We start from the raw sequence: 115,343 nt of genomic DNA, 5'->3' as shown, positions 1-115,343 counted from the left end.
ATAAATCTATTCGAAAAGTGACTCAAGAAGTCATCGCCCAAGACGTTCCTCGTCCTCAGTGGATCGATAGGCAGTTATGTATTCCACTGGTCATTGAACACAACATCGTTGGCGTGATTGGTTTTGCGGTGAATGCAGAAATCAGCGATCGTGATTTCGTCGAAAAACAACTCGTGCTTGCTGGGGATTTGCTCTGTAGTGCGATTAGTCGCTCGATGATCATGAATCGTCATATTGAATCTAGACAACGCGCAGAAGAATCGGAACGTTCTACGCGTGATTTTGTAGCAATGATCAATCATGAACTGAGAACGCCACTCAATGGTTTACTCGGTAGTGCTGAATTACTGAGAGACACTCAGCTCGATCAAATACAAACCGACTATATTGATAACCTTAGTCAATCTGGTGAGTTGCTTCGGGCGATTATCAATGACTTGCTTGATTTCAGTAAAATTGACGCAGGCATGATGGAGTTAATTCCTAAGAAGTTTCACTGGCAGCAATTGGAATCGACAATACAAGGTATTTTTAAACCCAAAGCAGCCGAGAAAAGAATTGTACTCAATATTGGCAGTGAAGGAAGAATGCCAACATGCTTCATCGGTGACTTAGAAAGGATCACGCAAGTTCTTGTGAATTTAGTCGGTAACGCTATTAAGTTTACTCATCAAGGTGAAGTCAAACTCCTCGCGGTATGGAGTGACGACCGCATTAATATTGAAGTAAAAGACTCAGGCATTGGTATTGCTCTTCAGCAACAAGAGAAGTTATTTGAACCCTTTACTCAAGCTGATCGATCAAGCAGCCGTCACTATGAAGGAACGGGCCTTGGGTTGGCTATTTGTAAACGGCTGGTTGATTTGATGGGAGGAGACATCTCCTTTACCAGTGAAATAAAGCAGGGCACTCGCTTTCAACTATCACTTCCTTTAACGGTCGCTCAGGAAGAGGTAATTGATACGCGAAACCCAGTTAAAGAATTGTGTGAGAAAGAGTTAAGTCAGCTAAACGTTTTGGTTGTGGACGATATTCGTATCAATCAGGTCATCATCAATCAAATGTTGAAGAAAATGGGCATTAAACCAACCGCCTGTATGAATGGAGTTGAAGCATTAAAAACGGTCGCTTGCCAGTCGTTCGATGTCATTTTTATGGATTGTCGAATGCCAGAAATGGACGGCTTTGAAGCAACAAAAAGGCTGCGTGAATTGGGTTACAATCTACCAATATTAGCCTTGACCGCAGGCACTACACTGGAAGAGCGTGAAGAGTGTATTCAGTGTGGGATGGATGACATCCTGACCAAGCCTTATACCGCTGACGATCTTAAAGCCATGTTAGAGAAGTGGGGCTAACTTAAATTACCCCATCTTCAAAATTGGCCTAGAGCTTTACTGGTCGGCATTGAGCTCAGTTAAAATCGGCAGAATTCGACATAGTTTGTCTAACGTTTCTTGATATTCGGAATCGCATTGACTGTCCGCGACCACGCCACCTCCCGCCCATGCGTAAATCATATTGTCTTCAGCGACCAGAGTTCGAATGGTAATACTGGTGTCCATCCTTCCATGGCGGCTAATATAGCCAATGCTGCCGCAATACACTGAACGTCTATGGGGTTCGAGTTCTTCAATGATCTGCATGGCTCGAATTTTCGGCGCGCCAGTAATCGAACCTCCAGGAAAACAAGCTCGTAACAGGTCGGCCGCCTGGTATTGATCATCCAAATCTGCGCGAATGGTGCTCACTAAATGGTGGACCGCCGGAAAGCTTTCAATATCAAATAACTTAGGTACGTGCACCGTGCCGGGTTTGGCTACGCGACCAATGTCATTACGCAACAAGTCCACAATCATAAGGTTTTCTGCTTGATCTTTCTCCGCATGGGCAAGATCATTCGCGTATTCACGATCAAGATTTTCATCCTTAGAGCGAGGGCGAGTTCCCTTAATTGGTTTCGTTTCTATTTTCGTTTGGTTTAATTCTAAAAATCGCTCTGGAGATACGCTGATAATCGCTGCTTCATCGGTGCGAATAAAGGCAGAAAACGGTGCTAAGTTAAACGCTTCTAAACTCTGATAAGCATTCCATTCAGAGCCTAGATAAGGGGCACAGAAACGTTGGGCTAAATTGATTTGGTAGCAATCACCCGCGAGCAAGTAATTTTGGACGTGATGGAATTTTTCACTGTAAGTCGCTTTGGTCATATTTGACTGCCACGGTGCAGTTAATTTGAACGGAGATCGGTCAGAGGAGTCAGGTGCCTGTTGGTTCAACCACTGCCAATGTTGCTCGACATTCAGTCCAATAACGTAAGCTTTGCTCTCTTTGTGATCGACGATAACCGCCCATTCATACAGACCTACAGCCATATCCGCACAATCAATATCTTGTACTGCTATGCTATCGACACTTTCGACTCGTCTGCCCAAGTCGTAACTAAAGTAACCCAGCACACCACCCACAAATGGCACATCAAGCTCACAGCTTTGTGAAGGCAACAAAAGGTTTTGATAGTGGCTAAGGAGTGAAAATGGGTCATCCGTCGATTGAATGGTTTCGTTTGAAGAATAGCCTTGGTCTAATCGCTGAACCTCAGTGATCTCACCTTTGGTTTTCAGTGTCGCAATCGGCTGGGCGACTAAGATGTCAAACCGACTATCGATATGCTCAGTTGAGGCAGAACGTAGCAGCATTGCCCAAGGTTGAGCCTCAATGAGAGAAAACAACTGCTTAGCAAGATCGGGCTGATAGGTAATCGTCTTTATTTGGATTTGGTGCGTTTCGTTATTCATTTGTTTAATTTGTGACAAAGAGTTCAATCACTGCATGGCTTGTGAAGGAAAGCAAGAGTATCATAAAATTATATTAAAGGTGCTACTTCGTTGATTCCTCATACATAAGTCAACTGTATCTATCTGTTCAGATGCATTGACAATAAATAGCTCAACATAATGAGAATTTAACAAGTGGTATTATTAGGAAGCAGAACTATTAAAAGAGGCATGCAATGACGGTTATTCGCAAGCAAGATGTGATCAGCAGTGTCGCTGACGCACTTCAATATATTTCTTATTACCACCCTCTAGACTTTGTCCAAGCACTAGAAAAAGCCTATGAGAAAGAAGAGAGCCAAGCAGCAAAGGATGCGATTGCTCAAATCTTGATTAATTCCCGTATGTCAGCAGAAGGGCACCGCCCAATTTGCCAAGATACAGGTATTGTGACTTGTTTCGTCAATATCGGCATGGACGTAACATGGGAAACCACCGATCTTACTGTCCAACAAATGGTTGATGAAGGCGTTCGTCAGGCATATCTTAACCCAGATAACCCATTGAGAGCCTCTGTCTTAATGGATCCTGCGGGTAAACGTATTAACACCAAAGACAATACTCCGGCGGTTGTTCATATCAATATGGTCCCGGGTGATACCGTCGAAATTCAAATCGCGGCAAAAGGCGGCGGTAGCGAAAACAAAACCAAAATGGTGATGCTAAACCCATCGGATGACATTGCTGAGTGGGTGGAAAAAACCTTACCTACAATGGGAGCGGGTTGGTGTCCACCGGGCATGTTAGGCATAGGTATTGGCGGTACGGCTGAAAAAGCAGCGGTATTGGCAAAAGAATCTCTGATGGAACATATCGATATTCATGAACTCATTGAACGTGGACCTCAAAATGCAGAAGAAGAGCTGCGTTTAGATATCTTCGATCGCGTGAATAAACTGGGAATTGGTGCTCAAGGCTTAGGCGGTTTAACCACCGTAGTCGATGTTAAGATCAAAACTGCCCCGACTCACGCTGCTTCAAAACCTGTGTGTTTGATTCCGAACTGTGCCGCCACTCGTCACGTTCATTTCACTCTTGATGGTTCCGGCCCTGCCGAGCTAACGCCACCAAAACTTGAAGAGTGGCCAGACATCACTTGGGAAGCAGGCGCAAATACTCGACGTGTAAATCTTGATGAAGTAACAAAAGAGGACGTACAAGAGTGGAAAACGGGTGAAACCGTGCTCTTGTCAGGCAAAATTTTAACGGGTCGAGATGCTGCTCATAAGCGCATTCAAGGCATGCTAGAGAGTGGAGAAGGTTTACCTGAAGGTGTCGACTTCAAAGGTAAGTTTATCTACTACGTAGGTCCTGTAGATGCAGTCGGTGATGAAGCTGTGGGTCCTGCTGGTCCTACAACGTCAACACGAATGGATAAATTTACCGATATGATGCTTAATGAAACGGGTATCATGGGTATGATAGGCAAAGCAGAACGCGGGCCTGCAACGGTAGAGTCGATTAAAGATCATAAAGCGGTCTATTTGATGGCAGTCGGCGGTGCGGCTTATCTGGTTGCTAAAGCGATTAAGAAAGCGCGTGTGGTTGCTTTTGAAGATTTGGGTATGGAAGCGATTTACGAATTTGAAGTTGAAGATATGCCTGTGACCGTAGCAGTCGATTCAACGGGTGCGAACGCACACCAAATTGGCCCAGATACATGGAAAGTTAAAATCGCTGAAGCCAACGCATAACGTTTTAATTAGGAGTCGGTTTGATGTCTGAGTCTGGCTCCTAATTCGTTTTCCTCAAGGGCTATTGCTTTTTCAGCCTTTATTCACAACAAAAGTCAGGAGCTTTTATGACTCGTTTTATTCAATTCGTTCAGCTAGCGGTACTGATCATTATCAGTGCGTTTGTTGGATATGATTTGATTCTTCATGGTATTTCAATATTCAACGATAAATACATTACTATTGCTCTGGTATTGGCTGGGCTGCTTGAGATTGCACTTTTTGTGATTTATAAATTGATCGAAGAAGACTAGCGGATTTTTGCTGTAAACTGGTAGAAACGACTATAAAGCCTCTGATTTTTTCGGAGGCTTTTTCGTTCATCTAGCATTAATGTTTGATATTGCATACTCTTAGCGAATAATTACTGGAGTATGTTGAATGAAAAGATTAACCCAAGAGATGAATGATTTGATCCATCGCGGAATGGACTCCCATTTACGCATAGCGGTAACTGGCTTGTCTAGAGCGGGTAAAACGGCATTTATCACTTCAATGGTTAATCAGCTATTGCACACTTCTACGCACCAAAATCTGCCACTACTGTCTGCTGCTCGCGATGGGCGTTTAATTGGTGCTAAGCGTGTACCACAAACCAATATGATGATCCCCCGTTTTGCTTATGATGACGCGATGGAATCACTACATGCAACGCCTCCTGCATGGCCATCACCAACCCGAGATGTCAGTGAAATCCGCTTAGCGTTGAAATATGCACCAGAGAAACGCAGTAAGAAATTACTGAGTAAATCCGCGACGTTACATTTAGATATTGTCGATTATCCGGGAGAATGGCTACTGGATTTACCTTTGCTCGATATGAACTTTGAAGAGTGGAGCCAAACGCAATATGAGGCTTTGAAAGGTCGTCGTAAAGATTTAGCCCAGAATTGGCTCACACAGCTTGAAGTATTTTCAGCACAAGATGAAGCCAACGAAAAACAGCTTGCTGAAATATCAGAGAGTTACACCTCTTATTTGCATGCTTGTAAAGATATCGGTTTGCATTGGGTACAACCTGGGCGGTTTGTTCTTCCAGGAGAATTAGAAGGTGCGCCAGTGCTGCAATTTTTTCCGTTGCAACTTAGCGAAGAAGAGCAGGGCAAGGTTAGCAAAACAAGTCAATATGCGATGCTTAAAGCGCGTTATGAAGAGTATCAACAGAAAGTCGTGAAAGCATTTTATAAACATCACTTTTCAACATTTGATCGTCAAATCGTTTTGGTGGATTGCTTACAACCACTAAATGCAGGGGCCGATTCATTTCATGATATGCGCCATGCGTTAGAGCAGTTAATGAAAAGCTTCCGATACGGGCGCAGTAACATACTCAAGCGTCTCTTTTCGCCAAGGATTGATAAAATATTGTTTGCCGCTACCAAGGCCGATCACGTAACACCAGAACAGCACCCTAACTTAGTGTCGTTGTTACAACAGATGGTACACCCAGCGTGGCAAAATGCAGCGTTTGAACATATTGATATGAGCTGTATGAGCATTGCATCGGTGCAAGCGACCTCGACAGGTTTTATCTCATCAGGCCAAACCAACGTTCCAGCTTTACAAGGAACCACGGTAGACGGCGTTCCAATGACTATGTTCCCGGGTGATGTTCCTAAAAAATTACCTAATAGCGCATTTTGGGACACGAATGGTTTTGAATTTACCAGCTTTAGACCAATGGAATCGAGTTCTGATGAACCCTGTAAGCATCTAAGACTGGATAAAGCTTTAGAGTATTTGATTGGAGATAAATTGAAATGATCGAGTTAAAAACGAAGCAAGTCTTTGATCAACCTTTGGGTTCAGTAGAAAAAGAGCAAGAGTCCGCGGACTCATCCTCATCCCCAGAACTGAACGCTCAGTTGCAATTTGAATCAGCGGAAACCTTCATCCCAACAACGGTTGAGGATAATGAAAACGAGTCGCCAATAGAAAGCGAAGATCAATTAGAGCGTGTTATAAGACCAAGTAAAACACGCAGTTGGATTGCAACAACATTAGCTTCGGCATTTTCAGGGCTTGTCGCTTGGCAGGCCATTGATACGGTCATCGTCGCGATTCAAACCGCCGATTGGTTGGCATTAGGCTGGGCATCATTCATTGCGGCTATTGCCTCTTTGGGTTTAGGAGCCATCGGCAAAGAGCTATGGAAGCTACGTAAACTTAAAGCTCATTTCAGTGTTCAAGAACAGAGCGAAATTTTACTGGCCAGTGATAGTGTCGGCAAAGGTAAAAGCTTTTGTCAGTCGTTAGCGAAAGAGGGAGGTATTGCAACGGAGAGCCCAGCTTACGATAAATGGATAAATAGCATAAATCCAGCGCACAGTGATGCTGAAGTACTCGACATGTACGATGCCATGGTAGTGGCTCAACAAGATAAGCAGGCGACCAAATTAGTGTCTCAGCTCTCAGGTGAGGCGGCGTTATTGGTGGCGATCAGCCCACTGGCGGTTGCTGATATGCTGCTTGTGGCGTGGCGAAACTTTAAGATGATCGACAAATTAGCGGATATCTATGGTGTTGAGCTAGGTTACTGGTCGCGAGTGAAACTGTTCAAATTGGTTCTGATCAATATGGCGGCAGCGGGCGCGAGTGAGTTGGCCGTTGATGCAAGTATGGATCTGCTGTCTATGGATTTAGCGGGAAAAGTTTCGGCACGCGCTGGTCAAGGTATCGGTGTCGGAATCTTGACTGCAAGGCTAGGGATCAAAGCAATGTCACTGCTTCGACCAATTCCATGGAAAAAAGATCGAGCTGTACGTTTATCAACCATCCGCAAGCAAATCGTGAATAAGGTGCAAACTGTTGGTATAAAATAAGAGAAAAAGCCGCCTCTGTTATGAAAACAGGGGCTTGATGGCTTGACGACACACAGAGCTTAATTCACACTACTGTCAACATTTCCTGACACCTCTACTTAGGATTACTCTGTGCGTTTAGAAGTTTCTTGTGAAGATCGACTTGGTTTAACCCGTGAGCTACTTGATATTTTAGCGACGAAAAGCATTGATTTACGAGGAATCGAAATTGATGTGACGGGAATCATCTACCTAAATTGCCCAGACATTGATTTTGATACTTTTAGTGAATTGATGACAGAAATACGCAGAATTACAGGCGTAAAAGATGTCAAAAAGATTCAATTCATGCCAAGTGAACGACATAACACTGAGCTGATCGCCTTATTGGCAAACTTACCTGATCCTGTTTTAGCGATTGATCTGAAAGGGTCCGTCGATATGGCAAACCATGCGGCATTGAAGCTGTTCGCAAAAACAGAAACGGAAATGCTTGGCGAATTTGTCTCAACTCTCATCCCAAGCTTCAACTTCTCTCGTTGGATTGAAGGTAATATTGCAAGACAGCGCCAAACAATCGTTCTAGGTGGCCTGGATTACAATCTCGAAATCATGCCTGTTTATCTCAGCAGCGATTCAAATGAGTCAATGCTAGCCAGTGCGGTAATGACGATTCGCTCTGGGTTGCAGAGTCAAACGATCAATGAAACCTTACCTGAACAGAATAACTTAGGCTTCGAGCATTTCGTTGGAATTTCAAATCGTCACAAAGCCTTGATGAGTCAATCGAAAAAACTGGCGATGCTTGATCAACCTCTGCTGATCGAAGGCGAAACCGGTACCGGAAAAGAGATGCTTGCCAAAGCGTGCCATAACCGCTCCAACCGTTCTTCATGCCCATTCTTGGTATTGAGCTGCGCTTCTATGCCTGATGATGTTGCTGAAACGGAACTGTTTGGGCATGCGCCGGGCTCATTTAACCATGAACAAGGCCATAAAGGCATCTTTGAACAGGCAAATGGCGGCACCGTGTTCCTCGATGAAATTGGGGAAATGAGCCCACATTTGCAAATCAAGTTACTGCGTTTCTTGCAAGATGGTACATTCCGCCGTGTCGGTGAAGAGCTTGAGGTGCATGTGGATGTCCGCATCATCGCTTCTACAAGGCATAAATTAGCCGATTTAGCCGAAGCGGGCACTTTCCGTGAAGATCTATTCTATCGCTTGAATGTGCTTACGTTATCGATACCAGCGCTGCGTGAACGTTCGAATGATATTGCGCCTTTGCTGGAACTTTTTGCAGCAAAATACGCCCAGCAGTTAGGAATGGTTAAACCCGATATTGCCCATGAGCTGATTGAGCAGCTTGCTAATTATCAATGGCCTGGAAACATGCGCCAACTCGATAACATGGCACTTCGAGCGCTCACAGAGATGTCTGGGGATACATTAAGCATTGAGCACTTTAACCTTCCTCAAATGGATCCTGTAAGTTCCAATGTAGCGTCACTGAATATTGATGGTTCGCTTGATGACATTATGAAAGATTACGAATCACAAATTTTAGAGCGCCTGTATCAATCTTTCCCATCAAGTCGTAAGTTAGCGAAGCGTTTGAATGTATCGCATACGTCAATTGCCAATAAACTACGTGATTATGGCATTAGGAAGAGCTAATGGATGATCTCAGCTCTACGTTTCAGTTGCATAAAAATGATGGTGAGATTCTTTTAAGAACCGCTCTGCCGACCGATGCGACTTTAATCAGCAATTATTTTATTAAAAATCGAGAGCATCTTCGTGGCTGGGAACCCAAGCGAGAAGCGGCATTTTTTACTGTTCAAGGCTGGGCTCAAAAACTCATTAAGTTGCATGAACTGCATAAAATGGGCTTAGGTTATTACTGCTTAATTACCGATGCCAAAACGGAAGAGATGTTAGGGACGATCTCCTTCAGTAACCTGTCTCGATTTCCGTTTCACGCATGCAATGTCGGTTACTCTCTCGATGCGAATGCTCAAGGTCGTGGGATCATGAGAAAGTCCCTAAAAATGGCTTGTGACTATATGTTCGATGTTCAAAACATGCATCGCATAATGGCAGGTTACATGCCACGCAATCAACGCAGTGAAGCGGTTTTACAACAACTGGGATTCACACGCGAAGGGTTTGCAAAAGATTATTTGTTAATTAATGACAAGTGGGAAGACCATAACCTGATGTCATTAATTAACCCTAATTGGCGCGCTGAATAATTGCTATCGCACGCCAGTATTGAACCAATTTAAAGGCCTATCTATTAGATATGGCACATAGCACATTACTTAAAGATGCTATGAATATGGCACTATAAAGCCGAATAAATGAGGAATTTTGATGTCTTACACAACTTTGGATGAATACCAAAGAAAATGGATTTTTACTCATCAATCAATGCCCGTTCCTGAAGAGGATTTAGCGTTGATCAAGCCTATGACTCAATCTAGAGCAGCGCAGTTCTGGAAAGAGAATATTAGCCCACAGAGTCCCGATGCGGAAAGGTTCAGCTCACAAGACTGGCCAAGTAAAGACTCAAACTGGTCTGATAAAGTAGATTGGATGGTTGCATGGGAATCCGATGAGGCAGATTTACCAGAAGGCGTTGAAGCTCATATTGATTGGCAAGATGATGTGACCGTGTACTTCTGCTATGAAAAATACAATATCTTGGAAACCAAGTGGTCAATATTCAAGAAGCATTGGAAAAACTTTTTATTCTATGATGATGGCCCAATTCTCCTCGGTCGCCGAAGAAATGAAGCCTTGTGGTTCGATTCTAAAGGTAAAGTAAGATTAGGTGAACGTACGTAACTTTATGACTCAAATGACTAACAGTTGAATGATATTAATATGCCGAGCCCATTGTGGTTCGGTTTTTTTGGATTCATTTTTAAGCGTTAACCCTCCCTTAACCCCCCAATTGGTAATCTTATCCCCATCAAATCTGGAGATAAGAAAAATGACCTCAAAACAGCCGCTCCGGCTAAGCATGATAGCGTTAATGGTGACCAGCATTATTGGTTGCAGCACGACCAGCGATCAAGATTTTAATGCGATGGCAACCTCTAGGATGGAGCAAACAACAAATTGGAATACTGTTCAACATCAGGCAAGTGATGCGGCTTTCCTGACGGATTTGGTCAGTGTTCCAAAACTCACTTTGTTGGTTGATGAAGCGCTAAAAAACAGTCCTAGCCTGCAGCAAACTGAAATAGCGTTGAAAATAGCGTATGCACAAAACGACGTAACGGGGGCGGATAGAATTCCAAGCGTGAATGCTAGCTTCAGTGGCAAAAAAGAAGAAGACCAAAGCGAAACCTATACCACGGATCTTACCGTTAGCTGGGAACTTGATTTATGGCAGAAAATTGCAGATAGCAGCGATGCAGCATTGAAAGATGTTGGTGTTGCCCAAGCGAATCTACAAGCTGCGCGTGATTTACTCGCAGCCAATATCATGCGTTCTTATCTCGATATTACATTGAAGCAGCAGCTGGTAGATATCGAAGTTAAACGATTGAAAGTATTAGAAAATAACCAAAACCTAATTCTTGAGCGATATAGAACAGGGCTAGGGAGCTTGGAAGAACTCGATAATGCCAAAACAAGCAGCGCGTCAACGAATGCGACATTGGCTGATTATAAAGAACAACTCGCAAAAAGTGAGCGCAATCTGTCTCTACTGTTAGGTCAAGTTTCTACAGATTCAGAACAGTCAAAGTGGGATATCGACCACGAGTTTCCGGATGTTCTATTGCCTTTAGCATCCATGCCGAAACAAGACTTGGCTCGCCGTCCAGATTTACAAAGCTCATTTTTGAGTATTGAAGCTGAAACTTTACGAACCAGCGCGGCATACAAAGCGTTATTACCCTCGATTAGTCTTTCTGCGAGTTTAACGGATATTGCCGAGTCGCCAAGTGAATCACTATTAACGAGTCCGCTTTGGAGTGTTCTAGGTCAGCTTTCTGCTCCAATATTCCAAGGTGGAAAATTAAAAGCGCAGACAGAAATAGCTGAATTAACCACCGCGAAAAGTTACTGGATGTATCAAGAAACATTATTGAATGCAGTAAACGAAGTGGAAAACGGGCTAGGACAAGAACACGCATTAGAGCTTCAGCAGCAGTATATAGATCAAGCACTAGACAGTGCGAAACGAAGTTTTGTTAGCTATGAAGAGAAATATCGCCAAGGGTTAGTCAATATTTTCGATCTACTCACTGTTCAGCAGACAACATACGACCTCGAAGCGCAACTTTCGCAGATTATTTACAACCGCCTGATCAATCGTATCGATTTAGGACTAGCACTAGGTTTAGGAGTACAAGCATGAAATTCAATCCCGTCACAATAGCGATTACCTTAGTCTCAGGCGTGAGTATCTTTGGGGCTATCGCCTATAACGGTGAAAAAATCGATCAGCAGTTAGCGAATGAATCGAAACCAAGTGCTTCATTACAAGTTGGTGAAATGAGTAATGCCCATTTAGATCTCGACACACTATCAGTCAACTCTTTACCTCTTGTTTCCGTTATCGAACCTAAAGCTCAAACTTACCAAACAGAAGTTGTGGGTTATGGAGAAGCGAAACCTCGCTTTGAATTGACGTTCACAGGCGAAGTTAATGGCCGAATTGACGCCATTTCAAGCCGTTTTGAATCTGGCCAAGTGGTTAAGAAAGGGGAGTTGCTTGCGAGTGTTGATCCAACCCAATACCAGCAAGCGATGACACTGGCGAAAGCGAATGTCGCTCAAGCGCAGTTAAATTATTTAGAAGAGCAAAGACAAGGTGAGCAAGCTAAATCTGAATGGAAGCGTTCAGGCTTGTCTGGAGAGCCTGACTCCCCGCTTGTACTCCGAGAGCCACAAATGGCACAAGTACAAGCCGCATTGGATAACGCGAAACTTGAGTTGATAAAGGCTCAAAAAGACCTAGAGAATACCCATATCAAAGCGCCTTTTGATGCCTTAGTTGTTTCTCGTAATCTTCACCCTGGTAGCTACTTACAGACGGGTGGTGAAATCGCGACGTTGTACAGCATTAGTGAAGTCGAGATCGAAATTCCACTTTCTGAAAGTCAGTGGAATGCGCTACCAAACATGGGGAATGAGCAATTAAACCAACACCATGGTGATTGGCTTGTCACGCTAACGAACTCCGATGGCGATGAAACATGGCAAGGTTATGTTGGACGAATTCAGCAGCATTTGTCGCAATCAACTCGTCAACGTTCTCTTGTGGTGATCGTAGATAAACCGCTAGAGCAAACGAGCGATCTGTATCCGGGAACATTTGTGAAGGCAACCATCAGCGGAAAGAGTATCGATAATGTTTGGCAACTTCCTGCATCGGCGGTTTCTCAGCAAGGCGAATTGTGGTTGGTGAATGATAATGGTCTATTGGTGAAAATCCCTGCGAATAAGCAGTTTGAAAAATCAGGATTGGTGTACATCAACGCTTCTGGTTTAACAGTAGACCCATTAGAAAGCGAAAGTACACATTCAGAGAGTGTCTTCAAAGTAGTCACTCGTCCATTAAGTAGCTATCAAGTCGGCATGAGAGTCGCGACAAAAGTGGAGGGTTAATGATGCATCGCGAAACGAATCAAACTGGGGTTATCGCATGGTTTGCACGTAATTCTGTTGCAGCAAATTTATTGTTAGTCGCCGTGATTGTTATGGGATTAATGTCCCTCAATAGCCTTCGAAAAGAAGCCTTTCCGAGCATGGAACCAAATGTTGTCACGGTTTCAGTTAGCTATGACAGCGGTGATGCAGAGCAGGCGGAAGAGGGAATTGCAGTAAAAATTGAAGAAGCGTTAGAAACGGTTCCAGGTATTAAGCGCATCACTTCTACTTCCAACGCTAATGGCAGTACTGTTTCCATCGAGAAGAACAGCAGTTATCAACTTGACACTTTGCTGAGTGATATCAAAACCAAAGTTGACGCGATCAATAACTTTCCATCGCAAGCTGAAAACCCAGTCATTGATAAAGCGCGTATGCAAGATCATGTACTGTGGATTCAGCTGTTCGGTGATGCTGACCGTACCACTCTTCAAACTCTTGCAGAACGCTTAAAATCTGATCTATTAGGAAAGTCATCAATTCGTGATTTAGAGATCAAAGCGAAATCTGAGCCTATGATTTCCATCGAAGTCGATGAGACCAAGCTTCAAGCGTATGGTTTAACCTTGACTGACGTATCCAATGCCGTCAATGCGGAGTCATCTACTGCTATCACTACAAGCTTGCGTAATGGTGACAAAGTAGTTCGTTTGAAAGCATCGGAACAGGCTTATCAGCAACAGCAGTTTAGTCAGATCCCGTTGATAACCAATGTCGATGGGACACAGATTTCGCTTGGTGATATCGCAACAATAACGGATTCCTTTGAGGATGATACGTTGAAACTTTCTCGCTATAACCAGAAAAATGGCATGGCAATTGAGATAGTGATGGACGAGTTCTCAGATGTCACTCAAATTGTAAAACAAGCGAAAGAAGTGGTATCCGATTGGGAGGGTCGAAATATTCTGCCTTCCAATGTTGAGCTAGAAACGTGGTATGACAAAAGTACCATGATCGAAGACCGTTTGGATTTGCTGGTTAAAAATGCTCTAACAGGGATTGCGTTAGTATTCATTCTTTTAGCTCTATTTTTGAATGTAAGAGTGGCATTTTGGGTCGCGGCTGGCTTGCCGTTTGTATTCTTTGGCACACTTTACTTCATGGGAGAGACTTTTGTTGGGCTTACCATCAATGAGATGACGACCTTCGGTTTTATCATGGCATTAGGGATTGTGGTGGATGATGCAGTTGTTGTGGGAGAAAGCATTTATTCAACAAGAAAAGAGAGTGGAGATAGCATTGAGAGCACTATTAGAGGCGCAAAAAAAGTGGCGATCCCCACCATTTTTGGTGTATTGACAACGGTAGTCGCATTCCTTGCATTGGCGAATGTTGAAGGTGATTTAGGGCAAATCTATGCTCAGTTTGGTACGGTAGTCACTATCTGCTTGTTACTCTCCATGGTTGAATCGAAATTGATTTTGCCATCTCACTTAGCGCACATTAATACACACCGAAAAGAGACAAAAGGGCTCTGGATCAGAATTCAACATGGTGCAGATGCTGGGCTTCAATGGGTAACTCGTCATGTCTATACACGAGTGATTGATACAGCGTTGAGGTTTCGCTATGCAGTGATCATGTTATTTATCTCTTTGCTCATTTTGGTTGCTGGCATGCCGATGACGGGCAGCGTACGAGTCGCATTCTTCCCTGATATCCCTGGCGACACGGTACAAGCTGAATTAGTCATGCAAAATGATGTGAGTTTTGGACAAACACAAAAGAACTTACTTCTATTAGAGCAAGCCGCAAATCAAACGGATCTAATATTACGTGAAAAATACCAAGCGAGCGATCAAGAATCAGAACTGACCAGTTTACAACTCATCGCAGATAGTGATTCTGAAGGCAGTGTACGCGTTGAACTCGATAAAGAGAGCGTGTACAGCTCAACGGAATTTGGTGAAGAGTGGAAACGAGTCGCGGGTCAACTTGAGGGTGTGAAGAAGTTAAAAGTGCTTTCAAGTATGGAAATGGTCGATAACTTTAAAGTCGAATTAAAATCATGGAACAATGAAACGGTCTATGCTGCAGGTAATCAAATCAAGCAAGCGCTAGAGCAGATTGACGGTGTGAGTGGTATCGATGACAACTTAAGTGCGGGTGACCCTCAGTACCGTTTTGAACTTACCGAACAAGGTCGCGCATTAGGTTTTGATACGGCAGCAATATCACAACAGATCCTACAGTCCTTTGGTGGAGATATTGTCCAACGTTTTCAACGTGATAAAGATGAAGTAAAAGTGCGAGTTCGCTACCCTGAAGATCAGCGCCAAACCATGGCTGATATCATGCAAGCGAGCGTGAGAACGGACGATGGAACCGTTGTTCCTTTGAGTAATGTCGTCACCGTGTTTTCGGAGTATCAGCAATCTGAAATCACACGAATTGATAATCAACGCGCGGTCTATTTAAGTGCGGTATTAGATAAAGATAAAATTGCATCGAACGAACTTGTTGCCCAGCTCGATGCGAATCTTATCCCTACCTTGCTGACTCAGTACTCAGATTTATCAGTAAACTTTGCTGGTGAAGCAGAAGAGCAAGAAGAAGCAATGGGTTCAATGGCAAGTATGTTCGTTGTGGCGCTAATTGCGATTTATGCTCTACTGGCGATTCCTCTGAAATCTTATGTCCAACCACTACTTATCATGATGGCGATCCCATTTGGTATTGTTGGTGCAATCTTAGGCCACTGGGGAAATGATCTTACTGTTAGCATCTTATCTCTCAATGGTATTTTGGCTCTAAGTGGCGTAGTTGTGAATGATAGCTTACTTTTGGTTTCGAGATTCAACGAGTTAATGGAAGAAAAAAGCAAGTCAGTGCATGATGCTATTATGGAAGCGTGTACCAATCGATTCAGAGCGGTTTTGCTGACTTCTGTCACTACTTTTGCTGGGCTAGCACCGCTACTGACTGAGACATCAATGCAAGCGCAATTTTTGATTCCGGCTGCTGCTGCGTTAGGTTATGGGATATTATTTGCAACCTTGATTACCCTCATTCTGACGCCAGCATTACTGCTGATTCATAGTGAGACCAAGACATTCGTCAGTAACTTGAAACGTCGTTTAACGAATATGAAGGAAATATCAATTTAATGTTAAATTTACTTTTGGTAGAGGACGATATTGATCTGGCGGCCGCAGTGATTGAGTACTTTGAGCTTGAAGGTATTCAGTGTGACCATGTTGCCAATGGTGTTGCGGGTTTACATTTGATTGAGCGGAATTTGTACGATGCAATTGTATTGGATTTGAATCTACCGAAAATGAATGGTCTGGAAGTGTGTGAGAAGATGCGAGAACAGGGGATAGATACTCCGGTATTAATGCTCACAGCCAGAGACACCCTCGATGATAAATTGACAGGTTTTTCCAAAGGGGCAGATGATTATCTGATCAAGCCATTCGCAATGGAGGAGTTGATTGTACGAATTCAAGTCCTTGCGAAGCGACGTAGTGGGCAAGTTGCCCGCTTGTCAGTGGCAGATTTGGAGCTAGATGTTCAGCAGAAGAAAGCTTATAGGTGTAAACAGCCTCTTAAGTTATCACCAACGGCGGTCAATATATTGGAGGTACTCATTCGTGAGAGTCCTCAAGTGGTTTCTAGAGAAAAACTGATGCAGTCTGTTTGGGGAGATAATCAGCCTGATAGTAATAGTTTAAAAGTACATATTTTTAATCTTCGAAAACAAATAGATCAACCTGATATGGTAAAACTTGTCCATACTATTACTGGGCAAGGCTTTGCGCTAAGGAATGAATAGTCGTGAAAATTAAGCCCAGTTTGCGTCTCTACTTTCTTGTATCTATTCTTATTATGGGAACGGTCACCATTCTTTCATTTTCAGCGTTAACGGGTAAATACTTTATTGAAGGAATGGATAACGCATTGAAGATAGATATGATCGATGCTGCAGAAATGCCAGGGGTCGAACCTGGACACCCAGTACAATATTTGACACTGAATATTGCCAGTGAGTGGGAGGATGTACCAGAACCTGTGAGTGCAAACTTCGAGTTGGATAAAATTCAGTTCGCGGAACTCAATGACTACATCGAGTTTGAAGGTGTATTGTCCCCTCCCAAAACAGGCCATTTTGTGATGAAAGTGAGGAATACGAGTGGTGAAATTCGTTATTTGTCCAAGTCATTTGATGAATCTGACGCCGAAAAATTTGAAGTGAATGGCCCGCCACATTTGATTCGAATTTTTGTTTACGCCGCCTCAGGTATTGGCTTGTTTTCATTAGTCTTTTTTATCATATTAAGAAAAGTAGCCAAGCCTGTTGTCGCCTTGAAAGATTGGGCTAAATCGCTGGATGAAAATAAGGTAAAGCTGCCTGCTCCTGATTTTCATTACAGTGAACTTAACGATCTAGCGGACATCGTGAAATCGAGTTTAAGTTCAGTTCAACAATCTTTAGATCGAGAGCAAGCGTTCTTAGGACATGCAAGCCATGAGTTAAGAACACCCATTTCGGTTGTTAGAACCAATTCGGAGCTTTTAGCCAAGCTAGTCGAGAAAAATGCATCGCCTGAGAGACAACAACAGGCATTAGAACGGATTCAACGCGCCAGCCTTACGATGACAGATCTTACGGAGACATTGCTGTGGTTGAATCGACAAGATAATAGTACGCTGCCTGCCACTCAAATAGAGCTTGGGGAGTTGATTTCCCAGCTGTTCGAAGATCTTCAGTATCTTATTGTTGGAAAGCGGGTGGAGTTGTCGATTCAGGTGGATCAACAGCGAATATTACTGCCGGAAACGCTATGCCGAATTGTATTAACTAACCTCATCAGAAATGCTTTTCAACATACTAATGATGGAAAAGTAGAGATTGTACAAACTGGCGGGGAGTTTCTGATCCGCAATATCAATGATGGAGAAGGGAACAGCGAACAAGCTTTAGGGTTTGGGCTTGGCTTACAACTGACCGAGCGTCTGATTAAGCAGTATCATTGGCGATACTCTAACCAAGAGATCGTCGGCGGTCGTGAGGTTTTCTTAAATTTCAATGTCAAAGACAAGAGTGATCAAAACTGCGATCAAAGTTGAAGATTTTCTCGTTTGACTGCAAATAGAATTATCATAGGTTGCCAATATGTTTCCCGTGAGTTGCTTTTGTGTAACTTGCTGTTTTTACTGAGAACATCGACGAGTTGCAACGTCACATACTGAATAAATAATGTTACCGAAACTTATATTATTTGATCTCACGCTAAACATCTTTCATATGGACTGCAACATAATAGAGATATTGGATGTCATGAGCCTCCCATAATTGTGAGCGAGCTTGGCATCTAAATCTATTAATCTCAGGAAGAGCAGCCGTATTATGCGCCAATACACCAAGTATATAATCCCACTTTTAATTCCTTTTATTATTCTAGTGTTACCGCTTTCCGCATTCCCTTTTGAGGGAATGACGATCATACAGCAACGAGTCATTGCAATATTTTTGCTTGCGGCTTTATGTTGGGTATTCGAACCAATCCCTATTTACGCCACGTCGGTGGTGATTATTGTGCTTGAGCTTTTGATGCTATCGAACAAAGGCATTTTCTTTTTCAGATTAGAAGAAGGGCAACCCCATTTCGGTGAATTGCTAAAGTACAACGAAATAATGGCAACCTTTGCCAGCCCCATCATCATGCTTTTCTTAGGTGGTTTCTTCTTGGCGATGGCGGCAACCAAATACCGTTTAGATGTGAATTTAGCAAGAGTACTATTGCGCCCGTTTGGCCACGACCCTAAATTTGTTATGCTTGGATTGATGCTGATCACAGGCATTTTCTCAATGTTTATGTCGAATACTGCTACGACGGCAATGATGCTCTCAATTTTAACACCAGTCATCGCGCTGTTCGGGCCAAAAGATCCAGGAAGAATTGCGTTTGCTCTCTGTATTCCTGTTGCTGCTAATATTGGTGGTATCGGAACGCCGATCGGAACGCCTCCAAATGCGATTGCCCTGAAATATCTAGTCGGCGATAACCTAATCACGTTCGGAGAGTGGATGGTGTTTGGGGTTCCATTCGTGGTGATTATGATGACTCTTGCATGGTTTCTGATTTGCCACTTGTTTAAAGCAGAGCAACAAAGCATTGAACTAAACATTAAGGGCAAGTTCCTTAAAACACCGAAAGCAATTTTGGTTTATATCACTTTCGCGACCACCATCATTCTCTGGTTAATGGGCTCGGCTCACGGAATGAACTCTTACACCGTAGCGCTTATCCCCGTCGCGATATTCTCGCTTACTGGCATTATCAATAAAGAAGATCTGAAGAAGATATCTTGGGATGTGTTGTGGCTCGTTTCTGGTGGTATTGCTCTTGGTTTAGCATTAGATCAAACAGGGCTCGCGAGGTTGATTGTGAATAGCATACCTTTCGATGAATACTCACCTTATGTTGTGCTATTTGGTGCGGCATTCCTCTGCTTAGCGATGGCGAATTTCATGTCGCACACCGCAACGGCCAACTTATTGATGCCGATAATGGCTGCTTTAGGATCTTCTATGGCCTCTTTAACGCCACTTGGTGGTGAGATTACATTGATTCTTGTTGTGACCTTTGCTGCTTCACTTGGAATGTCATTGCCAATTAGTACGCCACCGAATGCGTTGGCACATGCTACGGGTCATGTACAAAGCAATCACATGGCAAAAATAGGTGTAATTCTTGGTGTAACAGGGGTTCTACTAAGCTTCATTATGGTTTGGATCCTCCATGCTGTTGGTCATATTGGTTAATGTATCTCCTTACGTCTAAGTGCGTTTATACCAAAGCGCGTTTATGCCAAAGTGGGCTTATGCCTAAGAGTGTCTGACCAAGTAGTTGAGATAGGTTATGTACGAAATTAAATTAGATCGGTTAATCGATGCCTATTTTTGTAATTCTGAGCGTCGACTTATCGTCAATAGTGGAGACGTTATCATCCATCAAGATGGGCATAACGAGCGCCTCTATTATGTTTGCAAAGGTGAGTTAGAAGGTTTTTTCCAAGAAGAAGGTTCCAACAAACAAACCCATATTTTTACGGCCACAGAGAAAGCATTTATTGGTGTACATAGTTTCTTTTCTGGTAGTTGGGTGGCTTCATCCACAGTCCGAGCCAAAACCGATGTGGAATTGGCTTGGATAGACAGAGATACCGAAGAAGTTGAGCCTGAGACTTTTGGATCGCTTAGTGCTCAGTTTGCTCCTGTTATTGTGGACGAACTTTCTCGGCGACAGCGCAGAGCGACACAAGAAGCGGTAGAAAAAGAGAAGGCACTGCAGAAGCTAAATACTGCGGAGCAAATGACCACATTAGGTCAGTTAGCCGCAGGTATCGCTCATGAACTGAATAATGCGATTGGTGTGGTGAGCAGTAAATCAGAAAGGCTGGAAGATGTGGTGATCCAGTTACTCGAAGAGGTTCACCCAGAGGCGAGTGGCTTTTTTGATTATGGATTGGTGCATGGACAAAATAGTGCTTCGTCCGATGTAAGAAAACGAGGCAAACACTTTGAGCAACAATATGGTTTGAGCAAAAGCCTCGCAAAAGATCTCGCTCGCGCAGTGCCAGAAGATGTGTTGTCGTCACATTGGTTAACTAACCCTGAGCAGGCGGTTAAATATTGGCAAATTGGACGAGATTTGCATGATATGCGGTTAGCTACGCGTCATACCGTTGGAATCGTTAAATCGGTGAAGCAACTTGGCCGTGCCGATGTGCAAACCGAAGAGCTGTTTGATGTGAACGATAGCATCAACAAAGCGGTGTCATTGCTACAAAGTGACCTACGGCGTGTCTCAGTAAGAATGAGCCCAGCGGCTTTACCTCGTTTTAAAGGTTCATCGACGGAGTTAGTTCAAGTCTGGGCAAACTTAATGAAGAACGCCTGTGATGCAATGAACCATACTGATGAGCCTGAAATTGATATACAAACGCGGGTGAGTAATCAAAAAATATTAATCACGATTTCAAACAATGGTCCTGAAATCGATGAAGTTACACGTAGAAAAATTTTCCAACCAAATTTCACTACTAAAAAGGGTGGCTTGTCATTTGGTTTGGGGTTAGGGCTATCGATTGTTAAACGAATAGTCAGCGGATACGGTGGCACAATTGCAGTAAAAAGCGATTCGAGCCGAACAATTTTTAGAATTAAATTACCAATTGAGGGCGATTATGGAGAAGCTTAACCTAATTTGTGTGGACGACCAGCGTGAAGTCCTGAGTGCAGTTCTGCAAGATTTAGATTCCCTTTCAAATTGGATAAATATTGAAGATTGTGAATCGGCAGCAGAAGTACTTGAGTTGATGGATGATCTCGATGCATCTGGTGAGTTTATCGCATTGATCATTTCAGATCATGTTATGCCGGGGCAAACGGGCGTCGAATTACTGAGCGAAATTTCACAAGATAGTCGTTTCAAAGAGACGAAGAAGATACTGCTCACCGGACAGGCGACGCATTCAGACACCATAACTGCCATTAATTCGGCAGGTATCAATCAATATTTTGAAAAACCTTGGAGCGGTAAAACGCTGGTGGATACAGCAAGAACCTTAATCACCGAATACATATTTGATAAAGGTTTTGATTACACTGATTACCAAGAAAATTTAGATCAGAATGTCGTGTTAGCTCGACTGCGCTAGACTAGCATCATTAAATGGGCTGGTTTGAATGAGCTGTATGATTTAGCCCGTTTGCATTGCACTTTTCGTAAGCCCATCCCCAGTTTGCGTCGATAGAGATATCGACGGCAAACTGGATTATTGGTTAGATCTGTTAACGCTTTACGTTGGTTGAAACCTTAGCTGAAACGTGTGAACCGAATAGCGATGTGTGCCGTATCTCGGTTTTCACAGGTCTGAATAATACGTTGGCAAATCGAGTGTGAATGCTGACTTAAGTATTGCTCAGGCAGTTTCAATGGAATTCATACCGTTTGAATGTAATGCTTAGTATAAGTGCTGCGGTAAATTACTCGTTTCATAAGCATCGGCAAACGAGTGGTTTCGATCTCTATGGTTCGCTTCATCATTTCTGATTTTTAAGATGACATCGCGAAGTTTTGCATCCGGCGGCAGTTGGTAATATTCAATGGCAATTTGAGGCGCTGCGACATTATCAACTTCACCATCATCAATCTTGTTAAGATATTCGGTGTAGCTTTTACATGCTTCTTCTTCAAAGTATCCCACTACCCGATGTGCAATTTTTGAAGATAAGAGATAGATTAAACCATACACAAAAATAAAAGCACCTTGTCCAATTAATACTAATGTTCGTTCAACCCAACTTGGTTTGGCAATATCTAGAAAGATCATCAGGTGCATGCGTTCATTTTCTGCTTCATCCAATAATTCTCTGATCCAACCTTCATCATCTTTCATTCTTCGAAGTGCTTTTAGGTGGTTAAACATGCCTGCAACCATACCGGGAACTGCCGCAATGGTTTCTAATATTACGGCTCGCTTTGCGTATTTCTTCCCATAAAAAATGTTCAGAAGAAATTTTAAGATCTGGGTGATTTTGTAGGCTGTGTGCTCTGATAATTTGGACGCTTGTTTGTGCTTTATCTCAAAATCTGACATAGGTGAACCTTCTATTTCTGGGGGAATGGGGAAGTGGTCTCATCATCAACCCGTTGAAACCACTTCCATTCAGAGGACATCGTTATTGGAATTAGTAACTAGCTTTTTCCATCGTTTTCGCTTCACCTAAGTTATGGAGTAAATTATTAAGTAGACTCGATGCTCCAAAACGATAGTGCATGCTATTGTCAGCCCAGCCTTGGCCAAAAAGATTATCAACCATGTCTAAGTATATTTTTGCATCTTCGGCAGTTTGAACGCCACCTGATGCTTTAAAGCCAACCGAGTCTTCTACACCCATCTCTTTTATAACGGATAACATTGCGTTTGCGGCTTCAGGGGTTGCGTTAACAGGAACTTTCCCCGTTGATGTTTTGATTATATCGGCGCCAGCCTTAATCGATATTTCAGATGCTTTCTTTATTAGTGCTTCGGTTTTTAGCTCTCCGGATTCTATGATGACTTTAAGTGGAATGTCACCACAGGCTGCCTTGCATTTTTTGACCATCTCAAACCCAACGCTTTCATCTCCCCCCATTAAGGCACGGTACGGGAATGTGACATCAACTTCATCTGCGCCATACATCAGAGCCGCTTTGGTTTCAGCGACGGCAATTTCAATATCGTCATTGCCGTGTGGGAAGTTGGTCACAGTGACTACTCGAATGTCAGGGGTGCCTTGAAGGCGCAGTTGCTTTTTAGCGATAGGGATAAAGCGTGGGTAAATACAAACTGCTGCTGTATTGCCGACGGTTGTTTCTGCGTTCTTACATAGCTCGATAATAGTGTCGGCAGTGTCGTCGTCATTGAGGGTAGTAAGATCCATTAATTGAAGAGCTCGTAGTGCTACTGTGTTGAGATCGTTCATAAAGTATTCCTCTTAGGTTGTTCAGTTTGGCTTGGAAAGTGCGATGATTATAAGAATGAGAAGGAAACTATAATAGATACAGAAATTGCACTTTTAGGTATAACAGATTAAAGTTCAGTGAGATGCAAAACGAATGGTGAGGTGTATTTCAGTGGCCAAATATGAAACGTTGGTTGATCAGATCCGAGAACAAATAAAAAGTAACATTTGGCGAGTGGGGGATAAGTTACCTTCATTACGTAAACAGACTGAAACGACAGGCATGAGCCTAATGACAGTGCTACATGCTTATCAGGTTTTAGAAAGCCAAGGCTGGATTGTCTCTCATGCTCGATCTGGTTACTTTGTTGCGCCGAAAATTCAGAATTCGAATCCAATATCCAAACGTTCCAATGCGACGGTGTCTAAAGCGGAAGAAATAGATATTAATGATTTTGTGTTTGATGTTTTAAAAGCGAATCGAACCCCTTATACCGTCGATTTTGGCTCGGTTTACCCCGATCCGAGTTTGTATCCGCGAAACCAAGTTAATAAATCGCTCACCAGTGCGGTGAGTCATATGCCTACGTCCAGTGCGTTAGATAATCTGCCACCAGGCAACAAAGGGTTACGCCAAATTATCGCAAAACGGTATGCCGCAGAAGGCATGAATGTACACCCTGATGAAATTGTAATCACGGCGGGCGCGTTGGAAGCGTTGAACTTAAGTTTACAAGCGGTGACACAAGCTGGGGACTGGGTTGTGGTGGAATCTCCAACGTTCTATGGTGCACTTCAATCACTGCAAAGGCTTAACTTAAGAGCATTGTCGATCAGAACGCATCCAACAGATGGAATCGATCTTGACTCATTAGAAGATGTACTTAAATCACATACGGTTAAGGCATGTTGGTTGATGACTAATCAGCAGAACCCGCTGGGTTGTACATTATCAAATGATAAAAAGGCCCGTTTAATGGCTTTGCTAGCGGAGTATAACGTCTACTTGATTGAAGATGATGTGTATAGCGAACTCTATTACGGTAGTCAAAAGCCCTTACCTGCAAAAGCGTTTGATCAAAATGGAATGACGATGCACTGTTCATCTTTTTCTAAAACGCTTGTCGCTGGGTTTCGTATTGGTTGGGTAGCCGCTGGAAAAATGGCGTTACCAATTCAAAAGCTTCAGATGATGAGTACTTTATCTGCTAGTGCACCTATTCAATTAGCACTTGAAAAGTACCTTTCCGCTCGTAACTATGAAAATCATTTGCGCCAATTACGAAGAAAACTTGAACAGCGTAAATTTGCTGTCTGGCAGATGCTGTGCGCAGAGATGCCAGCGAGTGTGAATATTAATTATTCGGAAGGTGGTTACTTCTTGTGGATTGAGCTTCCAGATCATGTGGATGCGACCGTCTTATATCAGCAAGCATCCAAGGAGAATATCAGTATTGCTCCGGGTAGAATGTTCTCTCTGAATAATGAATTCGATCACTGCTTCCGCCTTAACTCTTCGTTTGAATGTTCGCTAATTCAAGAGAGAGCAATAAAGCGATTGGCGGAGTTAATTCAAAAAATGTTAGAACAATAATCTTATGGTTTAGGCTCGATTAAAGACGTCAGTATCCGCTTACTTTTTTCACACACGTCAGAGCCTTCCCCCGTCATATGGACGGTTGTAATTGCGCCCTCCTTCATAATGCAAATAGCATCAAGAAGAGTCGATGAATTGCAAGTCAGTTTCTGTTCAATCAGTGCTCTCACTTCTGTTTTGTGAAATGAACAGTACTTCACAATATCACTCTGAATTGCACTGAATTCTGCCGCGGTGTTGATGAAAAAACACCCTCTAAACTTGCCTAATACTTCGGATTTATTGGTAAACCAAGACTCTAAACCATCAAAAAGCAGGTTGATCACTTGTTGATCTGACCGTGCATCTTTTAATACATCTTTCAACCATGACATGAAATTAGTGTGCCGCTTTTGGAGAGTAGCGACGATAAGTGCGTCCTTACTTTCAAAATGGCTGTACATCGTTCTTTTAGCAACGCCAGACACTTTCAGAATTTCATTGATTCCGATTTCGTGAACACCTTGATAATAAAAAAGATCCAATGCTGTAGTGACGAGTTGCTCACGCTTTTTACTCATAGACTTCTCGATTAGGACAAATGGATGATGATATGAGTTTGACAAAAGTAGACTGACTTGTCTATATTAAAATGGAGACAGAGCGGTCTACTTTTTTGAGAGGTTAAAATGAACAATTATTGGATTTCATGTATTGCTGGTGTGGGAGCGGCGTTGGCTATTGGGTTGCTTACTCATATAGAAGCATCAATGACAGAGCTTGCACTGGTTATGGCTCCATTTGGTGCAACAACGGTTCTTGTATTTGGCTTGCCTAGTAGCCCTTTGGCACAACCAAAGAACGTTATATTCGGTCATCTAATTACGGCTTTGATTGGTGTGGTTTTCACTCAATTTGTAGGCGTAACACCTATGACTCTTGCGATCGCGACAGGAATTGGGGTATCAGTCATGCTGTTAACAAAGACAACTCACCCACCAGCAGGAGCAAATCCAATGTTGATTATGTTGTCTGGGCAGGGGTGGTCATTTCTTATTACCCCCGTACTGACCGGCGCTATTTTCATTGTATTGATGGGAAAAGCGTTTAATTTGGTTCAACAACGTTTAATGCAACCTGATTGAATTTAAGAACTTGAATCAAACCCAAATTGGACATGCATCCTTATGCTTGTCCTTTTTGGAGTACCAACCACAAGATTGTTTAGGATGCTGTCTTTATGACTTTTGACTACATGGTTGATCATTTCTCCTTCCAATGGGTTGTGATTTTATAAGGTTTTGAGGTTTACTGCGCGGGCATCTTTCAGTTGAGGATCGCCTAGATCAGCAAAGTTGACGTTACTAAATTCTTTACATTGAGTCAGATAATAAATAAAATACCGACCATGCGGTTTATTTTGAGTTTTGGTAAAGATGAGTGGAATAATTAGAGCTAAGCAGGGTACTAAACATAAGTCGGAGCAAGAACGACGTGCTCAAATTCTTGATTGTTCAATGGAAATGTTCATAAGTAATGGTTATCACAAAACCACTATGAAAGAAATTATGGCGTCTACTGAGTTATCAAAAGGTGCTATTTACCATTACTTTTCGAGTAAAGAAGAGATCTTTATTGGAATTGTTCGTGAGTTTGAAGTGCACCTTCGGTTGAATTTCGCCACGATTATTACCTCTAATGATCCAATACCAGATGTGAAAAATCTGATCTACACCAATTTGGATGAATTAATTCGTTTGTATCGCATGTCGATTGTGTGCCTAGAAATTTCAGAGAATCATGTGGTAAAACAAATATTTGATGGAATGTCGAGTTACATACGTGAAAGTACTACGATAGCTATAAAGAGTAAATATTCTCACTTGTCAGAAGAGTATGTCGATGATGTGGTCAGCAGTTTTTATCTGATGATGGAGGGATTATTTTCACTCGCGGCTACAGATATGTTATTCAATGCTCGTAACGAATTAGCCAAAGTATTTAGAGTTGTTGATTGCCTACTTGGTATGTCTAAAACAAATTAGATTTTCGGGATGATTTTGAAATGAAACATAAACCCTGCCCATTTTGTGAAAACAAAAAGTTATCTATTGAGTATCTATACCCCGCTTGGGGAGGAGATGAAAAAGAAGTACATATTGTGTGTGATGAGTGCGCTTCATCTTCCCCTATTTATATTTGGAATATGAGAAAGGATAAAAATAAGCCATCTAATTCTCCAGTCATCTAACTCTGTTGCTCTACAGGCTTACTACCAGTAAGGTGTCAGCATCAATGACAAAAGGAACCTTGCCATGCCAATGGATAAAACAGATCTTGCCTCAAGTGGGGGTAACTCAAATACCGATTCTTCTGTACAGATCCACTTTGATAATAGCTACTTCAATGAGCTGTCTGGTTTTTATCAATCTCAAGATGCTGAACTTGCGCCATCCCCTTCACTGATTAAATTTAATTATGCGCTTGCTCATTCGTTAAATATCGATGTTCAATCGGCCACTGATGAGCAATTAGCGACTATATTTTCTGGCAATCAGAAACTCGAAGGAGCTGCGCCTTTAGCTCAAGCCTATGCTGGTCACCAATTTGGTCATTATAACCCTCAACTAGGTGATGGCCGTGCTTTGCTGCTTGGTGAGGTGATTGATCGTGAAGGTAAAAGACGCGATATACAGTTAAAAGGTTCAGGGCGAACACCATTCTCGCGTTCTGGTGATGGCAAAGCGGCTCTTGGTCCTGTATTACGCGAGTATCTTGTGTCTGAAGCTATGCATGCGTTAAATATTCCGACAACACGCGCTCTTGCTGCGGTGATCACAGGGGAACAGATATGGCGAAATCAGGCCGCAATTGGGGCGATTGTCACTCGTACAGCATCAAGTCATATCCGGGTTGGTACTTTCCAATATTTTGCAGCTAACGGAAAGCAAGACAAAGTTAAGCAGCTAGCCGATTACGTTATTGAACGCCACTACCCACAGGCAAAGAAGACGGGTTCCCCGTATTTAACTTTACTCACGCTCATCTGTGAACAACAAGCAAAACTTGTTTCAAAATGGCAGTTGGTTGGTTTTATTCATGGCGTCATGAATACCGATAATACGACAATTTCGGGCGAAACCATTGATTATGGGCCGTGTGCATTTATGGACAGTTATGACCCCAATACGGTATTTAGCTCTATAGATTCGCAAGGTCGATATGCTTACGCTAATCAACCTCATATTGCGCAGTGGAATCTTGCTCGTCTCGCTGAAACTCTGCTTCCACTTATCTCTGACGATGAAGAAGAGTCGGTCGAACTCGCCACTAACGCATTGCAGCACTATATGGCCTGTTATCAGGAATTATGGCTGGTGGGAATGCGCGCTAAACTGGGGTTGAAAGATCAAGAAGAGGGCGATCTTGAGCTTGTTCAAGAGTTACTAAGTTTACTCAATGAGCAAGATGTCGATTTTACACAGTTTTTCCGTTCTTTGTCGCAAGTGGTAGACGGTGAGAAAAACGAAACCGAGAAACTAATTAAGCAAACTGAAGAATGGATTGCTTGGAACAATAAATGGCACCAGCGACTCGATATAAATCCAATCTCACCTGCCGAGAGAACAGAGTTGATGGACCGTCATAACCCTATCTATATCCCAAGGAACCATAAGGTAGAAGAGGCGATTCTTGCGGCTGAACAACACAATGATTTTCAACCTTTTGAACGGCTACTTAAAGTGTTAGAAAATCCGTTTACTGTCCAACCTCATTGCGAAGAGTACGCTCAACCCGCACCAAGTAGCTTCGGCGTTTACAGAACCTTCTGCGGAACATAGAGGTTTCAGCCAGGGGCTTTATTTTCGCTTGAATCAAATTAGATATAAATAAAAAGCGCAAAGTGGTGATTTACTTTGCGCTTTTTGTTTTGAAGAACAGTAAGTTTTAGCTTTAATCTTTAATCAAAGATAACCCACTTGGAAGCGCATCACCAAAGACGCGTTTCGATTCACTTTCCGATAACTCTTTTACGGTATCAACCAGTTCAATCCAAGAATCAGGCACTTTACTGGATTTGAGTTTGGTTAATACCTGCTCACGATAATCGTCCGAAATATCGAATAGGCGATCGCCTGTTTTGCGACAAATCATTACCGTTGCAAAAGCCACCATCGGCTCTTTGTTCCATTTTTGTTCCAGCAATTTCGGTAGCCATTGCTCAGCCTGTTCGCGTGGAATGACATTGTGTTGGCTGCCGTACAGTGGCGTTCGAGAAGCAAGACGACCTAATGCCCACCAATGCGCTTGAGGGTATTGTGGCTGATTGATCGCTTTACTTAAGAACCAGGTCGAGAGTAACACTTTATCTTCGACTTCAAGGTGCTCAAGCGAAGCAGCCAAACGCACCATTGCTTCGTAGCCCTTGTCTTGTGCGACTTTGGCAGACGCTGGGTTTTTCATTGCTCCGGGGTGAAGATATTTTGCAATATCAGCAAGGATAGTCTCTTGCTGCTCTTGGTTTAATCCACCCGCAATACGACGCCAAAATACCCACCAATCGCTCCAGCCTTGGTGATTTTCAAATTGAATGTTTTGCTGATAAAGCATCCAAACTTGCTCAATACGCCATGCATCGGTTGGATCACCAAAACCCGGACGCAGAGAGTAACCTGCGAGTCTTAACCAGTTTTTTTCATGCTGCTCTGAACGACGACGGCGCTTACGACCTTGCGAGAAAGTATCGAACAATTGACGTAAGGTGACAAAATCCCACTCTTCACGTTTACCTAAGCGTTTTTCTAACTCTTTAGCGAGCGTTTTGATCTCTTTCGAATCGGCACTTTTTTTGTTGCCACTGTATAAACGTGAGATTAGCTCTTTGCACTCTGGGAGGCGAGGGTGTAAATCTTGTTTCTGCTGTTCATCACTCTGTTTATTTCGAACTTCAAATTCAAGGTTCCAGCGTTTGCTCTCATCTTCGCAGCTTACGCATTCCATTTTCAAAGTGCCGACTTCGGTGAGTTGACACGCAAGTTGCACTTCCACTCGATCTTTTTGGTTGGCGTGAAGATCGACAGCATCGCCTTCAAGGGTCGAGATATAAGGTGGCAGCGGCGTAAACAGGTCAGCGTCGACTTTAACCACTGCTCCATTTTTCACTATACCTTGCTCCGCTGAAAGAACATCGTGCGTGGATGTGAGCAAATTAAATTTAACCGGTTCTCCAAGAGTCAGAGAGAAACGACGGCCTGAAAGTCGAATTTCATGTCCTTCTTCGGTCCCTTTTGCAAGAAGGCAAAGTGCATTGCCCATCTTGTTTTTCTCTTGAAGATGCAGGAAGTAAGAGCGCGCAGCGCCACCACCAATTTTAAGTTGAGCACCACGTCGAGCTTTACCAAACGCAACCGCGCCTAGTGCCACAGACCAGTCTGGATGTGGATTATCCAAAACCGTTACGGGTTCGCCTCGCCAATTTTCTAGTAACTGAGTAATCCGAGAGGTAACCAGTTCACTGTTGAACACGCCGCCGTTAAGCAATAGGCCAACTGGTATCGCAGCCTTGTCTTGATTATCCGTGTGTGAATCGAGTGAGGCTAGTGCTGCTTGAGAGACTTGCTGGTGCTGAGTTAAGAATTCAGCCACATGTTTACTCATCGCAGGATCGGCCACATAAGGCAGGCCGAACTCTACAACGGCGCTGCGGCGTTTATCCGGTACTTGGTCAAAATCAGTGAGAGGGAAGAATCCATCTAGCGCTATTTGGTGCACTTCCTGCTTCGTTAAACTGACACTTTTTGTGCCACCTAATAGTTTCGAACCACTGCCGAGCATGGTGATTTTAACTTCGTCAGGTGCACCTGTAGAGAGCAAACCTTCTTTGGCTTTACGTGTCTGCTGAATCAGTTTTGTTAAGCTTGATGCATTGAGTTTTTTGCTTTGATTGAAACGCTGCTCAGCAAGGTGAGCCAAGGCTAAATCAAGGTTGTCACCACCAAGCATTAAGTGTTCGCCAACACCAATTCGGTCAAGCCCTAGTTTATCGTCTGAGAATTTGGCTTCGATTAAACTCAAGTCGGTCGTACCGCCACCTACGTCGCAGACAAGAATCAATGGCAGTTGAGCGAGCTCTTGTGTCGCACTTGTTTGGTGCCTTGCATACCAGTCATAACAGACGGCTTGAGGCTCTTCAAGAAGCACGATTTTGCTTAAACCTGCGATGTTTGCCGCTTCTAACGTTAACTTACGAGCGGTTTCATCAAATGAAGCTGGAACAGTAACGACAACGTCTTGATCCTCAAGTTTGTTACTTGGATTGCGATAGTTCCACGCTTGGCGAATGTGGTTAAGGTAACTGGCACTCGCAATAACAGGGGAGACTTTATCGACGTCTGCCGCGCCTGCCCAGGGTAAAATTTCAGAACGACGATCAACTGCTTGATGAGAAAGCCAACTCTTGGCACTTGATACTTGGCGGCCTTCGACTTTTGCGCCTAGCTCTCGTGCCCATTCGCCAACAATAGCGTTACTGATATCACCTGAAACTGGACTATGTTCCCAAGGTAGAGTTAAGTCCGATGCTGAAATTTGACCTTGCGCGGGATGATAGCGAAACGAAGGTAATAACGGTTTTCTTACGACTTCTCCCGGGCCGACAAGTTGGTCGATATCGAAAAGAGAAACAGGGGAGTGCTGTAGATCGTCGGTGATTTCACAAAACGCGACAACGGTGTTGGTTGTGCCTAAATCGATTCCGACAAGAAAACGAGGAGATGCCATGAAGTACCTCTCTGATAATGAGCGAGTTATACGCTCATGAAACTTGGATGAATGTAAAGTATATCAATTTGAGAACGAATTAAATGAGTTACTTAGAAAAACGGCACCCTTAAGGATGCCGAATTTTTATGAATAGTCGATGTTATCCGCTTTGGCTTTGACTATCGCTATTTTGCGTAAGCGCTTCGCCTGACGCTTCATCGCGTACATCAAATTCAACGTGCCATTTCTGGCCATTATCCGCTGCAATCGCTTCTAAGTACAAAGTGCCTAGCTCGGTTACACGAGACGCTAAGGTAACAGGAACCACTTCGCCAATGTTACGCCCTTCAGATACAGGTAGCGTCACTTGAATTTCAGGTAACTCTTCCAGCTCTTCTGGCTGCCAGAAATCAAGATGAGTGCCAGCTTCGTCTTCACGGCGAGTCGTTGAACCGAAGAATTGGAAGTGAACAGGCTCGCCAATAACGAGACCGAACTGCTGGCTAGGAACTTGAACGCTTGAGCCCTCTTCCATACCAAATGGAGCAACACAAAGTGCTTCCATTGGTGGTGCCATTCCCGGAATTGCAGGCATCGCGCTTTCAATACCAACATAGTAACTAGACGCGATACCACCACGGATACGAACACCTTGGCCTCGGCGAACAGAACCATAGTAAGAGGCACCACTTGCAACGGCAAGATCCAGATCTAGACCAGAAAGCTGTTTAGCCATTTCTGTATCTGCATCAATTAACCATTCATTAATGGTGTCTGATAGGCGAGTTGCTAGCAGTTTTGATTTCAGAACACCGCCATTGAATAGCATAGCAGTTGGCTTGATGAAATCGACACTTGCAGGTTCTGCTTCCGGCATGCCTGGCATATTCGCAAACGGGTTGAACTCTTGAGCAGGAGCAGAGCCTGAACCTTGAGCATTCGCTTGCTTAGATAAGAACGCAGCGATGTGGCGTGTAATACCTGCATCTTGAGCGTAAGGTAGACCCATTTGAGTCAGTGCGCCGCGCGCTTTTTGTACTGGATGATCTGCAATACCGACTTGTGGGAAGAAACCATCGACGAGCGTTTGCTGTACTTCTTCTTGTGTCAGTTCTGTCTTCAGTGTTGCTCCTAATAATTTAGAGCCACGGCTTGGGACTACAATCGGCACCGCTTGAAGTTCTGAGTCATTTAACAGTGCTTCTTTTGCATCACGGCATGCGTGCGTCATCGCTTGAACTTGCCAAGGTTGCAACTGCTTGCCATCTTGAGCCAGTTTCATTTTTAAGCGGTAAGCGAGAGCTAAATCCATATTATCGCCGCCAAGTAGGATGTGCTCACCTACAGCGATTCGATTCAGGTTTAAATTACCATCTTCTTCTGTCACAGCAACCAATGAAAGGTCAGTCGTACCACCACCGACATCGACGACTAATACGATGTCACCAACATTGACTTCATCGCGCCATGTGTCATTGCTGTTGTCGATCCAGCTATAAAGAGCAGCTTGAGGCTCTTCTAATAGTGTTAAATGTTCAAAGCCTACGTTACGAGCCGCTTCAGCCGTTAAATCACGAGCGGCTGGATCAAATGATGCTGGAACTGTAATCGTTACATCTTGTTCAGAAAGCGGGGCATTTGGATTCGCGTGATCCCAAGCTTGCTTAAGATGATCGAGATATAATTCTGTTGTTTTTAGTGGTGATACTTTGCTGACTTCTTCAGGGCTACCTTGTGGTAGGAAGCTGTCGCGGCGATTGACACCACTATGGCATAACCAAGATTTCGCACTTGCAACCAGACGGATCGGTGTTTTGCTGCCAAGATTACGCGCAATAGCACCGACTAATGCTTTCGGTTCATGAGTCCATGGTAGGGTACGAGAACCTTCGCCCATCTCATGCTCATGAGGTTGATACAAAAATGAACCAAGTTGGCTGCGATTTTCAACGGTGCCTGGTGCGGTCAGTTGTGGAATCTCCATCACTTGAACGCGAGCATCTTCATCGTTGATGTCAAGGTAAGACAGTACGCAGTGTGTCGTACCTAAATCGATACCAACACTAAACTTAGCTTGAGTCTCAGGTTGAGAGTGTTCCATTACAGTTCAACCTCCGCAGGAGCAATGATAGAAACGTCGTAGTTTGCTGATAGTTTAGGTAAGTTAATTGCATCTGCTTTCCAGCCTTTATGCACAAGAGTACCGTTGAATGGCGCATTACCTGTAACATTGCCTGTTAAACGAACTTCTTGAGGGTTAAAGCCTTCAGCGACAGTGATGCGAGTCTCTTCATCTTCAGTGCGAATATGAGATAGCTCAACATACTCTTTCAATACTTTTTGACCGCCGGAGTGGATAACGCGCGCCGCTGCGCCAACTTCTTCATCTGTAAATGAAGTCAGGTCTTCGTTTAGGAAATCGATCAGACGCGCTTCTTGCTGCATAATTGACAGAAGTTGCAAAGCTGAGTCAGTTGAAGCCGTTGCCAGCTTTGATTCAACTTCGATCACTTTCTCTACTACTTTTTCAACTTCGATGATTTTTTCAATCTCGACAATTTTCTCAACAGGTTTTTCCACTTCGATAATTTTTTCGACTGGTTTCTCAACTATTTTTTCTATCTCTTTTGATTTGCGAGATACAGCAATGAGAAGCAGTAGTACGCTTGAAGCCAACAGGCCCGCATGTAGCATGTCAAACGTAGTTGGAATTAGGTTTAAATCGACAATCATGGTGAATTCTCTTTGGATTGATTCAATATCACGTTGAGTGTTGGTTATACTCAACGTTTGGCATAAAGGCATTTAAATCGACGGTAATATACCGAAGGCTCGCTCAAAAATGGCTTATTTTTTGCCATGCATAGCCAAAAAATAGGGGCTGAGTCTAGCATATTCAAGGGCTAAGGTTAGAAGAAATGGCCATTTACACTTATTGATTAAGCTTGTTGGGTTAAAAAGACAACAAATGTGGGTCTTTGAAGCATTCCCATATATAATGACAGTTATATAAATAGAATAATTTTAAGAATAACAACTCAGTTTTTTACTATAAATAGTTTGTAGTTAATTTTTTGCCTATTTTGGGTGGTGAAATGAGCAGTCGGAACAACATATTTTCTTTATCTAAACTTTCATCTAGCACGATTGTTTTTATTCTCGCGATGAGTGTAACTTTGGTGTGTGTATTTGTAAGTTATAAAGCGCAGACATTTTACCGTCTAGCGTCGTTCAATGATGCAGCAGAAAGGCATGTGCAGTCTCTACAGTTCGTTGTAAAAAATGATATTCAACACATTGCCGCAAGTGCAATTTTTTTCAGTGCTAATGATAGAAGTGATTGGGATAAATTTTCGATCTTTGCCAAACATACCATTGCAAACTCTGAAAGCCTTATTGGTTTGCAATGGATGGAGAAAGTGGAAGTTGACGATATTGAAAAGCATATTGATCGTGTTGGGAAAACATTTCCTGGATTTGGTATCTACACAATACCTAAGGATGGCGATGTCACTCATGGTTATATTTTGGAGGACAACGCTCCAATCTATGTTGCAACGGATATCTACCCAAGAACAAGAGAAAACGCACGTTTACTTGGTTTCTATCCTTCTCGTAAACGCTTTGAGCTGATTTTAGATGGAATCAGTCAAGCGGGTGAGCCAAACATCTCAGATAAAGTAAGATTAATACAAGATAGTTTTGATAAGTCAGCGCCTAAAAATGGCATGTTGGTCTATTTTCCTGTTTTCGAAATTGGGACATTTGATTTATTGGGCGTCGTGATTGGAGTCATTAGAACGACACCGTATTTTGAACACCTTGTCCATCGTATTGATTCTGATAACGGGTTGAAAATACGTGTCACTGATGTCGGTTTTGAGTCTGAAGATGCGCCAATTATGTACGAAAGTAAGAGTTGGGATCCGGCTGAAGACAATGTGATCCGCAAATCAATTCCTCTTTATAACCGTGAATGGGTTGTTGAGTTCCAACTTCCAAGCAAAATTACCATTAGCGATGCCGTTGTCCTAGTGGGTATATTTTTTGGTGGCTTAACGATCTCGTTGCTTTTAGCTCATATTGGTAGCCTACAATCGAGAGAAAGAGAGCGTCTCTCAATGATGTTAAAAGAGCGAACGAAAGAGCTTCAGTTCCTTGTTGAGCATGACAGTTTAACCGGCTTGCTCAATCGTCGTGCGTTCAATAGATACATTAAGAAAATGCTGAAACGTAAAGAGTCTTTCAGTTTGGTCAGTTTTGATATCGATCATTTCAAATCTATTAATGATCAACATGGGCATGTGTGTGGCGATGAGATGTTGATACATGTTTCAGATACGGTGACATCAGAACTGCATTCTGGGGATTGTTTCTATCGTGTTGGAGGTGATGAATTTAGCATTATTTGCCAGTTGACGGATGAGAAAGAACTCAAGAATTATCTAGATAGCATAAGGCGAGCGGTGGAGTCGAGTGTGTTGTATTTTCCTGGTATTGAGATTTCATGCACGATCAGCATTGGCGCTGCGCGATATGCCGGTGAAGGTTTAGAAGATATTTTACACAAAGCCGATCGTCAGCTTTACCATAGCAAAGAAAATGGCCGAAATTGTATCTCAGTTGCAGCCTAATTGAGCACTTAACTCGCATGAGGTCGAAGTTTACATTTGGCTCAGGTACAATCCGTCTTCGATGAAAGTAACGTAATTCCGAGACGCAGTAGAAAGGCCAATTATGAATCATAACCGACTTGTTTGTTTTGACTTAGAGATGTGTTGCTGGAGCAACGATGGTGTCGGAACGACGGGCGAAATTATCGAAATTGGCTTAGCTGAAATCGACATTGCGACAGGTAAAATAGTAAAACGCGCGCAGTATTACGTGAAACCTGAAAAGGATGAGATCTCACTGTTTTGTGCGGAGTTAACTGGAATTACACCACGTAAGATTGAGAAACAAGGACGCCCACTGGTTGACGTTTTAAAATCTATGTTGAAGAATTTCGGTGGCCCAAATAAAATTTACGCATCATGGGGAAGAGATGATCAAATCCTTTTCAATGAGTGCAAAGACAAAGGGTTAGATGCTCCATTTAGTGAGTTTATTAACCTTGCGACCTTGTATCGAATGCAAAATCGTTTGAAAGAGAAGCGAATTGGACATAGAGCCGCGCAAGAAGCGAAAGATATTGAATGGGAAGGTCGCCAACATTCAGGTTATGTTGATGCGTATAACTTGGCAAAATTAGCGTTAACGATGTTTTAGCCCAAATCCCTCTTTGACTATGTTGAATGACGTTATCCAACCTACAATATGAGCCTTTTCCGCTGTAGGTTGGTATGATTTTCTATTGTGTTTAGTACCTATTAGTTATTACCAATCACGTCTAATTTCGCACGAATAAACTCGCTATGATCGACGTAAAGTAATTCTGCTGCTTTGCGAATAACCGAGTCTTCTATCGGGTCAATTTCCCCATCAGCATGCGCTACTTCCCACATTCCTTTGATTAATTCGAAACGTCTTTCTTGAGATAGCTCTCTTAAGTGTGATGTGAAATCGTATAAAGAGACCGATTCCTTCACTTTTTCGTTCGCTTCTACGAGCAGATCTGCGGCTTGCTGAGCATCAATGTTAACGAGACGCTGTAATAGTCCGAGTTTTGCTTGTTGTTCTGCTTCATTGATCTGATGATCCGCGCCTGCAACTTCACAAAGTAGTGATGCAATGGCTAAATTTGGTGAGACATTGGCATTCTTCCCAAGGTCTTGTCCTTCCAAAAGTTGTTTGAAAAGCGAGGTGAGAGAATTAAACATGGTAAATGCTCCAAAAAAATATAAATGTGAGCCGTTCATTCACGACTTCTGTTGTTTTAAGTGTTAATAAGGGCTCTATTAATAAATAATGCCAATCTTGCTTAATCACAAGGGGCTTTGCGAAACTTTACCTTTTTCTGACTTTAGAGTATCAGCCATATTCGGCGCGGTTAGTCATTATCTGTCGGAGGAAAAGAGATTCGATTCCCTTCACCAGTTAGTATGGATATGTCGCTCGGCTTTCCTTCGGCATCCAGCATTAATTCACCGATAGCACTCTGATTCACTAAACGATAATAACGTTGTGAGTCTGGTGAACGTTTGGTGATTTTTAGTCGCTTTCGCTTTGTAAACCAGTTGAGCACAGAGCGCGGACTGTAGAGCAGCCTATCCATGCCATCGCAAAATTTGAGTAGGGTGGCAGGGAATTGATTCTTTATTCCGCTACAGGTTATCTGGTAAATGTTCGGGCTCGACTTCCTAAAACGAAGCTTAATGTCATAGGCAAAAGAGTAGTGAACATCACCAGAGAGAATGACGAAATTGGTTGGTGTTTTTGTATGAGTAAATATACTCAGCAGAGTATTGGCGCTGCCGGGGTGAGCCATCCAGTTTTCAGCATCAATCACAAGTGGTTGCCCGATATTGGTCATGCCTTTTTGTAGTGCTTCGATGAACTTCACGCCAAACATAGGCGCAGCAGAGACTAATATCACGGCTGGCTGGTGCAGGAGTTCATGTTGCATTTCAATGAGCGCTTCCCAATCCATTAAACCTGATGGTTTATTCATTCGAGATTCTGATCGCCAACGACGAGTTCTGGTATCTAACACGACCATCTTAGGCTGAGTGTCGATGGTATAATGCCATTGCTCAAAACGATCTAAATAGTAAATGAAGTCATCTTGAGATTGGTCATTTGGTTGATTGAAAAAATGGTGAGCATAGGCCATAAAATCCGTCGAAAACTTTTCAGGAGCATTTCCCCAGCCTTGGCATAACCAATAACTGATAAGCCCATTTCCGATAATCCGTTTTGATAGCGGATTTGATTGAGCGGCATGTTCCCAACCGACGGTTAAATTCCAATCGTCAGTAATATCATGATCGTCAAAAATCATATAAGTGGGAATGTGTGCCAATAAACGCTGTACTTGGCCCAGTCCTGAAACGAAATCATTAATATGCTTTGTTTCGTCTCGCCATACTTGCTGCCACTTAGGGGATAATTGCTGACCACCTTGAGTGAAATTAGCGTTTAGAAACCTATCCCTGTCAACGTGCTGCCATAAGGTTGGAGACCAAACCAATAGATACATGGCGAAAAATTCAGAGAAGGTGATGAGATGGTTTTCACATTCAGTCGAGCTGAAAATTGGGATCCCTTTGTGAGGAAAAAATTTCGCAAGTAAGCCATCTTCTTTAATGTAATGAGGAAGTATGGCATCACGATGGTAAAAATTTTCAGCACAGGAATAGAGTGATTGGCTGTCTGGCACCATGTCGCATGCTAGGTTTTCGTCTGGCAAGCCAAGTATATGAATCACTTGTTGAATGGCATCTAGCATTGGTCCTGCGACATGATCCGCGTAGATCTGGTCACCACTCATCATAAGAAGCGAAGGGCGATCTTCAATGCTTTGAGTCGCTACTTTTGAATCCGCAGCGACTAAACTGTCTCGACTAAAATGGTGAGGGTTACGGCAAGAGCCGTGTAATACATAATCGGCTTTGCTATTAATGCTGAAAGATACGCGAGACTCATTCGGGTACAACAGTGTTGGACAGTTATGACTTAAAGGTCCGTCTTGAGTGATTAGGTCATACTCTAAAGCGGTATCCGTTGGGAAATGACCTTTGACGTGTGCGAGGACAATCCATGCTTTCGAACCAATTTGTATTTGGCTTTCAGTACTTATATCGGCAGTGTAAAAAGGAGTTGAGTTCTCAGGGTTGTATAGATTGAATTTGGCTTTTAAGGGCTGAGTGGTGACAAGCCATAAAGTGATCTCAGAGGGTGTCGTTTTGCGTAAAATTGGCCCTGCAATAATGAAAGGTAGTGTCGATGTCTTGCTTGGCAAACAGAACTCCTAAATGAAAATGGTGGTGTCGAATACTCAAACCTAGGTACTAGTCATTGTCGTACTAACTACTGTCATACTAACCAGTGACGTTCTAGCTATTGGCGTACTAGCTATTAGCGTACTAGCCATTGTCATGCGTTAAGTTGTTATCGGGATCTTCAAGGATTTCGATTACATCTGAACTAGAAAGTTCATGTCCCATTAAAAATAAAGCGAGCATGGCGTCTGCTTTTGTTTTGGTGTCGCTAGATTCATCCAGTAATTGTTCGAATCGACTGCGTAGCATATTGATTTCATGTTCAACAAACCCACGGCCTTCTTCATCTCCCTGTGTCTCTTCTGGAGCGTTATCAAACTCTAAAAATAACAAACTCTCATTTAACTGAGTATTGATGAGCCTTTCTGGTAGCCACTCTTCCCCCATAACGATATCAGGGTCGTGACCTTCAGGAAGTGATTCGATGATTTTTTTTAATTCAGAAGCTTTCACATTTCTTACATCTGATGGACAATATTCTTTATTGTAACGGTGAAACGTACTGAATCATAAGCAAACATTGTATAAATCGGTAATAATTGAAGGATCATTACGAATTCTGCTGTTTGTTCGAGGGTTTAAAAGAATAATGCATAAACAATATCAATGTAGAGCCCTAACCGCGCTCTTAGCGATGGTGGTTTCTTGCCCATCTTTGGGTACAGAAGAACAAGAGTGGGGAATTGCGGCGATGTATCGCACGACCAGTATCCCATTCGATACAGCGGGAGGCGACCAGACCGTCAGCACCTTTGTTCCTATGATGTTTTTCGAGAATGAGTACGTCTTTGTCGATGGTATTGAGGGCGGGGTATTTCTATATAATAGTGAAGAATCCGATTGGCGGGTGAGTGCGTTAACTCGTATGCGCTTTATCGATATCCCGCAATCGGCACAAAATGCCAATGAGGGCGACACCGCTGACTTCGGTGTGCAACTCCAATATAAAATTGATGACACTTGGTCTTTTGATAGCGAGTTGATGACCGATGATGACTTACATTTCCACAGCAATTTTCGCTTAAACGGTCAGTACGAATTTGGCGATTGGGAGCTATCTCCTAGAGCGACAATTCGTTATAAAGATGCTGATTTCAACAGTCAGTACTATGCATTTAAGGATGTGACTGGTGAAAGTATCGGCGCTGGAATTGATGTTAATTTAGGCATTGATATCCGATACCATGTGATCTCAAATTTATATCTACTTGGTTCGACTAGTGTCACTCGCTTTGATGACAACGCTTTCAATTCATCGATTGTTGAAGACCGCTATCAAGGTGAGTTCTATCTAGGTTTTGGATTTTTTAACGACAAAACCGCACCGAAAAAACCGGAATTGAGCAATAAGCCTTATTTACGAGTCGCGCATGGTTGGGCAACGCCATCGAATATCGGCGACATAATGAAGCTGAATAGCGAGAAAGATAAATATAATAACCAACTGACTTCAGTCTTTTATGGTCACCCGTTGACCGACGAAGTGTTTGGCGTGCCAATTGATATCTATTTCACACCTGGTATCGCGCATCACTGGTCGTCGAAGGTTCAGTCTGGTAGTACGGAATACATCGCCGCAATAAAAGCGTTCTACACGTTTGATTGGCCTATTAAGTGGCGTTTTGGTGTTGCTGAGGGCTTATCTTACATCGACAGCATAACCTATATCGAACAGACCGAGATGGATGAGAAAGGGTATACCGCGAGTCATCTATTGAACTATTTAGACTTCTCATTTGATATTAATGTTGGAGATGCAGTGAACCAGTCCGATCTAGAAAATGTATGGTTTGGGTATTCTCTGCACCATCGTTCCGCCATCTTTGAAAATGCCTCTCAATTTGGGCGAATTAAAGGCGGTAGCAACTACAATACCATTTACATTCAATATGAATTCTAGCAAATTTTTTGACGTTTAATCTTATAAAAAAGCGTGAATGCTCAATACATTCGCGCTTTTTTGTGTTGTAACGGGATTAATTTGGAGCGGAAGGGTTATCGTATGATTGTTTATAGTTTGGCTGTGATATAATTTTGCCAGTTTTTAGTTAGTAGATATAGGACACGCTTTGACCTCGTCACAGCCCAAAGCAGAAAAAAATCCTTCTGCATCAAATAGCCCGTCAGCATCCACCAATAACGCAACATCATTACGCAAAGCATTGAGCGAATGTATGATGCGCGATCGCTTCCGATTAGGTAAGCGAATCTCTGGCGCGAGTAGAATCAAGAACGAAAAATCCAAACATGCGGTATTTGATGAGATTGCATTAGATATCGCCAAATCAATGATGGTGGCGCAAAGCCGTATTTCTCATCAGCCAACCATTGAATACCCAGAAATTCTTCCTGTTAGTCAAAAACGTGATGACATTGCCAAAGCGATTGCTGAGAACCAAGTGGTGATCATTGCAGGTGAAACAGGTTCTGGTAAAACAACCCAAATTCCAAAGATATGTAGTGAGCTTGGTCGTGGTAAATATGGCTTGATTGGTCATACGCAGCCGCGTCGTTTAGCGGCACGCTCGGTTGCCAACCGCATTGCTGAAGAGATGGAATGCCAACTGGGTGAATTTGTTGGTTATAAAGTCCGATTTAACGACCAGATTTCAGATAACACTCAAATCAAATTGATGACTGACGGTATCTTGCTGGCCGAGATCCAACATGACCGTTATTTAAATCAATACGACACCATTATTATCGATGAAGCGCACGAACGCAGCTTGAACATCGATTTCATCATGGGTTACTTGAAAGAGTTATTGCCTCGTCGTCCTGATCTAAAAATTATCATTACATCAGCAACCATCGACCCTGAACGTTTTTCCAATCACTTCAATAAAGCGCCGATCATTGAAGTATCAGGTCGAACTTACCCTGTAGACACGCGTTATCGTCCATTGGGTGGTGAAGAGAGCAGCGATCAAGATCGTGACCAAATGGAAGGCATCTTTGAAGCGGTTGATGAACTTTGTGATGAAGGTTTAGGTGATATCCTAATTTTCATGAACGGCGAACGTGAAATTCGTGATACGGCAGACGCATTAAACAAACGTAACTTACGTGATACGGAAATTGTGCCGTTGTATGCTCGTTTGTCTGCTGGTGAGCAGAATAAGATTTTCCAATCTCATGTTGGTCGTCGAATCGTACTCGCAACCAACGTGGCAGAAACGTCACTCACCGTTCCGGGCATTCGCTATGTAATTGACCCTGGTACTGCACGTATTAGTCGTTACAGTTATCGAACCAAAGTTCAGCGCCTACCAATCGAAGCGATTTCTCAAGCGAGTGCTAACCAGCGTAAAGGTCGTTGTGGTCGTGTGACGGAAGGTATCTGTATTCGTCTCTATTCAGAAGATGATTTCTTATCTCGCCCTGAGTTTACCGATCCCGAAATATTAAGAACGAACTTAGCGTCAGTTATCTTACAAATGACCGCGCTGGGTCTAGGTGATATTCAAGCCTTCCCATTTGTTGAAGCGCCCGATCAGCGAAATATTCAAGATGGTGTCAAACTTCTTGAAGAGCTAGGCGCTATCAAAGCTGCAGTTAAGAAAGGGACTTCAGATCCTAAGAAACAGTTAACACCAATAGGTCGTCAACTGGCTAAATTGCCAATCGATCCGCGTTTAGCACGAATGGTGATTGAAGCACCAAAGTATGGCTGTCTGAAAGAAGTGATGATTATTGTATCGGCATTATCGATTCAAGATCCTCGCGAACGTCCATCAGAGAAAAAACAAGCGTCAGATGAAAAACATAAACGCTTCTTTGATGAAGACTCGGATTTCATTACTTTTGTGAATCTTTGGGAACATATTAAAACCCAGCAAAAAGAGCTTTCAAGTAATCAATTCCGCAACCAATGTAAAAAAGATTACCTGAACTATTTACGTATTCGTGAGTGGCAAGATGTCTATTTCCAAATTCATCAAGCGATGCGTGAAATGGACACTAAGCTAAATAGTGAACCGGGTAGTTATCAAAATATCCATACCGCTTTGTTGGTGGGTCTGCTTTCTCATATTGGTATGAAAGATCAAGAGAAAAATGAATACCAAGGTGCGCGCAATGCTCGCTTTCACATCTTCCCTGCGTCTGGTTTGTTTAAAAAGCAGCCTAAATGGATTGTCTCTGCTGAATTAGTGGAAACGTCCAAGTTGTGGGGACGGATTATTGCCAAAATCCAACCAGAATGGCTGGAGTCGATTGCTCAACACTTGATAAAACGTAGTTACAGCGAACCGCATTGGTCTAAAAAGCAAGCTGCGGTTATGGCTCATGAAAAAGTGATGCTTTATGGGATCCCAATCGTTCCGAAGCGTCAGGTTAATTATGGCCCTATCGATCCGGTAGTCAGCCGCGAGATTTTTGTTCGAAGTGCGCTGGTGGAAGGAGAGTGGGAAACGAAACACGCCTTCTTTAAACAGAACCGTAAACTGCTGCTTGAAGTTGAAGAGTTAGAACATAAATCTCGTCGTCGAGATATTTTGATTGATGACGATGAGCTGTTTGATTTCTACGATCAGCGAGTCAGTACTGAAGTGGTGTCTGGACGTCATTTTGATAGTTGGTGGAAAAAAGCGAGTAAAGATAACCGCGAACTGCTTAATTTTGAAAAAGAGATGCTGTTCCGTGGCGATGCCAGTCATGTTACTGATTTGGATTATCCTAATTTTTGGCATCAAGATGGATTAAAGCTGAAATTAAGCTACCAATTTGAACCCGGCGACGATACCGATGGGGTAACCGTTCACGTACCACTGCCGATTTTGAACCAAGTGAGTCAAGCTGGGTTTGATTGGCAGATCCCGGGTTTACGTCATGAATTGGTGGTGAGCTTAATTAAGTCTCTACCTAAAACGCTACGCCGTAACTTTGTGCCTGCACCTAACTATGCGGATGCATTTCTTTCACGCGTGACGCCAATGGAAGCACCACTTCTTGATTCTATGGAAAAAGAACTTCGTCGCATGACGGGAGTAGAAGTACTACGGGAAGATTGGAAGTTAGAGCAGATCCCTGAACACTTGAAGGTGACATTCCGTGCAGTCGACCATCGTAAGCGTAAGCTAAAAGAGAATAAAGACCTGCATGAACTCAAAGAGAGCCTGAAAGATAAAGTTCAACAGACTCTTTCACAAGTTGCAGATGATGATATCGAGCAGCAAGGTTTGCATACTTGGAGTTTTGGTGAACTGCCAAAAGTATACAAACAAAAACGTGGCGGCTTTGATGTTAAAGCTTTCCCGGCGTTGGTTGATACTAAAGACAGTGTTGAAATAAAACTGTTTGAGACAGAAGAAGAGCAGGTCAGTGCAATGAGAGCGGGGCAACGTCGCCTTATTTTGCTGAATGTTCCATCGCCGATTAAGTATCTTCATTCGAATCTGCCTAACAAATCGAAACTTGGCTTGTACTTCAACCCGTATGGAAAAGTACTTGATCTGATTGATGACTGTATTGCTTGTGGTATTGATAAGTTAATTGAAGAGAAAGGTGGCATCGTTTGGGAGCCAACTCAGTTTGAACAACTAAAAGAACATGTTCGAGCGGAACTTGGCGATACCGTTGTTGCAGTCGCTGAACAGGTTGAGACGATTTTAACGACCGCGTTTAGTATTAATAAAAAGCTGAAAGGACGTGTTGATTTCACGATGGCATTTGCGCTTTCTGATGTAAAAGCTCAAGTAGAAAGCCTCATCTTTAAAGGTTTTGCTACCGAATGTGGTTGGAAGCGTCTCCCGGATATTCTTCGTTATATGAGAGCAATTGAGCGACGAATGGAAAAATTGCCAATCGATCCGAATAAAGATCGTTTGCATATGCTCAAAATTGAATCGATCACTAATGACTACAAAGAGTTGTTGAATAAGATTCCGAAAGGGATTGCTGTGCCAGATAATGTAAAAGAAGTGCGTTGGATGATCGAAGAACTTCGTGTAAGTTATTTTGCACAACAGTTAGGAACCCCATATCCGGTTTCAGATAAACGAATTAAAAATGCGATTGATGCCTGTTAGGTATAGATATTGCATACTATAAGTTAATAACAATTTATTGGCAGTTAGGTGGCAAAATGTCGCCATTTAAATTAACTGCCATGTTAAATGAGAAGGTTAAACATGAAAAAGACACTATTAGCTCTAGCTTTGATCGGTGCATCTACGTCAGTAATGGCTGATTCTTGGTTGTACGGTGGCGTTTCTGGTGGTCAATCTGACTTTGATGGTGAAAGCGATACTGCTTACGGTGTCCATGTTGGCACTGGTTTTCTTCCAATCATTGGTATTGAAGCTGGTTTGTGGAACTTAGGCTCTTTCGATAGCGTGTCATACGATGGCGCAGACCGTAAAAATGTCGATGCGACAACGGCTTACATTGCTGTTAAACCAAGTATTGATCTTGGTCCTTTGCATATCTACGCGAAAGGTGGTCTACATTCATACGAACTTAAAGGTGATTCAAGCTTTAGTGAAGATGATGTTGATATCATGTATGGAGTTGGTGCTGAGTACTTTGTATTTGGTCCTCTTTCAGTTGGCGCTAGCTACCAAAACTTTAAAATGAAGCATGACAATATTGGTTCATTCACTGTTAATGCGACACTGCACTTTTTATAAGTCCTGATTTGCTTCAAATTGAATTAAAACGCCAGCAAGTATGCTGGCGTTTTTTATAAGCATAACCAATGAACTAATGAACTAATTAGCTGACTAGTTAATGTATTGTTTTGCTCGTTGTTCGAGCTTTTGAAACTCTTTGCATTTTGAAACGGAACGGTGCTGATCGCAGATTGACAGTAAGTCTTCAATAAAGAAACCTAATGCTCTTAATTCAATGTTAAAAATACCCTGTTGCAGAGGTTGCGGTAAGTAACCATAAACAGATGCTGCGCCGAAATCCCCAAATATCATGTCTGCTGAGTCATTGACCAAAACGTTATGGGCGTACAAATCACCATGACAAACTTTGTTGCGGTGTAGGTGGTGAAAAACATCCGTCATTTGAGTGACGATTTTAGAAATTTCTTCAATCGAAAGAGAAAACCCATCTTCAAACGTATCGCGAGTGCAAGATTGTAAGCTAGGCGGTAGACCTAAATTGAAGAAACTATTCGGAATCAACTCCATAACTAAAGCCAAGCCTGCTGGTTCAGATATTTGAGCCAGTGATTTGATGAGATTATCGTGTGTTCCTACCTGTAGACACGCTTGCAATTCATCTTCTGGGTAGCCATCGCTGGTTATTTCCCCTTTAAATACTTTCACTGCAACTTCTTCGGGCAGATCAAGGGAGGCATTTTTCCAATCAGCATGAGAAATAACGCCAGACGCACCTTGTCCTAAGACTTGATTGAGTTGCAGATCCTCAAAGGAGACATGAGGAACGGTTTCGAACTCTTTTTCTCGTTGGCAAAAAGGGTTTCCAGAAAATGCAATCCAAGCGAGGCGCGGAAGTTCGAGTAGTTGTTTAGGAAACTCGGCTAGTGCATTTGCGGATAAACGGATCAATTCTAATGCGTTCAATTGATTCACAGTTTTTGGCAACGAGGTCAGTTGATTTCCAGCCAAAGCGAGTTTTTGAAGTCTTGGTTTATTACCTAGGCTATCAGGCAATTCAGCGATCTTGTTATCCGTTAATATTAACCAACGAAGTGTTTCTGGTAGGGAGTTTGAAGGAACATGGTTGATTTGATTCGCTTTAAATCCGACCATTTCAAGTTTTGGGCATTGGCCTAATACTTCTGGAAGCTCAGTAAACAGGTTATTAGAAGCGAAGATAATTCGTAGATTTTTGAGTTGAGATAGCTCATTTGGCAACTGTCTCAGTTGATTATTGGAGAGATCTAATATTTCCAATGTTTCAGCTAATTCAAGGATCTCTATTGGGAACTCTTTTAACTCTTCCGATAATTGGAGGCGGGTAATCCCTTGTAGTTGTCCCTTTCTAAGCTGTTCTAACGTTTGCAAACCGTTTTCCTATATGACCTGTATAATGAAATCGTATTCTACTTGGTATGTAGGGTATTGGCTCTTTTTTTTCTTTATGCTAATTTAATTAATAGCAGTACCGCTGGATGGGTACTGTGTAAAGATACAGTGTTTATTATTGACTAACTAACCGTTACTTCTATACTGTTTATATAAACAGTTAGCTTGGAGGTGCAGTATGTTGTGGGATACATTAGACCGTGTAAATCGTTTACGCCAAGAAGCATTGGCTAATCCAGAGTTTGTTGATTCAGCTAAAGAGCATGAACTTGCACTTGAGGAAGAACAACAAAGTGTCGAAACTAAACCTAAGCGTCGGTATAGAGTGAGAAAACCTAAAGCTCTATCTGATATTTATGATCATGTTGAATTTGCCTCTAACCCAACAGGCATTCAACACTAAGTATGCTCAATACATACCATCGACATTGTTACTTCTAGAGCCACATCGTGTGGCTCTTATCATTTATCGAGTCAAATCCGCTTCACGATTTTTGGAAGCCGCTCTCTTATGAATTCTCACCAATCTCATTTTCCAAAAAAAAGCCCCAGTGATTCACCAGGGCTTGTTATTGTCATTTAAATTAAAGTGTTAGAAGGTAGTTAACTAACTGGTTGTACTCTTCGAAACTCTTAATATTGTCAGGCTTTACGATATATTTGTTGTTAACTAGTACCCCTGGAACTCCTGTTAGCGTACTTGCCTCAAATTGTTTGTCGAAACGCTTCTGCATTGAATTTACGGCAAAGCTATTGTAAGCAGCATCATATTTTTCAGCATCAATACCGTAGTCAATGAAGATCTGACGCAGAGCAACTTCATCTTTTGGTGCTTGGCGGAGTTCATGAATCTGTTTAAACATAGCCGCAACCATCTTGTCTTCGACACCCAGAGCAATCATTGTTGCGTAGGATTTCGCCATTGGAACCGCCATTTTGCTGCCCATGAAAGCGACATGCACTTTTTCAAATTTGGCTTCGGTAGGCATTGAAGATTTTAGCTGTTCAATAACGCCTTCGAATTTGTAGCAATGCGGACAGTAAAATGAGAAAAACTCCGTTACTTTTGGATTCGTGGCTTTTTCGACATCAAGAACTTGGTAGTGCGTGCCTTCAGAAAATTGTGCAGCTTGGATAGAGATGCTCATAAATAGAGCGGCAACAAGAGTGAATATTTTATTCATGTGTATTATTTCCATACAAAATTAAATAGATCTCAACCTGTAGTGTTGAGAGATGTTGTTTGTTTGACGTTAGAAATTACACAATTGGAGGGCGATAAACAGAGTTCGCTATGAGTACGGCTTTCTTACTTAACTCGTCGGGAATTAACGCCAAAGAGTGACTACGAAGCGATAAATCTGAATTGGTTCGATAACTTGGTATTTTAATAAGACATATTGAACCACAGCAGTGATGATCTAAGGTTGAATCACTGATTTTATCGTGTTCAGGACAGTTTGATGCTGAAATGAAACTTGAATATGATTTGTCTAATGAGTTTGAAAAATGGATGGTTTCAGAGTTCGCAAGTGCAGTGCTAAACATGCTTGTGGCCAACATTGCCAATAAGGCTAATGTTGTAATCCAAATTGTATGTATTAGCTTTGGCATGAGAGTTCTTTATATCTAGTGAAAGGTAATTATACATAATAAAACCACGACTCCATATCCTATATGAAAAACTGTTAACTTGAATGCTGACAGGGATAAGAGAGTACGCTAAATTCTATGTTATAAGTGTGGTTGCAATGAAATGAGGTGAATTTGAGGATGAATTCGAAACTCCAAATAAAACCTGAGGTAAATGCCATTAATAATTCGCTTGAGTATAAATACCCAATGTTTGATTGGTCACTCAACCTTGATACTCGAGAGTTTAGCTACGATTATAACGCATTGGCCTCGTTACTTGATCTAGAAGTGCCAATCGTAACCATCACTGACTTCATGCAGTATATAACTCAAGAGCAGAGAAAAGAGTTAGAACTCGTATTTCTTCAAGCAATCAAGTCTGGTGAAAGACAACATTTCAGCTGTTGTTTCGTTCCTAACCAATCGATATTGGCTTATGTTGAATTTTATTTTGAATTAACTCAGCCAAGGCAAATCGAGGGAACGGTTCGCCCGGTAATGCTTGTCTCCTCAAAACATCAGATCGCGAACGTATTTCGCAGCTTATTTGAAAATAGCCACCATGGGGTTTTGATCACCGACAGCGAAACTCGAATTATTGCGTGCAATCAACATTATGAAAACCAGATGGGGTTTGAGCATGGAACGCTAATTGGAGTTAAAACTAATATATTCAACGTTGGGAAGTATTCGGATCAGTTCTATGACGACATGTGGCATCAAATCCATACCAATGGTTTTTGGAGTGGGACCTTGCTCACTCGTGATGCTCATAATCAAGTATTCCCTCAAGAGTTAACAATACAGAAGATAGAAGCAACACCAGGAGAGATCTATTATTTAGGGCTCACAGTCGCTCTACCTAAACAGACAACTCAAATTGCGACAAATGAGCTAGGGGGACTCGCACTGTCGAGTAAGCTTCCTACTAAAGATAAATTTCTTAACCAGTTACGTCAATTATGTGGAAAAGATCATCAAGCGAACAGTAAAATTGTACTGACTATTAAGCCGAAATTTGCCTGTGATTGTTACAATGATCATGTTGAACTTTCTGAAGTCATCTCTTTAGGTAATGTTAGCCAAGCGATTGGATATTTAGGCGATCAAATATTTGTGGTTTGCATTGATTGTCAGGCAAGGCATGAAAGTATTGAATCAAGGTGTGTTCGTTCTGCGTTACGTGATTTTTTTCAAGAAATTAGGCTAAATAGTCGAAAAGAAATATATGACGGAGTGATGAATGGGCGTATTGGTGTCTCCATCTTAGGGTTAGATAGCCAGAGCGCCTCACAATTACTGTCTCATGCAACTCAAGCTATGTTGGAACGGCACTCTGGAGAAGATCGCAATATTAGCTTCTACCACAGTACCATCCATAATGAGATTAAAAGGAAGAAAAGATTAGAGGATGGAGTATTACAAGCCATTCAAGAGCTGCGTCTGGAAGTTCACTATCAGCCTATCGTGGATGCGAGGAGTGGTGAAATAACCAAGTTTGAAGCACTGTGTCGTTTTCCTAGTATTGACGAGGAATCAAATGTTCAAGAGCTGATTAATATCGCTGAAGATTTAGATTTAATTAATGAGCTAGATTCTCAAGTTAGTATGATCGCATTAGATCGTCTAGAGGATATTCACCAACAGTTTGGTGAACATGTGGGCCTTACCTTAAATTGCTCATTAAACACCCAAAGAGAACCGGTTTCGGTTTTAAATAATTTGGCAGAGCTAATATGTACTCATGCCAAAAAACCTGAATGTGTCACTATCGAATTGACAGAGAGTGCTTATTTTGACAATGAGGCGAATCAGTCTGATGCGCTTAAAGAGCTGCGAAATTTAGGTGTTAGCATTGCTATTGATGATTTTGGTACGGGGTATTCCTCTTTTAGTTACTTGAGCAATAGCCAGTTTGATATTTTGAAAATAGACAAAGCATTTGTATCTGATATTCATCTGCATTCGAACAAATTCAATATTGTAAAAATGATAACTGAGTTGTCACATACTTTAGGCGTTGAAGTTGTGGCGGAAGGTGTCGAGAACTATCACGAGTTTAGAGTACTGCAAAACTTAAAGGTTGATAATGTACAAGGCTTTTTATTCTCAAAGCCTAAGCCATTTTTTGAGTTTAATTCTGGAAAGCCCTATGTGGATCAATTGAAAGAAGTAGGGTTGATTATGAGTGAACAGTCACACGATACTATCTTAGGTCTATCACGAAACGGTCCACCAAGAATTCATCCATCAGAACCATTATCTTTGGCATTTCAGTACATTAATGAACAATCTATTCCTTATATTCCTGTCGTGATCGACAACCGATGCGTAGGCATTGTTGGCAAAGATTCCCTCAATCTACATTTAACCTTGACGATGGGAACCGATCTTGAAACCACGAAGGAGTCTCAAATTTGGAGAAAAACAATTAATCAAGTGATGCAAGTGAAGTTCACCCAGTTGCAAGATAGTCTGAATATAAATGAGTTGGCGGCATTACTTGATAGCGAAGTGGCTTTTCCATGGGTATTTGTAGACTCAGAAGGAGAGTATAGAGGTATTTTGTATGAATCTGACATCATAAGATATTTTACTTCTTGCTAATTATTATCGGTCGAATAAATAAAAAATGACTCATAGCTGGTTAGACGCCTCATATTAAATGAAAATAATTAACTTTCTTGTTAGTAAGGGGGTTTAGTGTGCAAAAGGAGACTATTATTGATGAACAGCATTATAAAGCTGTTCAAGTATGGTGAGGAGAGTCGTATGAGTTTGAGTGCTCATTGTTTTCAGTCAGCAAATGAAGAGAGGCAACATGTTAATTTGCCATTAGAATTTCTAAATGATTTAGCTCAGTCTCAATCTGTACAAGAGATACTAAATTGCACTTCTTACTGGGTCCGGAAAATCTTTAATGCTGATCGTGCAAGTATTGCATTAGCAAAAAATGAGACAACATTAGAAGTTTTTTCACTGACCGGAAATACTGTCATCCCATTAGGCCGAGTGATTCCAATACAATCCACTTTGGTTGGTCGTGTGTACCTAAGGCGGGCCCTCGCTATTTGTGAGAATAACCATTCTGCAGAGTATATTGATTGCCAGTGGTTAGCCGAAGGTGGATTGCTATCGTGTATGGATGCGCCACTTCTCAGCCACGACGCCTGCTATGGGACACTCAATGTTGCACATAGCGAGCAGTGCCGTTATCAAGAGAGTGACGCACAGATCCTGACCAGCATTGCGCAATGGGTAGCCGCTCAAATTCGAGTACAAAAACAGATAGAAGACGCAAAGACTTTAGCGGGGATCGATTGGTTAACGGGCGCCTTGAATCGACGGGCGTTTATGGAGATCACCGACGAATTAAGCTTCAAGCCGAGTCTGAAATCTCACTGCCACGCACTGTTGATGATTGACATTGATAATTTCAAAAAAATAAATGATCAGTATGGCCATCTTGCGGGGGATGAAGTGTTGATTATGGTGTCACGAGCTATACGTAGTGCCAAACGAGAAGAAGACATTTTTGCTCGTATTGGAGGTGAAGAATTTGCGCTGCTACTGAAAGATGTTCCTCATGAAGTTATTTTAAAGAGAGCAGAACTTCATCGGACTGAAATTGAAAAGCTATTCATCAACCTAGATGATAACAAAATAAGTTGCACAATCAGCGTAGGTGTTGCGACTCCGATAGAGAGCGACGTTTCATTCAGGTGCATATTAGCTCGGGCAGATTGTGCTCTTTATAGAGCGAAAGGTGATGGAAAGAATAGAGTAATAGTTGCTGATTAAGTGGATTAGCCGTAGCTTAAAGCTAGCCTTCGATGTCCAACAAGCACTATAATAAGCAGCTAGATAATAAATAGGTATTTACATGAAAATTTGTGGTGTTGAGATTAAAGGTAACGATGCGGTTATCTGTCTTCTTTCGTTGTCTGACGGTGTGTTCAATATACCTGATTGCCGCGCGTCTAAAGTGTCAATTAGTGACGCGAATGACACTCAACAGATGAAAGATTTCCAGTTTTCTTTTGCAAAGCTGATGGAAGATTACCAAGTTGATAAGATCGTAATCCGTCAACGTCAAACTAAGGGTAAATTTGCAGGTGGTGGCTTTGGTTTTAAATTAGAAGCAGCAATTCAACTTGTAGATGGCTTGGATGTGACCGTTGTCTCTCCTAATGAGATCAAAGAAAACCTAAAACGAAATCCATTAGCATTTAAGTTTAAAGAGACAGGGCTTAAACAGTTCCAAGAACAAGCCTTTACTACTGCTTATGCTTGCCTAATGAGCTAAATCAATCAAAAAGCCTGACTAATATCGATTCGTCAGGCTTTTTATTTTTAACAGGTATCGATAAAGTAAAATACTTTACACTTGAATCTATCTCTATCTCTATCTCTATCTCAATGGCATAAATATTTTATAATTATTCCGATGTTCATTCTTGACTTGATACATCGCTTTATCCGCATTTTCAATTAAGGTAAGTTCATCATCCCCATGTTCAGGGAAGATTGAAATTCCAATGCTTACGGATATATCAATATATTCCTGCCCAACTAAAACTGGTTCTAGAAAACAATCCATAACTTTTTTAGCAAATAAAGTGGCATCGTGATCATTGGTAATGAGAGGGAGCATGATCACAAATTCATCGCCTCCCAAGCGAGCAACGGTGTCTGTCTCTCTTTGAATTAAGCCTTGTAGCCGTTGAGAGACACTAATGAGTAATTCATCTCCAGATTTGTGCCCAAGTGAATCATTCACAGGTTTAAAATTATCGATATCAAGTAAAAGTAGCGCTAACTTTTTTTGCTCTCGCTTGCAATGTGCCAATGACTGGTGAAGATTGTTAAATAACAGGCGGCGATTGGGGAGGTTGGTTAGCGGATCATATAAAGCGTCATGTTCTAATTTTCTCTCATGGGCTTTTCGTTCACTGATATCTTCGATAATGCCGAGAACGATTTCTTTGCCGTCAATATCCGTTAATGCAACACCACTGATGGTGATTGGATACCTGGTGCCATCTTTACGAATATACTCTTTTTGGTTGGGGCCAAAGCGTCCGGTTCGTTTAAGATCTTCAATCTGTTGAAGCTCTTGTTTCTCATATTCCTTAGGCGTGATGTCCCAATAACTGAGCTGGATAAACTCATCTTTGGTATAACCTGCTGAGTTCAACACTGAGTCGTTGACTTCAAGAAAATCACCCGTTGTGGCATCAACAATTGCCATTCCAACAGGTGAAAGTTGGAACATAGTCAAAAACTTATTATTTGCTCGTAATAATTTATCTTTTAGTAACCTATCGGAGCATTCTTGTGTGTTTATCATATTTAACGATACTCCCATCGATTATATTAATTATGAATGTTTACATATGCACCCACATTAAATAAGTGTATTGGTAAAGACAAGATGAAGTATTGTAAATAGAGACCTAGGTAACGGGATTTCGTGCGTGTTAAAGACACTAAAGGTTTAAACAGTAAATGTATTTGTCACTTGCACTCAGCAGATCAATCGATTTAAATAGCTGGGAATATTTTTAAACCGAAGGCTTTCTATGTATTTAGTTCTGTATTGCCATAATATTGGGATGACCGACTTTTCTTTTTTCGAGACGGCGGATTTCGATGAAGAAGAAGGGTACATCGTTCGTGGCAAGTGGCCAAACGAACAGGCATTTATGCTCTATTTAGCAAAAGAGTTTGGCGATCTATCTCACTATACGATCATTAATTTGATTAAAGAGGGAAAGAGCGCTGAAGATTACTCACAGCAAGACCTAATTCGTATTGCAAGGGATCTACATTAGATCAGTCAGCTAGAGATCTACTAGCATTGACGAAAGAAAACAGACAGAAAAGGCGTGGGTTAAAAATGCACTACATGAGTTTAAAGTTAGATAACGCAGCACTAGAATTAGTCGGAGACTTAGTTAAAGAGTTAGATAATGATGATGGATGGATAAAGATGACTGCGCGAATTGCTGCTCAAATAGATTCAACGTTATCGTCCAGTAATTATGTTGGTGTTGTTCTATGGTTTAGTGAATCAGATTATATTGAGCAAGAGATAGTGTATCGCTAAACAGCAATCTGCAATTTAATCCAGCGATAGGCTGAACGATTATATGTTCAGCCTGGGGTTTCATAATATTAAAGGTAGCGACTTCTCAAATGATTTTGGAAGTGTGTTGCATTCAAAACATCACCCGTTGCCTGTCTAACCAATTCATCGGTTGAAAATAGACTAGCTTTGCTCCAAATGTTTGCTTCCAGCCAGTTGAAGATTGGAGATAAATCACCTGAAGCGATCACGGTTTCCACATCTACTGTCTTCTTCATCGCTGCCATGAACTGAGCCGCATACATTGCACCGAGAGTATAGCTCGGGAAGTAACCAAAACTTCCATCTGTCCAGTGGATATCTTGCATACAACCATTTTTGAAGTTGTTCTGAGTAGATAAACCAAGGTAATCCTGCATTTTTTGGTTCCACAATTCCGGTACATCTGTATGTGAAATATTGCCATTCATTAGATCACGTTCAATTTCATATCGTAAAATAACATGCGCAGGGTAGGTCAGCTCATCGGCATCAACGCGAATGAAATCTTTCTTCACACGTGTGTATATTTTCTGGAAGTTCTGTTGTTCGAATTCAGCCCCTGAAAATTGTTCTCTCGCAAGACGAGAAAGGTGGCCGATGAATGCATCATTACGACCAACTTGCATCTCAAAAAATAGTGATTGAGATTCATGAATGCCCATTGAACGAGCTTCACCTGAAGGCAGTCCTGCTAAAGAAGTTGGTAGCCCTTGTTCATAACGAGCGTGTCCAGTTTCATGCACAATGCCCATTAATGATTGAACAAATTCATTCTCATCATAGCGAGTGGTAATACGGACGTCAGACTGAACACCACCGCAAAATGGGTGAACACTTTCATCGAGACGGCCGTGATTGAAATCGAACTGAAGCAACTTCATAACTTGAAGGCCAAGAGCTTTTTGTTTGTCTGTCGAGTAAGTGCCATTTGGAACAATAACACTTTCACTGGCTTGCTTATCGATCACTTGATCGATCATCGATGGTAGCCAAGTTTTTACATCGTTAAAAATCAAATCTAGAGAGGCAGAGTTTGTATCTGGTTCATACAGGTCAAGCATGGCATCGTAAGGCGTTAAACCAGTAGCATCAGATCGAAGTTGGGCTTCTTCTTTTGATAGCGCGACGACTTCTTTCCAATTTTTTTCAAAGCCAACCCAATCATTATTGCCACGTTGGGTTCGCCAAGCATGTTCGCATTTTGAACCCGCCAGTGATTGTGCTTGGACCAAAGAATCAGGAAGAATAGTGGTACGCTGCCATTGACGTTTAAGTTCACGAAGGCTGGCTTTCTCTTGAGTAGATAACTCTTCATTCTCTGCATCATTGAACCAATCGCCTAACTGAGGTTGAGTCATTAAGCCGTGAATGTGTACAGATAATTCAGCCATCGCTTCGCTTCGAGCATCGTTACCACCAGAAGGCATCATGGAAGCTTGGTCCCAACTACAGATAGCGGAAAGATGTTGGAAGTGTGAAATTTTCTTTGAATGGTCGACCAGTTTTTTGAAGGCGCTCATTGGTTCTACTCAATTAGGGAAAAAGTTAGTTTACCAATCGTTAACAATCACTCCAAGTAGCAAGTCATGGTTTTGACTATCTATTTAATCGATTTCATAATTATTTTCTCGCTTTTTGCCTGTCTGAAAGATAAGTTGGCTTAACTATCTAGGGATAGAGGCTGAGCCTTCGAAGAGCAAGGCGTGAATAAGAGTGAAAGAAACAGGGATAGGCAATGTATATTTTGAATTTTGAAGCTTTTTTGATTGCGATTACAATTCTGACATTAACTCCAGGCTTAGATACGGCACTGGTGATTCGTAACACTTCCAGAGGGGGCTTAACCGATGGGTGTGCCACTAGCTTGGGTATTTGTAGCGGTTTGTTTATTCATGCGCTCTTTTCTGCTATCGGTATTTCAGCCATCCTGGCCCAGTCTGCGGATTTATTTAATGTGATTAAAATGGTCGGTGCTGCTTATTTGATTTGGCTTGGTATTAACAGTTTACGCGCAACATTTTCTCAGCCCAATGGTATGAATATTCAAAATGGAACAGACCATACTCTGGTGGTAAGTCGTTCATTAAGAGAAGGTTTTTTATCGAATGTGCTTAACCCAAAAACCGCGGTGTTTTATTTGGCTTTTTTGCCTCAGTTTATTGATCCGCAAGGCTCCCCTTTACTGCAATCGATGTTTATGGCGGGTATTCATTTCATGATAGCGATGATATGGCAGTGCGGTTTAGCTGGGGCATTAACAAGAGCCAAAACATTATTGAAAGATGCCAAGTTCATGAAATGGATGGAAGGTACAACCGGAGTTGTGCTTGTCGCGCTTGGGCTTAAATTATTAATAGAAGAAAGAGTGTAATGTTTTTATCAACCCATTATATGTTTAAGTTACTGATTGCGGGAGTGGTCATATTGCTTTTGATTATTGGGCTAGTAGGGATAAACACTGTGCCTCAGATAAATTATTTAAGTCGAAACATGGACTGGGATTGGCACTGGGCTTATTTTGAACCATTGTCCAATGGTATACAGCAAACGAGAACTCAAGATACACGGCAACTGTTACTGCGACGGGTTTACATTGAAAAGTCGATCTCCGTTTTTGTTATGACAACATTAGATAATAAATTAGAGCTTGATATCGTTTATCAAAATGACTGCAAAGTTGGCGAATATAAGAATCTAAACTTGCTCATTAATGGTGAACATAAAGAAAATACCGCTATGGTTTGCGAAACGAATGGGCAAAGTTTTATATACCGATATGTTGATACGAAGCTTGAAACATTGTCGTTGGCTCTAGACTCGATTCACCTTGAAGAAGACTTTGCATTTTGGCCTGTTGATGAGCTGAAGCTAGATCAATTTAAACAACAGCACTCAAGTTTTTTTAGAAAGAGTGGTGAAAGCGTGGAACATGATTGGTTACGCGATTAAATCAGCAACCTTACCATCAATTAAATAGTAAAAAGCCCGCGAAGTTGTCGCGGGCTTTTTGTTGGTTTAACCGTTTTATATTTTTACTGTATCCAAACTCTCTGATTGGTTCGAAGAGGTAAAAAATTGCTTAGTTTCTTCAATCACAACTTGGCGCAATGTGATTAAGCCAATAAGGTTAGGAATCGCCATGAGTCCATTCACAATATCAGCAATTATCCATATCATGTCGAGCTTCATGAATGCACCAGAAGCAACAAGTACGACAAAAATGAATTTATATGGAAGTATGGCCTTAGTTCCGAAGAGGAAAACCACGCAACGCTCACCGTAATAGTTCCAACCGAGAATGGTCGTAAACGCGAAGAAGATTAAGCCAATAGAGACGAGCATTGGACCTAAAGTGTCAGCGTTTAGACCGACCGCAAAAGCGTGAGTTGTCATCGCGGCACCCGCTAAATCTGTTTGCCACGCGCCTGTTAGAATTAACGCTAACCCTGTCATGGTACAGATGATGATCGTATCGAAGAAGGTGCCAGTCATCGAGATCAGACCTTGTTTCACACATGAATCTGTTTTCGCTGCCGCCGCCGCCATAGGGGCGCTACCTAAACCAGATTCATTGGAGAATACGCCGCGTGCAATACCTGATTGAATTGCGAGCATGATACTTGCACCTAAGAAACCGCCTGTTGCCGCAGTAGAGCTGAAAGCAGAGGTGATCACCAACTCAATGGCGCTTCCTAACTGTTGGTAATTGGTAATGATTACGCTTAAACAGGCAACGATATAAAATAGCGCCATAGTTGGAACGACTTTACCCGCAACATTCGCGATAGACTTAATGCCACCTAGAGTGACGCAGGCAACCAATACAGTCAGTGTGACAGCTGAAATTTCGCGTGAAAGCCCAAACGATATCTCAGTGGCATCTAAAATCGCGTTCACTTGTGGGAAAGTACCGATACCAAAACAAGCAACCCCAAGCGCAAATACAGCAAACATAATCGCCAACGCTTTAGAGCCAACACCGTATTGAAGGTAATACATTGGGCCGCCGACCATTTGGCCTTTGTCATCGATTTTGCGGTATTTCACAGCGAGTAAGCATTCGGCGTATTTTGTCGCCATTCCGAATACAGCAGCAAGCCACATCCAAAATAGCGCACCCGGCCCACCAACTTTAATCGCGGTAGCAACACCAACAATGTTACCCGTACCAATAGTGGCAGAAAGAGCAGTACAAAGTGCAGCGAAACTCGTTACATCACCTTGGCCTGATTTGTCTTTGCTAAAAACCATTTTTAGCGCGGTTGGGAGATGGCGAAACTGTAGTAAACCTAAACGAAAGGTAAAGTAGACACCTGTACCAACAAGTAAAATAAGAAGTGGTGGACCCCAAACGAAGTTATCGATGGTCTGCAGTAAAGATTGTAAGTTATTCATGGTTCCCCTTAATAAAACAAAAGTGCGTGGTGCACGATTTAAGGAGAAGAGGGAAAGGGCAGTGATCTGACAGATAGAACCATCAGCCACTACTTAATAGTGATACTTATACATAAAGCAAAGTTAATATTAAGGTTGTAGCTTTCCACTCCTCTGTCCTTTTGCCTGAGAGTTTCACTAAATCATCGAATAAGATGATAAAGCTTGCTCCTTCGGCGACCGATCTAACGGTTCTCTCCAGAGGTTCCTCCAACGACAGTCCTCACTTTTCTGGATTTCTCCAGCATAAAGCGCCTGAAAGATTTACTTCTTCGGCGGGTTTATCTAACCAAATGTTAATGTTTGGTTAAAAACCACTCTCCTGCAGTCTTCATCGGAACAATTACCTATAATTTATAGATAATCTGTATGCGAATCCTAACTGAATAAAAGTGTGATGTCAGCAGCAAAAAAACTGTTTGCGCAAAAGTTAAACAAGTAATCGTTGAAACTACTTTTCTCTGACGTTTTCTTCTTACAAAATGAGTTAGAATAGAGAGACTAAGGAGGGGTTATGACTCGATTAATTGCTATCGTATTTCTGATTGCTTTGGCGTTTTTACTTTTTCGTTATCGCACCAATGAAAAGCTTCAGAAAGGAGTGGTATTGAGTGTTATTGTTGGATTTTTAGTTTATACCGCATCGCTTGTGGTTTCAGAATTGGCTCGATAGAACGAGCGCGTTACTTACGGAGTATATGCGAGTGAATCAGAATACTGATTTAGATGAACAAGATGAAGTTGTTGTTATAGAAGAGCGTGATAAACGCAGTCATATCTATATTGCCATCGCTGCCGTCATTGGTATTGCTCTAGGTGGCCTTGTTGGCTCAGCGGTTACGACCAGTAAATGGGAAGCGAGTTATCAAACGTTAGAGAATCAATACCAAGCATTACAAGCCGATAAATCACAACTTGTAACTCAAGTTGAGCAACGATCTGCGAATGTCGACTCTGAAGTTGATGAAAAAATAGCGGCTGCGTTAAAAGAGCAAGATGTTGTTCACCAACAAGAACTCGTTGAGGCTCAGCAGATATCGACAGAACTAGAGAAGGCCAATCTAGCGTTAGAGTCGCAACTCGCTGTACAGAAAGCTAAGATTGAAGAGTCTCAAAAGATAAACTCGAAACTGAATCGTCAAGCGGACATGCAAGCCACAATGTTTGAAGGCTCGCGTGATCTTTTTCGTCGTGAACTGAAGGTTTCGCAAGAACTGGAAGCACTGCAAACGGAGAAGAGCCAGTTAGAGCCGAAGCTTAAAGTATTGAAGAAAGAGTGCGATATTTATTTGGATGGAACATCTTGGGATGCGAAATCGGACTCATGCGATAAGCAAGATGAAGTTAACTCGCGTTTAAGCCAGATAAATCAAATGATCGAAGTTCACAAAATGGACTTAAGGCAGATAGAAGCACTAACGGACGAAATGGGTTTGTAATTCCGAAATTTACTCATTATACGGTTGGGTCGAAGTGAAACGCGACAATAACAAAATTAAAGGCTCATTGAGCCTTTTTTTATACCTATCATTCAGAGTGTAAGGAACTGAAGTCGAATAAAATGTATAACTAAGCGGTTTGTCACGGTATGTAGGCGTAGCTTATCAATATATTTATCAACTTAAATTTATAGAATGGATAGATATTATGAGCATGGAGCTAAATCGACAGCAGGCACAACTGGCCTTTGTTGAGAGTGGAGAAAACATTGTCATAGGAACTTTGGATGGCGTTGGAGTCTCATTAGAAGCACTTAAAAAGATAGATGACGACTCCTGCTATGTTGTAGAGTCTTTTTCATCTGGACTGACAGCCAAGGTTTATCACCTTCGAATCGAGGGGCGAGATTGGACATTAAAATGTAAGCGCCCGAAGAGTTTAGTCAAAAACATTGACGGACAAACATCGTTTCTAAATGAAGTTCAAAGGCGACGCGACCTAACCGCTTTAAAGCAAAAGAATCCTGAGAAGTATTCGCACATTGTCGAGACTCAATATGCATCGTTGAATGATGGAATTTTACTCTCACCTTGGATTGAAGGATCGCTCATTACCCATTTTGATGCTGATATTTTTAAGCAGATCTTTTCAACAATATCAGAACTAGAACTGGCAGGTCTGTTTGAGTGGGATTTCTGTCCCGGCAACATACTGATAGATAAGATGAATCAAATAAAGTTGTTCGACTTTGGCTATATGTATCAATTTAAACCCATGACACAATTCAATAGTAATGGGCAAGATACGCCGCTTTTCAATGGTGTGGAACGTTTCGAAACACGCTTTCTGTTTGATTACTTATTAAGAAATCCGCTTGATTTGACCCTTGAACAGATCCTTGATTTGTATCGAGTGGAAAAAAGCGCTGCACTTGCGGCTTATCAATTCAAAAGGGATAAGCTGATTGCTGGTGGAGCCGATAGCCCAGTCGTCGAGTGGGTCACTAACTCTATCGATCAGTGGCAACATGCTTTGGAAAGTCCTTCCGGATTAGAAGCCTTGTATCGTATCGAAAGTTTCCGCTCAAACTCTTTAGATCTTATGGATGATTTGCACGGAAAATCGTGTAGCCCAATCACTTTGAAAAAAGCTGATCAGGTACTGCAATACATTGAAAATGATTTTGATGTGCTAAAGCAAGCGAATGGGTTTTTCTTTGGGGATGAAAACATGAGCCAAGCTGAATTGCTCAGTAAATATCGCGGTCTTAAAACTGACGCTAAGAAATATCAGCTCTGAGAGTAATGATTCTCAAGGTAAAAGATAACCATCACCACAATTAAAATTAAAATTAAAACTAAAACCGTTAGCGAGCTTGAGTTGTATGTGCTCGCTAACGGTATTTGATTATACACTCAGCCGATTAAGGGTGAACACGTTGATCAAATTGTAGGCTTCGCTTGAATGACCAAAAAGCTAATGCACCCCAGCCTAATGTTTGCAACCAAAGTTGTGTCCACTGACTCGCGATTTGGCTCCATTGTGCACCTAATTGGTTAACCGATACAAATGCTTGAATACCTGAAGTACTTGGGAATAGTGACGAAACCCAGACCATAGGGGCAGGAATCATTTCAATTGGCCAAATAAACCCGGCGGAAAAAATGAGAGGCATTGAGCTAATCAAAATAATAATGGTGACTAATTCACGGCGTGGAAGGATTGAGCCAAGCCAGATTCCGATAAAGCAAGATGACAACAAAAATGGCACTAAAATAGCCAAAAGTGTCGGAATTTCAGCGAGTCGGGTTATGCCATGCATATCGAAACTTGCGCCGAAGTAATACATACTCAGTAAGAAATAGACACCAACCAGCACTAGCGCTCTGATACTAAATACTGCACGTGGCGAGTATTGGTTCCAATACCCAGTCCCAAATTTTTGGCTACCAACCATTAGCCCAGACGCCATGGCTAAGGTTTGCTGTAAAATCAGAACAAAAACAGCAGGAACAACATAATCCACATAACCCATTCTTGGATTAAACGTTGGCTTCAAATTGAGCTTAATCGGTGAAAAGTGCTCTGAAGCTAAAGCGAGTGGTTCACCTTCCATCACAAGTCGAGAGACTTTGGCTTTTGCTGCTAAAGTGCCTCCTGCTTGGGCTAACCCCTCGACAACGGTTCCGTAAACTAAGAAAAACGAAGCGTCACCTGCATATGCAAGCGTCGGGCTTTTACCAAGAAGAATGTCTTTATAGAAATGTTCAGGAATCACCAGTATTCCGCTAACAGAGCCGTCAAGAAATGCAGTTTTGGCCGATTCAATCGTGTGATCACGTTGCACTATTTGGACTTGCGGGGTGGCATCAACCATTCTTTCAAGTTGGTAGCTTGATTGACTTTTATCCAAATTAACGACAGTGATCGATTGCTCTCTTGGCGTTTGTTGTGCATATGGAAGAGGGTATAGGAAAGAGTAAAAAACCACTCCGCCAAATACAGTTAATACGACAACTGGATTGGTCATTAAAGCTTTGAATTCTTGCTTGAGTAGAGACAATAAACTCATCATACTTTCTCACTCTGCTTTAAGTGTTTATTGATCAGTAAAGCGGTCAATAACAGTGGGAATATATATCCAATCATAGGGATCAAATGTACGAGCGATTCAATTTGCGTGACGCCGTAACTCGACTGACTCACTTGTGTCTCAATATAATGGCTAATTGGCAATAAACTACGCCATGCTTGAGCAAAAGGGTTCATGTCCGTAACGGGAAATGTAATCCCCATGAAGGCAAAACTAGGCGCGGTGAATGCACCAGCAAAACTCATTGCTCTTGCTGGATCTAGGGTCAAAAAGAAGAATAGTGAGCCCATAATCATACAAGCGATAACCGTGGCTAATTGAGCAAAAATTAACACACTAAAACCGCCATTCATTGGCCATTCAAACCCTTTATAGAACCAAAGTAAAAAGCCAATGCCTTGAATCAAGAAAACCGGTATGTAAGCAGCTAATGTTTTGACTACCGTTGTCATCGGTGATGATTTGAGCCACTTTTGAGTGCCGTAAGTACGGTGGTTAGCGGCTAAGATCATAATCGTTCCGACCACAATGACAATCTGCCATAGAGCAGGGACAACGGCAGACACAAGAAACTGTGCGTAGTTGGTATTTTTATTAAACAGAGGCGTTATCTGAGTTCGAACCGCTACCGCTTTGCCTAATGCACTTTTGGCGGTTGTATTGCCTGATGTTAACGATTTAACCACATCAAGTTGGGCGTTGAATGTACCTTGGGCTTGAAGTATTGCTGAGTTCACTAACTTACCAATCAAGATGTATTGGCTGTTATAAAAAACAGAAACTTGTGGCGGTGTACCACGGTATATGTCTTTAGTGAAGTTGCTAGGGATAATCACATAGCCGTAAATATCCCCAGAAATTAAGGCAGTTTTAGCTTGGTTTATATCGGCGTAATTGTCGTGAATTGCAAGGCTTGAAGTCGCATCAAATTCACGAGACAAAGTTCGAGAAAGTTGACTGTGTTCCAGATCGACAATACCAATAGGTAGGTCGCGAGCGATACCCTGCGAGAAAATCCACCAGATAGAAAGTGCTAAGAGCAATGGCACCCATGTTAGGCAAGAAAGTAGCCACTTATCATGTCTAACTATCTGCCATTGGGTACTAACACGCGTCGTTGATGTCATATTTTTCACAAAACATTTTTTCCACAAAACATACTTTCCACAAACAGGTAGCATACAAAGATTACAGCTCAACAACTAAACTCATGCCCATGCGAAGCGACTGAGTTTGATCAATTGGGCGGGCTTCTACTTCGAACGTTCGTAGATCGAAGCCTTGTGCTGAATCTGTCGAGCGCCAAGTGGCAAAATCACCCATAACAGCAACATGAGAAACTTCAAACTCTAAGGTATCATCAAGAGCAGGGAGGTAAGCTTGAAAGCGAGTCCCTTTTTGGAACGATTTAAGTTGATCTTCACGTACATTTAAAACGGCCCAAGAGTCTTTGGTATCAATAACGGTCACAACAGGGAAGCCTTGTGGAGCAAGTTCACCACTGTTAAGCAGCACTTGTGACACTTCACCGTTGAACCAACTCTCGATTTTTGTATCCGCAGCATACGCTTCAACTTCTGCAACAGCGCCCGCTGCCATTACCGCTTTTTGTTCAGCAGCCAGTTTACTCTCATCACGTAAACCTTCTTTGGTCAGTTGGTACATCTGGAACGCTGCACTTTCGGTGTATTTAGCCGCTTGCCACTGGGTTTTGGCTTCATCTCGTTTCTGTTCAGCAACCACGCCATCGTTATATAGGTTGTTCACACGTTGGTAGGTTTTTTCCATCAAGTTTGCCGCAGCTTTGGCTTTTTGCCATTGGTCTTTAGCGGCTTGAATTTGCTGTGTTCGAGCGCCTTTCTCCGCTTCTTTTGCCATTGCGCCAGCCGCTTTTTGTCCAGCAATAGCTTGCTCTAATTTAGCCGCAATTTCTGGGCTATGAAGAGTGAAGATAAGCTGACCTTTTTCAACCATGTCACCTTTGCGCACGAGAACCTGATCAATTCGCCCCGGTACTTTCGAGGAAATACTGTATTGTTGCGCCTCGATTTGGCCTTGCAAGCGAATCGGTTGAGGTTGATAAGCGTGATAGAAACTACTTCCTACCCAGCCAACGACACCAATTGCAAAAATAGAGATAAGTGCTGGCTTTAGTCGTTTCATGATGGATCCTTTTGTGTTGCATTGTCAGTCGTTGATGCAGAATACTGGTATTGAGGGAAAGCGTTCATTTCACTGCTTAAAGCCAGCAGTTTATTGAGTGAGATTAAATATTGAAAACGTGCAACGGATTGTTGAGTTTTAATGCTGGCTAAGTAGAGTTGTGCGTCAACTACTTCTAATGAGTTAGCCAAACCTTGCGTAAAGGCTTTGCTGCGAAGGCGAAGGTTTTCATCGGCAAGTTTTAAACTTGAATTCAATCCACTGACTTCTTCAACGGATTGTTCTGCTTCTAAATAGGTTTTCTCTACTAGCACGCTTAAGTCTTGTTTGGCTTGTGCCTTTAAATACTTCACCTGAGATACAGCACTATGGGCCGCTTTAATATTTTCCGAACGCCCAGAAGTTTCAATAAGCGGAATATTAACCCCAACGCCAACTAGCCAATCAGGTTTCATCTGGCTTGCGAGTGAATCGTCTTCATGCAGACTGTAATCACCAAATAGGAAAACTTCAGGGTAATATTTGCCTTTTTCAGCGGCGATAAGGCTACTGGCTTGTTTTTGTTTAGCGTCTAAAATAGCGAGGCCAGGGTAGGTATTCAGTGTTTGATCAATGAAAGCGCTGAGCGGCGGTAGATTGTCATTGGTAAACAGAACATCACTTGGTTCTACTTGTGCATCTTGGCTAAGAATTTGAGTGAGAGCCGACTGAGCAATATCAAGGTTACGCTGGGCTTTCTTTCTATCTACGATCGCTTTATCAAGAGAAGCTTCTGCTTGAAGTCGTTCAACATGCGCGATTTGCCCTTGTTGCTCCATTTTTATTGCAAAATCTCGGTGCTGCGTTAACCCCGTTTCTACACTTTTACGTGTCTCTAATACGTCTTGGGCCAGCAATACGGAGAAGTAATATTTGCTTAAGTCTTCGTAACGAGCTTGAACTTCCATCGCCAATTGACTTTTCGCTTCATCCGATTGACCTTCCGCTGCGTTTTGAGCCGCAGTAATTCGACCACCTGTAAAGATAGGCCAGATAGCTCGAATTGATGAACTGAAAATGTCACGTTCGGTAATGGTCGACGTTGTACTGAGTAGAGCATTTGCAATAGCATTTTCAAAGGGAGGAAGTGGTGGTAAAACCGCACCTGTACTATCGAGCAGTTGCTGTCCAGAAACGGTCACATCGGTATCAAGGCGAATGTATTTCGCACCAAGAGTTACTGAAGGTAAGTTCAGGTCATCCTTCGCGCTTTGTAAATGTTGGTAGCGTTCGACGTTAGCTCGTTGTGCAGCTAAAGAGTTGTTGCTTTGCTGCAAAATTTGCCAAGCATCTTGGAATGAGATTGGTGCCGCATAGGGTTGGAAAGAGAGGGCGCTAGAGAGCAAACCTAATAGCGCAGATGCGTATTTAACCTTCATGACAGCCTTGAAATTAAAATTAGAGTAATAGCTCTAATTGTATCATAAAACGATTGATTTGTCTCGAAGTGATGATCAAGTTGAATATATTAGAACTAATTGAAAGCAGAACTGTGAGCCAGAATTTATTGTGATGCAATAAAAAAGAGTACGAACAATATCGTACTCTTCCTTAAGGTTGAGTATAGATGAATCAGCCCGACGTGCTGTTAAAACAAAGCTTAGTCAAATGCAGGGCAATGGTGATCGGCTCGCCATTCAAGTTGTCGTGAACCTTGCATGGTGTTTAGCAGATCTCGACCAGACATTTGAGGAAAAGCAAGTAGTACATGCAAATCACTTGGTGAGCTTGCGTTTTTTTCATACGCACGAACGTGTGTGAAAGTAGCTTGTACATTATTTAGCAGCATCGCCTTAGTTAGGCAGATTCCAAAACAGTCTCGTTGCATTGTTTTATTCCTTTTAACAATGTTAGAACGTTATGATTATTGTACTATTTTGAATAGACATCCTGATTACGTAGGTAAGTATTCATGGTGGAGGCTTGGTTCCTCTCTGCTATTTGCCTTACCACAGGGCAATTCCATTGCGTATTATTTATCCACTGAAATAAGTATATGCGTATTGATCTAAAAATAGATAAAAAAGAGCTAAAATCTACATGATCTAGATCAATTAAATGGCTTATTGATATGCATCTGATAGCGCCAGCTTACAGAAGGTTCGGAAAGAATAGTTAGGCATTATATAAAGCAGACTAAGTTTGAATTTATGTGTTACTGAAGAGGTAAAGATAAAAGCCCTCTGTTCACAGTTATTTATACCATCACAAGCCTTGTTGTTGCTTAAATGTTAAATTAGATCCGTTGTAGTGTTTGAATTTTTAATAGGGTGCATTCATGAAGTGGAGGCAAATCAGTTTTCGAAAACGAATGCTGATCATCATGACATTATCGGGCTTAATTGAACTGCTGATTTTATCGGCGGCTGGTTTTGCTTATATTAAGTACTCTCAAGAGAAAGAGATAGGTTTAAAAGCGTTGGGTGTGGCCTCGTTTTTAGCAAAGTCGGATGCGGTCGTGAATCTGATCGAAACGCGAGATTTTCGTGCAATGAATAGTGCCGATGTACAAGACCGATACCGAAAACTAACGGAAATGATTGGGGCCGCGTTTATTGTGATTGGCGACGACGAAGGCGTTCGTCTGGTTCACCCTGTTGATCATCGTCTAGGTAAGCCAATGAAAGGCGGGGATAACGCTCGGGCTTTAATTCACGGCGAAGCTTATGTTTCTATTGCTCAGGGATCTCTTGGGCGCTCGGTTCGTGGGAAAGCAGCGATATTCAATCGCGATGGTGATGTGATAGGGGTGGTTTCCGTTGGTTATCTACTCGACACATTACAAGATAAAATCGAACCTTACCTCGCTTTTCTGATCTTAATGGCACTTCTAGTCGTTGCCGCAAACGCACTGCTTTCAAGTTATGCTTCACGCCGGTTTCAAAAAGCCATTTTAGGTTTTGAGCCCGAAGAGATTGGCCGTTTATATGTGGAGCTGGACGTTACCATGAGTACAATCAAAGAGGGGATCATCAGTATTGATTCAAACGGCATACTTCGATCAATCAACAAAAGTGCCTGCCAGATTTTAGATATCGACAGGAAATCCTCGCTTAATCAGCCATTAACGAAAGTGTTGCCTGACAGTGACTTGAATAAACTACTCAAATCTGGTGAACACGATCATGATATTGAACTGTATCTAAAGCAGAAACGCTTAATTGCAAACCGTAGCCCGATAGTTGTGGAAGGGAAAGTGGTTGGTGCTGTGTCGAGTTTTCGTTTACGAGATGAGATAAATGAACTGACAGAGCAACTCTCCCAAACCAAAGAGTATGCGGATTTATTGCGTTCTCAGACCCATGAGCATCAAAATAAACTGAATACTATCAGTGGATTAGTTCAGATGGGGGAATTAGATGCCGTACAAAATTTAATTGGACAAGAAACAGAGCATTATCAAGCATTGATTGAGTTCTTGCGTGAAACAATTAAAGACCCATTGATTGCTGGGATGTTGCTGGGAAAAACAGAACGGGCACGAGAATTAGGCTTAGTGCTAAAAGTTGAAGAAGGCTCCAGGCTTGAAGTCATGCCAACTTGGCTAAACTCCGATGATGTCGTTACGGTATTAGGAAACCTCATTGATAATGCGTTCGATGCGACCATGAGTGTGATTAACAGTGATCAACATGTATCCCCTGATAGGAGGGTCATCGAGGTTTCTTTAAGTGATTTTGGAAATGAAATTATTCTAGAAGTGGATGACCAAGGCTGTGGTTTGCCCCACGATTTAGATACCACAACACTGACGAATAAAGGGGTTTCAAGCAAAGCTAAACACAACCGAGGTGTGGGCTTGTATTTAGTGAAGACGCTGGCAGACCGATATCACGGACAGCTAGAAATGACGAGTGACAAGGAGTACGGAACGAGAATGACGGTCTATCTACCGAAGGAGTCTCAGCTATGATCTCAGCCACTAAAGTGATGATTATTGAAGATGATGTTGCGATTGCTGAGCTGCATCACCGCTATTTACTTCAAATGGGTGGCTTTGATGTTGTAGGCATTGCGACGACTCAATCTGAAGCTGAAATGCAACTTGAAGTATTGAAGCCTGATTTAGTGATTTTGGATGTTTATCTTCCTGACGGAAATGGCCTCGATATTTTACAAAAAGTGCGCGGTAATAATCAGCACTGTGATGTTATTTTGATTACTGCTGCTCGTGATGTCGACACACTACAACAGGCGATGCGTGGTGGTGTGGTCGATTATTTGCTTAAGCCTGTGATCTTTTCTCGGTTGGAGGTGGCGCTTAAAAAGTACCAATCTCAACAAACAGAGCTGGATAATGTGGCCGATTTTAACCAAGGTTTGGTTGATAAAATGCTTCAAGCGAATGCCAATGTAGAATCGAGCCATCAACGCTTACCTAAGGGTATTGATAGTGTGACACTCGATAAAATTCGCAACTTATTTCAAGAACCTGTTAGCTTAACGGCGGATGAAGCTGGTGATCAAATAGGGGCAAGTCGAACCACCGCAAGACGCTATCTTGAGTACTTGATCAGCTCGGGAGAGTTGGAAGCGGATTTGAACTATGGAAGTGTAGGTAGACCTGAGCGTTGTTACTGTCGATTAGTACGTTAGCGGTATTTAAAACATGGGAATATACACATAAAGAAAAGGAGCAGTGAATGCTCCTTTTAGTGATTTGACCATATTGAGATGCAATATCAGTTTTTACTGCGCATTAAACGGCAATAAGAATAAGCCTGTTGGATTTATAGTTAAGTAAGCATGATCTGATAATGAGGCATCAAATTGCGATGAATTAAGCTGCAATAAAATCTCGTGATCGTGCCAAGTCACACCAACTTCATACATTGTGCCCATGTAAGCGACTTTATTCACTGTGCAACGTTGGCTCTCTTCACCGTGATTGGTAAGCAGTATCGCTTCAGGGCGAACCCCAATTTGATATTCGTTGATGGGAAACCCTTCAATCATCGTAGGATCTGCCGGTATTTTATATTCGTTAATGTTAATGCTTTCGCCATCAAAATAGCCAGGAAAAATGTTGGCTTCACCCATAAAGTTCGCCATAAACATTGATGCTGGTTTTTTGTAGAGGTCGGTTGGTGAACCTTTCTGCATGATGTCACCGTCTTTCATTACAATCACGGTATCGGATACGGCAAAGGCTTCAGTTTGATCATGAGTCACGTAAAGCGATGTAATATTAAAGCGCTGCTGTAACTCACGAATGGTTTCACGCATATTACGGCGCAAGTTAGCGTCTAAATTACTTAATGGCTCATCAAAAAGCAGCACTTTTGGTTTCAATACTAAGGCGCGAGCTAAGGCGACACGTTGTTGTTGACCACCTGATATTTGGTCGACAAAACGGTCCCCAAATCCCTCAAGATCAACTAACTTAAGCGCTTCATCCACTCGTTGTTTGATTTCGCTAGTGGGTAGTCTTAACATTTTTAAACCATAGCCGACATTTTCATGCAGAGACATATGAGGGAAAAGTGCGTAAGACTGAAACACCATGCAAATGTCACGCTGTTGAATCGACGTATTGGTGACATCTTCCCCATCAATAAATATTTGACCGCTTGTTGGCTTTTCTAGCCCCGCAACTAAACGTAACACCGTGGTTTTTCCGCAACCAGAAGGGCCAAGTAGTGTCACTAAACTGCCTTTTTTGATCTCTAGGTCCAAGTCGCCAATAACTGTGTTATCACCAAACTTCTTGCAGACATTTTTTAGAACCACAAAGTTTTCATTTTCCATTATCAATATCTCCAATCGTTATTCTTGGTTGTTAGCTTTAGAGCGAGACACACGTGCTTCGCCTACAAGAGAGTCAAAAATTAAAATAATCGACAACATCACTACAATGAGGATTGAGCCGTATGCGATAGCGATACCATATTCGCCATCTTCAACGCGGTTTAAAATGTAGGAAGTTGCGACACGGGTTTCTGGCGTAACCAAGAAAATGATCGCGCTTACCGTCGTCATTGCACGGACGAAGCTGTAAATCAGCGTTGAAAGAATTGCCGGCCTTAACAGGGGAAGTAGAATATGGGTAATCGTTTTGAGTGAATTAGCGCGCAGGCTTAGTGACGCTTCATCTAACGATTTATCTAATTGTCCTAAACCAGCAACCCCGGCACGAATGCCAACGGGTACATTTCGCATTACCATGGAAATAATCACGATTGCAGCAGTTCCCGTAAGATAAACTGGTGCATCATTGAACGCGAGAATATAAGAGACACCTGCAACCGTTCCAGGTACCGCAAAGCAGAGCATAGTGGCAAATTCGATGACTTTCTTGCCATGGAATTGTTGCCTTACCACGATGTACGCAATCAATAAACCGAAGAAAGCCGTAATTGGAGCAGCAATGCCAGCGTAAGTCATGGTTGTGATTAACGATGGCCATGCACCTTCACTCATTCCCATGCCAAATAGATTGATGTAGTTGTCGAACGTTAAGCTGTAATCCACACCCCAGTTGACCGTAAAGCTACCGAAAATAATGCTGCCATAAAGCAGAACATTAAAGGCCATCCAGAAGTAGAGCAGGCCTGTGACGCCATGTTTCAGTGTCGGCGGTAGTGGTTGAACATCACCACGGTAAGATTTACCCGAAATCGTGACGTACGAACGTTTACCAATCCATAAATACTGGACCACGAAAATAGCCAGTGAGAACAATAGTAGAACAGCGCCTAATGTACTGGCTGAAGCATAATCGAGCTGCGCACCTGCAATATAGAAATAGATTTGAGTTGCTAGAACATCAAAGCTGCCGCCCAGTACTAATGGGTTACTGAAATCAGCCAGAGATTGAACAAAGATGATTAAGAATGAGTTAGCCAGTGCAGGTTTAAGCAGCGGCATCACAATCTTGAAGAAAGTCTGGTAGCGATTGGCTCGCAAGGTGTAAGACGCTTCTTCCAGTGAAGGGTGTAGCGACTTCATTGCTCCATCCAAAATCATGAAAGACATTGGTGCGAAGGCAAGTACTTGAGCCATCCAAATACCAGTAAAACCATACAACCAGTTTGTCTGTTGTAAACCAAACCAATCGACCATGAGCTCAGTAATGTAACCTGAACGACCCAGCATTAATGTTACCCCAAGGCCGACAACGAATGGTGGTGTGACAATCGGAAGGATGGAGAAAATACGTGCGATAAAAGCTGAACGCTTGGCGATTCGAGTTGTATAGATTGCAAAGATAAGACCAAAGAAGGTTGCGCCAATACCAACAGAGGTGCCAAGCATGATGGAATTAAGAATGATTTGAACAATTTGTGCTTTAGTGATGATTTCGACAAATTGCCACATCACGAAGTTGCCCATATCATCTTTAAACATAGGCACGAAAATCGCGATGCTTGGATAGATGATGAAAATAGAGATCAGCAATACTATTGAAATCAATGAACCGATAACAAACGTATCTCCACCTAAATATTCAAGTCGAGAGAAGGCAAGGGTGATGACCGCGCCCAGACCAACGAATAAAAAGATACTGGCGTAGCCTAGGCCTTGCTCCGTGTACCAAGAAGTGAGTAACGCCAAGAGCATACATGCACTTGAAAATCCAATATCGAAGTAGTGACGTTTTTTTGCGTATTTGTTTTGCGCTTGGCATGGTCTAATTAATAGAACCAAAGGCAAAGCAAACCACAACCATGAGATGTTCATCCCACTCCAACCCATTGCGGCTTTGAACTCTTCTGGTGTTGATTCAAAAACACCATAGTCGAGAGAGAACACAGGCAGCAATATAAATGCTCCGATCAGCATAGCAACCCAGTAGAAAACGGGATCCCTCTGATGCGTTTTTTGATCTTGGTGAGAACTTTGGTGTTGGTCAGAGCTTTGGCGCTGGGGAGTAGTCGATTCAGCTGCTAAGTCATTCATTGTAAATTACCAAATTAAGGGTGTGAAAAGCCGTAAGCATGACACGCACGCTTATTGAAAATCGTATCGAGAATAAAACGGTGAGCAGCGCACAAACGCTGCTCGATATGGGGATTACCTAGGTGGTTTATTCGCCCATTTTAACGACGTTTACCCATTTGTTGATTAAACGCTTACGCTCTGCCGATGAACCGTATGTGTCCATGTCATAGTTGATGAGCGTCAGATCTTTCGGGTTAAGTGCATTTGGAGATTGCTCTGCTGATGTGTTGGTTAGGATTTGGAAAGATTGACCTTTTTTCCATGCTAACTCTTGGCCTTGTTTCGATAGCACCCAATCGACAAACAGTTTTGCATTGTCGATGTTACGTGCACCTTTAATAATACTCACTCCACCAATTTCATAGCCAGTCCCTTCACAAGGAGAAATTAGCTCAAGTGGTGCCCCTTTTGATTGCTCTAGTGAGTAATCGTGTAAGAAACCAATACCAATCGCGATTTCACCACGAGCAGAGTTACGTGATGGGGTCACGCCAGATTTGGTGTATTGCGAAATGTTTTTATCCAGATCTTTAAAGTAGGTAAACGCTTTGTCTTCTGTCCACAATTGAATGAACGTTGCCAGCGCAGTATAAGCGGTACCAGAACTTTGTGGATCGGCTATTTGAATTTCATCTTTGTATTCAGGTTTGGTTAGGTCACTCCAACAGCGAGGGATCTCTAAACCTTTTTCGGCTAGACGCTTAGTGTTGACACCGAAACCAAGAATCCCCATGTAAACCGCAGAGGAGTAGTTACCTTTACGTTTTGCTGGATCTTTGTAGTTGTCCATGATGAATTCAAGTTGTGGCGACTTGTAGGCTTGAAGTAGATCCATTTCCCCCGCTTGTGATTGCGGATCAAGTGTACCGCCGTACCAAACATCGGCACGTGGGTTTTTCTTTTCTGCTTCAATTTTAGCTAATGTGCTGCCTGAACCATTTCGAACAAATGATGTTTTTACATCATATTTTTCAGAAAAGGCTTTTGTCTCCGCTTCACACATTGCATTTGTTGCGCTGCAATATACGACAAGTCGACCATCTGCCATTGCTTGAGGGGCAGCAAATGCAGAACCAAGGATGCAAGCGGCCAGTAGGCTGCGGTGAGTTCTAACTTTCATGTTATTTCCTCTGCTTTTTATAATGAACTCAATGCGAGAGTGTGGTTGTAGGGCGCATTGAGTTCTTACCACAATCCAGTGATAAGTTTGTGTCACCACGCATAGAGCCTGATGATTTTATTCGTGAACAACGTGGGTAAGCAGAGAACACCCACGTAAATTGATTCACGCTTGTTAAGGGGTTCTCATCTTTTCAGCACGTTGCTGTGCTTTTACAAAAGGCAAAATCAGTAGGCCGATAGAAGCCGCCGATAATGTAATTATGCTGAAGAAGCCTTCCCAGCTAAATTGTTCAATAATTAGTGCGATTGGGTAACTCGCAAGTGCGGCACCTAAGTAGCCAAATAGACCAACAAAGCCTGTCGCCGTACCTGCTACGTCTTTATGCGAACATTCCGCGGCTGCCATTCCAATCATCATTTGTGGGCCAAAAACAAAGAAACCGATGGAGAAAAAACAGCCAGAAAGCACGATAAAATTGTCTAAAGGCGTGAGCCAAAGTGCAGCAACTGAAGCAAAAATCCCTAATGCGAAAATCAAGTTCATCGGTGCTCGGTTACCACGGAAAAATCTATCAGAACCCCAGCCACCAAACAGAGACCCGAGGAATCCGCCAATTTCAAACATTGACACGGCGGCATTGGCTGAAAACAGTTCAAAACCGTGCCTTTGCATGAGATACAGATTGCCCCAATCATTAATCGCCGTCCGTACCACGTAGACCAAGAGATATGAACTGCACAGTAACCAAATATATTTATTACCTAATACATAGGTGGTGAGGATCTGTCTAAAGTTAAGTCCTCGGCCTTCTTGTTCATGACGTTTTTCAAGTTCATCATTACGCCATTCACCGACGCTAGGCAGGCCCATACTGGTGGGCTTATCTCGCATGCGGAAGCATAAGACTCCGCCGACTAAAATGGCAAAAACACCAGGCAATATAAACCCGTATCGCCAACCCCAATTCATCGCGGTGAATCCAATGACGATCGGAATCAAAGCGCCACTTAAATTGTGGCAAGTGTTCCAAATAGACCACCAGAAACCACGTTCAGAACGCGAATACCACGTGGTGAGAAGTTTGGCGCATGGTGGCCAACCCCAACCTTGGAAGAAGGCGTTTAATGTCCACAGTATGGCGAACATCAAAAGGGATGAGCTCAAACCAAAAGCAATGTTGATAATGCCAGTGGCGATTAACCCTAACCCCATGAAATAACTTGGTTTAGATTGGTCGCTCACCATGCCAGAGACAAACTTTGATACACCGTAAGTGATGTAAAAAAGTGTGCCGAGAAAGCCAATGTCGGAATGTTCTAATCCGAGATCTCTGAGCATAGCGGGCATAGCAAAATTCAAACTTTTTCGAGTGAAGTAAAACACGCCATAACCAACATACATCGATAGCATTAAGTGCAGTCGCCAATATTGATAAGTGGCGTCGATCTGACTTTTATCTGTTATCGGTTTAACTGGTTGCTCGGTAGTAAGAAACCCCATCATGCTGTTGACTCTCCTTGGTACGAATTGATGTTACTAAACAGATTGAGATAATGAATGAGACAAATTTATAAACGACTAAGAAAATTTCCTAGTTTTATTGTGGGAAGGTGATTTTTGTGGGCTACTTAACAAATTACTTACTTAAAGAAAACGTTTTCGTTGGTAAATTGATGGTAATTCGGGTTCCGTTGAACGGTTTTGGGTCTAAATGACCTTGTTTATCTAATTCAGAAGGCATATCTGGGGCTAGTTGGCGGGTTTGAATGGTCATATTTCCTCCTAACGCACTGACCCGTTCTTCAACCCCTTTAAGACCTTGGCCCTTGATTTTCCAACTCTCAGGTAACCCTTTGCCATTATCTCTCAGCTCTAAACTAAAAATATCACCAGGCATTAAGCTCAGTTTTACTTCGGTGGCATTTGCATGCTTACTGACATTATTAAGTAACTCTTGAGCAATACGGTATAAGGTTACAGCGGTGATATCGTCGAGTTTTTCAGCGAAAAGACCAAAATTTAGTTTAAAATCAATTTTACGTTCGGCAAAACGCATTTCTGAACTAAGTTGACGAACCGCATCCTCTAGACCAAGCTCATCGAGAGTATGGGGGCGAAGTTGGGTTAGCAGTTGGCGAGTGGAGCTGTGTATTCTTAGCGCCAGTGAATTGATGGTTGTAGCAATGTTCTTGCTATTTTCATCTTGGCTTATTCGATTTGCTAACATGGCTTGAATTTGAATTGCGGTAATATTCTGACCGATTTCATCATGTAACTCACGGGCGACAGATTTTCTTATGTCTTCTTCTACTTGAACGAGCTGTCTAGCTAAGTGCTGTTTATTCGCGAGCTCGATTCCCAAATCGTTATTGACCTGTTGTAGTTGTTTGGCGAGTAAATATTGGCGGCTGATCGCGATACCAAGCCCTAATCCAACCAGTGCTTGCGTGGTCATAAAGATTTGCAGCTCTTGGTCTGATTCAAAGGAACCAGTGATCTGCCTTGCGGTAGCGAGCAACATACTGTTGATTACACTGGCTAACACACCGCCTTGCCAGCCATATTTATACGCCATAAAAATGTTAGGCAGCAGAATGATAAGCAACGCGAGCGGCTTCATTTGTTCCAATAGAGTTAGCTCGGCCAGCAACCCAATACTAAAGAAACTGATTCCCCATAACAGCGCGGAAGGGCGTAACCGAACTTCTTGATGTATGAGTGTTGGGCTAAGAGGGAGCCATATTTTCTGCTGCAAATAGTCGTAGAGTAGGTATAAAAATGGAGCGAGTAATATTCCACCTGTTAATGCTGAAATTGTGGTGGAAAATACATAGCTGATTGGCATTTCTAAGGGCTTAATTAAAAGCAAGATAGCTAGGCCACAAAGCAAACCATGAATTAACGTTAGGCTCGTTAGTGCAAGAATCTTTTGCCAATAAACAGTGAGAGGCTGCCAGTAGCGGTGAAAGGGGATGGCGATAAAATATGGAAGGAAAGCAAAGATTGGCAGCAAATTTTCATGACTATACTCCGCTAATAAGTAGACTAAGCTTCCTGAAATTACCAGTTCACTGAAAACAAAGACTCGCCATAATGGGCGCGGTGACAAAGTGAATGCGACAAGTTTTAAGCCACTTGGCAGCAATAGCCCTGCAAGTAATATATCGGGTGATAAGTAACGACTAATATTCCATAAGCAAAACCAACTGATGCTGTAAATAAAAAAGCCAAAAGCATAGGTAAAGGTGTCGGCAAAGATTGGTCGGGAGTTTTGGTTTTGTTGTGCCATTGCTTATTCAGCGAGCAGTTTGTGCTTGAGAGCGAAGCGGATGAGATCCACATTATTAGCCAGCCCTAGTTTACTTAAAATGTTGGCGCGGTGAACATGAATTGTTTTATGGCTGATCGAGAGTTCTGTACCAATGTGTTTGACATCTTCACCTTGGATCAGGTGGTTAAATACTTCGATTTCTCGCTTCGTAAGCTCATCTAATGCTGAGGGAGTAGCAGACGCGTTACTTAAATTGAATAGCGCATCGGCACATAAATATCGATCGCCGTTGGCGACTGTTCTGATGGCAGTTACTAACTCACCTGGCCCACAGCGTTTAGATAAATAACCGCAAGCTCCTGCTTCAATAGCTTGGCTAACGAATGAAGCTGAATCATAAATACTGAGAATAATGGCGCGGAAGTTCGGCTGTTCTTTACGAAGTTTACTTAGTAATACTAAACCACTTTCATCAGGCATGGAAATATCGATGACAGCAACATCTACTGATGATTTGACTAAGGCTTTAAAAGCTTCTGAGGCACAACTATGTTGGCTGTGCACATTAATATCAGACTCAACACTAAGCAATTGTGCAAAGCCAGAACGAACCATAATGTGGTCATCAACGAGAGCGACAGAAATCATATATATATCCTTATTTAAGGTCGCCATCATTGCAAAAGGGATTTGAACCTTCAAATGGCTCGACAAATAGATGTGATGGTAGTCGCTCATCTTTGGTGATTAATTTATAATTAGTGGTTAGAAATATAAAGAGAGCGCCATTTGGCACTCTCTTTCGTTGACCTGTAATATTGTTTGAGTCAAATATTCAGGATTATGGACACTGAGCAATCATGGTTTGTTCTGGTGTTCCATCGTTGGCGAACTTTAAGCTCCAAACGTAATGACCTGCTTGAAAAATAGTGGTGGCGGTATCTTTACCATACCCACCTGGAACCAGCGTTGCTTCTTGACCAAGTGAAAGGGTCGTGTTGTCAGCTGTAAACTGCGGGGCCCAGTCATTACTTGCATATTGCATCTTATAGCTACCTATTTTTTCATTAACGACGACTTGGTAAACCCCGTCACCTTTGTATTGAAAGGCGCGAGAAGAGACATGTTTCCAATTCGAGTCTGAAAAATCTCCGACAACGTATAAGGTTTCGGTGATTGGGCCGGGCTCATTCATCGTTGGGTTATCACATTGCGCCATGAATGAGTCGTTGTCCGGGTTGGGTTTACTGCTGTCATTTTCGATTGGTCCTTCAATGCTCGGTTGATCAACGCTTAAAAATTTTGCTTCAAAAGGAGCCAATTCAATTTCGTAGAGGCCGCCAGCAAGGTTGAGTTTCGTACCGGATTGAAGGTTAGTAAGCGTACCTTTTGAGCCAATATTATTAGCGGCTAAAGTTAATGTTTGAGTTTGGTCACTGGTGCTGACCAGATATAACAGAATATCGTCGGTGAACTGCTTATGATCCACATAAGCATCTTCTGTGGCAATAATATTGGTGCGTTGGCCGGAAGAGAGTGCAGGGTGTTGGGCTCTTAATGTCATGAGTTCAGTTACATAGGCTTTAAGGTTTAACTGCTTCGTATTTAAAGAGACGCTGATGCCTTCAATTTTAGCGCTAGTTCTGGCGACGTGGTCATCACATAGCCCGTCAATGGCACATGTATCATTGGTGACCTGTTGAGAAAATCCGTCTAATTGGTCACCGATCTCATCGCCGTAATAGAGTGTGATAGGTCCGGTGTAAGCAGCTTGAAATGATATCGCGGCTTTATAGCGCTGCCAATACTCGGCATCTTCAGGGTTTGCTATATTTCCACGTTGCAGTAAGTCGCCGAAGCGAACGAGATCGTGGTTACCTAGCATAAGATTTGGTTTGGCGTGGTCAGGATAGAGTGCATGTAAGCGCATCCCTTCATCGAGCCATTTTCCGCCTTTATTTCCTACATTGCTTTCATTGACAGCAAAGGTTTCAACGACACGATAACGAACAGGAAAGTCGTAGGCAGAACAGAGTGCAGGGTTGTCTTGTTCACCATAGCCTGTCTCTTTGATGTAATTCTCATTATTCCAAATTTCAGCCACCATATAACCGAGAGGATTAACAATTTGGCCATCGCTGTTGGTGTAAGTCACTGATGATGATGCTTGATCGACCGTTCTACGAATTTCAGTCCAAGCATCAGTTGGCACTTGATAAGCTTGATCCAATCGCCAGCCATCAATTTTTAGTTCCTTAATCCAGTATTCAGCTACTTCTTGATAAAAAGGCAAGCTTTCTGGATAAGAGACTGGGTTACTTGCACCAGAAGGGAGTTGCCCCGTTGGCGATGGCATTATATTCGCTTTGTGATGACCAAACACGCCATCAAAGAATACATACAAACCTTTTTTATGCGCTGTTTCAACTAATTCTTTGGCTTTGTCTATGTCACCAAATCGAGGGTCAATCGTGAAGTAATCTGTGGCGAAATATCCTGTTGCATCAAGTCTATCGGCCCAATGGTCTTGACCTTTTAGTGGTTCAGAGTTAAATACAGGAGTCATCCATATGGCGTTCATTCCAAGCGATTTTATGTAGTCGAGAGAATCGATAATGCCTTGAATATCGCCATTATGGTGACTGGATCCATAACCCGTACCATGGCCAATATTTGTATCACCATCAATAAAGCTTTCCACCATGACTTGGTAAATTCGCAAATCGTTGGACGTATTATTTGTCTCAATAGAACACGCATAGGTGGAAGGCGGTGAGGTGGCTGCTTCTGATGATGATTCAGAGCCATTACAGCCAGTGATTATTGTTGTTATTGAAAGGATAGTCGTGGCGATTATCCTATTTTTTTGATTGTTAATATTCACGTTATTTTCCTGATTTTAGTTATAACTAAATAATAAACAACACGAAAAATAAGATAACCTCCTTAAAATTGTACTTAAGGGGCGGAGTGGAAAGGCTGAGAGATCTTGCTCACGTCGAAGTTGTTTGGTAGGGCTACCAAATGAGAGTTGACGCAATTTATAAGATTGTGAATAGGGTTATTTAGAATAAGAAGAGATTTTTTTAATTATAAATACAAAATCTAATCCTATTCTTGACACTCTAAAGAGATGAACTAATGTTTATGTAACGTTGTACGGTCTACAACGTTAGGCTTAGGATAATAATAAAAGGGTGTAATATGGAGTTACTTGAATGTCAGTTACAACTGAACGACAACAGTTTATATGTGTTTGATTCAGTAGAAAAATCGTTAGCGTATATAGATAACAACCCGTTAGATAATTTCCAGTCTGCTAGTCTAAAAGTGGTTAAGAACGGTCAACAGTACAGTTTTAATGCTCATAGCAGTGAAGATATGATGGAGAGTCTATTCAATCTTTAGTGCTATTTGATGATTTTCCGCAACAAAGAAGGATCTCATTGAGATCCTTCTTTTTATTGTTATCTACGAGCACGAGAGCCTAATTGTTGTTAGATGACGGCTGTTCAGGTTTTGTTGCGGTTGTGTTCGCCCTTAATCGATTGATTAATGTCATTACCACTGGGCTGGCAAGAACTAGAACAGCAATAACGGTGAAAGTGAGGGTAATTGGTCTCTCCCACAAGAAACTTAATTCACCATCGGCAATCATTAAAGCACGGCGTAAGTTCTCTTCCATTAACCCCCCTAAAATGAACCCAAGTAATAATGGTGCGAGAGGGAAATTGGCTAACCTTAAAGCGATGGCCGCCATGGCAATGAATAACATGATGAACACGTCCATGGTATTAAATGAAACCAAATAGACACCAGTAATAGAGAAGAACAGAATCATTGGAAGCAGTACTGTTCTTGGTACCGCTAATAATTTCGAGATATACGGGATAAGCGGCAGATTCAGAATCACGAGTACAATGTTACCAAAGTACATAGAGATGATGACTGACCAAAATACATCTGGGTGATCAACAAATAGACGTGGTCCGGGCTGAATACCATAGGCGATAAGCGCCCCAAGCATAATGGCAGTCGTTCCTGAACCAGGGATCCCTAGTGTTAATAGCGGAACAAATGAACCACTTGATGCGGCATTGTTAGCCGATTCTGGTGCGACCAAACCGCGAATACTGCCTTTACCGAACTCTTTCTGCTTCTCTTTCGGAGCAAGGCTTCGTTCCATTCCGTAACTTAGGAAGGCTGCTATTGTGGCTCCTGCGCCAGGTAATACACCAGTAAAGAAGCCAAGAATAGAAGAACGAATCGAGACAGGTGCCACTTCTTTAAGTTCTTCTTTGGTGACTTTCATACTACCGATATCGGCCATTTTGTTTTTTTCTTCGCCACTGGTATCTTTCTCTGGATTTAAGATACCCATGAGAGTTTCGCCTAATGCGAAGGTGGCCATTGCAAGCAGTAGAAAACTGAATCCATCCATTAAGTCAGTCAGCCCGAAAGTGAATCGCTCAACCCCGACGCCTTTATCTATCCCGACGGTAGATAACATCAATCCTAATATGGTCATCATCCAAGCTTTGATGACTTGACCGGGCCCGGCAAATGCAGCAACCGCTGATAGGCCGACAAGCATAAGCGCGAAATAGTCTGAAGATTGAAAACTCAGAGAAACCGAGGCTAAAGCAGGAGCGGCAATCAACAGCATAATGGCAGACAGCGTTCCCCCTGTGAAAGAGGAGTAAGCGGCGAGCGCAAGTGCTTTACCCGCTTGGCCTTTCTGTGCCATAGGATAACCATCAAAAGCGGTGACAACGGTTGATGAACAGCCCGGAGCATTGATTAGAATCGAAGAGGTTGACCCTCCAAATACAGCGCCATAATAAACCCCAGCCATAAGAATCAAGCCAGAAGAGGGCTCTAACCCGTAAGTGATTGGGATCATCAAAGCAATGGCAGATATAGGACCAAGCCCCGGGAGCATACCAATGAAGGTTCCAACAAAACAGCCGATAACGACCATCATGATATTCATGGGCATCACTGCGGTCGATAACCCTTGTAAAATTCCGTCTAACATAATGTGTTCCTACTCATACTTAAAATAAGCCAACTGCGGTTGCTCATTGGCTATCAGTATTACCAAAGGGTGAAGATAAGACCGGGCTCAAGGTAGATGTCTAATCCTTGAGTTAAAAGAAGATAAAACCCGATAACAAATGGGAATGAAGCCCCTAATAGAATCGATTTACGGCGTTCGCCTAGTAGGTAAAACCCTGCGAGTAAGAACAAACTGGTTGCTAATACAAAACCGACGTATGTTAGGCCAAGGCCATATAGCGCCATTAGTGCCAGGAAGGAGAGTAATAGCTTCCAATTGAAGCCAAGGATCGCGCCGCTTTGTTTGTCAGGTTTCCCCATGATAAGAAGAAGGAGTGATAAGCCACTTCCTGCTATCGTGAGTAATATTGGTAATGTTCTTGCGGTAAACGGTTCGTATTCATCACCTGGAAACAAAGGGATCAGAGTCGTTTGATAGCCATAGCATAGACAGGTAATTAAGAAAATGAGTGCACCAACACGATCTCTGCACAGAAGGTATTCGCGACTAAAAAATTTGGTTGGCAAATCCGACATATCCAACTCCATTTGTGGTTCATAAAAGAAAAAACGTATACAAGCGAGTCAATAAATCACTAACTAAGCGTCATCCGATTGCTGCTAGTCAAACGGGTTCGCAATAAACAAAGGAGTTTGGGTAAACACTTGTATACGTGAAACAGGGTAGGGTCGATAGATTGCCCCAAAGGTTATTGATGTCATCAAGGTGGCATCAATAACCTATATTTCTATATTGATGACCTCAAGAACACTACTTCAAGAAGCCGAGTTCGCGCATCAATGTACCCATCTGCTTCTCTTGCTGCTCTAAGAATGTGTAGAAGTCTTTGTCTGCTTTGTAGTTGTCGATCCACCCATTTCGGTCTCGAACCACTGCCCATTCATCGGTTTTGTACATTTTCGATAACGCTTGGTTCCATTCATCTATTTTTGCTTGGCTAGTGCCGGGAGCGGCGAAGAATCCACGCCAGTTCGCAAATACCGTTTCATTGCCATACTCAACGAGAGTTGGAATGTCTGGCGCGGCTGCAAGTCGTTTCGGAGCGGTAACGGCTAAGATTTTCACTTGGCCTGATTTAGACATTTCAAGCACTTCACCTAAACCCGTAGATAGAAGTTGAGTTTCACCAGAGAGGAGTGCAGCCATTGCCTTGCCACCAGCATCGTATGCAATATAACGAACTTTCTTAGCATCGAAACCTTCACCTTTAAACGCGGCGGCTACGACAAGATGATCCATACTGCCGCGAGCTGATCCTCCGGCAATTTTTACTTTACGTGGGTTGGCTTTGAAATCGGCCACCACCTCTTCCCAAGAGTTGTATTTAGAATCAGTCGAAGTCACGATTGCTCCGTAATCGGCAATAGTGGCGGCAACTGGAGTAAGGTCTCTGAATGATTGAGGGAAAATACCAGTAAGAGAGCGCACAACAATCGGTGTTGAGTTCACCATCAAAGTATCTTCTTGACGTTTGGCGGTTTCAATTAAGTGTGCGATGGCTTTACCGCCACCACCGCCAGATAGGTTTTGAAAGGAGACATTTTCAACGATATCGGACTTTACGAGTACATCACCAGTACCACGAGCCGTCATATCCCAACCGCCACCCGCTCCGCCAGGGATTAAGAAATGTATTTTTTCTACGTCTGCTGCAAGAGCACTGAAAGATAAGCTTGCGGTGATTATCGTTGCCGCTAGAGTCGGTTTTAATACCTTAAACATGTTTCACGTTCCTTATGTCGGCGCATTGAATTTGAATCAATCCATGCTTTTTATAATATGTTCACCACAAGAAAGAGCCATTCGATGTGGATATAGTAAAGTTAATGGCTTGTTATGAAATTGTCGTTATAACGATGATAAAAAGAATAAAGGGCATAAAGGGAGTTTTGGTCATAAAGTTCATGAGTTGCTGATAATTAATAATTTGCGAGCAGTAACATAAAGTTACGGATTATTTGCGTGGATTCTCACAAATAAGAGAATCACTGTTGCATATGTGTTATGTTGCTATTAGTTGTGTTGCCAATTTGGATACTATTAAGCAAGGATTGCAAATAATGGGCTCAAGAAAGGTAGGAAACAGAAGAATAACCATCCGAGTGACCGTCGTTGGGATGTTTTTAATCGCAACACTGATCACTGCACTCATCGCAATTAGTTTACAGTACCGTTTTAGTAAGCAGATGGCAGCAGAAAACGCAGTCACAGAATATCGGGGTGTCTCTGAGCAGATCAGCAGTTACATCAAAAGATTAGATAGAGAAGCGACTTATACGGCAGAACTGCTCGGTAAGATCATGAACGAATCTGAATATAATCAGTCGTTCGAAAAGACACGGTCTATTTTTGCGCAGGCAATGAATAAAAACCCTCTGTTCTATAGCCTCTATGTCGGGTATGACAACGAGAATTTTTATCAGCTAATCAATTTAAATTCCGCTCCGATCGTTCGAGAACGAATCCGCGCAATTTCAAGTGATCGCTGGGTTCTAATTAAAATCTCTAATATTGGTAACCAACGAATAAAAGAGACGCTTTATTATGACGCCAATTTCAACATAAGGCATACGAAATCCGAAAAGAGTAATTATTATCCTACTCAAAGGCCATGGTACTCCGCCCAAGGAAAAATAGAGGTAGATAAAACCTTACCTTATCTTTTTCAGCATCTAAAAATACCAGGGCAGACTTACTCAATTGGTATCCCTGAATCGAAAGCGGTACTGGGGATTGATATCGTTCTATCATCGGTAGAGTCTGAACTGGCAAAGTCTTCAATAGTAAAACGTAATTCTCAGCATTTGACTGAGGGTGAATTGGTCAATGAACGTGATTCATCGACAATACTAGAAGCTTATATCTATCGTAAAAATGGAGAGGTAATCGCTTCTAATCAATCCTCTTCTCAGCACGTTATTTTGCCACCATCCAAAATATTACCTCTCACCGCGAAACAGCAATCCATTATCGCGGACGCACGTTCATTCAAAGTATCTAATCAAAATGATTGGGCACCTATGGATTTTTCATTGGCAGGCCAGCCACAAGGGTACAGCGTGGATACTTTGGGGCTAGTGTCTGAAATGACAGGGTTAAGGTTTGAATTCATAAACGGTTTTTCATGGAATGAACTGCTTGCTAAGTATCAAAGCAATGAGCTGGATATGCTGCATTCCCTTCAAAATAATAAAATGAATCAAACATTGGGTGTCTTTAGCCAACCGATGTATGAGCTGTCATTTGGAATTGTCACTAACACTGGAGTGGATGATATAAAAACGCTCACAGAGTTGAATGGAAAGCGATTAGCAATTTTAGACGGTTGGTCTGTTATTCCACAAATAAAGAAACAATTTCCTTCCATCCAATTACAAGTTTATCCAAGTGTTCGACAAGCGATTGAAGCCGTAAAAAGTGGTGATGCCGACGCTGTTATTGATTCCCAAGTAATTTTATCGCAAGTGACTCAGCAGTATTTCATCGAAGAGCTACAGGCTCACAATAATATCGTGGAGTTTCAGTATGGCTTCTCTGATGAGTTTCATTTAGTGATGAAAGAGCCGGACCATGAAATTGTGAATATCATTAATCAGGCTCTTGCGAATATCACTCCGGAACAGAAGGAAGCATTAAAGCTGAAATGGTTAAGCGGGCCTGAAACGAGATCACCAAAGCAATCAGATCTTGTTGTGCCTTATGCTGAGCTTATGGAAATAGCCGATCAACCAACACAGCAGCATAAGTTAGTTTTGAAAGATATTGCTGGTGAAAGTAAATATATTTTTGTGAGTGATGTTGGTGTTGATGTGGGCTCTGAAGAGTACTTTGCGGTAGTGATCCCACAGACGGTTATTTATTCGGTAGCCAAAAGTAAGGTTGTTACTTCTGTTTTGTTAACTGCGGGATTTTTATCTCTCTTTCTACCGCTGTCGTGGTTTTTTGGTTCACCCATCGTCAAACCGATTGCGCGGCTTCGAGAGCAGAGTGCCAAAATTAAGAATCGTCAATATGATGATGTGCAGCTTGTGGAAACTCAAGTCAAAGAGTTGTGGGAGTTGTCCGTTTCGATTAAAGAGATGTCGTGTGAACTTAAACGACATGAGGAGGCTCAAGAAGAGTTCGTCGAATCTTTCATCCGCCTCATCGCACAAGCGATCGATGACAAGTCACCTTATACCGCAGGGCATTGTAATCGAGTGCCTGAACTTGGAATTATGCTCTCGGAAGCGGCTGAAAAGTCAGAGTCTGGCCCATTTAAGAGCTTTGCGTTTGCGAATGATGATGAACGACGAGAATTTAGAATTGCTGCTTGGTTGCATGACTGCGGTAAAATCACCACTCCCGAACATATCGTAGACAAAGGCACTAAGTTAGAAGCGAGTTATAATCGAATTCATGAAGTAAGAATGCGATTTGAAGTACTATGGCGGGACGCTGAAATTGAAACCTTAAAACAATTGGCGTTGGAACCACATAATCATGAAATTTTGATGCAGAAATTGAAGCGAGATCAGCAGCAGTTGGTGGATGATTTTGCGTTTGTAGCATCAGCCAATGTGGGTTCAGAGTTTATGAATGATGAGAGCATCGAACGTATTCATGATTTAGCAAGTAAGACTTGGACTCGCTATTTTGATGATCGCCTAGGATTATCACCCATCGAAGAGCTAACCTGTGAAGGTGAAGCGAGCCCGCTCCCTGTGACCGAAACTCTGCTTGCCGATAAAGCGGAACACATTATCAAGCGTAGCCAGAATGTAGAATTTGATCCACAGTTCAATATAAAAATGGATGTGCCTGAACATCAATACAACTTGGGTGAGATCTACAATTTGACCGTAAAAAGGGGCACTTTAACCGCTGAAGACAGATTTAAGATAAATGAGCATATGATCAGCACAATTAAAATGCTGGAGAATCTGCCATTCCCTCCAGAACTTGCTCGTGTGCCTCGTTATGCTTCAACGCACCATGAGACGTTAAAAGGAACAGGGTATCCAAGAAGACTCACGGGCGACCAGTTATCTGTGCCTGAACGTATTTTGGTTATCGCGGATATATTTGAAGCATTAACCGCAGCAGACAGGCCATATAAAAAGGCGAAACCAATCAGCGTTGCCGTCAATATTATGTATAAGATGGCTCTTGATGATCACTTAGATATTGAGCTATTCAGGCTGTTTCTTGCTAGTGGTACTTACCTTCGTTATGCGAAAGAGTATTTACGACCAGAACAAATTGATCACGTTGATATCAGCCAATATTTGGATGATGAGTTAGCCGCATAGCAATTTTGTTCAATATTTATGGATACATTCAGCCTAGGCTGTCGGTACCACACATTCACTGAATTTAATTATGTTCACTGTTTTTATTTCAATGGCGCTTTTTGCCTTAGTGGGTTCCATTTCTCCGGGCCCGGTTAATGTCATTGCAACCAGTACGGCTGCTAATTATGGGATCAAACGAGCCATGCCTTATGTCATGGGCGCGACGATCTCATACACTTTAATTGTATTTCTTGCTGGCATTTTACTTGAAAGTTTAACGACGTTTGTTCCTCAAATTTCTGGAGGAATGCGTATTGTCGGTGGGCTATTTCTGATCTATATGGCAATTAAAATCGCGACGGCTGAACCTAACGTAGGAAGTAAAGAAGAGAGGCTGTCTGCACCTAGCTTATTTGATGGCGCAATCTCTCAGGGAGTAAACCCGAAGGCGTGGATGGTATCGATGTCAGGGGTCAGCTTATATGTGATTGGTCAGGGAAGCAGTGGTTATTATCTATCAATATTCTGCCTGTTCTCTTTTGTGATTTGCTTTATTGGGGTTTCAATATGGGCGGTTGCCGGGAGTGTAATAGGACAGTATTTGCAATCACAACGTAGACAGGTGATATTTAACTTGATTATGGCTATGTTGCTTATTGGTTCGGTTCTATCCATGTGGCTTGCCGATTAAGAGCAGGGCTGTTAAAAAGCACTTTGAAATAGCATGATTTTACCAAGGAGGGTGAGTTGTGAAACAAGATAATTCCGTATTCTTTAAGCGAAGCGACTTGCTGCCCTTTGTTGAGATGCGAAAAGCGACCCGATCAACGGCTTGTTATCATCAACATTCACATGATGAGTTTTCGTTTGGGATCATTGATCAGGGAAACGCATTATATAGAAACCGACAGACAAACCATTCGATCAGTCAAGGGGACACCGTCACCATTAATCCGAGTGATGTGCACAGTTGTAACCCAGCGAAGGGAAAGTGGTCGTATAGAATGCTGTTCATTGACGCCCATTGGATGGGGGAGATTCAATCTCAGCTGTTCAAACATAACCGCATTGATTATCACCCTTTTGAGCGTCAATATGAAACATCAGAACTTTTTTATCAGAGTTTTAATCACCTGTTTCAATCATTGAACCAAAATTATGAGCCATTAACGTGTGAAGTGCAGTTGGTCGACTTTTTAGAACTATGCTTCAATGCGCAAAATTCAATGGATAGTCTGCAACAGAACCAAATCTATCGCCCTTGCTCTAATATGCGCCGTATAAAAGAGATGCTACTAGATCAAATCGGTGAACAATTGAGTTTAGAAGCGTTAGTTTCTGAAGTTGGTATCAGTCAATATCATCTTATTCGTCGTTTTAGGCACTACTTTGGTATGTCACCCCATGCGTACTTGTTGGATGCTCGAATTAAAAAATCCAAACAAATGTTACGAACAGGTTGTAAAATTGTCGACATATCAAATAGTCTTGGATTTTCAGATCAAGCTCATTTTCAGCGTAACTTTAAAAAAAGAATTGCTGTTACACCAAAGCGTTACCAGTCATATTTCCTTTAATACTCTAATGTCCCCTAAAATTCACCCTTCTAGACCTTAGTCTAAATTGTCGACAATTCACTTGATTGTCGACACTTTGATCGTCTATTTTATATTCAGGTTAACAAATTGTTGACAACTTATCTCGCGGACGAGTGATGAATATGAACATAGCAATGCAGCCAAAAATCAAAGCAACAAGTAAAGAGAATACTAAGTCTGAAAACCTGACTGAATACTTGATTGATGCCATCGTTGAAGGTGACATTGCACCCGGCAGTAAAATCTCTGAACCTGAACTGGCTAAACGATTTGAGGTAAGCCGCGGCCCATTACGAGAAGCAATCATGCGTGTCGAAGGGCTAGGCTTGATTGAACGAATTCCTCACATTGGCGCACGTGTCATCAGCTTTTCTACTGAACACCTTTTAGAGCTTTATTCTGTACGAGAAGCACTTGAAGGTATGGCGGCACGATTGGCTGCTCGCCATATTACGGCAGAAGAAATACGTAGTTTAGAAGCGGTACTGTCGACACATTCAGAACATATCGATCAAGTTGAAGGGGCGTCTTACTTTCATCAACATGGTGACTTTGATTTCCATTATCAAATTATTAAAGCGAGCCGCAATAAAAAGCTAGTGTCGTTGCTGTGCGACGAGCTATATCACCTCTTGCGTATGTACCGCTACCAATCACCCAGATCTCATTCACGGCCAGAAGAGGCGCTGGATGAGCACAAATATATTCTTCAAGCGATAACAAACCGAGATGAAGAGTTAGCCGAAATGCTAATGAGAAGACACATCTCAGGCAGCCGTCGTTTGATAGAGCAGCAGTTAGACAATGAACAGGGAGAAGAAAAATGAGCTTAAGTCCAGGCGCTAAATTTCGACAGGCTGTAGAGCAAAACGAGCCATTGCAGATTGTCGGAACCGTGAATCCGTATTGTGCAATGATGGCGAAAAATGTGGGTCATCAAGCGATTTATCTATCCGGTGGGGGAATCGCCAATGCTTCATACGGATTACCTGATTTGGGTATTACAACATTGAATGATGTGCTGGTGGATGTAGAGCGTATTACTAATGCATGTGATTTGCCACTGCTGGTGGATATCGATACTGGGTTTGGGGGCGCATTTAATATTGCTCGTACTGTCAAAGCGATGGAAAAAGCAGGCGCAGCGGCCATTCATATGGAAGATCAGGTTGCTCAGAAGCGTTGTGGCCATCGTCCAAATAAAGCCATTGTCAGCAAACAAGAGATGGTTGACCGAGTTAAGGCGGCAGCGGACGCAAGAGTGAATCCAGAATTTGTGATTATGGCGCGAACTGATGCGCTTGCCGTTGAAGGTATTGATAGTGCGATTGAACGAGCGATTGCTTGTGTTCACGCTGGTGCCGACATGATCTTCCCTGAAGCGATGACTACTTTAGAGCAGTATGAGGTTTTCTCTCAAGCTCTGAAATCAGCGTGTGGCAAACATGTCCCAATTCTTGCCAATATCACTGAGTTCGGGCAAACCCCTCTCTACGGATGCGACGACTTGGCGAAGTCGAATGTCGATATGGTCCTTTATCCGTTAAGTGCGTTTAGGGCGATGAATAAAGCCGCTGAAATGGTTTACTCACACTTACTTGAGGTCGGCAATCAAGAGGCACTATTAGACTCAATGCAGACTCGAAAAGAGCTATACCAACACCTTAACTATCATGATTATGAAGACAAATTAGATAAGCTTTTTAACGAGCAATCTGATGTGTAATTAACGAATTCGTCAATATTAACTTAATCCAATAACGTAAGAAGTGTGGTCTCAGAGACTGAAAATAGCCCTTAACTATTGGTCGATATAAACCAGTACATTCGTTAGGAAGTCGATGTATTTGGTTCACTATCACGCACTATAAGATGCCGTGATAAGCACCATAGTATAGAAAAAGGCTGAGATCCCGCTGAAAAGGAGTTCACAATGTCAGCAACAACAATCGATAAAAAACCAGCAATTGGTGGTGCAGGATTGCGCGGCCAAAGCGCAGGAACCACGTCATTATGTACCGTAGGGAAGTCAGGAACAGGGCTGACTTATCGTGGCTATGACATTACCGACTTAGCCAATAACGCACAATTTGAAGAAGTCGCTCATCTATTATTGAGAGGCCACCTACCGAATCAGACCGAATTGGATCTCTACAAATCTCGATTAGTCAGTTTACGAGGTTTACCGCAAGAATTGAAAGCCGCCTTGGAGCTGATCCCTGCGGATGCGCACCCTATGGATGTGATGCGAACGGGTTGTTCAATGCTAGGTAACTTAGAGCAGGAACAAGATTTTTCTGAGCAAGAACAAGCGACGGAACGCATGTTGGCTCTATTTCCAGCCATGATCTGCTACTGGTATCGTTTTAGCCATGATGGTGTGCGCATCGATACAGAAGATCAAAGTGAAACATGCACAGGTGGCTATTTCTTAAAAATGCTGACCGATAAAGCACCCACTGAATTGCACAAAAAAGTGATGCATTGTTCGTTGATTTTATACGCAGAGCACGAATTCAATGCCTCAACATTTGCTGGCAGAGTCTGCGCTTCAACACTCTCAGATATTCATTCGTGTGTGACGGCAGCAATAGGAACCTTACGTGGTCCATTGCATGGCGGAGCAAACGAAGCAGCAATGGCGATGATCGAGAATTGGAAAACGGCGGATGAGGCAGAATCTAAAATCCTTACGATGCTAGAAAACAAAGACAAAATTATGGGCTTCGGACATGCCGTCTATCGTGAAAGTGACCCACGAAATGCACTCATAAAACGCTGGTCAAAAGAATTGTCGACTGCTGTTGGTGATACACATCTTTATGCGGTTTCTGAGCGCGTAGAAGCCGTGATGAAACGCGAAAAAGGACTGTTTTGTAATGCCGATTTCTTCCACGCTTCCGCTTATCACTTCTTGGATATTCCGACCAAACTATTCACTCCGATTTTTGTTATGAGTCGTTTAACTGGCTGGGCTGCACACATTTACGAGCAGCGAGCGAACAACCGAATTATTCGCCCAAGTGCCGATTACGATGGCCCTGAGCATCAAGATTGGTTGCCAATTGAACTGCGTGACTAACGATAATAATAAAATGCATGGATGGATTTATGAGTGATGTAAATATGAACAGACAATATCGGAAAAAACTAGCGGGTACTTCAGTTGAATATTTCGATACCCGTGAAGCGGTGAATAGCATAGCAGCAGGCGCGTATGACTCTTTGCCTTATACATCAAGAGTGCTTGCCGAGAATTTAGTAAGACGTTGCGAGCCAAGCTCATTAACTGATTCACTAAAACAGATTATTGAGCGTAAAAGTGAATTGGATTTTCCTTGGTATCCTGCGCGAGTAGTGTGCCATGACATCCTTGGTCAGACGGCATTAGTTGATTTGGCTGGTCTACGAGATGCCATTGCGGTTCAAGGTGGCGATCCCGCGAAGGTTAACCCAGTTGTTGAAACTCAATTGATCGTCGATCACTCATTAGCCGTTGAGCACGCAGGCTTTGATAGTGAATCATTTGAAAAGAATCGAGCGATAGAAGATCGTCGAAATGAAGATCGATTCCATTTTATTGAATGGTGTAAAACCGCATTTAAAAATGTCAGTGTCATTCCTGCTGGTAACGGCATCATGCACCAGATTAATTTAGAAAAAATGTCGCCAGTGGTTCAAGTGAAACAAGGTGTCGCATTTCCAGATACTTGTGTCGGAACGGATAGTCATACTCCTCATGTTGATGCCTTGGGTGTGCTTGCTATTGGTGTGGGTGGTTTGGAAGCGGAAACCGTCATGCTTGGTCGTCCGTCCATGATGCGCTTACCTGATATTGTGGGAGTGAAAATAACAGGCCAGCGCCAAGCCGGAATTACTGCGACAGATATTGTATTGGCGATAACGGAGTTTTTAAGAAGTCAGCGAGTGGTGTCGTCATATTTAGAGTTTTTCGGAAGCGGTGTGAAAGACCTCACGATTGGAGATCGAGCCACCATTTCGAACATGACCCCTGAATATGGTGCAACAGCGGGCATGTTCTATATCGATGAACAGACCATCAATTACCTTAAGCTCACAGGGCGAGATGCAGAACAGGTGGCGCTTGTTGAACATTATGCAAAACAAACTGGCTTGTGGGCGGATGACTTAGTTAATGCGGAATATGAACGCGTACTTGAGTTCGATTTGTCTATGGTACAGCGTAATCTTGCTGGGCCATCAAACCCTCATCGTAGGCTTCCTACCGCCGAACTAACAGAGAGAGGGATTGCTGGAGAGTGGCAAGAGCAAGACGGTTCAGACAGTAATAAAACGATGCCTGATGGTGCAGTTATTATTGCGGCTATAACGTCATGCACAAACACCAGTAACCCAAGGAACGTGGTTGCAGCGGCGTTACTGGCGAAAAAAGCGAATCAACTTGGATTGGTGCGTAAGCCGTGGGTGAAAACCTCGTTTGCTCCCGGATCAAAAGTCGCAAAATTGTATTTAGAAGAGGCAGGTTTGTTGCCTGAGCTTGAACAATTAGGTTTTGGCATTGTTGGGTATGCTTGTACTACATGTAACGGCATGAGTGGTGCGCTAGATCCTGTCATCCAGCAAGAAATTATCAATCGTGATCTTTATACCACAGCGGTCTTGTCTGGTAATCGAAACTTTGATGGGCGAATTCATCCTTACGCAAAACAAGCATTTTTGGCGTCACCACCGCTCGTTGTGGCTTATGCGATTGCAGGTACGATACGCTTTGATATCGAAAAAGATGCTTTGGGTGTTGATCACGAAGGCAACGCGATTTATCTCAATGACTTATGGCCAAGTGACGAAGAAATTGATGCGGTAGTGAAGCAGAGTGTTAAGCCTGAGCAATTCCATCAAGTTTATATTCAAATGTTTAAGCTCGATGATGAAGAGAGTAATAGCAACCCACTATATGATTGGAGACCAATGAGTACTTATATTCGTCGCCCACCATATTGGGAAGGTGCATTGGCAGGTGCTCGAACGTTATCAGGAATGAGGCCGCTTGCCGTACTAGGCGATAACATTACCACCGATCATTTGTCTCCATCAAACGCCATTCTTGCTTCCAGTGCCGCCGGAGAATACCTCACAAAAATGGAAGTGCCAGAGGAAGACTTCAACTCCTATGCGACCCACCGTGGTGATCACTTAACTGCTCAACGCGCAACGTTTGCGAATCCAAAACTGTTCAATGAGATGGTTAAAGAGCAGGGAGAAGTGATGCAAGGTTCGATGACCAGAATAGAGCCAGAAGGCAAAGTCAGCCGAATGTGGGAAGCGATAGAGACTTACATGAATCGTAAACAGCCACTCATCATTGTTGCAGGAGCCGATTATGGCCAAGGCTCATCACGAGATTGGGCGGCAAAAGGCGTTCGGTTAGCTGGCGTTGAGGCGATTGCCGCAGAAGGATTTGAACGAATTCACCGTACTAATTTAGTCGGAATGGGGGTCTTGCCTCTCGAATTCAAGGTTGGGACTAATCGTCAAAGTCTGCAACTGGATGGTAGTGAGCTCTATGATGTTATTGGTGACATTGAGCCAGGTGTCGATTTAGCCCTAATCATTACCCGCACTAACGGAGAAAGAGTCGAAGTGCCTGTGACATGTCGATTGGATACCGCCGATGAAGTGAGCGTCTACAACGCTGGCGGTGTATTACAACGTTTCGCGCAAGACTTTTTGGCTCAATAGGGAGAAGGTAATGACTGATTCTAATCTTCAACCTCGAATTATGAGCAAGCCTCAAATTAAAGTGCCTGCCACTTATATGCGCGGAGGAACCAGTAAAGGGGTATTTTTCAATTTAAATGACTTACCTGAATCGGCGCAGGTCGCAGGGAAATCGAGAGATAACTTACTACTACGAGTCATTGGAAGCCCTGATCCTTATGCCAAACAGATTGATGGTATGGGGGGCGCAACGTCGAGTACGAGCAAGACGGTGATCGTGTCTAAAAGTGACAGTCTTGACCATGATGTTGATTATCTTTTTGGGCAAGTTTCAATTGATAAAGCCTTTGTTGATTGGGGAGGAAACTGCGGCAATTTGTCTGCGGCAGTTGGTCCATTTGCTATCCATAGTGGGCTTATTGATCCTGATAGCGTTCCAAATGACGGCATAGTCAGTGTTCGGATTTGGCAAGTTAATATAGAGAAAACCATTATTGTGCATGTGCCTATTTGCAATGGCCAAGTTCAGGAAATGGGCGATTTTTCACTTGATGGAGTTACCTTTCCCGCGGCGGAAATTCAAGTCGACTTTATGGATCCAGCGGACAGTAATGGGTCGATGTTCCCCACTGGCAACTTAATTGATGATCTTAATGTTCCAAACGTTGGCGTATTGAACGCAACATTAATTAATGCGGGCATTCCAACCATCTTCATTGATGCTCACTCAATAGGTTATCAAGGCACTGAGTTGCAAGATGATATCAATAATAACCCTGAAGCCCTGGCTATGTTTGAATTGATTCGATCTCATGGTGCTTTGAAAATGGGCCTAATTGATGATATTGAGCAAGCAAAACTAAGCCAGCATACCCCTAAAGTTGCTTTTGTCTCTGAACCTAAAAATCATCAAACGTCGAGTGGAAAACTCATTGCTGAGAAGGATGTAGACCTATTAGTGAGGGCGCTATCTATGGGCAAGCTGCACCATGCCATGATGGGAACCGCAGCGGTTGCTATTGCCTCTGCGGCTTGTGTTCCCGGTACATTGGTGAATTTGGCTGCCGGAGGTGACGTAAAAGAGTCGGTTACGTTTGGTCATCCCTCTGGTTCGTTAAAAGTTGGGGCAAAAGCGAGTCAAAAGGCACAAAGTTGGATGGTCGAAAAAGCGGTGATGAGCCGCAGTGCCAGAATTCTCATGGAAGGGTGGGTCAGAGTTCCCGCTGACACTTGTGAGCTGAACGACAGCGAAATGGCTGATTAGCGGCTAGGACAAAATTAGGAGAAGGCATCATGTCTGCTTATTTAAATGAATATCAATTTTCACAAAATGAACCTGAGCAATTTTGGCGACAGCAAGCACAGCAACTTTCATGGTTTGAAGCACCAAAAACGATTTTGCAAAATGATCAAAATGGCATTGAAAGATGGTTTCCCGATGGGATTTTAAATACATCTTGGTTGGCGTTAGATTACCACTGCGATCAAGGCCGTGGAGAGCAAACCGCAATTATTTATGATTCTCCGGTCACCAACACCAAGAAAAAATACACCTATCTTGAATTAAGAGATCAAGTTGCAAAAGTGGCTGGAATGCTAGCGGAACAAGGTGTGTCGAAAGGCGATCGCGTTATTATCTATATGCCGATGATCCCAGAAGCCGCAATGGCAATGTTAGCGTGTGCGCGACTTGGTGCGATCCACTCGGTGGTGTTCGGTGGGTTTGCCCCAAATGAGTTAGCCGTTCGAATTGAAGATGCTGAACCTAAAGTGATTATGACGGCATCATGCGGAATAGAAGTAAATAAGGTATTGCCATATAAACCACTAGTTGATCAAGCGATTATGGATAGTCGATGGAAGCCTGAAAAAGTGTTCGTTCATCAAAGACCAGAATGTTTGGCTACATTAGATAATGAACGTGATATCGAATGGAACAGTGCCGCTGCCAGTGCGCTTCCGCATGCATGCGTGCCTCTACTATCAACCGATCCACTCTATATTCTTTATACGTCAGGAACTACAGGGAAACCTAAAGGCGTGGTTCGTGATAATGGTGGACATGCCGTTGCGATGAAATACTCAATGAGCACAATTTACGATATGCCTCAAGATGGTGTTTTCTGGGCTGCATCGGATGTTGGTTGGGTTGTTGGGCACTCCTATATTGTCTACGCTCCCCTTATTCACGGTTGCACGACGGTTTTATTCGAAGGGAAACCTGTGCGAACACCAGATCCAGGTGCATTTTGGCGTGTATGTGAAGAGTATAATGTTCAAGCATTGTTCTCGGCTCCGACAGCATTTAGGGCCATAAAAAAGGAAGACCCTAATGGCGAATTGTTGGCCCAGTATGACTTATCTAAACTTAAAACTATTTTCATGGCAGGGGAACGTTTAGATCCACCAACATTAGAGTGGGTGATTGAGCAAACCGATAAGCCTGTCATCGATCACTGGTGGCAAACTGAAACTGGGTGGGCGATAGCAGGAAACCCAACAGGATTAGAATTAATGCCAGTTAAACCGGGTTCTGCTACAAAACCTATTCCTGGCTATCAAGTGGCAGTATTGAATGAAATTGGCGACCAATTAGCGGCGAATCAGCAAGGCTTTGTGGCATTGAAACGTCCATTACCTCCTGGTTGTTTACCGACGGTTTGGCGTAATCATGACAGATTTGAATCCGGTTATCTGAGTCAGTTCCCTGGTTACTATGTGTCTGGTGATGGCGGTTATTTAGATGAAGATGGTTACCTATTCATCATGGGTCGAATTGATGATGTCATTAACGTAGCAGGCCACAGGCTTTCAACCGGAGAGATGGAAGAAATTGTCGGAGGTCACCCTGCGGTGGCGGAATGTGCGGTTGTTGGCGTACATGATGATTTGAAAGGGCAAATGCCTCTAGGTTTAGTTGTACTGAAAGATGGCGTTAAAATTGATGATTTAGAATTAGAAGGGGAGCTGGTGGGTAAAGTTCGACATGAAATTGGCCCGGTCGCTTGCTTTAAACATGCTCTTGTCGTCGAACGCTTACCGAAGACTCGATCTGGTAAAATTTTACGTCGAGTGATCCGCCAGATTGCGGATGGTGAAAGTTATACAGTGCCATCGACTATTGATGATCCATCAAGCTTAACTGAAATTGAGCAAGCTCTTCATCACGAGTAGTGTTTTGGTCATCAGTGCTGATTAGCCCCTTCAATTGATATTGAAGGGGTTTTTCGTATGTATGATTGTCGATCTTACAAATAGCAATTCCTAAGTTCGTCAGGTAATCTTCATTCAAACTACTTATATACGTCAATTCATAGGTCATTAATGCACAGTATTGAAATTAGAGCAGCAGTTGTCACGGATCTGGATGATTTGAATGATTTAATGTTTGATTTACATGATCACCATCATCAAGCATGTCCTGAACATTTTAAAACGGCTGAAGATATTGAGCAGGAAAAAAGTATTGCTCGATATCTCGATGACCCAGAATGTGTAGTGTATGTGGCAAAGCAAGGTGATGAAATTATTGGATTTATCACCGGGCATTTTTGTGAATTAGTCTCTACGGTCAGTAAACCTGTTCCAATGGGAAGTGTTGACGAACTGTATGTTGTTCCCGAATTTAGACAATTACAAATAGCGCAGAAATTGTTTGAACATATTGAAGTCATTTTTGAACAATATGGTGTAAAACAGATGTTCGTTGAGGTTTGGGAATTTAACCAATCAGCCCAACATTTTTATCAGAAAATGGGATTCACTCATCATATTCAGTGGATGCGTAAAGCGATAGGTAAATCGACACAGAAGAAAACGTAGAATAGAGATACACTACCACTGCATTACTAATTCAAGGATTTTTATCGTGTCTCAGCGATCGACTCAATGGCTTCATTTTACCCTTCTGTTTAGCATCACCTTTATTTCGATTATCGGCCTCAGCTATTCATTTCCTTCTCATGCTCAAAGCACAGCGCTACCGGATAATATTCGAGGTGCTTTATGCTTAGTTCGGGCTGATGAACAAATTGTATTAGTCAATGAGAAAATTACAGGTAAGTTTTCTCTTCCTGGCGGTGGGATATCACCACATGAGCCCGCAAGCGCTGCCGCTGAACGTGAAGCATGGGAAGAGACGGGTTTAGTGGTAACGGCAAAGAGCGTCATTGGATACACTGATACGGCGGTTATCTTTGATTGTGTATCTGATTCTGAACTGGTGGCTTATGAGTTCCAGAATCGGGAAGGTGGGTATGTCTTGCCTATTTGGTTTGCTCCACACTATGGCGTAGAGACGAACTCTGCGATGTTGATTGACCCGAATCGAGTGAATGCTTCGCAGTATCGATACCCAGAACAATGGAATGCCATTCGCAAAATATTCGCCATCGCAAGCGAGCAACCGGCATTATATTTAGAAGATTTGATTAATGCTGCTCCGGTCTTTCATCAGCGCGAAATCGAGCTGATCCAAAAAATACAAAATTCAATTTCGTCGCTGCCGGAACCGTTATCTAATATTATTGGATCTATTATTATTACGGGAGATATATTTGGTCAATCTTGGCTGATATTGATCCTATTTCCGCTCTTGTTTTCTTGTGTGAAAAAACAGGCGGCTATAAAGGTAATGTTTGTTTTTGTTTGTACTTCATTGTTGGCTCTCGTCGCTAGACAGGGTTTCTCTTTGCCTGCTCCTTATGCCTATTTCCCGGAGTTACAACGCTTACCTGATGTTGGATTAAGTTTTCCTAATATCGCGATTACATTGTGGGTGAGCTGTTCGTTAGTGTTAATGTCGAGTCTAAAATGGCTAGATTGGAACAAATTTTCAGCATTAATTTTTACGATAGGAGTGTGGTTTGGCTTATCACAGCTTTGTGCGGGGGTTACTTACTTTTCAGACATTGTTGCTGGCGCTATTTTAGGTGTTCTCATTGCTTGGCATGTTGAACGTTTGGAAAGAAAGCCTGAGATTGACTTAGGAAAGCTACTCTCTTCAAAAGGTTTATGGTGTGGGATGGCACTGATTTGCCTAATATTAATGATGATTTGGCCTCAACCAATATTTACTCAATGGCTAAGTTTGATCATCTTGATTGCTGTCGTGTTTTCACTGCCAAGTAATATGTTTAAATTTGAAGACCGCTCATTGATTCCTCTGATTGGTTCTATTGGCGTGATGATTATCAGTATTTTCTTACTTAATTATCTAAAAGATCAATTAAGCTTCAGCAGTATTTATGTATTGATTATTGAGAGTATTCGTTTTCCAACGATGATTGTGATTTGGTTACTGTTCTACCTTAGTCGATTTAGCATGAAGCGGGAGTAGGTAGAATCGATTGGCATACTACTTGTTGTTTCAATATAAAGCCCGTTAATAATTTAACGGACTCAATAGAAAATCTAAATCTTTTAAAATAAGCTAATTATGCATTTAAAATAAACTTGTCGATTGCAGCCGCAACACCATGCTCATCGTTACTCAATGTTATGTAATCAGCAATAGCTTTAGTTTCATCCATTGCGTTTTCCATCGCGATGCTTAAACCTGCGAACTCAAGCATGTGGTGGTCATTCTCAGCATCACCCATACATATCACTTCTTCAGCTTTGATGTCTAAATACTCTGCAATGGCTTTGATGCCAACACCTTTATTACTCATCGGATTTAAAAATTCCAAGAAAAAAGGTGCACTTTGCACAATAGTAAATTGATCATAAAGCGCTTTTGGTAGCTTTTTAATAGTCTCTGTCAGGATTGCTGGATCCGCAACAATCATAGTCTTGACGATTGGGTGATCATCTTCTAAGTCGTCGAAATTGAATTCAGTTAAAGACAAGCCGTTGATAGATGCTTCAAGTTCTGTGTATTGGCTTGCTTTAGGCGTGATTAAACCGTGGACCTGGCTGAATGCATGCACATTAACATTTAGTTCTTGCGCGAGTTTTGCAATCTGTTTTGCGGCTTTTCCATCCACGATATGGTTATGGATAATTTCGTTGGTGCCAACATTCTTTACCATCGAACCATTGTAGAAAAGGACGAAATCTTTATCAGATGTAAGAGATAACTCTTCTAGTTTACTTTTCATACCTTCAAGTGGACGACCTGAAGCGAGTACAACAGTGACGCCTAATTCTTTAGCTTTAGCTATCGCTAATTTATTTTCGGTGGATATCTCTTTTTGGCTATTGAGTAGGGTGCCATCCATATCGAGTGCAACGAGCTTGTACATTACTTACCTAAAAATGAAAGAAAAAAGCAGAATATTGAAGATTGAGTTGAGTTACCAGAAAATTCAGCCTTATAAGTGAAAAAAATGGCGTTAAATTTGACGCAGAAGGATGAGTGATTTACTGTCTTTGCCTCGAAATTTTGATTGTTGGTTATGTTGAGGCTCCGTTGTATAAAATTAATGAAATGTTCGAAACAATCCAAGGTGAAGGTGTATTCACAGGTGTACCTGCCGTGTTTGTACGTTTGCAAGAATGCCCCGTAGGTTGTGCTTGGTGTGATACAAAGCAAACTTGGGACGCAACGCCTCAAGATGAGCGTCCACTTGCCGAAGTATTAGCGAAAACATCAGACAGCCCTACGTGGTGCTCTGTTTCTGCTGCCGATATAGTGAATCAGTATCAAGCCTCAGGCTTTACAGCGAAACACATTGTGATTACGGGAGGTGAGCCATGCATCTATGATCTTATCCCGTTAACAGAAGCTTTTGAAGTTTTGGGCTGTGAGTGTCAAATTGAAACAAGTGGTACATCAGAAGTGAAAGTGACACCAAATACTTGGGTTACAGTGTCACCAAAAGTAGCTATGAAAGGTAAGCTTCCGATTTTGAAAAGTGCATTTCTACGTGCAAATGAAATTAAACACCCAGTCGGAACCCAGAAGGATATCGACCACCTTGATGACTTGATTGAAACATTTGGAACCGCAGATAAGGCGATAGTTGCACTCCAACCAATAAGTCAAAAGGATCGCGCAACTCAGTTATGCATTGAAACTTGTGTTGCAAGAAATTGGCGATTATCGATTCAAACTCATAAATATTTAAGTATCGCGTAATCCATTCTGTTAAAGGTATAGAGCTACCTTTAATGTTTTAAGTAGGTTTAAGATGAAAAAAGCAGTCGTTGTATTTAGTGGCGGTCAAGATTCCACTACGTGTTTGGTTCAAGCTCTTAAAGAGTTTGATGAAGTTCATGCTATTACGTTCGATTACGGTCAGCGACATAAGCTGGAAATAGAAGTGGCGAAAAATCTCGCAAGTGAGCTAGGCGTAACGGCACATAAAGTGATGGATGTTGGTCTATTAAATGAACTCGCAATAAGCTCTTTGACTCGAGATGATATCGAAGTGTCTCACGAACTGCAGGATAATGGTTTACCGAACTCTTTCGTACCAGGGCGCAATATTCTATTTTTAACGTTGGCTGGGATCTATGCCTATCAAATTGGCGCACAAAGTGTCATCACTGGTGTTTGCGAAACTGATTTTTCAGGATACCCGGATTGCCGTGATGAATTTGTGAAGTCGATGAATACTGCTTTAGTGCAGGGAATGGATCGTCAATTTGAAATTTTAACGCCTCTAATGTGGTTAAATAAGGCGGAGACTTGGGCTTTAGCCGATCAGTACGATGCTCTAGAGTTGGTGAGATCGAAAACGTTGACATGCTATAACGGAATTATTGGTGACGGGTGTGGTGATTGCCCTTCATGTGAATTACGTAAAATTGGTTTGAATGATTACCAAGCCAACAGCCAAACGGTCATGAGTGAGTTGAAGAATAAACAACGCTTGGCAAATCAATAGGATCGTTGTAAGCGTCAATAATACAATCTCGACCATTCTGCTTTGCTTGATATAGCGCTTGGTCGAGAATGGAATACAAATCGTCAAAGTCATGTAATGATTTCGATGTTGCAAGATATGAAAAGCTTGCAGTGATTTTAAGAGTTTGATTAGATTCAGAAATAAATGACTTCATTGAAATGGCTTGATGGAGGCTTTCTACACGGTATTTTACATCTAACTCGTCGACATCTCTTAATAAGATAATAAACTCCTCACCACCTAATCGTCCAAAGATGTCATATTTACCAAGTTTAGATGAAATTGTATTTGTTACATGTTTCAATGCTAGATCACCAGTAGGGTGACCATGCCCGTCATTGATTGATTTGAAATTGTCTAGATCCAATAAAATTAAAATAGAGTTGAATTCAGAATTATTATTGTGAGGTTGAGCCTTGATAGTTGATATTGAAGCTGCGCGATTTAAAATACCAGTTAAACTATCAACTTGTGCATTTCGTTTTGTTTTTCGATTTAGATAAATGAAAATCAAAATAATAATAAACAAAGAAAAAACGATAAAATTGTAAGCCACGCTTTGTCGTTGCATAGTTTCAATTTGTAACGCTTGATATCGGTTTAGATTAAATAACTCTGAACGCTTGTATTCTTGCTCAAAATTTGTTTTTGTTAAATCAAGAGCTTCAATGGCTTTTCTATTATCTATATCTCGGTTAGCAAGCTCGATATTAGAATAAGTCTGATAATACTCATACGCCGTTTTATACGAGTTAGAAGCTGCATAAATTTTTGATAAAATAAATAATGAGCTTGATTGATATTGAGAGTCATGAATTAATTTAGAGATACTAAGTGCATTTTTTGCGTAGTTTGAAGCTGGAATATAAAGCGTACGTTGATAGTAAGACTCAGCTAATGCCAGATAAATTTTCGCTTTCATTTTCTGGTTTTCAAGATCTTCGGCAAATTCAAGCCCTTTAGTTAGATATGAATCGCCTAATTGATGATTTCCTTTCCCAATATAGGCATCGCCAATCCCAATATAAGTCAGTCCTAGTCCGTAGCTATTGCTCTCAGATTTTAGAATTGTCAATGCAGACTTAAAATACTTTAAACTTAAGTCGAACTGTTTTTTTTCTAAGTACAGGCTCGCGAGGCTATGTTGAACTTGAGCTAATTTCATTGAATTACTTGATTTTAGTCGAAGGTTTAACGCTTGAAGTAAATAAGTCTCAGACTGTTGAAAGCGACCTATGACTTTGAGTAGGTTTCCAATATCGTTGTATATAGCTGATATATCACCGTGATTTGGAAATACTTCTAATAGGTGTAGATAAGCCGCAAGAGCATTATTATGCTCACCACGAAAGAACTGATTGTTCGCAATTACTCGTAGTGCCAAATGTAATGGGAGTATGGATTTTGAATTGTCATTGACATGTGTTTGGAGGGCCGAGCAATAATAATTCGCTTTATAGTATTGAGCTTGATGATTTAATACTTTACACAAGTGATATTCAAAAATCATTTTCCCGTTTATGTCATTCTTTTTTTTCATAATATCGAGTAAAGATAGGTAATGCTCACTCGCTTTTATAAAATTACCATTGCTTTCATCATTTAGAGCATGAACATATGATTGTTCCATTTCACTATATTCAGGTTGATTTTTAATTAATCGACCAAAATACGGCTGATGATAACGGTTCATGAAGTCATAGATTAAAGAGCTGACATAAAGTTTTTCCGCACCTGGAGATAATGAATTATATCTCTCTTCAAGCATACTAAGCGCATTGTCTTTATTATCACGAAGGTTGTATTCGTAAATTAAATTCCACTCTTGATTATTGTTTACTTGGTGAGAAAATGAGCTGGCGCTGTAAACGAAAACAATAATCGTGATTAAACTACGAATAAACATAATAAACCTTAAAGTGATCTAACGACGTATTTTAAAAACGAATACAAAATAGAACAACAAATTATTATCTGAGTCTAAAGAAGTGTGAGATAGATACTGTTTATTGCCTAAATTATTGATTCAAATAACTTTATATTTAGGTGGGGTGAACCATCGAAGGGACAATTTGAATAGAGGCATAGGGTGAGAACCTCTATTCAGGATTACTTTTATTCAGATGTTGAACTAAAGGTATAGTTTCGCCATCTCAGATGGTTCAAGTTCTTTGCCATCTAAAGTACTATTCCAGTTAGTACCAATCAAAACGCCATCTTCAGCTAAAGTTAAAAGCCAATCTTCAACAAAAATATCTAATGGAATTTCTAAGATTTCAAAGTCAGCCCACTCTTCTACATTATGAGCTTGAGCATCTTCTTTTGATGACCAAAAAGGCATAACTTCGCTATTTTCAAATTCTGTAGAGTCGCATGCTAACCAGCCTTCATCATTTTTAAGGCCCCAAACTAGTTGGTTTGCTTTGGTTTCAGCAACAAAAAGGTCTAAGTTTGCTTGGATGTCTGCAGTCAATTTGCTCATTGTATATTTCTCGGTAGATAAGACGCGGTTAGATTACCATTTTTTGTAAAAGATGCACGAAATATTCAGTTGAGAGGATGGTTATAAAAGGAAAAGGGACATATAGCCCCTAATCTCAAGTGATAACTTTAAAGTTAAGTTACTTACCTATTTTAGTGAATATAGTCCACTCTTCTTTAACTTCACCTTTATGACCAACAACGGTGGCAACAACTTTTCTGTTTAACGCATGGCTAACTTGATCTGTCCCTTGTTCTGAAAGGTTATGATCACCAAAGCCAACATTGCGAATACGAGTTTGGCTAATACCGTAACTGATGATCATCGACTCAACGTTTTCTGCTCGTCTTTTCGATAACTTCATATTCGCTTGTGGGTTACCCACTTTGCTTGCGAAGCCTTGGAGTTCGATAGACGTTGAAGGGTACTGCTTTAAAAAATCGGCCATTTGACGGATTTGACCACGAAAAACGGGATTGATTTCAGTTGAATTATTAGCAAACAATATTCGAAGCTTCATCTGTTCTGAGGTTTTAATATAAGTACCACAGCCGTCATTATCAATTTCAGCTTTGCTTGGCGTTCCTGGGCATAAATCTCGATCGTTGATCACTCCATCACGATCATCATCAAGTAAATCGGCTATTTGTTCAGCTTCTGGTGTCGCCCGATAGTCATATTCGTCTTGAGAAAACGAAGCAGTCGCATGAGTCAGAAGACAAAATGCCAGTGGTAGTAATGCGATTTTCATATTAATAGTCCACCTTTTTTGCCCACTCTTTAGGAATATCCACTCGCAACGAAGATAACAAATTACCCGTAGCATTCAGAACTCGATATTTAGCGTATTGCTCTGCAAACTTTGCATCAACATAGCCTTTTCGGGCCTCAAATAATTCATTTTCAGTGTTGAGTAAATCGAGCAATGTTCGCTTGCCGATTCTGTATTGTTTATTATATGCGATGACAGTGTCTGAAGCGGAGTCTACATGATCGGATAAGAACTCTTTCTGCTGTACGGTTAAGTCGAGTGCGCTCCAAGATAATCTTAATCCCTCTTCAACACTTCGGTAAGCTCTATCTCGTAAATCCTTTGCTTTATTCAGTTGATAAGCAGCGCTATCAGTACGAGCGGAATCCGACCCACCATTGTATAAGTTGTACTTCATTCTTAGCATGGCTGAAAATTCATCACTGCTCCCTTCAATACCGCCAGCGTCATCACGCCAAGTTTGAGCCGCTTCAAAAGAGAGTGTTGGGTAATTTCGGCCTTTCGTTTGATCATATTGAAATTTGGCAGAATCAACATCGGTCATTGATATTTTAATGACAGGGTGGTTGGTAAATGCTGCTTCTATTGCGCTGTCTACTGTTAGAGGTAATGTACTTTGATCCGCTCTTGGAAAAATTAAGCCTTGTGGTGTTTGCCCAACAATGCGCTTAAATTGGGTATGTACATCAAAAAGATTGTTTTGCGCAGCAAGAAGATTGCCATGGGCTTTAGCAATACGAGCTTCTACTTGAGAAAGGTCAGCTGTAGAGCCAATGCCTGATTCTGCTCGTCGCTTGATATCTTTGTATATCTCTTTATGAACCGCCAAATTACTTTCCGATAAACTGAGTATTTCAAAGGCTTTAACTGAATCTAGGTAGATCTTTGTCACCTCCAATGCAGTGTCTTGTGCATCAGAAAGAAGTTGATATCGGACAGATTCTGCATCTGCAGCTGTACGATCCATATCATTAAGCGTTGATGAACCATCCCATATCAGCTGAGTTAAAGTAATTGTTGCTTCTTTTCTGGTTAATTCATCTTCGGTACCGGACGCTAAATCTACAGCTTCATATCCAATTCCTGCATCTAAATCGATACTCGGACGATATGCCCCTCCAGAAGCTTCATTTTGATACCGCTTACTTACGTATTCGTTAAATGCGCTTTTAATTTCTGGGTTAGTAGCAAGAGTGATCGATACTGCTTGTTCAAGGGTTTGGCTAGCAGCAGGAGAACTTATGATTACAGCGGCACATAACATTTTAATCCGAGTGCTCATTAATGAGATGCTCCATGAATTATTGTTGATAAATATAATACTAGGGTATTAGGCGTCTTAATAATGAGAATAAAGACCAAACGCCAATAAAGTAACACTATATATGTTAAAGATCGAACGAATAATACTAACTTTTACCACCGAAGGTTAACTTATTTTTATAAATACGAGGTGTGGTATAAATCATTGGTTTCATTTGTTTTTGAGGCTTGACTTATAATTATGTGTAGGTTTTGTGTGATATTGCTCCATTTTTATGTGTGATGGGAATCAATATTTTGTAATCGTTTGGTTAACGGAATGTCGTTTTGAGCTGATGTTGAATATGTTTAATGTTATCTTATTAATTATATAAATAGGACCAATGTCAACTTATTGACGACATTGTTAATAACTAGACGGTTTAGCAGAGGCTCATATGGATTTTAGTGCTTTAGTTGCAGGAGGTATCTCCTCATTAGATCAAATAATGGTCATCGACCTTAACGGTAATGTGAAGGTTTTAAAAGAGGGTGAAATAGTACTTCCTGGAGAGCTTGTCATTGAAAATAATATTTCTGATATGACGGATCTCACTGCTTCTGAAGCACAGGTTAGCCGAGTTAATGATCAAAATGAACTTGATGACATCACAGATGACATCGAGCAGATATTCGCTGCATTGGAAGAGGGGCAAGACCCAACGCAAATTAATGAAGAATTTGCAACGGCAGCAGGTACAAATTCTGGTTCAAGCCTAATAACAAGCGGAGCCGTAGAGCGTGATGGAGCGGAAGTTCTCGCTGATACGAATTTTGTTACATCAGGGTTAGAAGCATTAGGCTTGTCACAAACACAAAGTTTGTCTTTGCTTGAGGCGTATCAGACGTCGTCAGCAACACCAGTATTACCAATAACACTTGATGCACCAACCGTGGTGATCACCGAAGATACCAACAATGACGGCACGTTAGCCAACAGTGAAATCGATGGTTTGGTCGATGTCCTTGTGACGCCGCCAGCCAATGCCAACGTGGGCGATACCTTAACCGTATCGGGTCAACCGGATCGCGTGTTGACGCAAGGCGACTTGGATAATGGCGTCAGCTATCAATATCCTGTTCCAGCGGATGGCGAGTCACTGACCGTGACGGCCACCGTGACAGACCCATCGGGCAATACGTCGCCACAAGCCAGCGACAGCGTGACGGTCGGAGATACGACCGCGCCAGAGGCCCCAACGGTGGTGATCACTGAAGACACCAACAATGACGGCACGTTAGCCAACAGTGAAATCGACGGCTTAGTCGATGTCCTTGTGACGCCGCCGGCCAATGCCAATGTGGGCGATACCTTAACCGTATCGGGTCAACCGGATCGCGTGTTAACGCAAGACGATTTAGATAACGGAGTAACGTACCAATACCCGGTACCAGCGGATGGCGAGTCACTGACGGTGACGGCCACCGTGACAGACCCATCGGGCAATACCTCGCCACAAGCCAGCGACAGCGTGATTGTGGGTGATACCACGTCGCCAGGCGCCCCAACCGTGGTGATCACTGAAGACACCAATAATGACGGCACGTTAGCCAACAGCGAAATTGACGGCTTAGTCGATGTCCTTGTGACGCCGCCGGCTAATGCCAACGTGGGCGATACCTTAACCGTGCCGGGTCAACCGGATCGCGTGTTGACGCAAGGCGACTTGGATAATGGCGTCAGCTATCAATATCCTGTCCCAGCGGATGGCGAGTCACTGACGGTGACGGCTACCGTGACAGACTCATCGGGCAATACCTCGCCACAAGCGAGCGACAGCGTGACCGTCGGCGATACCACAGCGCCAGATGCCCCAACGGTGGTGATCACAGAAGATACCAACAATGATGGCACGTTATCTAACAGTGAAATCGACGGCTTAGTCGATGTCCTTGTGACGCCACCTGCTAATGCCAATGTGGGCGATATTTTAACGGTGAACGGCATTGATATCGAATTGACTCAGGCTCACATTGACACAGGGAAAGTGTTGACCACAGTCGATACACCGGCGGAAGGTACGATCCTGACCGTGGAAGCAACCATTACGGATGCGGCGGGCAACGTGTCAGAGAAAGGCAGCGACAAAGCGAAAGTGGATACCACGGCGGACGCAGGTGCGCCAAGCGTTAGCATCGTGGATGACGCGAACAACGATGGTGTGATCAACAAAGATGAGCTGGATAATGACCAGGTTCAAGTGAAGGTTGACGTGAACCACGCCGAGTTGATGAAAGGCGGTGAAGTGACGTTGAGTATCAACGACAGCGTTGTGTCATTGATACTGGATGGCAATGCACTTGTGAACGCAGATGGCACAGCGCAAAGTACCTACAGCTACAGCAACGGTGTGATTACTTGGACCGCAAACGTGACCGATAGCAACAGCATTAAAGTGGATGCGACGCAAAGCGACCTCGACGGAAACGTTTCACCAAAAGGGAGTGATCAAGCTGTAGTAGACATCACTTACGGTGAAGACGGCGACGATGATGGCGATACCATCACACAGCCAACGGTGAGCATCACAGACAGCACAGCTGACGATAACGATGATGAGATCACAGGTACCGAGACAGCGACCATCAGCGGCAACATCGGTGAAACCGCAGCGGCGACCGTGGACTTGGTGATCAGCGATGGCGACGACAGCACGGCAGATATCGTTCTGAACGACGTGACGGTGAAAGCGGACGGCACCTTCGAAGTGCCAAACGTGGACGTGAGCAGCCTGAAAGATGGCACCTTGACTGTGGACGCGACGTTCACCGACCAAGATGGCAACGTAGAGACCGCAGACGACACGGTTGCGAAAGACACCACTTACGGTGACGAGACAGATGAGCCAGCCGATGGCATCACACAGCCAACGGTGAGCATCACAGACAGCACAGCTGACGATAACGATGATGAGATCACAGGTACCGAGACAGCGACCATCAGCGGCAACATCGGTGAAACCGCAGCGGCGACCGTGGACTTGGTGATCAGCGATGGCGACGACAGCACGGCAGATATCGTTCTGAACGACGTGACGGTGAAAGCGGACGGCACCTTCGAAGTGCCAAACGTGGACGTGAGCAGCCTGAAAGATGGCACCTTGACTGTGGACGCGACGTTCACCGACCAAGATGGCAACGTAGAGACCGCAGACGACACGGTTGCGAAAGACACCACTTACGGTGACGAGACAGATGAGCCAGCCGATGGCATCACACAGCCAACGGTGAGCATCACAGACAGCACAGCTGACGATAACGATGATGAGATCACAGGTACCGAGACAGCGACCATCAGCGGCAACATCGGTGAAACCGCAGCGGCGACCGTGGACTTGGTGATCAGCGATGGCGACGACAGCACGGCAGATATCGTTCTGAACGACGTGACGGTGAAAGCGGACGGCACCTTCGAAGTGCCAAACGTGGACGTGAGCAGCCTGAAAGATGGCACCTTGACTGTGGACGCGACGTTCACCGACCAAGATGGCAACGTAGAGACCGCAGACGACACGGTTGCGAAAGACACCACTTACGGTGACGAGACAGATGAGCCAGCCGATGGCATCACACAGCCAACGGTGAGCATCACAGACAGCACAGCTGACGATAACGATGATGAGATCACAGGTACCGAGACAGCGACCATCAGCGGCAACATCGGTGAAACCGCAGCGGCGACCGTGGACTTGGTGATCAGCGATGGCGACGACAGCACGGCAGATATCGTTCTGAACGACGTGACGGTGAAAGCGGACGGCACCTTCGAAGTGCCAAACGTGGACGTGAGCAGCCTGAAAGATGGCACCTTGACTGTGGACGCGACGTTCACCGACCAAGATGGCAACGTAGAGACCGCAGACGACACGGTTGCGAAAGACACCACTTACGGTGACGAGACAGATGAGCCAGCCGATGGCATCACACAGCCAACGGTGAGCATCACAGACAGCACAGCTGACGATAACGATGATGAGATCACAGGTACCGAGACAGCGACCATCAGCGGCAACATCGGTGAAACCGCAGCGGCGACCGTGGACTTGGTGATCAGCGATGGCGACGACAGCACGGCAGATATCGTTCTGAACGACGTGACGGTGAAAGCGGACGGCACCTTCGAAGTGCCAAACGTGGACGTGAGCAGCCTGAAAGATGGCACCTTGACTGTGGACGCGACGTTCACCGACCAAGATGGCAACGTAGAGACCGCAGACGACACGGTTGCGAAAGACACCACTTACGGTGACGAGACAGATGAGCCAGCCGATGGCATCACACAGCCAACGGTGAGCATCACAGACAGCACAGCTGACGATAACGATGATGAGATCACAGGTACCGAGACAGCGACCATCAGCGGCAACATCGGTGAAACCGCAGCGGCGACCGTGGACTTGGTGATCAGCGATGGCGACGACAGCACGGCAGATATCGTTCTGAACGACGTGACGGTGAAAGCGGACGGCACCTTCGAAGTGCCAAACGTGGACGTGAGCAGCCTGAAAGATGGCACCTTGACTGTGGACGCGACGTTCACCGACCAAGATGGCAACGTAGAGACCGCAGACGACACGGTTGCGAAAGACACCACTTACGGTGACGAGACAGATGAGCCAGCCGATGGCATCACACAGCCAACGGTGAGCATCACAGACAGCACAGCTGACGATAACGATGATGAGATCACAGGTACCGAGACAGCGACCATCAGCGGCAACATCGGTGAAACCGCAGCGGCGACCGTGGACTTGGTGATCAGCGATGGCGACGACAGCACGGCAGATATCGTTCTGAACGACGTGACGGTGAAAGCGGACGGCACCTTCGAAGTGCCAAACGTGGACGTGAGCAGCCTGAAAGATGGCACCTTGACTGTGGACGCGACGTTCACCGACCAAGATGGCAACGTAGAGACCGCAGACGACACGGTTGCGAAAGACACCACTTACGGTGACGAGACAGATGAGCCAGCCGATGGCATCACACAGCCAACGGTGAGCATCACAGACAGCACAGCTGACGATAACGATGATGAGATCACAGGTACCGAGACAGCGACCATCAGCGGCAACATCGGTGAAACCGCAGCGGCGACCGTGGACTTGGTGATCAGCGATGGCGACGACAGCACGGCAGATATCGTTCTGAACGACGTGACGGTGAAAGCGGACGGCACCTTCGAAGTGCCAAACGTGGACGTGAGCAGCCTGAAAGATGGCACCTTGACTGTGGACGCGACGTTCACCGACCAAGATGGCAACGTAGAGACCGCAGACGACACGGTTGCGAAAGACACCACTTACGGTGACGAGACAGATGAGCCAGCCGATGGCATCACACAGCCAACGGTGAGCATCACAGACAGCACAGCTGACGATAACGATGATGAGATCACAGGTACCGAGACAGCGACCATCAGCGGCAACATCGGTGAAACCGCAGCGGCGACCGTGGACTTGGTGATCAGCGATGGCGACGACAGCACGGCAGATATCGTTCTGAACGACGTGACGGTGAAAGCGGACGGCACCTTCGAAGTGCCAAACGTGGACGTGAGCAGCCTGAAAGATGGCACCTTGACTGTGGACGCGACGTTCACCGACCAAGATGGCAACGTAGAGACCGCAGACGACACGGTTGCGAAAGACACCACTTACGGTGACGAGACAGATGAGCCAGCCGATGGCATCACACAGCCAACGGTGAGCATCACAGACAGCACAGCTGACGATAACGATGATGAGATCACAGGTACCGAGACAGCGACCATCAGCGGCAACATCGGTGAAACCGCAGCGGCGACCGTGGACTTGGTGATCAGCGATGGCGACGACAGCACGGCAGATATCGTTCTGAACGACGTGACGGTGAAAGCGGACGGCACCTTCGAAGTGCCAAACGTGGACGTGAGCAGCCTGAAAGATGGCACCTTGACTGTGGACGCGACGTTCACCGACCAAGATGGCAACGTAGAGACCGCAGACGACACGGTTGCGAAAGACACCACTTACGGTGACGAGACAGATGAGCCAGCCGATGGCATCACACAGCCAACGGTGAGCATCACAGACAGCACAGCTGACGATAACGATGATGAGATCACAGGTACCGAGACAGCGACCATCAGCGGCAACATCGGTGAAACCGCAGCGGCGACCGTGGACTTGGTGATCAGCGATGGCGACGACAGCACGGCAGATATCGTTCTGAACGACGTGACGGTGAAAGCGGACGGCACCTTCGAAGTGCCAAACGTGGACGTGAGCAGCCTGAAAGATGGCACCTTGACTGTGGACGCGACGTTCACCGACCAAGATGGCAACGTAGAGACCGCAGACGACACGGTTGCGAAAGACACCACTTACGGTGACGAGACAGATGAGCCAGCCGATGGCATCACACAGCCAACGGTGAGCATCACAGACAGCACAGCTGACGATAACGATGATGAGATCACAGGTACCGAGACAGCGACCATCAGCGGCAACATCGGTGAAACCGCAGCGGCGACCGTGGACTTGGTGATCAGCGATGGCGACGACAGCACGGCAGATATCGTTCTGAACGACGTGACGGTGAAAGCGGACGGCACCTTCGAAGTGCCAAACGTGGACGTGAGCAGCCTGAAAGATGGCACCTTGACTGTGGACGCGACGTTCACCGACCAAGATGGCAACGTAGAGACCGCAGACGACACGGTTGCGAAAGACACCACTTACGGTGACGAGACAGA

The 115,343-nt window shown here is 42.8% G+C and carries 88 protein-coding genes, 1 pseudogene and 1 riboswitch (2 of these 90 only partly in view); of the genes and pseudogenes, 53 read left to right on the top strand and 36 right to left on the bottom strand.

What is annotated here, in order from left to right:
- Window positions 1–1,358, top strand: partial view of an ATP-binding protein gene (locus tag OCV39_RS08435; protein WP_261888284.1) — the 3' portion only. Its footprint begins 355 nt before the window's first position; the window shows 1,358 of its 1,713 coding nt (coding positions 356–1,713); its start codon lies off the left edge, out of view; its stop codon occupies window positions 1,356–1,358.
- Between the two features lie 36 nt (window positions 1,359–1,394).
- Here the strand turns inward: OCV39_RS08435 and pabB are convergent, their stop codons facing one another.
- Window positions 1,395–2,798, bottom strand: a complete 1,404-nt coding sequence (gene pabB, locus OCV39_RS08430; protein ID WP_261888283.1) for an aminodeoxychorismate synthase component I — start codon at window positions 2,796–2,798, stop codon at window positions 1,395–1,397.
- Between the two features lie 215 nt (window positions 2,799–3,013).
- Here pabB and OCV39_RS08425 point away from each other — a divergent pair, with 215 nt between their 5' ends.
- The 15 genes from OCV39_RS08425 (at window position 3,014) to OCV39_RS08355 (ending at window position 21,711) form a co-directional block, all read left to right on the top strand.
- Entirely contained in the window at window positions 3,014–4,531 is a 1,518-nt protein-coding gene (locus tag OCV39_RS08425; protein WP_261888282.1) for a fumarate hydratase, read from the top strand.
- Between the two features lie 107 nt (window positions 4,532–4,638).
- Window positions 4,639–4,824, top strand: a complete 186-nt coding sequence (locus OCV39_RS08420) for a hypothetical protein (RefSeq protein WP_017053929.1) — start codon at window positions 4,639–4,641, stop codon at window positions 4,822–4,824.
- 127 nt (window positions 4,825–4,951) lie between these two features.
- Entirely contained in the window at window positions 4,952–6,334 is a 1,383-nt protein-coding gene (locus OCV39_RS08415; protein ID WP_261888281.1) for a YcjX family GTP-binding protein, read from the top strand.
- Window positions 6,331–7,392 carry a YcjF family protein gene (locus OCV39_RS08410; RefSeq protein WP_261888280.1) on the top strand — a complete coding sequence of 354 codons (1,062 nt, stop codon included), beginning with the start codon at window positions 6,331–6,333 and terminating at the stop codon, window positions 7,390–7,392. Before OCV39_RS08415 ends, OCV39_RS08410 begins: the two co-directional genes overlap by 4 nt.
- Window positions 7,393–7,503: 111 nt before the next feature.
- Entirely contained in the window at window positions 7,504–9,048 is a 1,545-nt protein-coding gene (gene tyrR / locus OCV39_RS08405) for a transcriptional regulator TyrR (RefSeq protein WP_017054269.1), read from the top strand.
- Window positions 9,048–9,626 carry a GNAT family N-acetyltransferase gene (locus OCV39_RS08400; RefSeq protein WP_261888279.1) on the top strand — a complete coding sequence of 193 codons (579 nt, stop codon included), beginning with the start codon at window positions 9,048–9,050 and terminating at the stop codon, window positions 9,624–9,626. The genes tyrR and OCV39_RS08400 overlap by 1 nt, the downstream gene beginning before the upstream one ends.
- Window positions 9,627–9,747: 121 nt before the next feature.
- Window positions 9,748–10,221 (top strand): DUF2947 domain-containing protein, encoded by a 474-nt coding sequence (locus OCV39_RS08395; protein WP_017054267.1) that lies wholly within the window; start codon window positions 9,748–9,750, stop codon window positions 10,219–10,221.
- 148 nt (window positions 10,222–10,369) lie between these two features.
- On the top strand, window positions 10,370–11,746 hold the full coding sequence (locus OCV39_RS08390; RefSeq protein WP_261888278.1) for a TolC family protein: 1,377 nt from the start codon (window positions 10,370–10,372) through the stop codon (window positions 11,744–11,746).
- Window positions 11,743–12,999, top strand: coding sequence for an efflux RND transporter periplasmic adaptor subunit (locus OCV39_RS08385; protein ID WP_261888277.1), 1,257 nt, complete (start codon window positions 11,743–11,745; stop codon window positions 12,997–12,999). The genes OCV39_RS08390 and OCV39_RS08385 overlap by 4 nt, the downstream gene beginning before the upstream one ends.
- The gene (locus OCV39_RS08380; protein ID WP_261888276.1) at window positions 12,999–16,151 is read left to right on the top strand and encodes an efflux RND transporter permease subunit; all 3,153 of its coding nucleotides are present in this window, start codon (window positions 12,999–13,001) and stop codon (window positions 16,149–16,151) included. The genes OCV39_RS08385 and OCV39_RS08380 overlap by 1 nt, the downstream gene beginning before the upstream one ends.
- Window positions 16,151–16,819, top strand: a complete 669-nt coding sequence (locus OCV39_RS08375; RefSeq protein ID WP_261888275.1) for a response regulator transcription factor — start codon at window positions 16,151–16,153, stop codon at window positions 16,817–16,819. Before OCV39_RS08380 ends, OCV39_RS08375 begins: the two co-directional genes overlap by 1 nt.
- Window positions 16,820–16,821: 2 nt before the next feature.
- Entirely contained in the window at window positions 16,822–18,114 is a 1,293-nt protein-coding gene (locus OCV39_RS08370; RefSeq protein WP_261888274.1) for a sensor histidine kinase, read from the top strand.
- 280 nt (window positions 18,115–18,394) lie between these two features.
- Entirely contained in the window at window positions 18,395–19,813 is a 1,419-nt protein-coding gene (locus OCV39_RS08365; RefSeq protein ID WP_017054266.1) for an SLC13 family permease, read from the top strand.
- Between the two features lie 97 nt (window positions 19,814–19,910).
- On the top strand, window positions 19,911–21,251 hold the full coding sequence (locus OCV39_RS08360) for a sensor histidine kinase (RefSeq protein WP_261888273.1): 1,341 nt from the start codon (window positions 19,911–19,913) through the stop codon (window positions 21,249–21,251).
- The gene (locus tag OCV39_RS08355) at window positions 21,238–21,711 is read left to right on the top strand and encodes a response regulator (RefSeq protein ID WP_113797234.1); all 474 of its coding nucleotides are present in this window, start codon (window positions 21,238–21,240) and stop codon (window positions 21,709–21,711) included. Before OCV39_RS08360 ends, OCV39_RS08355 begins: the two co-directional genes overlap by 14 nt.
- Window positions 21,712–22,017: 306 nt before the next feature.
- Here the strand turns inward: OCV39_RS08355 and OCV39_RS08350 are convergent, their stop codons facing one another.
- Window positions 22,018–22,653, bottom strand: a complete 636-nt coding sequence (locus tag OCV39_RS08350; protein ID WP_261888272.1) for an alternative oxidase — start codon at window positions 22,651–22,653, stop codon at window positions 22,018–22,020.
- A 91-nt stretch (window positions 22,654–22,744) separates the two neighbouring features.
- Window positions 22,745–23,521, bottom strand: a complete 777-nt coding sequence (deoC, locus tag OCV39_RS08345) for a deoxyribose-phosphate aldolase (RefSeq protein WP_261888271.1) — start codon at window positions 23,519–23,521, stop codon at window positions 22,745–22,747.
- Between the two features lie 151 nt (window positions 23,522–23,672).
- Here deoC and OCV39_RS08340 point away from each other — a divergent pair, with 151 nt between their 5' ends.
- Window positions 23,673–25,094: an aminotransferase-like domain-containing protein gene (locus tag OCV39_RS08340; protein WP_261888270.1), complete on the top strand. Its 1,422-nt coding sequence runs from the start codon at window positions 23,673–23,675 to the stop codon at window positions 25,092–25,094.
- Window positions 25,095–25,096: 2 nt separating this feature from the next.
- On the opposite strand, the gene OCV39_RS08335 is transcribed toward OCV39_RS08340, so the two are convergent.
- Complete coding sequence (locus OCV39_RS08335; protein WP_261888269.1) at window positions 25,097–25,657, bottom strand: TetR/AcrR family transcriptional regulator; 561 nt, start codon at window positions 25,655–25,657, stop codon at window positions 25,097–25,099.
- A gap of 108 nt (window positions 25,658–25,765) precedes the next feature.
- Between OCV39_RS08335 and OCV39_RS08330 the strand changes: the two genes are divergently transcribed.
- The 3 genes from OCV39_RS08330 to OCV39_RS08320 all read left to right on the top strand — a co-directional run bounded on the left by OCV39_RS08330 (window position 25,766) and on the right by OCV39_RS08320 (window position 28,918).
- On the top strand, window positions 25,766–26,221 hold the full coding sequence (locus OCV39_RS08330; protein WP_261888268.1) for an HPP family protein: 456 nt from the start codon (window positions 25,766–25,768) through the stop codon (window positions 26,219–26,221).
- Window positions 26,222–26,512: 291 nt separating this feature from the next.
- Window positions 26,513–27,121, top strand: a complete 609-nt coding sequence (locus OCV39_RS08325; RefSeq protein ID WP_261888267.1) for a TetR/AcrR family transcriptional regulator — start codon at window positions 26,513–26,515, stop codon at window positions 27,119–27,121.
- Between the two features lie 270 nt (window positions 27,122–27,391).
- Window positions 27,392–28,918, top strand: a complete 1,527-nt coding sequence (locus OCV39_RS08320; protein ID WP_261888266.1) for a protein adenylyltransferase SelO — start codon at window positions 27,392–27,394, stop codon at window positions 28,916–28,918.
- A gap of 112 nt (window positions 28,919–29,030) precedes the next feature.
- Here the strand turns inward: OCV39_RS08320 and OCV39_RS08315 are convergent, their stop codons facing one another.
- From OCV39_RS08315 to OCV39_RS08305, 3 genes are all read right to left on the bottom strand, one after another.
- On the bottom strand, window positions 29,031–31,856 hold the full coding sequence (locus tag OCV39_RS08315; protein WP_261888265.1) for an Hsp70 family protein: 2,826 nt from the start codon (window positions 31,854–31,856) through the stop codon (window positions 29,031–29,033).
- A gap of 142 nt (window positions 31,857–31,998) precedes the next feature.
- Window positions 31,999–33,939, bottom strand: coding sequence for an Hsp70 family protein (locus OCV39_RS08310; RefSeq protein WP_261888264.1), 1,941 nt, complete (start codon window positions 33,937–33,939; stop codon window positions 31,999–32,001).
- On the bottom strand, window positions 33,939–34,571 hold the full coding sequence (locus OCV39_RS08305; RefSeq protein ID WP_261888263.1) for a DUF2760 domain-containing protein: 633 nt from the start codon (window positions 34,569–34,571) through the stop codon (window positions 33,939–33,941). The genes OCV39_RS08310 and OCV39_RS08305 overlap by 1 nt, the downstream gene beginning before the upstream one ends.
- Before the next feature lie 362 nt (window positions 34,572–34,933).
- Between OCV39_RS08305 and OCV39_RS08300 the strand changes: the two genes are divergently transcribed.
- Together OCV39_RS08300 and OCV39_RS08295 are read left to right on the top strand one after the other, a co-directional pair.
- On the top strand, window positions 34,934–36,472 hold the full coding sequence (locus OCV39_RS08300) for a sensor domain-containing diguanylate cyclase (protein WP_261888262.1): 1,539 nt from the start codon (window positions 34,934–34,936) through the stop codon (window positions 36,470–36,472).
- Between the two features lie 103 nt (window positions 36,473–36,575).
- On the top strand, window positions 36,576–37,106 hold the full coding sequence (locus OCV39_RS08295) for a 3'-5' exonuclease (protein WP_017052752.1): 531 nt from the start codon (window positions 36,576–36,578) through the stop codon (window positions 37,104–37,106).
- Window positions 37,107–37,207: 101 nt separating this feature from the next.
- Here the strand turns inward: OCV39_RS08295 and OCV39_RS08290 are convergent, their stop codons facing one another.
- The 3 genes from OCV39_RS08290 to OCV39_RS08280 form a co-directional block, all read right to left on the bottom strand.
- Window positions 37,208–37,657 (bottom strand): tellurite resistance TerB family protein, encoded by a 450-nt coding sequence (locus OCV39_RS08290; RefSeq protein ID WP_017052751.1) that lies wholly within the window; start codon window positions 37,655–37,657, stop codon window positions 37,208–37,210.
- Window positions 37,658–37,827: 170 nt separating this feature from the next.
- Window positions 37,828–39,738: an alkaline phosphatase D family protein gene (locus tag OCV39_RS08285; protein ID WP_261888261.1), complete on the bottom strand. Its 1,911-nt coding sequence runs from the start codon at window positions 39,736–39,738 to the stop codon at window positions 37,828–37,830.
- Window positions 39,739–39,862: 124 nt separating this feature from the next.
- Window positions 39,863–40,231: a VC1380 family protein gene (locus OCV39_RS08280; protein WP_136993843.1), complete on the bottom strand. Its 369-nt coding sequence runs from the start codon at window positions 40,229–40,231 to the stop codon at window positions 39,863–39,865.
- 181 nt (window positions 40,232–40,412) lie between these two features.
- On the opposite strand from OCV39_RS08280, the gene OCV39_RS08275 reads away from it, so the two are divergent.
- The 3 genes from OCV39_RS08275 (at window position 40,413) to OCV39_RS08265 (ending at window position 46,407) form a co-directional block, all read left to right on the top strand.
- Complete coding sequence (locus OCV39_RS08275; protein WP_261889497.1) at window positions 40,413–41,678, top strand: MipA/OmpV family protein; 1,266 nt, start codon at window positions 40,413–40,415, stop codon at window positions 41,676–41,678.
- Window positions 41,679–41,847: 169 nt separating this feature from the next.
- Window positions 41,848–45,807, top strand: a complete 3,960-nt coding sequence (hrpA, locus tag OCV39_RS08270; protein WP_261888260.1) for an ATP-dependent RNA helicase HrpA — start codon at window positions 41,848–41,850, stop codon at window positions 45,805–45,807.
- Between the two features lie 102 nt (window positions 45,808–45,909).
- Window positions 45,910–46,407, top strand: coding sequence for a porin family protein (locus tag OCV39_RS08265; protein WP_017052746.1), 498 nt, complete (start codon window positions 45,910–45,912; stop codon window positions 46,405–46,407).
- A 93-nt stretch (window positions 46,408–46,500) separates the two neighbouring features.
- On the opposite strand, the gene OCV39_RS08260 is transcribed toward OCV39_RS08265, so the two are convergent.
- On the bottom strand, window positions 46,501–47,757 hold the full coding sequence (locus OCV39_RS08260) for a leucine-rich repeat-containing protein kinase family protein (protein WP_261888259.1): 1,257 nt from the start codon (window positions 47,755–47,757) through the stop codon (window positions 46,501–46,503).
- Window positions 47,758–47,956: 199 nt separating this feature from the next.
- On the opposite strand from OCV39_RS08260, the gene OCV39_RS08255 reads away from it, so the two are divergent.
- Entirely contained in the window at window positions 47,957–48,181 is a 225-nt protein-coding gene (locus OCV39_RS08255; protein WP_017052744.1) for a hypothetical protein, read from the top strand.
- A gap of 181 nt (window positions 48,182–48,362) precedes the next feature.
- On the opposite strand, the gene OCV39_RS08250 is transcribed toward OCV39_RS08255, so the two are convergent.
- Window positions 48,363–48,962, bottom strand: coding sequence for a thiol:disulfide interchange protein DsbA/DsbL (locus tag OCV39_RS08250; RefSeq protein ID WP_017052743.1), 600 nt, complete (start codon window positions 48,960–48,962; stop codon window positions 48,363–48,365).
- Between the two features lie 76 nt (window positions 48,963–49,038).
- The gene (locus tag OCV39_RS08245) at window positions 49,039–49,392 is read right to left on the bottom strand and encodes a hypothetical protein (protein WP_261888258.1); all 354 of its coding nucleotides are present in this window, start codon (window positions 49,390–49,392) and stop codon (window positions 49,039–49,041) included.
- Between the two features lie 159 nt (window positions 49,393–49,551).
- Between OCV39_RS08245 and OCV39_RS08240 the strand changes: the two genes are divergently transcribed.
- The 3 genes from OCV39_RS08240 to OCV39_RS08230 all read left to right on the top strand — a co-directional run bounded on the left by OCV39_RS08240 (window position 49,552) and on the right by OCV39_RS08230 (window position 53,719).
- On the top strand, window positions 49,552–52,020 hold the full coding sequence (locus OCV39_RS08240; RefSeq protein ID WP_261888257.1) for an EAL domain-containing protein: 2,469 nt from the start codon (window positions 49,552–49,554) through the stop codon (window positions 52,018–52,020).
- A 120-nt stretch (window positions 52,021–52,140) separates the two neighbouring features.
- Window positions 52,141–53,214: a sensor domain-containing diguanylate cyclase gene (locus tag OCV39_RS08235; protein ID WP_261888256.1), complete on the top strand. Its 1,074-nt coding sequence runs from the start codon at window positions 52,141–52,143 to the stop codon at window positions 53,212–53,214.
- A gap of 82 nt (window positions 53,215–53,296) precedes the next feature.
- Window positions 53,297–53,719 (top strand): DUF3010 family protein, encoded by a 423-nt coding sequence (locus tag OCV39_RS08230; RefSeq protein ID WP_136993850.1) that lies wholly within the window; start codon window positions 53,297–53,299, stop codon window positions 53,717–53,719.
- Between the two features lie 105 nt (window positions 53,720–53,824).
- Here OCV39_RS08230 and OCV39_RS08225 read toward each other — a convergent pair whose 3' ends face one another.
- Window positions 53,825–54,781 (bottom strand): sensor domain-containing diguanylate cyclase, encoded by a 957-nt coding sequence (locus OCV39_RS08225; protein WP_261888255.1) that lies wholly within the window; start codon window positions 54,779–54,781, stop codon window positions 53,825–53,827.
- A 214-nt stretch (window positions 54,782–54,995) separates the two neighbouring features.
- Here OCV39_RS08225 and OCV39_RS08220 point away from each other — a divergent pair, with 214 nt between their 5' ends.
- Both OCV39_RS08220 and OCV39_RS08215 read left to right on the top strand, forming a co-directional pair.
- Complete coding sequence (locus tag OCV39_RS08220) at window positions 54,996–55,247, top strand: hypothetical protein (protein WP_017052737.1); 252 nt, start codon at window positions 54,996–54,998, stop codon at window positions 55,245–55,247.
- Between the two features lie 74 nt (window positions 55,248–55,321).
- Window positions 55,322–55,522, top strand: a complete 201-nt coding sequence (locus tag OCV39_RS08215; RefSeq protein WP_240697106.1) for a hypothetical protein — start codon at window positions 55,322–55,324, stop codon at window positions 55,520–55,522.
- 68 nt (window positions 55,523–55,590) lie between these two features.
- On the opposite strand, the gene OCV39_RS08210 is transcribed toward OCV39_RS08215, so the two are convergent.
- Entirely contained in the window at window positions 55,591–57,063 is a 1,473-nt protein-coding gene (locus OCV39_RS08210) for a carboxypeptidase M32 (RefSeq protein ID WP_261888254.1), read from the bottom strand.
- 215 nt (window positions 57,064–57,278) lie between these two features.
- Here OCV39_RS08210 and OCV39_RS08205 point away from each other — a divergent pair, with 215 nt between their 5' ends.
- Entirely contained in the window at window positions 57,279–57,914 is a 636-nt protein-coding gene (locus OCV39_RS08205) for a LysE family translocator (RefSeq protein ID WP_113796921.1), read from the top strand.
- Window positions 57,915–58,003: 89 nt separating this feature from the next.
- Entirely contained in the window at window positions 58,004–58,492 is a 489-nt protein-coding gene (locus OCV39_RS08200) for a threonine transporter RhtB (protein ID WP_241807279.1), read from the top strand.
- Between the two features lie 75 nt (window positions 58,493–58,567).
- On the opposite strand, the gene OCV39_RS08195 is transcribed toward OCV39_RS08200, so the two are convergent.
- Window positions 58,568–59,938 (bottom strand): alanine/glycine:cation symporter family protein, encoded by a 1,371-nt coding sequence (locus OCV39_RS08195; protein WP_261888253.1) that lies wholly within the window; start codon window positions 59,936–59,938, stop codon window positions 58,568–58,570.
- 143 nt (window positions 59,939–60,081) lie between these two features.
- Window positions 60,082–60,189, bottom strand: a riboswitch (glycine riboswitch).
- 302 nt (window positions 60,190–60,491) lie between these two features.
- On the opposite strand from OCV39_RS08195, the gene OCV39_RS08190 reads away from it, so the two are divergent.
- The 3 genes from OCV39_RS08190 to OCV39_RS08180 all read left to right on the top strand — a co-directional run bounded on the left by OCV39_RS08190 (window position 60,492) and on the right by OCV39_RS08180 (window position 62,716).
- The gene (locus tag OCV39_RS08190) at window positions 60,492–60,650 is read left to right on the top strand and encodes a hypothetical protein (RefSeq protein ID WP_017052717.1); all 159 of its coding nucleotides are present in this window, start codon (window positions 60,492–60,494) and stop codon (window positions 60,648–60,650) included.
- Between the two features lie 31 nt (window positions 60,651–60,681).
- Window positions 60,682–61,416, top strand: coding sequence for a hypothetical protein (locus OCV39_RS08185; protein ID WP_029203387.1), 735 nt, complete (start codon window positions 60,682–60,684; stop codon window positions 61,414–61,416).
- A gap of 208 nt (window positions 61,417–61,624) precedes the next feature.
- Window positions 61,625–62,716, top strand: a complete 1,092-nt coding sequence (locus OCV39_RS08180; RefSeq protein ID WP_261888252.1) for a protein kinase family protein — start codon at window positions 61,625–61,627, stop codon at window positions 62,714–62,716.
- 124 nt (window positions 62,717–62,840) lie between these two features.
- Here the strand turns inward: OCV39_RS08180 and OCV39_RS08175 are convergent, their stop codons facing one another.
- From OCV39_RS08175 to OCV39_RS08155, 5 genes are all read right to left on the bottom strand, one after another.
- Window positions 62,841–63,989 carry an ABC transporter permease gene (locus OCV39_RS08175; protein ID WP_113796983.1) on the bottom strand — a complete coding sequence of 383 codons (1,149 nt, stop codon included), beginning with the start codon at window positions 63,987–63,989 and terminating at the stop codon, window positions 62,841–62,843.
- Entirely contained in the window at window positions 63,989–65,137 is a 1,149-nt protein-coding gene (locus OCV39_RS08170) for an ABC transporter permease (protein ID WP_261889496.1), read from the bottom strand. Before OCV39_RS08170 ends, OCV39_RS08175 begins: the two co-directional genes overlap by 1 nt.
- A 61-nt stretch (window positions 65,138–65,198) precedes the next feature.
- Complete coding sequence (locus OCV39_RS08165) at window positions 65,199–66,173, bottom strand: HlyD family secretion protein (RefSeq protein WP_017052712.1); 975 nt, start codon at window positions 66,171–66,173, stop codon at window positions 65,199–65,201.
- Entirely contained in the window at window positions 66,170–67,591 is a 1,422-nt protein-coding gene (locus OCV39_RS08160; RefSeq protein WP_261888251.1) for a TolC family protein, read from the bottom strand. Before OCV39_RS08160 ends, OCV39_RS08165 begins: the two co-directional genes overlap by 4 nt.
- Before the next feature lie 221 nt (window positions 67,592–67,812).
- A complete protein-coding gene (locus OCV39_RS08155; protein WP_113796931.1) occupies window positions 67,813–68,040 on the bottom strand; it encodes a hypothetical protein in 228 nt (75 codons plus the stop codon).
- 450 nt (window positions 68,041–68,490) lie between these two features.
- On the opposite strand from OCV39_RS08155, the gene OCV39_RS08150 reads away from it, so the two are divergent.
- On the top strand, window positions 68,491–70,125 hold the full coding sequence (locus OCV39_RS08150) for an ATP-binding protein (protein ID WP_261888250.1): 1,635 nt from the start codon (window positions 68,491–68,493) through the stop codon (window positions 70,123–70,125).
- Window positions 70,122–70,808 (top strand): response regulator, encoded by a 687-nt coding sequence (locus tag OCV39_RS08145; RefSeq protein ID WP_113796935.1) that lies wholly within the window; start codon window positions 70,122–70,124, stop codon window positions 70,806–70,808. The genes OCV39_RS08150 and OCV39_RS08145 overlap by 4 nt, the downstream gene beginning before the upstream one ends.
- A gap of 93 nt (window positions 70,809–70,901) precedes the next feature.
- On the opposite strand, the gene fbpC is transcribed toward OCV39_RS08145, so the two are convergent.
- From fbpC to OCV39_RS08110, 7 genes are all read right to left on the bottom strand, one after another.
- Window positions 70,902–71,960: a ferric ABC transporter ATP-binding protein gene (gene fbpC / locus OCV39_RS08140; RefSeq protein WP_113796937.1), complete on the bottom strand. Its 1,059-nt coding sequence runs from the start codon at window positions 71,958–71,960 to the stop codon at window positions 70,902–70,904.
- A gap of 18 nt (window positions 71,961–71,978) precedes the next feature.
- On the bottom strand, window positions 71,979–73,994 hold the full coding sequence (locus OCV39_RS08135) for an ABC transporter permease (protein WP_261889495.1): 2,016 nt from the start codon (window positions 73,992–73,994) through the stop codon (window positions 71,979–71,981).
- Between the two features lie 244 nt (window positions 73,995–74,238).
- Window positions 74,239–75,273: an ABC transporter substrate-binding protein gene (locus tag OCV39_RS08130; RefSeq protein ID WP_113796941.1), complete on the bottom strand. Its 1,035-nt coding sequence runs from the start codon at window positions 75,271–75,273 to the stop codon at window positions 74,239–74,241.
- Window positions 75,274–75,447: 174 nt separating this feature from the next.
- Window positions 75,448–76,779: an MFS transporter gene (gene uhpC, locus OCV39_RS08125; RefSeq protein WP_261888249.1), complete on the bottom strand. Its 1,332-nt coding sequence runs from the start codon at window positions 76,777–76,779 to the stop codon at window positions 75,448–75,450.
- Window positions 76,780–76,912: 133 nt separating this feature from the next.
- Window positions 76,913–78,565, bottom strand: coding sequence for an MASE1 domain-containing sensor histidine kinase (locus tag OCV39_RS08120; protein WP_261888248.1), 1,653 nt, complete (start codon window positions 78,563–78,565; stop codon window positions 76,913–76,915).
- Window positions 78,566–78,568: 3 nt separating this feature from the next.
- Window positions 78,569–79,195, bottom strand: a complete 627-nt coding sequence (locus OCV39_RS08115; RefSeq protein ID WP_113796947.1) for a response regulator — start codon at window positions 79,193–79,195, stop codon at window positions 78,569–78,571.
- 193 nt (window positions 79,196–79,388) lie between these two features.
- Window positions 79,389–81,431, bottom strand: a complete 2,043-nt coding sequence (locus OCV39_RS08110; protein ID WP_261888247.1) for an alpha-amylase family glycosyl hydrolase — start codon at window positions 81,429–81,431, stop codon at window positions 79,389–79,391.
- A 320-nt stretch (window positions 81,432–81,751) separates the two neighbouring features.
- On the opposite strand from OCV39_RS08110, the gene OCV39_RS08105 reads away from it, so the two are divergent.
- Window positions 81,752–81,955, top strand: coding sequence for a hypothetical protein (locus tag OCV39_RS08105; RefSeq protein WP_261888246.1), 204 nt, complete (start codon window positions 81,752–81,754; stop codon window positions 81,953–81,955).
- 79 nt (window positions 81,956–82,034) lie between these two features.
- Here OCV39_RS08105 and OCV39_RS08100 read toward each other — a convergent pair whose 3' ends face one another.
- From OCV39_RS08100 to OCV39_RS08090, 3 genes are all read right to left on the bottom strand, one after another.
- Window positions 82,035–83,585, bottom strand: coding sequence for a tripartite tricarboxylate transporter permease (locus tag OCV39_RS08100; protein ID WP_017052667.1), 1,551 nt, complete (start codon window positions 83,583–83,585; stop codon window positions 82,035–82,037).
- Between the two features lie 59 nt (window positions 83,586–83,644).
- Window positions 83,645–84,142, bottom strand: coding sequence for a tripartite tricarboxylate transporter TctB family protein (locus OCV39_RS08095; RefSeq protein WP_017052666.1), 498 nt, complete (start codon window positions 84,140–84,142; stop codon window positions 83,645–83,647).
- 235 nt (window positions 84,143–84,377) lie between these two features.
- A complete protein-coding gene (locus OCV39_RS08090; RefSeq protein ID WP_017052665.1) occupies window positions 84,378–85,349 on the bottom strand; it encodes a tripartite tricarboxylate transporter substrate binding protein in 972 nt (323 codons plus the stop codon).
- 338 nt (window positions 85,350–85,687) lie between these two features.
- Here OCV39_RS08090 and OCV39_RS08085 point away from each other — a divergent pair, with 338 nt between their 5' ends.
- The 11 genes from OCV39_RS08085 to OCV39_RS08035 all read left to right on the top strand — a co-directional run bounded on the left by OCV39_RS08085 (window position 85,688) and on the right by OCV39_RS08035 (window position 101,536).
- Window positions 85,688–88,918 (top strand): HD domain-containing phosphohydrolase, encoded by a 3,231-nt coding sequence (locus OCV39_RS08085; protein WP_261888245.1) that lies wholly within the window; start codon window positions 85,688–85,690, stop codon window positions 88,916–88,918.
- Between the two features lie 70 nt (window positions 88,919–88,988).
- Window positions 88,989–89,591 carry a LysE family translocator gene (locus OCV39_RS08080; RefSeq protein WP_171756517.1) on the top strand — a complete coding sequence of 201 codons (603 nt, stop codon included), beginning with the start codon at window positions 88,989–88,991 and terminating at the stop codon, window positions 89,589–89,591.
- Window positions 89,592–89,649: 58 nt separating this feature from the next.
- Window positions 89,650–90,477, top strand: coding sequence for a helix-turn-helix transcriptional regulator (locus OCV39_RS08075; protein ID WP_261888244.1), 828 nt, complete (start codon window positions 89,650–89,652; stop codon window positions 90,475–90,477).
- Window positions 90,478–90,614: 137 nt separating this feature from the next.
- Window positions 90,615–91,325, top strand: coding sequence for a GntR family transcriptional regulator (locus tag OCV39_RS08070; RefSeq protein WP_029203382.1), 711 nt, complete (start codon window positions 90,615–90,617; stop codon window positions 91,323–91,325).
- On the top strand, window positions 91,322–92,224 hold the full coding sequence (gene prpB / locus OCV39_RS08065; protein ID WP_017052660.1) for a methylisocitrate lyase: 903 nt from the start codon (window positions 91,322–91,324) through the stop codon (window positions 92,222–92,224). The genes OCV39_RS08070 and prpB overlap by 4 nt, the downstream gene beginning before the upstream one ends.
- A gap of 207 nt (window positions 92,225–92,431) precedes the next feature.
- Window positions 92,432–93,580, top strand: coding sequence for a bifunctional 2-methylcitrate synthase/citrate synthase (gene prpC, locus OCV39_RS08060; RefSeq protein ID WP_261888243.1), 1,149 nt, complete (start codon window positions 92,432–92,434; stop codon window positions 93,578–93,580).
- 29 nt (window positions 93,581–93,609) lie between these two features.
- Window positions 93,610–96,219: a Fe/S-dependent 2-methylisocitrate dehydratase AcnD gene (gene acnD / locus OCV39_RS08055; protein ID WP_390903214.1), complete on the top strand. Its 2,610-nt coding sequence runs from the start codon at window positions 93,610–93,612 to the stop codon at window positions 96,217–96,219.
- Between the two features lie 10 nt (window positions 96,220–96,229).
- Window positions 96,230–97,462, top strand: a complete 1,233-nt coding sequence (prpF, locus tag OCV39_RS08050; RefSeq protein ID WP_261888241.1) for a 2-methylaconitate cis-trans isomerase PrpF — start codon at window positions 96,230–96,232, stop codon at window positions 97,460–97,462.
- A 29-nt stretch (window positions 97,463–97,491) separates the two neighbouring features.
- A complete protein-coding gene (locus tag OCV39_RS08045; RefSeq protein ID WP_261888240.1) occupies window positions 97,492–99,372 on the top strand; it encodes a propionyl-CoA synthetase in 1,881 nt (626 codons plus the stop codon).
- Between the two features lie 150 nt (window positions 99,373–99,522).
- Window positions 99,523–100,020 carry a GNAT family N-acetyltransferase gene (locus OCV39_RS08040; protein ID WP_261888239.1) on the top strand — a complete coding sequence of 166 codons (498 nt, stop codon included), beginning with the start codon at window positions 99,523–99,525 and terminating at the stop codon, window positions 100,018–100,020.
- A gap of 46 nt (window positions 100,021–100,066) precedes the next feature.
- Window positions 100,067–101,536, top strand: coding sequence for a phosphatase PAP2 family protein (locus tag OCV39_RS08035; RefSeq protein ID WP_261888238.1), 1,470 nt, complete (start codon window positions 100,067–100,069; stop codon window positions 101,534–101,536).
- A gap of 97 nt (window positions 101,537–101,633) precedes the next feature.
- On the opposite strand, the gene OCV39_RS08030 is transcribed toward OCV39_RS08035, so the two are convergent.
- Window positions 101,634–102,443, bottom strand: a complete 810-nt coding sequence (locus OCV39_RS08030) for a Cof-type HAD-IIB family hydrolase (RefSeq protein ID WP_261888237.1) — start codon at window positions 102,441–102,443, stop codon at window positions 101,634–101,636.
- Window positions 102,444–102,610: 167 nt separating this feature from the next.
- On the opposite strand from OCV39_RS08030, the gene queE reads away from it, so the two are divergent.
- Together queE and queC are read left to right on the top strand one after the other, a co-directional pair.
- Window positions 102,611–103,279 carry a 7-carboxy-7-deazaguanine synthase QueE gene (gene queE / locus OCV39_RS08025; protein WP_136993869.1) on the top strand — a complete coding sequence of 223 codons (669 nt, stop codon included), beginning with the start codon at window positions 102,611–102,613 and terminating at the stop codon, window positions 103,277–103,279.
- A gap of 49 nt (window positions 103,280–103,328) precedes the next feature.
- Window positions 103,329–104,030 (top strand): annotated as a pseudogene (gene queC, locus OCV39_RS08020) (7-cyano-7-deazaguanine synthase QueC); the annotation flags it as partial.
- Here the strand turns inward: queC and OCV39_RS08015 are convergent.
- From OCV39_RS08015 to OCV39_RS08000, 4 genes are all read right to left on the bottom strand, one after another.
- Window positions 103,987–105,957 (bottom strand): GGDEF domain-containing protein, encoded by a 1,971-nt coding sequence (locus OCV39_RS08015; protein WP_261888236.1) that lies wholly within the window; start codon window positions 105,955–105,957, stop codon window positions 103,987–103,989. The pseudogene queC and the gene OCV39_RS08015 sit on opposite strands and share 44 nt — an antisense overlap.
- 225 nt (window positions 105,958–106,182) lie before the next feature.
- A complete protein-coding gene (locus OCV39_RS08010) occupies window positions 106,183–106,533 on the bottom strand; it encodes a DUF2750 domain-containing protein (RefSeq protein WP_017052648.1) in 351 nt (116 codons plus the stop codon).
- Between the two features lie 139 nt (window positions 106,534–106,672).
- Entirely contained in the window at window positions 106,673–107,284 is a 612-nt protein-coding gene (locus tag OCV39_RS08005) for an OmpA family protein (protein WP_017052647.1), read from the bottom strand.
- A gap of 1 nt (window position 107,285) precedes the next feature.
- Window positions 107,286–108,587, bottom strand: a complete 1,302-nt coding sequence (locus OCV39_RS08000; RefSeq protein ID WP_017052646.1) for a TolC family outer membrane protein — start codon at window positions 108,585–108,587, stop codon at window positions 107,286–107,288.
- 418 nt (window positions 108,588–109,005) lie between these two features.
- On the opposite strand from OCV39_RS08000, the gene OCV39_RS07995 reads away from it, so the two are divergent.
- Window positions 109,006–115,343: the 5' end (the start) of an Ig-like domain-containing protein gene (locus tag OCV39_RS07995; protein ID WP_261888235.1), read on the top strand. It continues 7,888 nt past the right edge of the window; only the first 6,338 of its 14,226 coding nucleotides appear in the window; it begins with the start codon at window positions 109,006–109,008; the stop codon falls past the right edge of the window.

This window comes from Vibrio cortegadensis, from assembly GCF_024347395.1.
Taxonomy (GTDB): Bacteria; Pseudomonadota; Gammaproteobacteria; order Enterobacterales; family Vibrionaceae; genus Vibrio; species Vibrio cortegadensis.
The sequence above is the reverse complement of the archived record's forward strand: the minus strand, read 5'-3'. Positions and strand labels throughout refer to the sequence as shown.

Coding starts and splice junctions, on each gene's coding strand:
- OCV39_RS08165 (WP_017052712.1), bottom strand. CDS start 66,173: ATGAAACGACTAAAGCCAGCACTTATCTCTATTTTTGCAATTGGTGTC.
- OCV39_RS08250 (WP_017052743.1), bottom strand. CDS start 48,962: ATGAATAAAATATTCACTCTTGTTGCCGCTCTATTTATGAGCATCTCT.
- OCV39_RS08385 (WP_261888277.1), top strand. CDS start 11,743: ATGAAATTCAATCCCGTCACAATAGCGATTACCTTAGTCTCAGGCGTG.
- prpB (WP_017052660.1), top strand. CDS start 91,322: ATGAGCTTAAGTCCAGGCGCTAAATTTCGACAGGCTGTAGAGCAAAAC.
- OCV39_RS08100 (WP_017052667.1), bottom strand. CDS start 83,585: ATGTTAGACGGAATTTTACAAGGGTTATCGACCGCAGTGATGCCCATG.
- OCV39_RS08255 (WP_017052744.1), top strand. CDS start 47,957: ATGTTGTGGGATACATTAGACCGTGTAAATCGTTTACGCCAAGAAGCA.
- OCV39_RS08095 (WP_017052666.1), bottom strand. CDS start 84,142: ATGTCGGATTTGCCAACCAAATTTTTTAGTCGCGAATACCTTCTGTGC.
- OCV39_RS08360 (WP_261888273.1), top strand. CDS start 19,911: ATGTACGAAATTAAATTAGATCGGTTAATCGATGCCTATTTTTGTAAT.
- OCV39_RS08265 (WP_017052746.1), top strand. CDS start 45,910: ATGAAAAAGACACTATTAGCTCTAGCTTTGATCGGTGCATCTACGTCA.
- OCV39_RS08415 (WP_261888281.1), top strand. CDS start 4,952: ATGAAAAGATTAACCCAAGAGATGAATGATTTGATCCATCGCGGAATG.
- OCV39_RS08235 (WP_261888256.1), top strand. CDS start 52,141: ATGAACAGCATTATAAAGCTGTTCAAGTATGGTGAGGAGAGTCGTATG.
- OCV39_RS08410 (WP_261888280.1), top strand. CDS start 6,331: ATGATCGAGTTAAAAACGAAGCAAGTCTTTGATCAACCTTTGGGTTCA.
- OCV39_RS08220 (WP_017052737.1), top strand. CDS start 54,996: ATGTATTTAGTTCTGTATTGCCATAATATTGGGATGACCGACTTTTCT.
- OCV39_RS08090 (WP_017052665.1), bottom strand. CDS start 85,349: ATGTTTAAGGTATTAAAACCGACTCTAGCGGCAACGATAATCACCGCA.
- OCV39_RS08305 (WP_261888263.1), bottom strand. CDS start 34,571: ATGATTGTCGATTTAAACCTAATTCCAACTACGTTTGACATGCTACAT.
- OCV39_RS08420 (WP_017053929.1), top strand. CDS start 4,639: ATGACTCGTTTTATTCAATTCGTTCAGCTAGCGGTACTGATCATTATC.
- OCV39_RS08295 (WP_017052752.1), top strand. CDS start 36,576: ATGAATCATAACCGACTTGTTTGTTTTGACTTAGAGATGTGTTGCTGG.
- OCV39_RS08240 (WP_261888257.1), top strand. CDS start 49,552: ATGAATTCGAAACTCCAAATAAAACCTGAGGTAAATGCCATTAATAAT.
- deoC (WP_261888271.1), bottom strand. CDS start 23,521: ATGAACGATCTCAACACAGTAGCACTACGAGCTCTTCAATTAATGGAT.
- OCV39_RS08105 (WP_261888246.1), top strand. CDS start 81,752: ATGGAGTTACTTGAATGTCAGTTACAACTGAACGACAACAGTTTATAT.
- OCV39_RS08030 (WP_261888237.1), bottom strand. CDS start 102,443: ATGTACAAGCTCGTTGCACTCGATATGGATGGCACCCTACTCAATAGC.
- OCV39_RS08130 (WP_113796941.1), bottom strand. CDS start 75,273: ATGAAAGTTAGAACTCACCGCAGCCTACTGGCCGCTTGCATCCTTGGT.
- OCV39_RS08080 (WP_171756517.1), top strand. CDS start 88,989: ATGTTCACTGTTTTTATTTCAATGGCGCTTTTTGCCTTAGTGGGTTCC.
- OCV39_RS08135 (WP_261889495.1), bottom strand. CDS start 73,994: ATGCTGATCGGAGCATTTATATTGCTGCCTGTGTTCTCTCTCGACTAT.
- OCV39_RS08375 (WP_261888275.1), top strand. CDS start 16,151: ATGTTAAATTTACTTTTGGTAGAGGACGATATTGATCTGGCGGCCGCA.
- OCV39_RS08115 (WP_113796947.1), bottom strand. CDS start 79,195: ATGATTTCTGTCGCTCTCGTTGATGACCACATTATGGTTCGTTCTGGC.
- prpF (WP_261888241.1), top strand. CDS start 96,230: ATGACTGATTCTAATCTTCAACCTCGAATTATGAGCAAGCCTCAAATT.
- OCV39_RS08315 (WP_261888265.1), bottom strand. CDS start 31,856: ATGGCATCTCCTCGTTTTCTTGTCGGAATCGATTTAGGCACAACCAAC.
- OCV39_RS08195 (WP_261888253.1), bottom strand. CDS start 59,938: ATGAATAACTTACAATCTTTACTGCAGACCATCGATAACTTCGTTTGG.
- OCV39_RS08400 (WP_261888279.1), top strand. CDS start 9,048: ATGGATGATCTCAGCTCTACGTTTCAGTTGCATAAAAATGATGGTGAG.
- OCV39_RS08245 (WP_261888258.1), bottom strand. CDS start 49,392: ATGCCAAAGCTAATACATACAATTTGGATTACAACATTAGCCTTATTG.
- prpC (WP_261888243.1), top strand. CDS start 92,432: ATGTCAGCAACAACAATCGATAAAAAACCAGCAATTGGTGGTGCAGGA.
- OCV39_RS08205 (WP_113796921.1), top strand. CDS start 57,279: ATGTATATTTTGAATTTTGAAGCTTTTTTGATTGCGATTACAATTCTG.
- OCV39_RS08425 (WP_261888282.1), top strand. CDS start 3,014: ATGACGGTTATTCGCAAGCAAGATGTGATCAGCAGTGTCGCTGACGCA.
- OCV39_RS08335 (WP_261888269.1), bottom strand. CDS start 25,657: ATGAGTAAAAAGCGTGAGCAACTCGTCACTACAGCATTGGATCTTTTT.
- OCV39_RS08290 (WP_017052751.1), bottom strand. CDS start 37,657: ATGTTTAATTCTCTCACCTCGCTTTTCAAACAACTTTTGGAAGGACAA.
- OCV39_RS08275 (WP_261889497.1), top strand. CDS start 40,413: ATGGTGGTTTCTTGCCCATCTTTGGGTACAGAAGAACAAGAGTGGGGA.
- OCV39_RS08350 (WP_261888272.1), bottom strand. CDS start 22,653: ATGTCAGATTTTGAGATAAAGCACAAACAAGCGTCCAAATTATCAGAG.
- OCV39_RS08395 (WP_017054267.1), top strand. CDS start 9,748: ATGTCTTACACAACTTTGGATGAATACCAAAGAAAATGGATTTTTACT.
- OCV39_RS08150 (WP_261888250.1), top strand. CDS start 68,491: ATGAAGTGGAGGCAAATCAGTTTTCGAAAACGAATGCTGATCATCATG.
- OCV39_RS08320 (WP_261888266.1), top strand. CDS start 27,392: ATGCCAATGGATAAAACAGATCTTGCCTCAAGTGGGGGTAACTCAAAT.
- acnD (WP_390903214.1), top strand. CDS start 93,610: ATGAGTGATGTAAATATGAACAGACAATATCGGAAAAAACTAGCGGGT.
- OCV39_RS08085 (WP_261888245.1), top strand. CDS start 85,688: ATGGGCTCAAGAAAGGTAGGAAACAGAAGAATAACCATCCGAGTGACC.
- OCV39_RS08170 (WP_261889496.1), bottom strand. CDS start 65,137: ATGACATCAACGACGCGTGTTAGTACCCAATGGCAGATAGTTAGACAT.
- OCV39_RS08015 (WP_261888236.1), bottom strand. CDS start 105,957: ATGTTTATTCGTAGTTTAATCACGATTATTGTTTTCGTTTACAGCGCC.
- OCV39_RS08010 (WP_017052648.1), bottom strand. CDS start 106,533: ATGAGCAAATTGACTGCAGACATCCAAGCAAACTTAGACCTTTTTGTT.
- OCV39_RS08365 (WP_017054266.1), top strand. CDS start 18,395: ATGCGCCAATACACCAAGTATATAATCCCACTTTTAATTCCTTTTATT.
- OCV39_RS08045 (WP_261888240.1), top strand. CDS start 97,492: ATGTCTGCTTATTTAAATGAATATCAATTTTCACAAAATGAACCTGAG.
- OCV39_RS08155 (WP_113796931.1), bottom strand. CDS start 68,040: ATGCAACGAGACTGTTTTGGAATCTGCCTAACTAAGGCGATGCTGCTA.
- OCV39_RS08225 (WP_261888255.1), bottom strand. CDS start 54,781: ATGGGAGTATCGTTAAATATGATAAACACACAAGAATGCTCCGATAGG.
- OCV39_RS08145 (WP_113796935.1), top strand. CDS start 70,122: ATGATCTCAGCCACTAAAGTGATGATTATTGAAGATGATGTTGCGATT.
- OCV39_RS08330 (WP_261888268.1), top strand. CDS start 25,766: ATGAACAATTATTGGATTTCATGTATTGCTGGTGTGGGAGCGGCGTTG.
- OCV39_RS08120 (WP_261888248.1), bottom strand. CDS start 78,565: ATGGCACAACAAAACCAAAACTCCCGACCAATCTTTGCCGACACCTTT.
- OCV39_RS08160 (WP_261888251.1), bottom strand. CDS start 67,591: ATGAAGGTTAAATACGCATCTGCGCTATTAGGTTTGCTCTCTAGCGCC.
- OCV39_RS08215 (WP_240697106.1), top strand. CDS start 55,322: ATGAGTTTAAAGTTAGATAACGCAGCACTAGAATTAGTCGGAGACTTA.
- OCV39_RS08040 (WP_261888239.1), top strand. CDS start 99,523: ATGCACAGTATTGAAATTAGAGCAGCAGTTGTCACGGATCTGGATGAT.
- OCV39_RS08005 (WP_017052647.1), bottom strand. CDS start 107,284: ATGAAAATCGCATTACTACCACTGGCATTTTGTCTTCTGACTCATGCG.
- OCV39_RS08355 (WP_113797234.1), top strand. CDS start 21,238: ATGGAGAAGCTTAACCTAATTTGTGTGGACGACCAGCGTGAAGTCCTG.
- OCV39_RS08390 (WP_261888278.1), top strand. CDS start 10,370: ATGACCTCAAAACAGCCGCTCCGGCTAAGCATGATAGCGTTAATGGTG.
- OCV39_RS08230 (WP_136993850.1), top strand. CDS start 53,297: ATGAAAATTTGTGGTGTTGAGATTAAAGGTAACGATGCGGTTATCTGT.
- OCV39_RS08310 (WP_261888264.1), bottom strand. CDS start 33,939: ATGGAACACTCTCAACCTGAGACTCAAGCTAAGTTTAGTGTTGGTATC.
- fbpC (WP_113796937.1), bottom strand. CDS start 71,960: ATGGAAAATGAAAACTTTGTGGTTCTAAAAAATGTCTGCAAGAAGTTT.
- OCV39_RS08300 (WP_261888262.1), top strand. CDS start 34,934: ATGAGCAGTCGGAACAACATATTTTCTTTATCTAAACTTTCATCTAGC.
- OCV39_RS08190 (WP_017052717.1), top strand. CDS start 60,492: ATGACTCGATTAATTGCTATCGTATTTCTGATTGCTTTGGCGTTTTTA.
- OCV39_RS08325 (WP_261888267.1), top strand. CDS start 26,513: ATGAGTGGAATAATTAGAGCTAAGCAGGGTACTAAACATAAGTCGGAG.
- OCV39_RS08000 (WP_017052646.1), bottom strand. CDS start 108,587: ATGAGCACTCGGATTAAAATGTTATGTGCCGCTGTAATCATAAGTTCT.
- OCV39_RS08180 (WP_261888252.1), top strand. CDS start 61,625: ATGAGCATGGAGCTAAATCGACAGCAGGCACAACTGGCCTTTGTTGAG.
- OCV39_RS08210 (WP_261888254.1), bottom strand. CDS start 57,063: ATGAGCGCCTTCAAAAAACTGGTCGACCATTCAAAGAAAATTTCACAC.
- OCV39_RS08070 (WP_029203382.1), top strand. CDS start 90,615: ATGAATATGAACATAGCAATGCAGCCAAAAATCAAAGCAACAAGTAAA.
- OCV39_RS08175 (WP_113796983.1), bottom strand. CDS start 63,989: ATGAGTTTATTGTCTCTACTCAAGCAAGAATTCAAAGCTTTAATGACC.
- pabB (WP_261888283.1), bottom strand. CDS start 2,798: ATGAATAACGAAACGCACCAAATCCAAATAAAGACGATTACCTATCAG.
- OCV39_RS08380 (WP_261888276.1), top strand. CDS start 12,999: ATGATGCATCGCGAAACGAATCAAACTGGGGTTATCGCATGGTTTGCA.
- uhpC (WP_261888249.1), bottom strand. CDS start 76,779: ATGATGGGGTTTCTTACTACCGAGCAACCAGTTAAACCGATAACAGAT.